The following is a 112,731-nucleotide window of genomic DNA, read 5'->3' on the forward strand; positions in this document are numbered from 1 at the left end:
TCCAGATAGGAGAGCGAAATTTGTTGTCGTTGGCTGATGGCCGCCAAGGTGACCGGGCCATTGTTCTGGCGCAGGGCCAGATCGATCATGGCGGTGACCGCAAAACGGCCTTTGGTAGTGAGACGCATCGCAAGCTCCTTGTCGTCAGGCTTGTCCGTTATAGAAACGCCCCGAGGCAACCTGATTGCCGCCTGAGGCACCGTCTCCGCCCCTAACTCCGTGTACCTCTCGCTTGAAGCGAAGAGACTTCGGGAGCCCTTCATCGTTGGGCTGTTTTGTTGAGTATTTCACCCAAGTATAGCACAAATCCCTATTGTTTTTGTCGGGTAACAAAACCCATCAGTCACGTTTTCTCCGCACCCGTCGCCAATGCGGCGTTTACAGGGCCACTTGATCTCCGCCCGCGGCCCCGAAAGCACGCGCCTTCAACTGCCCCAATTGATCCCTGACCCGGGCGGCCTGTTCGAACTCCAGGTTTCGGGCATGTTCCAGCATGAGTTTTTCCAGCCGCTTGATTTCGCGGGCCACGTCTTTTTCGGACATGTCTTCGACCTGGGCGCGGCGCATCGATTCCTGCTCCAGCCGTTCGGCGTCCTTGCCGGCCTTCTCGCTGTACACGCCGTCAATCAGGTCTCTCACCTGCTTGACGATGCTGCGCGGCGTGATTCCCTTTTCCTCGTTGTGTGCTATCTGCTTGATGCGCCGACGTTCCGTTTCGCCGATGGCTTTTTTCATGGATTCGGTCACCCGGTCGGCATAAAGGATGGCCTTTCCGTTCAGGTTGCGCGCGGCGCGGCCGATCGTCTGGATCAAGCTGCGCTCCGCCCGTAGAAAGCCTTCCTTGTCGGCGTCCAGAATCGCAACCAGCGACACCTCCGGGATGTCCAGCCCCTCCCTCAGCAGGTTAATGCCCACCAGCACGTCGAAGGCGCCCAGCCGCAGGTCGCGGATGATCTCCACGCGCTCGACGGTGTCGATGTCCGAGTGCAGATACCGCACTTTCACGCCGTTGTCGCTCAAGTAATCGGTCAGTTGCTCGGCCATCCGCTTGGTCAGGGTGGTGATCAGCACGCGCTCGCTTTTCTCGGCCCGGATGCGGATCTCCTGCAGCACGTCGTCCACCTGGTGGGTGGCCGGGCGCACCTCTACTTCGGGGTCTATCAAGCCGGTGGGGCGCACCACCTGGTCCACCACCTGGCCCGAATGGGTCTTTTCGTAGTCGGCCGGCGTGGCCGAGACGAAGATCACCTGGCGCATGCGCGCCTCGAACTCCTCGAACTTGAGCGGGCGGTTGTCAAGGGCGGACGGCAGCCGGAAGCCGTACTCGACCAGCGTGGTCTTGCGCGAGCGGTCCCCGCTGTACATGGCGTTGAGCTGGCCGATCATCTGGTGGCTCTCGTCCAGGAACATGAGCGCATCGTTGGGCAGGTAGTCCGTCAGGGTGCTGGGCGGATCACCCGGCGCTGCGCCCGACAGGTGGCGGGTGTAGTTCTCGATGCCCTTGCAGTGCCCGACTTCGCTGAGCATCTCCAGATCGAACCGGGTGCGCTGCTCCAGGCGCTGCGCTTCCACCAGCTTGCCTTCGGACACGAACTGCCCCAGGCGCTCGGCCAGTTCGAGCTTGATGGTCTCCACCGCCGTCAGCACCTTGTCGCGAGGGGTCACGTAGTGGCTGCTCGGGTACACCGTGAAGCGCGGGATCTTCTGCTTGACGCGCCCGGTGAGCGGGTCGAACAGCTGCAGGCTCTCGATCTCGTCGTCGAACAGCTCGATGCGGATCGCCAACTCGGAGTGTTCCGCCGGAAACACGTCGATGGTGTCGCCGCGCACGCGGAACTTGCCACGGCTGAAGTCCTGCTCGTTGCGCTGGTACTGCATGCGGATGAGCTGCCCGATCACGTCGCGCTGACTGAGCTTGTCGCCCACGCGCAGCGTCATCACCATGCGGTGGTAGCTTTCGGGTTCGCCGATGCCGTAGATGGCCGAGACGGTGGCGACGATCACCACATCGCGCCGCTCCATCAGGCTCTTGGTGCACGACAGGCGCATCTGCTCGATGTGCTCGTTGATCGCAGAATCCTTTTCAATGAAGAGATCGCGCTGCGGCACATAGGCTTCGGGCTGGTAATAGTCGTAATAGCTGACGAAATATTCCACCGCGTTCTTCGGGAAGAACTCGCGGAATTCGCTGTACAGCTGCGCGGCCAGGGTCTTGTTGGGCGCGAAGATGATCGCCGGACGGCCCATCCGTGCGATCACGTTGGCCATGGTGAAGGTCTTGCCCGACCCGGTCACCCCCAGCAGGGTCTGGAAGACCTCGCCGTCCTTGACCCCTTCCACGAGCTTTTCGATGGCCTCGGGCTGGTCGCCCGCTGGGGGATAGGGTTGGTACAGCTCGAACGGCGAGTCCGCGAAGCTGACGAACTGGCCGGTCACGGGTTCGGTGATGACTGGGTGCATGGTGTGGGGGCGACTCGCTTGCATGGGCCGCTAAAATCGGCGGTTGACCCGAAAGCCTATCGCAGCTTGGGGCACAACGTCAGTTTTCCAACCTCCAAGGACGATTCAATGTCTCTGTTCACCGCCGTCGAGATGGCCCCCCGCGACCCGATCCTGGGTCTGAATGAGCAATACAACGCGGACACCAACCCCAACAAGGTCAATCTGGGCGTGGGTGTGTATTTCGACGACAACGGCAAGCTGCCCTTGCTGCAATGTGTCCAGGCGGCCGAAAAGGCCATGATGGAAAAGCCCGCCGCCCGCGGCTACCTGCCCATCGACGGCATCGTGGCTTATGACAACGCAGTGAAGGCCCTGGTGTTCGGCGCGGACAGCGAGCCCGTCACCTCCGGCCGAGTGGCCACGGTGCAGGCCATCGGCGGCACGGGCGGCCTCAAGATCGGCGCCGACTTCCTGAAGAAGATCAGCCCCGACGCGAAGGTGCTGATTTCCGACCCCAGCTGGGAAAACCACCGCGCTCTGTTCACCAATGCCGGTTTCGTGGTCGATTCCTATGCCTACTACGACGCGGCCAAGCGCGGCGTCAACTTCGACGGCATGCTCGCCAGCCTGAACGCGGCCGCGGCCGGCACCATCGTCGTGCTGCACGCCTGCTGCCACAACCCCACCGGCTACGACATCACGGCCGAGCAGTGGGACCAGGTGATCGCAGCGGTCAAGGCCAAGGGCCTGACGCCTTTCCTGGACATGGCCTACCAGGGCTTCGGCCACGGCATCGCCGAAGACGGCGCGGTGATCGGAAAATTCGTCGCCGCCGGCCTGAATTTCTTCGTGTCCACCTCGTTCAGCAAGAGCTTCAGCCTGTACGGCGAGCGCGTGGGCGGCCTGTCGGTGCTGTGCGCCGACAAGGAAGAAGCCGGCCGCGTGCTGAGCCAGCTCAAGATCGCCATCCGCACCAACTACTCCAACCCGCCCATCCACGGCGGCGCGGTGGTGGCGGCCGTGCTGGGCAACCCCGAGCTGCGCGCGCTGTGGGAAAAGGAACTGGGCGAGATGCGCGTGCGCATCAAGGCCATGCGCCAGAAGCTGGTCGATGGCCTGAAGGCCGCCGGCGTGAAGCAGGACATGTCGTTCATCACGCAGCAGATCGGCATGTTCAGCTACTCCGGCCTGTCCAAGGACCAGATGGTGCGCCTGCGCAGCGAGTTCGGCGTGTACGGCACCGACACCGGCCGCATGTGCGTGGCCGCGCTCAACAGCAAGAACATCGACTACGTCTGCCAGTCGATCGCCAAGGTGGTGTGACCGCCTGCCCCGGCCGCCCATAAAAAACCGCCTTCGGGCGGTTTTTTATTAAGGGTGTTTCAGGCCACCAGCGCAATATATTCTAGGGCGTTCTGCTATTAAAAATATAGCAATCAACCCCACAGCACCGATCGCATCGAGATCGAGGCCGACTGGTAGCCCGTGTTGAAAAAGCGCGGCATCTCCCGCGCATCGGCCGCACCAGCGGCATACAGCAGCGGCAGATAGTGCTCGTGGCTGGGGTGGGCCTGCTGCGCGACCGGGCCCAGCCGCTGAAAGTGCTGCAGCGCATCCAGGTCGCCCTGCTTGATCTGATTCTGCACGGCGGTGTCGAACTCCGTCGCCCAGTCGTACGCCTCGGTGGGGGCGGTGTCCCGGCGCGTGGCGCGCAGGTTGTGCACGATGTTGCCGCTGCCCACGATGAGCACGCCGCGCTCGCGCAGCGCCTTCAATTGCCTTCCCAGTGCATAGTGTTCGGCCGGTGGGCGGCCATAGTCCATGCTGAGCTGCATCACGGGAATGTCCGCCGCCGGATACATCGGCTTGAGCACCGACCAAGTGCCATGGTCCAGGCCCCACTCGCTCGCATCCACCGCCAGCGGCTGGCCCGTGGCCGGCGACCGCAGCTCGGCCGCCAGTCCGTTGGCGACGGCCGGCGCGCCCGGCGCGGGGTATTGCTGATCGAACAGTGCCTGCGGAAAGCCGCCGAAATCGTGGATGGTGCGCGGGGCGGCCATGCCGGTCAGCTGCCATCCGCCCCGGGTAAGCCAATGCGCCGAGATGCAAAGAATCAGCTGCGGCGGCGTGCCCCGCGCCCGCAGCTCGGTGCCCATGGCCTGCCAGGCGCGGCGCCAGGCGTTGTCCTCGATGGCGTTCATCGGGCTGCCATGGCCCACGAACAGCACCGGCATGCGCGGCGAGGGTTTCAAGGATTGCAAAGCGTTGGCCGTGGCAGCGCTGGACCAAGACGACATGAAAGCTCCAGGAAAAGTGGCCAGGCCGGCCAGGGCGGCCACGGACGTTCTGCGTTGCATACGGGAGGGGCGAAAGGTTGAATTTTGTATAACCGCGGGGACGGAGCGGCACGGCGTTCCGAAGTTCCTACCCGTTTGCCAGGTTCCACGGCCCCGCCGGGCCCCGCATTGTTCCACCCTCCATCCGCATCGCTGCGCCACCGCCCTCGCCATCCATGACGTCATCCCCCTTGCTGCCCCTGCGTGGCGTCCGGCTTCTGAGCCTGGCGCTGAACTTGCCCGGCCCCGCCGCCCTGCTGCGCTGCCAGCGCCTGGGCGCGGAGTGCACGAAGCTGGAGCCGCCACCGCCCGAAGGCCATGCCAGCGCCGACCCGATGGCGCTGTACAGCCCGCCCGCCTACGCGGCGATGCATGCCCAGGTCCGCGTGGTGCACGCGCATCTCAAGACGGCCGAAGGCCAGGCCGCGCTGCATGCCGAACTGGCGCGCACCGACGTGCTCATCACCTCGTTTCGGCCGTCGGCGCTGGCCAAGCTCGGGCTGGGCTGGGAAGCGGTGCAGGCGCGGCATCCCCGGCTGTCGATGGTGCGCATCGTGGGCGCTCCGGGTGACCGCGCGGAGGAACCGGGGCACGATCTCACCTACCTTGCCGATGCGGGCCTCGTCAGCGGCACCGCCCTGCCCCCGACGCTCTACGCCGACATGGGCGGCGCCCTCATGGCCAGCGAGGCCGTGCTGCAGGTGCAGCTGGCGCGCGCCGCGTCCGGCCGCGGCGCGTGCATCGATGTCGCCCTGTCGGACGCCGCGGCCTGGCTGGCCCAGCCGCGCGGCTGGGGCCTGACCCTGCCGCACGGCGATGTGGGCGGCGCCCACGCGGGTTATCGGGTCTATGCCTGCGCCGACGGGCGGGTGGCGGTGGCGGCACTGGAGCCGCATTTCTTCGCGCGCCTGGCCCGGGCGGCCGGGTTGCTGCCAGAGGCCGATCCACGCGCCCCGGGCACCCATGCAGCGATCGCCGCGTTCTTGCAGGGGCAACCGCGCGCCACGCTCGACAGGCTGGCCACCGGCGACGACATTCCCCTGCACACGCTGGACTGACCCATGGAAAAGCGCCGACCGCCCAATGCCGGACGTCCGGGCCCACGATCCCATGCGCAGCATCGCGCGCCGCAGCCATCTTCGACGCGCTCACAGCCCCGGCCACATGGCAACCTTTCGCCAGCCAAGGGCGCCCCGCCAAGTAGCACCTCGGCCCACCCGGCGCAACCGCCATCGGGCCGGAAACGCAGGCAAACCCGCGACGCGCCCTCTGCGAGCCGAAGCGTGGCGTGTCTGTGGATGGCGGCTTGGCTGGCCCTGGTGGCCTGGGGTGCCTGGACGCATCGCCTGTCCCTGGGGTGGCTGGTGGCGCTGGTGGGCGTCAACCTGGTGACGTTCGCCGTGTACGCCAGCGACAAGGCCGCCGCGCGCAGCGGCGGATGGCGCACCAGCGAGCAGCGGCTGCATCTGCTGGCCCTGCTGGGCGGATGGCCGGCGGCGTGGTGGGCGCAGCAGTGGCTGCGACACAAGTCGAGCAAGGCATCGTTCCGTGCGGTTTACTGGGTCACGGTGGTGGCGAACTGCGCCGGGCTGGCGGCGGCGCTTTTATGGGCGCGGGACGGGATGCTCCGTTTTTCATAGCACAACCCCCTAGTCCTTATTGCGCTGGAGGCTGTTTTGGCTCATTCGCCCTGCCATCATCGACGGGGATCGACTGGGACGTGTCCGACACCTGTGCCGAGTCCTGCCCTACAGCACCACCGCGCCGGCCGAGGCCCAATGGCCGGTGAATCCACAGCGAGAGGAATCCCATGAAGCCCTTCGTCCTCGACCCGGACATGACGTCCTCGGCCGGCACCTTCTACCCCACGGGCTATGTCTTCGCCCTCTTCCCCGACGAGGTGCATGCGCGCGATGCGGCCGAGGCACTATCGGCCGATGGCGAACGCAGCGACATCTCCCACGCCACCCCGGACGCCATCCTGCAGCACGTGGTGCGAACCCTGGGCAATGCCGATGCCCCCCTGCCCTCCGTGGGCGCCGAAGGCACCATCGTGCGCCGCATCTCGGAGCTGGCGGCCGCCGGGCATCACGGCCTGCTGGTCAAGGCGGGCGATGACGACGACGCGGAAAGCCTGCAGACGGCGCTCGAGCCCCTTGGCGCTGAAGCCGCCTTCTACTACCGGCGGCTCATCATTGAAGAGCTGATTTCGCAGCCGCAGCCCTGATCCTGCGGCGCGGCGCGGTTGCTGCTGCCCGGGACAGCCCCCCGCCCCCCGTCTCCACGGGTACATCGCCTTGGTTTTCGGCCCGCCTGTCGATATAGTGCGCCATGGCCTGCCTCCCCGCGTTGTCTGCCGGATGCCCCGCTTTCTTGACGGAAGCGCCGGGCTCGGCCATGCCGCAGGGTCTGCGCCGCCCGCCGACGAACATCCCAACCCCGTTGCGGTAATTGCATGGACGCGCCACTTCCTCCGCGAGGAATCCATCGGCGCCCATGGGTGTCCGGGCTCACGGGCCCTTTCATCGCCATCCTGATACTGCAGGCCATCGTGGCTTCGGCAAGCCTCTATGTGCTGTCCACCGTGCGTGCGTTCGTGGCGGGTGAGAGCCAGTGGACCAAGGGGCAGAAGGACGCCATCCATTACCTCGGCCAATACGTCGCCACCGGCGAGGGGCGCATGTACGAGCAGTTCCAGCAGGCACTGCAGATCCCGCTGGCCGATCGCGAGGCGCGCCTGCTGATCGAGGCGCCCGAGCCCAATCTGGCCGGCGCCCGCGACGCGTTCCTTCGGGGCGGCAACCACCCCAGCGACGTGGCCGGGCTGATCTGGATGCTCCGCCTGTTTCGGGACTACGACATCCTGCGCGAGCCCATCCGGCACTGGATTCAGGGCGACGAGTACCTGCAGCGGCTGGACGCCCTGTCCCGCGAGATCCGGGCCGGATACCTGGCGGGCGGCGTGACGCCCGGAATGGTGCAGCGATGGCAGCGCCTGATCGATGAGATCGACGTCGGCGTGACCCCGGCGGCGACCGATTTCAGCGCGGCGATGGGCGACAGTTCGCGGCGCATCATGGGCTGGCTGCTGTGGCTGAACGTGGCAACGGTCCTCGCGCTGATCGCCCTCACGCTCGCCCATACCCGCCAGTTGATGGGGCAGCGCCGCCAGGTCGAGGCCACGCTGGAGGCCGAGCGCGAGCAGGCCCGCACCACGCTGGCCGCCATCGGCGACGGCATCGTCACCACCGACCTGCACGGCAACGTGCGCTACATGAATCCCGCCGCCGAGAGCCTGCTGGCCCGCACGCGCGAGGCCAGCGTGGGCATGCCGCTGGCGGAGCTGCTGCACATGGGCCACCAAGGCGGTGCGAACGCGCTGCCCGGCGGCGCTGAAACCGCCACGCACAGCAGCATCGCGCAATTGCTGGAACGCGCCCTGCACGGCACCGCAGGGCTGCACGACGAGCGCCCGCACCGCATCGTGCGGCCGGATGCCAGCACGGTGCCGGTCACGCTGGTGGGCTCGCCGCTCATGAGCCAGGGGCAACTGGACGGCGCCGTTCTGGTGCTGCACGACGTGACGCGCGAGCAGCAATACCTGGAACAGCTCGCCTGGCAGGCCAGCCACGACACGCTCACCGGGCTGGTGAACCGCCGCGAGTTCGAGCGCCGCCTGGGCCTGTTGCTGGCGCGCCCGCGCGCCTCAGAGGTCGCGGGCGCGCTGCTGTACATCGACCTGGACCAGTTCAAGGTGATCAACGACACCTGCGGCCACCCCGCGGGCGACGAGATGCTGCGCGAGGTCTGCCGCATGCTGCAGCGGGGGCTGCGCGAGGGCGACACGCTGGCGCGGCTGGGAGGCGACGAGTTCGGCGTGCTGCTGCAGGACTGCCCCCACGAAGTGGCCGAGCGCATCGCCGAGCAGATACGCCACCACGCGCAGGAGCTGCGCCTGCCCTGGGGCGCACGCATCCTGCGCACGGGCCTGAGCATCGGGCTGGTGCACCTGACGGCCGATCTCACCAGCCTGCAGGAGGTGCTGCGCGTGGCCGACATGGCCTGCTACGGCGCCAAGGAGCGCGGGCGCAACACGGTCTATGTCTATCAGCTGCAGGACGCTGCCATGTCGCGCCACCTGGACGACATGCACTGGGTGCAGCGCATCCGCCAGGCGCTGGAGCAAAACCACTTTCAGCTCTACATGCAAGAAATCGCCCCCTTGCGGGCCTGCGGCGATGGCGGCTTGCATGTGGAAGTGCTGCTGCGGCTTCAGGGCGATGGCGGCCAGGCGATCTTTCCCGGCGAATTCGTGCCGGCAGCGGAACGCTTCGGCCTGGCGCAGGCGCTGGACCGCTGGGTGTTGGAACACACCTTCGCCGCCCTCGCCGCCCGCCGCCGGCAGCCGCAGGGCCGGCCGATCACGCTGTGCGCCATCAACCTGTCGGGCACCAGCGTGGGCGACGAGACCCTGCTGGAATATCTGCGCGACCAGATGGCGCGCCATGGGGTGCTGGCCGACCAGCTGTGCTTCGAGGTGACCGAGACGGCGGCGATCGCCCATCTGCCCAACGCCATCCGGCTGATCCGCGAACTCAAGCAGCAGGGCTGCCATTTCGCGCTGGACGACTTCGGCGCGGGCATGTCTTCGTTCACGTACCTGCGGCATCTGCCGGTGGACTATCTCAAGATCGACGGCGCCCTGGTGCGCGACATGCTGGAAGACCCCGCCAACCGCGCCATGGTGGAGATGATCAACCACATCGGCCATGTGATGGGCAAGCAGACCATCGCCGAATTCGCCGAAACCCCGGCCATCCTGGAGGCGCTGCGCGCGATGGGCGTGGACCACGCACAGGGGCATGCCATCGGCCGGCCCCAACCGATGCCGCAGGCGTTCGCGCTCGCACCCACCGAGGCGCCCGGGCCGCACGCCCCGTCGCCGGAAGGCTCAGCGCCCCTTGCGGAACGTTTTGCCGGAGGGGGCGCCGCCAGCGGGCTTTCCGGCTAGGCCGGCGCGGGGCGGCAGGCCCGTGTGCTGGGTCAGCATGCGGCCGGCCACGGGTTGCTGCGCGGCTTTGTTGAACGCCACGCCCTTGGCCGGCGCCGCCTTGCGCTGCGCCGTCACCGGCGCCACCGTGCTGTTCTTGCGGCGGGCGCTTTGGTAGCTGCCGTCCGTCATCGGCTGGAAGGTCGGGATCAGGTGGTGCTTGCCGTTGCCGATGAGATCGGCGCGGCCCATGGCCTTCAATGCATCGCGCAGCAGCGGCCAGTTGTTGGGATCGTGGTAGCGCAGGAAGGCCTTGTGCAGGCGCCGGCGCTTGTCGCCGCGCACGATGTCCACCGTCTCGCTGTCGCGCGTGATCTTGCGCAGCGGATTCTTGTTGCTGTGGTACATGGCCGTGGCCGTGGCCATGGGGCTCGGGTAGAAGGTCTGCACCTGGTCGGCGCGAAAACCGTTCTTCTTGAGCCAGATGGCCAGGTGCATCATGTCCTCGTCGCTCGTGCCCGGGTGCGCGGCGATGAAGTACGGGATCAGGAACTGCTTCTTGCCCGCCTCTTCGCTGAACTGCTCGAACATCTGCTTGAACTTGTCATAGCTGCCGATGCCCGGCTTCATCATCTTGGTGAGCGGGCCCTGCTCGGTGTGCTCGGGCGCGATCTTGAGGTAGCCGCCCACGTGGTGCTGCACCAGCTCCTTCACGTATTCGGGCGACTTCACGGCCAGGTCGTAGCGCAGGCCGGAGCCGATCAGGATCTTCTTGATGCCCTTGAGCGCGCGGCCGCGGCGGTAGATCTTGATGAGCGGGCCGTGGTCGGTCGTGAGGTTCTGGCAGATGCCGGGGTACACGCAACTGGGCTTCCTGCAGGCGGCCTCGATCTCGGGGGTCTTGCAGCCCAGGCGGTACATGTTGGCCGTGGGGCCGCCTAAGTCGGAGATGGTGCCGGTGAAGCCGCTCACCTTGTCGCGGATGTCCTCGATCTCCTGAATGATCGAATCCTCGGAGCGGCTCTGGATGATGCGGCCCTCGTGCTCGGTGATCGAGCAGAAGGTGCAGCCGCCGAAGCAGCCGCGCATGATGTTCACGCTGAAGCGGATCATCTCCCACGCCGGGATCTTGGTCGCGCCGTCGTGGCTGCCGTTCTCGTCGGCGTAGCTCGGGTGAGGGCCACGGGCGTAGTGCAGGTCGAACACGTAGTCCATCTCGGCCGTGGTGAGCGGGATGGGCGGCGGGTTGATCCACACGTCGCGCGCCGTTGGCCCTTCGCCGTGGGCCTGCACCAGGGCACGGGCGTTGCCGGGGTTGGTTTCCAGGTGCAGCACGCGGTTGGCGTGGGCGTAGAGCACCGGGTCGCTCCTGACCTGCTCGTAGCTGGGAAGGCGGATCACGCTGCGCTCGCGCGGCGGCACCTTGAGCTTGGCCTTGAGGTTCGGGTTGGCCACGAACAGCATCGGCTGGATGGCCGGGTTGGGCTCGGCGGATTTCAAGCCGTTTTGCCCTTGTGCCCTAGTATCCATTGCCTTGGATGCTATCGAATCAGGAGCATCTTCCTTGCTGCAGGTCGTGCCTTGCGCGGCCGCCTGCTCGCTGGTCGTCATGTAGGGGTTGACGTGTGCCTCGACGCGGCCGGGCTCGTCCACGCTGGTGGAGTCGATCTCGAACCAGCCCTGGCCGGTTTCGTCGTCGGGCCGGCGCACGAAGGCGGTACCGCGCACGTCGGTGATCTGCTCGACGGGCTCGCGCGCGGCCAGGCGGTGGGCCACCTCGACCAGGGCGCGTTCGGCGTTGCCGTACAGCAGCAGATCGCACTTGGCATCCACCACCACGGAGCGGCGCACCTTGTCGCTCCAGTAGTCGTAATGGGCGATGCGGCGCAGGCTGCCTTCGATGCCGCCCAGGATGATGGGCACGTCCTTGTAGGCCTCGCGGCAGCGCTGGCTGTACACGATGGCCGCGCGGTCGGGGCGCTTGCCGCCCACGTCGCCGGGGGTGTAGGCGTCGTCGCTGCGGATCTTCCGGTCGGCGGTGTACCGGTTGATCATGGAATCCATGTTGCCCGCCGTCACGCCCCAGAACAGGTTCGGGCGGCCCAGGGCCTTGAAGGCATCGGCGCTCTGCCAGTCGGGCTGGGCGATGATGCCCACGCGAAAGCCCTGCGCCTCCAGCGTGCGGCCAATGACCGCCATGCCGAAGCTGGGGTGGTCCACGTAGGCATCGCCCGTCACCAGGATCACGTCGCAGCTATCCCAGCCGAGGCGCTCCATCTCGGTGCGGCTCATGGGCAGGAACGGGGCCGTGCCGAAGCGTTTCGCCCAGTAAGGGCGGTAGCTGGTCAGCGGCTTCGCGGCGCGCGCGAAAAAGGAAACGTCAACGGGGGCGTTCATGGAGGGCAAGGCGTGGGGAAGGCGCGATTTTAGGCTTTTGGGCCTTCCCTGTCGAAACAGAAGGCCAAGGCGCATCTTCCCGTGCCCCCAGCACGATGGTGCTATGCGTCGTTTTTTGGACAATCTGCGTGGGCCGTGGCGGGCCCTGGCCGGCCCCTCACCACTCGCCGGAGGCCCGCACCCGCTGGTCCAGATCCGGGGCTGGCGGCTCGCCATAGGGCGACTGCAATTCAGCGGACCAGGCAGGACCGGCCGAGGCCAAGGCCCCCTCCTCCCCGCGGCCCGGGAGGCTGGCGCCGGCCAGGGCGGCGGGAAACACCATGGCATTCATCACGTGGGTCAGGGCGCGGGCGAGCATGGCGGTTCCTTTCATGCAGGGGTTGCCGCCAGCGTATGGCGGCGGAGTGACCGTTTCGTGTCAATGAAAAGGGCCCACCGAAAAGAGGGCCCTTGTGTCCACCGCCGGCAACAGGGCCGGGTGGCCGCTGCAGGTTATTTCACCAGCGTCAGCGTGCCCTTCATCAGCGCGGAGTGGCCGGGGAAGGAGCAGAAATAGGCATAGGACTCGCCGGCCTTGAGCGCCTGGGTGGAGAACGTCACCGAGTCGCTCTCGCCTCCGCCCACGATCTTGGTGTGCGCGATCACCCGGGTGTCCGCGTCCTTCACGTAGTTCTTGGCGGCCCCGGCGGCGATGCCGTCGGTGGCCACGGGCTGCAGGTCAGCGGCCTTGCTCAGCACCCAGTTGTGGCCCATGGCGGTCTTCGGCAGCTTGCCGACGTGCTTGAGCTTGATGGTGAACTGCTTGCAGCTTTGCGGGACCGCGAGGGTCGCTTTGTTGAACTGCATTGCATCGTTGCCTTCGATCTCGGCCGTGCAGTCGGCAGCCCAGGTGGGGCCGGCAGCCAGTACCAGCGCGAGTGCAGCGAATTTCCAATGGTTTGCCATGATGTCTTCCTTCTTCATAAAACAGGTCCGTGCGCTTGGCGTTGCCGGCCTGTTCCATGCAGCCGGGCGACGCAACAGCGCGATGGAAGGAGCGTACGCACGGGGCCAATGCAGCGCCTTGAGGTGCATCAAGCCTTGTGCCGAACGCCGCCCATGGATCCGGCGTGCAGTTAAGCTCCGCCGCCCATGCCCCACACCCTGCGAATACCCACCCACAGCGAACTGGTCATCAAGAAAAGCCGCTTCATCGGCTGCGTGCAGCCCATGGCGGACCGCGCATCGGCACAGGCCACCGTCGATGCACTGTGGCAGCTGCACCCCGGCGCCGCGCACATCTGCTGGGCGCTGCTGGCAGGCGGCCAGTCGGCCGCGGTGGACGACGGCGAGCCCGGCGGGACGGCCGGCCGGCCGATGCTGGAAGTGCTTCGCCACCAGGACCTCGAAGGCGTGCTGGCTACCGTGGTGCGCTATTTCGGCGGCGTCAAGCTGGGTGCGGGCGGGCTGGTGCGGGCCTATACCGACACCATCGCGCAGGCGCTGCTGCCGGCCGAGAAGGTGCCGCTTCAGCGCATGGTGGCGCTGCAGTGCGAGGTGCCTTATGCCCTGGAGGGCCTGGTGCGCCGCGAGGTCGAGGCGGCCGGCGCCACGCTGGGCGAGGTGGCCCACGGCTCGCTCGTGGCCATGCACATCCAGCTGCCGCAGCCGCAGGAGGCGGCGTTCGTGCAGCGGCTGAACGATGCCTGCCAGGGCCGCATCGGCTGGATCGCTCCATAGCCCTTCATCGCCCGGGATCGAAAGTGCCCTGCACCTACAGGCCCTGCCCTGCGGCCCGGGGACACTCAGCCATTCGCCACCCCTGAGGAGATCGACCTATGAGCCAACCCCTGGACGCCATCATCATCGGCGCGGGATCGGCAGGCCTTGCCGCGTTGCGCGAGGTGCGCAAACGCAGCGACCGCGTGCGGATCGTCAACGATGGCCCCTGGGGCACCACCTGCGCGCGGGTGGGCTGCATGCCGTCCAAGATGCTGATCGAAGCGGCCAACGCCTACCACCGACGCCACGCCTTCGAGACCTTCGGCATCCGCGGCGCAGATGGCCTGTCGGTCGATCTGCCGGCGGTGCTGGGGCGCGTGCGCGCCCTGCGCGACGAATTCGTGGCGGGCACCGAGAAGGCATCGGCGGTCGGCGACCAAGGCATTTCGGGCCATGCGCGGCTGCGCGGCCCCGGCACGGTGGAAGTGGGCGGCCAGACCTACCACGCCCGCAGCATCATCATCGCCACCGGCTCGCGGCCCCTCATTCCCGAGGAATGGCTGGCTTTCGGCGACCGCATCCTGACCACCGACACCCTCTTCGAGCAGCCCACCCTGGGGCCACGCATGGCCGTCATCGGGCTGGGGCCGCTGGGCGCGGAACTGGCGCAGGCCCTGTCCCGGCTGGGCGTGGAAGTGGCGGCGTTCTCCACCGGCCAGTCGGTGGCCGGCCTGTCCGATCCCGACATCAACGGAACGCTCAAGGCCTTGCTGAAAGGCGAATTCGTGGTCAGCCTGGGAGAGGAAGCCCGCCTGCGCGAAGTGCCGGGCGGGATCGAAGTGACCAACGGCGGCACCACCGTGGTGGTGGACCAGGTGCTGGCGGCCATGGGACGGCGGCCGAACATCGAACACCTCGGCCTCGACACCCTGGGCGTGCCGCTGGACCCGCACGGCAAGCCGCCCGTGGATGCGAACACCATGCAGATCGCAGACCTGGCCGTGTTCATGGCCGGCGACGCCGACGACCGCCGGCCGCTGCTGCACGAAGCCTCCGATGAAGGGCACATCGCCGCCCTGAACGCCATGGCGCCCGAACCGCTGGGCTTTCGGCGGCGCACCCCCCTGTCCATCGTATTCACCCAGCCCAACGCGGCGGTGGTGGGCCGTGCCTGGAAGGACCTGAAAGAAGACGAATTCGTGACGGGCTCGGTGGATTTCTCCCGCCAGGGCCGCGCACGCGCGGCACAGCACAACCAGGGTCGCCTGAGCGTGTACGCAGAGCGCGAGAGCGGCCGAATCCTCGGGGCCGAACTGTGCGCGCCCAGCGGCGAACACCTGGCGCATTTGCTGGCGCTTGCCATCGACCGGTCGCTCACGGTGCAGGACCTGCTTCGCATGCCCTTCTACCATCCGGTGCTGGAGGAGGGCCTGCGCACGGCGCTGCGCGATGCCGCCTCCCACCTGCCCACCGGCAGCGCGTCGGACCTGTCGGCCTGTTCAGCCTATGGGGCCAGCGCGCTCGATTGAGTTTTCTGCCCCGGCCAACGCTTCAGTTCCGGGCGGTTCTGCCGAAAAGGAGGGGTCTTTGCCGTGGCCTCGCCCCGAGGCCTTTACAGGAGCACCCCATGGATGTCGCGCTTTCCCAATCCGTCGTCAACACCGCCACGGCGATGGCCAGCCAGAAAAACTCCGATGCCTTGAACATCCGGGTGCTGAAAAAAGCGCTGGATACGCAAGAAGCCTCTGCGGCCCTGCTGATCGATTCGATGAAGCAATCGATGCCCCAACCCGGTTTGGCGACCTCCGGCTCGCTCGGCACACAGGTCAACACATTCGCCTGAAAGTGTTGTCTGCAAAACAAGGGCCGCATGGCCCTCGTTTTTGCGAACCCCCTGTCCACGCCATTGACGCCATTCAAGGGCAGATTTGAAACTCAAAATACTCTTTTAGGCGAAAAAGAGTATAAACAGGATCATGACCAACGATCTGATCCACAGCCTGACCGTGGCCCGCAAGGCCAGCCAAATCACCCAGGCCCAATTGGCCGAACGGGCTGGCCTCTCGCGCATGACTGTGCAGCGGACCGAAGGGGGCGACCTGGACCCCCGCTACTCCACCCTCACCGAAATGGCCCGCGTGCTGGGGATGGACATCATCGCCGTTCCCAGCACCCTTCGGCCCAGTTTGCAGGCGTTCATCCAGTCGGGCGGCAAATTTTTGGGCCAGCCCGAAGGCGTGGACGCCCCACCCTCGGTGATCGACAGCCTGCGAAAGGAAGGCTGAGGCGTTGCCGGCTGACCTGCCATGAGCACCTCCATCCGATACCTGCGGCTGTACCTGCACCGCCCCGCCAGCCAGGGCGCCGGCCGCATGGCCATCGGCTACCTATCGCAATACGGCGACATCCTGCGCGTGTCGTTCGATGAAGGCTACATCAACGACCCCGGCCGCCCCACCCTGTCCCTGGGTTTCCAGGGCGAGACCGAGGCCGCCACGCAGCAGATTTTGGCCTCGGCGCGCGACGCCCGGCTGGTGCGCACCGACGGCCGCTGGCCGGTGTATTTCCAGAACCTGCTGCCCGAAGGCCACAACCGCGAGCGCCTCGCGCGCGAGCGCGGCTGCACGCCCGACGACGAGTTCGAGTTGCTGGCCGCCGCAGGCCACGACCTGATGGGCGCGCTGGAGGTCGAACCCGTGCCCGCACAGGACGGCGTGCCCGACGTGGTTCGCCACTGGCACACCACCCAGGGCCTGGACGTGCTGGAACCGGGCTTCGTCGAATACCCGGTGGAGGACGCGGCCTCGCTGCCCGGCGTGGTCACCAAGTTCAGCGCCGTGCAGGAAGGGCGGCGCTACACCGTGCACCGCAAGGGAGCGGCCGGCAGCGTGATCCTGAAGCTGCCCACCACCGCCCACCCCGACTTGGTGGCCAACGAATACGCCGGCTATCAGCTGTGCCGTGCGCTCGGTCTGCACTGTGCCCAGGCAGAAGTCATCACCCGCGCCGAGGCCGATCTGCCCGACGCCGTGCCCTTCGACGAGATCCTGGCCGTGCAGCGGTTCGACCACCTGCCCGGCGGCCAGCGGGTGCACATGGAAGAGTTCAACCAGGTGCTGGGCTACACGCCGCGGCAAAAGTACGGCAAGGGCATCCTGCAGGACTACGCCACCATGTTGCGCGTGCTGGACCGCCTGAGCCAACAGCCGGTGCAGGACACCCGCGAGTTCCTCGCCCGCATGGTGGCCTTCATCCTCATGGGCAACACCGATGCGCACCTCAAGAACTGGGCGCTGGTCTATCCGGACGGGCGCGCCCCGCAACTGTCGCCGCTGTACGACCCCGTGTGCGTGGCCGCCTTTTTCGAAGGCGTGCCCGAAAGCCAGTACGCGGTGAACCGTGCCATCGACAAAACCCTGCGGGCCTTTTCATGGGACGACATGGAAGGGCTGATCAAGGCCGCCGGCCTGCTGCGGGCGCCGCGCCATCTTGCGCTGCTGCGCGACTCGGTGCGCCTGGCCCAAGAGGCATGGCCCGAGCGCATCGCCGACGCACCGCCCGCGATGCGGCGGTCGGTCGCGGACCGCCTAGCAGGCGGTGTCGCGCTCACACGGAACTGAAAGCACAACTCCCAGCATGACCCCCCCATCATTGAACCCTGTCGATCCCCTTTGTTCGCCCGGCGAGCGCGGTGCCTTGCAGGTGCCCTACCTCAAGCGCTGCTGGTCCCGTTGGATGGCGGCGCGCCAAGGCCTGCCCACGGGCGAGAACGCGGAATCCCATCGCACGCAGATCGTGCTCGCGGCATTGGGCCTGGGCCTGGAGCAAACCATGCAGCATGTGCTGTGGCATGCGCCGGAGTTCGCGGACTTCGAGGATTGGATCGTTCGCACCGCCGGGGTGCCCGATGCCGCCACCATCGCCCGCATCCAGGCGCTGGTGGACGGCGGGCCCGTGCCCGACGCCGCGGCCTGGCTGCATGCCCAGATCGATGCGATGCCGCCCGTGCTGGATGCCGACGACCTGGCGCACTGGGATGAACACGGCTGCGTGATCGTGCGGCAGGCCGTGCCGCCGGCCGACAGCGCCGCGGCGGCGCAGGTGGTATGGGACGCGGTGGGCGCCACGCCGGACGACGTGGAATCGTGGTATCGCAATGCCCCGCGCAACATCATGGTGCAGTTGTTCCAGCACCCTGCGTTCGACGCGAACCGCCGGGCGCTGCGCATCCACAAGGCGTTTGCGCAGCTATGGGGCACGGCCGATCTGTGGCGCAGCACGGACCGCTGCGGCTTCAATGTGCCGGAACGCCCGGGCCACTTCTACCAGGCCCAGGGGCTGCACTGGGACGTGAGCCTGCAGCCACCGATTCCGTTTTGCACCCAGGGCATCCTGTACCTCACGGACACCCCGGCCGAGCAAGGCGCGCTCACCGTGGTGCCGGGCTTTCACCGCAAGATGAAGGAGTGGCTGGCCACCCTGCCGCCGGGCGCCAATCCGCGCAGCCAGGATTTTCAGGCGCTGGGTGCGCGGCCCGTCGGCGGCAAGGCCGGCGATCTGGTGATCTGGCACCAGGCCCTGCCCCATGGCGCCAGTCCCAACCGGGGCGCACGGCCCCGACTGGTGCAGTACATCAACATGATGCCGGCAGAGGTGCCGATTCATGCCATCTGGCGCTGACGGGACACGCACGCAGCGCGAGGGGTCCGCGCCGTCTCACCCAGCGCTACTGGGGCGTGCCGGACACCCGCCAGATGGCATTGCCCACGTCATCGGCCACCAGCAGCCCGCCACGCGAATCCAGCGCCACACCGACGGGGCGGCCATAGGCATCGCCTTCGGGGCTGAGGAACCCGGTCAGCACGTCGATCGGCTGGCCCTTCGGCTGGCCGTTCTCGAACGGCACGAAGACCACCTTGTAGCCGCTGCGCGGCTTGCGGTTCCAGGAGCCGTGCAGGCCGACGAATGCGCCACTGGCCAATGCCTGCGGCAACCCGTTGCCGGCCGATGGCGGGCCCGAGAAGGCCAACCCCAGCGGTGCCACATGGCTGCCCAGCGCATAGTCGGGCGCAATGGCCTTGGCGACCAGTTCCGGCTTCGGAGGCTGCACGCGCACATCCACATGCTGCCCGTAGTAGCTGTAAGGCCAGCCGTAGAACGCGCCGTCCTTCACCGAGGTGAGGTAATCGGGCACGAGGTCGCTGCCGATCTCGTCGCGTTCGTTCACCACCGTCCACAGCGCGCCGGAGCCGGGCGCCCAGCCCAGGCCGTTGGGGTTGCGCAGGCCGCTGGCGAAGATGCGGTGGGCGCCGCTGGCGCGGTCCACCTCCCAGATGGCGGCGCGGCCTTCTTCGGCCTCGATGCCGTTCTCGGCCACGTTGCTGTTGGAGCCCACCGTCACATAGAGCTTGCTGCCGTCCGGGCTGGCGATGAGGTTCTTGGTCCAGTGGTGGTTGAACGGCAGGCCGGGAAGGTCCACCACCTTGGTGGCCGGCGCCGTGATGGCGGTCTGGCCCGCGGTGTACGGAAAGCGCACCACCGCATCGGTGTTGGCCACGTAGAAATCGCCGCCCACCAGCGCCATGCCGAACGGAGAATGCAGCCCTTGCAGGAAGACGCTGCGCGTTTCCGCGACGCCGTCGCCATCGGTGTCGCGCAGCAAGGTGATGCGGTCGGCCGACGGCGCGCCCGATCCCGCGCGACCCATGACCTTGCCCATGACCCAGTTGCGCACGTTCTTCACCAGCCCCTGGTCTTCCTTGGGCTTGGCCGGCGTGTTGCTCTCCGCGACCAGCACGTCGCCGTTGGGCAGCACGTACACCCAGCGCGGATGGTCCAGGCCCTTGGCCAGCGCGGTGACCTTCATGCCCGCCATGGGCGTAGGCTGCATGCCGTCGGGCCACCCCTTGGCGGGTGCGATGTGAACGGTGGGGATCAGGGTCTTGTGGGGCTCGGGCAGCGTGGGCGATGGGCCCACGCCGGCCTCGGGCGGCAGCCGTGCCGTGTCGCCGCAGCCGGCCAGGGCCCCGGCCAACGCGCAGCCCAGGACGGCGACAGGCCAGCGGGCGGTTGAAAACGGAGGGAGATGGGAGCGTCGCGCGTGCATGGGAGAACCTGCCTTCTGTGCTGTTGGGGTGCCGATCGCGGCGAATGCGCCGCGATGCGGGCCAGTGTGCCGCGCTGGCCCCACCGCCCCTGTCAGCCATGGGCGCGAACGCGCCGGACAGGTCTCCCATCCCCTGCCCGGCATGCAGTGGGCCCGGCCGCCAGGGCACCGGGCCGCGTCACGCCACAGCGCGGTGTCAGTCCACCTTGATGTTGGCGGCCTTGATCACCTGCGCCCACTTGGCGACTTCGGCTTTCTGGAAGGTGGCGATCTGCGCGGTCGTCATGTCGGCCGGCTCCATGCCGAAGCTCTTGAGGCGGGTCTGCATGTCGGGCTGCGCGAGGATCTTGCGGATCTCGGTGTGCAGGCGGGTCACGATCGGCTCGGGCGTGCCGGCGGGCACGAAGATGGCCTGCCACGATTGCACGTCGAAATCAGCCAGGCCCTTCAAGCCCGACTCGGCCACGGTGGGCACGTCGGGCATCGAGCCCAGGCGCTTGGCCGAGGTGACGGCGATGGCGCGCAGCTTGCCGCTCTGGATGTGCGGCGCAGCCACCACGGTGGTGTCGAACATCATGTCCACCTGCCCGCCGATCACGTCCTGGATGGCCGGGCCGCTGCCCTTGTACGGCACATGGGTGAACTTCACGCCCGACTTGTAGGCCAGCAGTTCCAGCGCCAGATGCTGCGACGTGCCGGTGCCGGCCGAGGCCGACGACAGGCCGCCCGACTTGCTGCGGGCCGCGTCCAGCACGTCCTTCAGGGTTTTGTAGGGGCTGCTGGCCGCCACCACCAGCACCACGGGATTGGTGCCGATGAGCGTGACGGGCGCAAACGACTTCACCGGGTCGTAGCCCAGCTTCGGGTACAGGCTCACGTTGATGGCGTGCGAGCTGATGGTGCCGCCCAGCAGCGTGTAGCCATCCGGTGCCGCCCGGGCCGCGATTTCCGAGCCGACGCTGCCGCCCGCCCCGCCCTTGTTGTCCACCACCACCGTGGTGCCCAGGGCGGTGCCCAGTTGCTGGCTGATCAGCCGGCCCAGCGTGTCGGTGGTGCCGCCGGCCGCGAACGGCACGAGGTAGGTGATGGTCTTGCCGGTGGGCCAGGTGCCCTGCGCGAAGGCGGGCAGGCCGATGAAGCTGCCGGCGGCGGCCGCAGCGGCTGCGGCGGCGATGAAGGTTCTGCGTTGCATGTGCGTTGTCTCCTGGTTTTGAAAATCAGACCGCTCCGCGCGTTTCCACGTAGAGCGAGTAAATCGAGTGGCTGCTGGCCATGAACAGCCGGTTTTTCTTGGGGCCGCCGAACACGAGGTTCGGGCAGCGCTCGGGCAGGCGGATGTGGCCGATGGCCTTGCCGGCCGGGTTGAACACCATGACGCCGTCCAGGTCCGCTGCGACCGAATCGGCCGCACCGGTGCTGCCCCAGCCGCACCACAGGTTGCCGTCTTCATCGACCTTGAAGCCATCCAGCGCGCCCGCCCCGCCCTCGATCAGCACGGTCGGATTGGCCAGCCCCTGGCGGGCGGTGACGTCGTAGCGCACGATCTGCCGGCGGTTATCGGCGGTGCGCGCCACGAGGTAGAGCTGCTTTTCGTCCGGGGTGAACGCCAGCCCGTTGGGAAAGCGCGCCTCCAGCACGCGGTCCAGCCGGCCGGACGGGTCGATGCGGTACAGCGCATGCGGAAGTTCGGAGACGGCCTTGTCGCCCTCCCAGTGGCCGCCGATGCCGAACGGCGGGTCGGTGAACCAGACCGAGCCATCGCTCGGGCAGACGATGTCGTTGGGCGAGTTCAGGCGCTTGCCCTCGAAGCGGTCGGCCAGCACGGTGATGCTGCCGTCGTACTCGGTGCGGGTCACGCGGCGGGTCAGGTGCTCGCACGCCAGCAGCCGGCCCTGGCGGTCGCGGCCCAGGCCGTTGGAGAAGTTGGAAGGCTGGCGGAACACGCCGGTCTGCCCGGTGGCCTCGTCCCAGCGCACGATGCGGTTGTTGGGAATGTCGGAAAACAGCAGATAGCGCCCGTCGCCGAACCACACCGGGCCCTCCACCCAGCGAAAGCCGGTGACGATCTGCTCCACGCTGCTGCTGAACAGCCGGTACTTGGCGAACGACGGGTCCAGGATCTGCACCGAGGGATCGGGATAGCGCTGCTGCGGCTTGAAGTCGAACGCCTGGGCCTGCGCGAGGCCGGTGGCCGTGGCGGCCAGCGCGCCGGCCATGAAGCGGCGGCGCGATGGCGGTGTCTGGGGGGCGGCGTCGTTTGTCGCTCTTTGCATGGGTCTTGTCTCCGGTCGTTTTTTTGTGAAGTGCTGCAGGCCCAAGGCCCAAGATCGCGCGGGCGGACAGTCACACGCCCGCCCGCGCATCCAACGTCAAGGCAGATCGACGATCTCGACCCAGTTGGGGTTCTTGCCCGCCGCCACGCGCGTGGGCGTGCCCGGCACGCCGGTGGCCGGGTCGATGGGGTGCAGCGACACGCTGTGCGAGTCCTGCCCCGCGGCGATCAGAAAGCGCCCCGAGGAATCGACGGCAAAGCCGCGCGGCGACTTCTCGGTCGGCACCTGACCGAGCGGCTCCAGTTGCCCCGTGGCCGCATCGACGCGGAAGGTGGACAGCGTGCTCGAGGTGCGCTCGGACGCATACAGCGTCCGCCCGTCGGGCGACAGGTGCAGGTCGGCCGCCCAGGGCTTGCCGGTGAAGCCCGGCGGCAAGGTGGTGGTGCGCTGCACCTCGCGCAGCGTGCCGCGCTCGGCGTCGTAGGCCATCACGTGCAGGGCCGCATCCAGCTCGTCCACCACGTACATGTGGCGTTGCGCCTTGTCCCAGACGAAGTGGCGCGGGCCGGCCTTTTCCGGGGCCACCGCGGTCAGCGCCGGCTCATTGGCGGTCAGCTTGCCGGTGGTGGCGTCGAAGCGCCAGCTCGACAGATGGTCACCGCCCAGGCTGGTGGCGAACACGTAGCGGTTGGCCGCGTCGGCATGGATGGCGTGCGCGTTGGGCGCCGTGGGAATGAGCTGCTGCACCGCGCCCACCAGCCCGTCCTTGTCGATGCTGTTGACGGTGATCTTGTGGCCCGGGTAGGACGCGGCGAACAGCCAGCGGCCGGTGGCATCGGTGTCGATGTTGGCCATGCTGTCCGCCAGGGCGGCCTCGCCCTGCTTCTTCAGGCGGCCGCTGGCCGGATCGATGGCCAGCGTCACCACGCGGAATGGCTGCGAGCGCAGGGCCACGTACAGCTGGCGCTTGTTGGGCGAGACCGCCATGGGCATGGCCTGGCCGCCCACGGGCACAGTCTCCACCGGCTGGAGTTTGCCTGCGGCGCGGTCCAGCTCGTACACCGACACGTCCTGGCTGTCGGCATTCGATACATAGACCCAGGTGGCGGCCGACGCCGCACCGCTGGCCGCCATCAGCGCGGCGGCGGCCACGGGGGCCAGCGCCGCAGCGCGCAGGAAGGAAGAAGGAAGTGTCATGGATTGCTCTCTTTCCGGAATCACTTGACCACCATGAACATGCTGGGCAGCCAGGTCGAGAAGGCCGGCACGAAGGTCACCAGGGCCAGCGCGAAGATCAGCGCGCCATAGAACGGCCAGATGGTGCGCATCACCGTGCCCACCGACACCCCGCCGATCGCGCAGCCCACGAACTGGGTCGTGCCCACGGGCGGCGTGTTCAGGCCCAGCGCGCAGTTGATCAGCATGACGATGCCGAACTGCACCGAGCTCATGCCGTAGTGCTGGGCGATGGGCAGGAAGATCGGCGTGCACAGCAGGATGGTGGCCGCCATGTCCAGGAACGTGCCCAGCACGAACAGGATGATGTTGATCAGCAGGAAGATCACCCACGGCGTGCTGGTCACCTGCGACAGCATCTGGCCCGTGAGTTCGGCCACGCCGTACAGGCTGATGAGGTAGCCGAAGGTGCTGGAGATGCCGATCAGCAGCAGGATCACGCCCGTGGTGCGCACCGCCTTCGAGGCCGCCTTGATGAAATGCTCCCACTTCAGCGTGCGGTACAGGAACACCGTCAGGGCCAGGGCATACAGCACGGCCACGGCCGCCGATTCGGTGGCGGTGAAGATGCCCGAAAGGATGCCCCCCAGGATCAGCACGACGATGAACAACCCCGGCAACGCCGCGGCGAACGAGCGCCCGACGATCTGCCAGCCCGGGAACGTGCCCGCGGGATAGCCGCGCTTGACGGCCACGAAATAAGCCGCCGCCAGGTTGCTGAGGGTAAGCACCAGTGCAGGCACCAGCGCCGCCAGGATCAGCGCCGCGATCGACACCTTGCCGCCGGCCGCCAGCGAATAGATGATGAGGTTGTGGCTGGTGGGCATGAGCGCCCCCACCAGCGCCGCGTGCGTCGTCACGTTGACGGCGTAGTCGGCGTGGTAGCCCTCTTTCTTCATCATCGGGATCATCACGGCGCCCATGGCCGACACGTCCGCCACCGGCGAGCCCGAGACGCCGCCGAACAGCGTGCAGGCCACCACGTTGGACATGCCCAGCCCGCCGCGCACATGGCCCACCAGGTTGCGCGCGAAGTTGACGATGCGGTCCGCGATGCCGCCGTACAGCATCAGCTCGCCCGCGAAGATGAAGAACGGAATCGCCAGGAACGAGAAGATGCCCATGCCCGAGGTCATCTGCTGGAAGCCGACCTCCAGGGGCAGGCCTTCGTACAGCAGGGTGGCCAGGGCCGACAGGCCGATGGAAAACGCCACGGGCACGCCCAGCAGCAGGAACAGCGTGAACGACACGCTCAGGATCAAAAGTGGCACGGTCATGGTGTTTTCTCAGTCCCAGGCGGGTTCGACTTCGCGGCCCTGGGCCAGCGCGATGATGTGTTCGATCGAGAACATCACGATCAGGACGCCGGCGATCGCGGCCGGCACGTATTTCCAACCTTCGGAGATCCACAGCGTGGGCAGGCGGTAGTCCCACACCGACTGCGCGAGCGATGCGCAGCTGTAGGCCATCACGGCGCCGAACACGAGCACCAGCGCGTGGATGAGGTATTCCATCTTCAGGCGCAGCCAGTCGGGCGCCAGCACCAGGAACGATTCGAGCCCGATGTGGCCGGCATCGCGCACGCCCACGGCGACGCCGAACATCGTGACGTAGATCACCAGCAGCAGGGCCAGGCTTTCCGCCCAGGTGGGCGTGTTGTTGAGCACATAGCGGCCGAACACCTGCCAGCTCACGGCGCAGATCACTGCGACCAGGCCGATGATGCCCAGCCACATGCAGACGCGGGCGAGCGTGCGGCAAATTTGGGTATACATGTTGTTATGAAGAAAAAGGGCCCTGGCGCAATATCCACTAGGGCACTATGCTATAAATTTAAGAGCAAAAAAAGCCCACTTCAGGAAGTGGGCAGGAGGGGGCTTACTGGGTGTCTTGAACGCGCTTGACCAGGTCCTTGAGCTTGGCGTCCGGAATGAACTTGTCATACACGGGCTTCATCGCGGCCTGGAACAGGGCCTTGTCGATCTCGATGATCTCGGCACCGCCGGCCTTCACCGTCGCCAGAGACTTGATCTCGCGCTCGGCCCACTGCTTGCGCATGTAGGGCACCGATTCCTTGGCGGCCTGGCGAATCCAGCCTTGCTCTTCGGGCGACAGGCGATCCCACGCGCGCTTGGAGAACAGCAGCATCTCGGGAGCCATGGAGTGCTCGGTCTTGGTGTAGTACTTGGCCACCTCGAACGAACGCGAGCTTTCGTAGGTGGGGTAGTTGTTCTCGGCCGCATCGATCAGGCCGGTCTTGAGGCCGGTGTACACCTCGCCCATGGGCATGGGGGTGGCGTTGGCTCCCATGGCCTCCAGCATCGACACCCACAGGTCGGATTGCTGCACGCGCACTTTCAGGCCCTTCATGTCGGCGAAGCTGCGCACCGGCTTCTTGGCGGTGAACATCGAGCGGGCGCCGCTGTCGTAGTAGGCCAGGCCCACGAAGCCCTGCTTTTCGCAGGCCTTGAGGATTTCCTCGCCGATCGGGCCGTCCAGCACCTTGTGCAGATGCTCGACCGAGCGAAAGAGGAACGGCATCGTGGGCACCACGGTCTCGGGGCAGATGTTGTTCATCGCGCCGATGTTGATGCGCACCAGCTGCAGGGCGCCGATCTTGGCCTGCTCGATGGTGTCCTTCTCGCTGCCCAGGGCGCCGTTGTTGAACACCTTGATGGTGTGCTTGCCGCCCGACAGGGCTTTCAGACGTTCGCCCATGAATTTGACCGCCGTCACGGTCGGGTAATCGTCGGGGTGGATGTCGGCGGAGCGCAGCTCGGTCGCTTGCGCGGCGCCGAAGCCCAGTGTGAGCGCGGCCAGGGCGGCCAGGGTGGTCTTCAGGAATTTCATTTGTCTGCCTCGTCTCTTTTGCTGTTGGAAATACGTTTTGGGGGGAGAAATCGGTGAAAGGGCCAAGCCCCGTTCAGACAGGGGCGGTGAATTCTGGCTCGGGCATGCCCTGGGTTCCCGGGCGCAATGCGAAGACACCGCCGGCCAACGGCTGGTCCGACAGGTCCACGCCTGCGGGGCGGATGGAGGTGACATACAGCGTGTCGAGCTGCGGGCCGCCGAAAGCGCACATGGCGGGCTTTTTCACCGGCACGGCCAGGGAGCGGTCGAGCCGGCCGTCGGGCGTGAAGCGGTGCACCAGGCCCGCGTCGTTGCCGCAGATCCAGTAGCCGCCGTCCACGTCGATCGCTGCGCCATCAGGGCGGCCCGGCAGCGGATTCATGTCGGCGAACAGGCGCCGGCGGCTGGGTGTGCCGGTGTCGGTGTCGTAGTCGAAGGCCCAGATCGCCTGCACCTGCGGGTGCGAATCCGAAAGGTACATCGTGCGTCCATCGGGGCTGAAGGCGATGCCGTTGGGCACGATCAACTCGCCCAGCGCGAGGTCGGTGCCCGTGCCGGCGGCCAGTTCCTGCGCACCGAACCGGTACACCTTGCCCACGCGGGCGGCGGCGCCCATGTCCTGCAGCATGGTGCCGGCGATGAACCGGCCCTGGCGATCACAGCGGCCATCGTTGAAGCGCATGCCCGCCTGGGCATGATCGGCCGTGGCCAGGCGCTGCGCCCGCAGCGGGCCGGCGGTGGCACCGCCGTCCGGCAGGTCCAGCTGGAACCAGCCGCTTTCCAGGCCCGCGAGCCAGCGGCCGGGCTGCCCGGCCCAGGGGGCGATGCAGGCGATCATCTCGGGCGCCTTCCACTGCGCCTGCTCGCCGGTCTGCGCCGACCAGCGGTGCAGCACGCCCTGGGGAATGTCGGCCCAGTACAGCGCTTGCTCGGCCGCGCGCCACACCGGGCTCTCGCCCGTCGCGCAGCGCGCATCCAGCACCAGTTGCGCGCTGGCGTTCACGGCGGTCATCCTTCGAACGGGCCCTGGGCCGTGAAAGCCCCGCCCTGGTAGATGGCGGCCGGATCGGTCGGCGCGGGCGCGGGCTGGGCCTCGACCTTGGCGCGGAAGGGTTCAGAGCTGTCCTTGGGGGTGAAGCCCAGATGCGCCGCGGCATGGTTGTCCCACCACATGTCGCGGTTGGCGGAAGCGCCGTACACCACGGTGTGGCCCACGTCCGGGGTGAACAGGGCCTTTTCGACCAGCTGGGTGAGGTCGTCGTAGCTCAGCCACGAACTCATCATGCGGCGGTCGCGCGGCTCGGGGAACGACGAGCCGATGCGCAGGCTCACCGTCTCGATGCCGTAGCGGTCGAAATAGAAGCTTGCCATGTCTTCGCCGAACGACTTGGACAGGCCGTAATAGCCGTCGGGACGGCGGCGGGCGTTGGCGTCGATGCGCTCGTCCTGGCGGTAAAAGCCCGTCACATGGTTGGAGCTGGCGAACACCACGCGGCGCACGCCGTGGCGGCGGGCGCCTTCATAGATGTGGAACACGCCCTTGATGTTGGCTTCCAGAATCTGCTCGAAGGGCCGCTCGACAGAGACACCGCCCAGATGCACGATCGCATCGCAGCCGGCCACCAACGCATCCACCGCGGCCTTGTCGGCCAGGTCGCAAGGCACCACCTCTTCATCAAGGCCGCGCGAGGGGGCCAGCGTGGAAATGTCGGACAACCGCAAAACGTCGGCATACGGGCGCAATCTTTCGCGCAGCACCTGGCCCAGGCCGCCTGCGGCGCCGGTCAAAAGAAGACGGGGTAAACGGGACGGCTGGCTCATGAAGCTCCTCTGGCTAGTATTTGTCATATGTTGTCATACAACGCTCAGCGATTATCATCACCCCCATGGCCACACCGATAAAGGGATTACCCGCATTCCCCGCACCCAGCGAATCGCAGGCCCTGATTCTGTCCGCGCCGCCCGTCCGGCGTGCCCGTGGATTGACCAATGCGGTGGTGGAAGACTTCTCGGGAAAGATCCGCGACCGGCTGCTCACGCCGGGCGACAAACTGCCCACCGAATCCGAAATCATGCGGGCCCACGACGTGAGCCGCACCGTGGTGCGCGAGGCCCTGTCCAAGCTGCAGGCGGCCGGCCTGGTCGAGACGCGGCACGGCATCGGCACCTTCGTGCTGCCGCCGCGTGCCGGTGGCGTGTTCCGGCTGGACCCGTCCGAGCTGACCGCGTCCGTGGACGTTCTGGCGGTGCTGGAGTTGCGCATCAGCCTGGAAACCGAATCGGCGGGCCTGGCGGCCATGCGCCGCAGCGAAACCCACCTGCAGGCCATGCGCCAGGCGCTGGACGACTTCGAACGCAATGTGGCCATGGGCGGCGACACGGTGGGGCATGACTTCCGCTTTCACCTGCAGATCGCCGAGGCCACGGGAAACCCGTACTTCGCCGACATCATGAACCACCTGGGCACCACGCTGATCCCGCGCACCCGCATCTCGGGCATCCGCAACGCGGTGCGGGGCCACGAATACCTGAGCCGGGTGAACCGCGAGCACGAAGAGATCTATTCGGCCATCGCCCGCAAGGACCCCGAGTCGGCGCGCGCGGCCATGCGCATCCACCTGACCAACAGCCGCGAGCGCCTGCGCCTGGCGCAGGAAGCAGCCAAAACCCCTGCAGCCCCGGCGGACGGCGCACTCGCCACTCCCGAAGCGTAATCACCGTTTTTAGAACTTGGCGCGCGTGTCATCGTTAACCCGAAGACATGCGGAAATGGCGCCTGGAGCGCTTGTGCCTTGCCATTTTTCAGTTGTATGATGACGTACAACAAAAAATGAACCAACCCAAGCAAGGAGACATGCAATGACTTTGAACCGCCGCCACGCCATGGTCTACGGCGCCGCCGCCCTGGCCAGCACCACCGCCATGGGCCAGACCGCCAATTGGCCCACCAAAACGTTGCGCCTCATCGTGCCTTACCCGCCCGGCGGGAGTTCGGACATCATCGCGCGGGCCATCAGCCAGCCGCTGTCGGACCTGCTCAAGCAGAACGTCATCGTGGAAAACAAGCCCGGCGCCAACGGCAACCTGGGCGCCGACTTCGTGGCCAAGGCGCAGCCCGACGGCTACACCATGCTGCTGTGCGACGTGGGGGCGCTGGCCATCAGCCCCTCGGTCTATACCAAGCTGCCATTCAACCCCTCCAAGGACCTGCGTGGCGCGACCATGCTGGCCTATTCGCCGCACATGCTGGTGGTACACCCTTCTGTGCCGGCCAACAACCTGAAGGAATTGATCGCCCTGTCCAAGACGGCGGACCTGAATTTCGCCGTGACCGCCACGGGCAGCGCACCGCACCTGGCCGGCGTGGCGCTGGAACGTGCCAGCGGCGCCCGCTGGCAATACGTGCCTTACAAGGGCGGCGTGACCGCGATCCAGGACACGATGGCCGGCCAGACGCAGGTGCTGATGAACGGCATGCTCGCCACCCTGCCCCACGTGCAGAGCGGCAAGCTCAAGGTGCTGGCGCTGTCCAAGGCCACCCGCATGCCGCTGCTGGCCGATGTACCCACCATTGCCGAGCAGGGCATCCCCGGCTTCGAGTCCGGCACCTGGCAAGGCATCCTCGTGCCGCGCGGCACGCCCGATCCGATCGTGCAGCGCTTGAACACGGCCCTCATCTCCGTCATCCGCACGCCGGAAATCCGCTCCCGCCTGGCGGGCCAGGGCGCCGAGGTCGTGACCATGGCCTCCGCCGAGCAAGACAAGTTCTTCGAGAAGGAGCGCGCACGCTGGGCCAGTGTGGTGTCGGCGGCGCAGATCCGGCTCGACTGATTTTTTACTTTTCCCTTTTTCCACCCACTACCCCGTACCGCCATGCAACCTCAAGAACTCAAGACCATCATGGGCTCCGGCCTCCTGTCGTTCCCGCTCACGGACTTCGACGCCCAGGGCCAATTCAACGCCAAGGGCTACGCGGAGCGCCTGGAATGGCTGGCCCCCTACGGTGCCAGCGCTTTGTTCGCGGCAGGCGGCACGGGTGAGTTCTTCTCGCTCACGGCGGACGAGTACCCCGGCATCATCAAAACCGCGGTGGACACCTGCCGCGGCAAGGTGCCGATCATCGCTGGCGCGGGTGGCCCCACGCGCTTTGCCATCCAGTGCGCCCAGGCGGCCGAGAAGGCCGGCGCCCACGGCATCCTGCTGCTGCCCCACTACCTGACGGAAGCCGGCCAGGAAGGCCTGGCCGCGCACGTCGAAGAGGTGTGCAAGAGCGTGAAATTCGGCGTGATCGTCTACAACCGTGGCCAGAGCCGCTTCGCCCCCGAGACGCTGGCTCGCCTGGCCGAGCGCAACGCCAACCTGGTGGGATTCAAGGACGGCGTGGGCGACATCGAGCTGATGAACTCCATCTACATGAAGATGGGCGACCGCTTCGCCTACCTGGGCGGCCTGCCGACCGCCGAGGTGTATGCCGCTGCCTACAAGGCGCTGGGCACGCCGGTGTATTCGTCGGCCGTGTTCAACTTCATCCCCAAGACGGCGATGGACTTCTACAAGGCCGTGGCCAACGACGATCTGGCGACCCAGCACCACCTGCTGCGCGAATTCTTCATGCCTTACCTCGAACTGCGCAACCGCATGGCAGGCTATGCGGTCAGCATCGTCAAGGCCGGCGCGAAGATCGTCGGCCACGATGCGGGCCCCGTGCGCGCTCCGCTCACCGACCTCAAGCCCGGCGAAGTGGAGGAACTCAAGGCACTCATCGACAAGCTCGGCCCTCAGTAAGGCGGTAGCCGAAGATCCGGCGCCCGGCCGTGCACGGGCGCCGGTCAAACCCTGGGCACGCGGCATCCATAAAACCACACCACAACGGAGACAAGAGATGTACAAGAAGCTATTGCTCGCCGCGGCCACCGCCGTCACCATCCTGGCCCTGGGCGGCTGCGCCACGGCGCCGGCCAGCGCGGGCGCCGATGCACAGCAGTCGGTCGCCACCGCTGCCGAGCGGCTGCGCATCGCCATGATCGACCCCTCCCCAGCCGCCTTGAACCAACTCGTCGCCGACGACCTGAGCTACGGCCATTCGGGGGGCCGGGTGGACACCAAGGCCAGCTTCATCAGCGACCTGCTGGACGGCAAATCGGACTTCGTCACCATCGTCATCAGCGACCAGACCATCAAGGTGGTCGGGGATGCGGCCATCGTGCGCCACACCCTGACGGCCGACACCAACGACTCGGGTAAGCCCGGCAAGGTCCAGATCAAGATCCTGGGCGTCTGGCAAAAGCAAGGCGCCGACTGGAAACTGCTGGCCCGCCAGGCCGTCCGCGCGGCATCCTGACCGTTCGACCATCGAAGGCCGTTTGTGCAGCCTTCGCATTGGGTCGCCGATCCCTTTCGCTCCCGACCGCTCCCCTCACACCGGCCTGCACTGATGAAGGCACTGGCAGCGCCGCCGTACCATTCCGAGCCCATGAGCACCACACCCCGGCCCCGCCTTTTGCAAATCGCCCGCCTGCCGCTGCCAGCGCTCGAAGCCGATCTGGCCGCGCAGTTCGACGTGACTTGCCTGGCAGACCAACCCGACCCCGCCGCTTTTCTTGCCGAACGGGGCGCCGAGTTCACTGGCGTTGTCACCTCCGCCTCCATCGGCCTGAAGCGGGACGTGATCGAGGCCTTGCCGCATCTCAAGGTCATCAGCAGCTTCGGCGTGGGGTTCGATGCGCTGGACATCGCGGCGGCCAGGTCGCGCGGCATCCAGGTGGGCTACACCCCAGGGGTTTTGAACGACTGCGTGGCCGACCTGGCCTTTGCACTTTTGCTGGATGTGTCGCGTGGCGTCAGCGCCAGCGACCGCTTCGTGCGGCGCGGCGATTGGCCCACCGCCCGGTTCGCGCCGCAAACCCGGGTGTCCGGCAAGCGCTTGGGGCTCGTCGGCATGGGCCGCATCGGGCTGGCCGTGGCCGAGCGCGCATCGGGCTTTCGCATGGAGGTGGGCTACCACAACCGCCGCCCCAGCAGCGACTCCACCCTTCCCTATTTCGACTCCCTGATGGAGCTGGCCCGATGGTCTGACTACTTGGTTCTGACCGTGGCCGGCGGCGCGGAAACCCGCCATCTGGTCGATCGCGCCGTACTGGACGCCCTCGGGCCCCGTGGCTTTCTGATCAACGTGGCGCGCGGCACCGTGGTCGATGAGGCCGCATTGATCGACGCCCTGGCAGAACGCCGCATCGCCGGTGCGGGCCTCGATGTGTTCGAGAACGAACCATCGGTGCCTGCAGCGCTGCAAGCGCTGGACAACGTGGTCTTGACACCGCACACCGCCAGCGCCACCCACGAAACCCGCCGCGCCATGGCCGACATGGTGCTGGACAACCTGCATGCCTTCTATGCCACGGGGGCGGTCCGCGCCCCGGTGCCGGGCAAGTAACCCCCTTCGCACAGCCCTCTCCGAAGCCCACATCCATGCCCACAGCCAACCCTACCCCGACCGTCACCGAAGTACGCGTCATTCCGGTCGCCGGTCGCGACGGCATGCTGCTCAATCTGAGCGGCGCCCATGCCCCGTTCTTCACGCGCAATCTGTTCATCCTGACCGACAGTGCCGGGCGCACGGGTGTGGGCGAAGTACCCGGCGGCGAAAAGATCCGCCAGGCCCTGGAAGACGCGCGCCCGCTGCTCGTCGGTCAGCCGGTGGGCAACCATCTGGCACTGCTCCAGCGGGTGCAGGCCGCATTGGCAGGGCGCGATACCGGCGGGCGTGGCCTGCAGACGTTCGATCTGCGCATCGCCATCCATGCCGTCACCGCCGTGGAGTCCGCCTTGCTCGACCTCCTGGGCCAGCACCTGGGAGTGCCGGTGGCCGCATTGCTTGGCGAAGGCCAGCAGCGGGACCAGGTGGAAATGCTGGGCTATCTTTTTTTCGTGGGCGATTCTGGAAAAACGGATCTGCCTTACGTTCACGCCCAGGATGTCGACGCACCGGAGAGCGACTGGAGCCGCGTGCGCCATCTGGAGGCGCTCACGCCCGAGACCATCGTGCGCCAGGCCGAGGCGGCGCATGCACGCTATGGTTTCAACGATTTCAAACTCAAAGGAGGTGTGCTGCGCGGCGAGGATGAAGTCCTGGCCATCCGGGCATTGCACGAGCGCTTTCCTAAAGCGCGGGTCACGCTCGACCCCAACGGAGGCTGGCTGCTCAAGGATGCCGTTCGCCTGTGCCGTGACCTGCATGACGTGATCGCCTATGCGGAAGACCCTTGCGGGGCCGAAGACGGCTTCTCCGGCCGCGAGATCATGGCCGAGTTCCGCCGCGCCACCGGGCTGCCCACCGCCACCAACATGGTGGCCACCGACTGGCGCCAGATGGTGCATGCCCTTTCGCTGCAGTCGGTGGACATTCCCCTGGCCGATCCGCACTTCTGGACCATGGCCGGTTCGGTGCGCGTGGCCCAGACCTGCCGCGACTGGGGCTTGACCTGGGGTTCGCATTCCAACAACCACTTCGACGTGTCGCTGGCGATGTTCACCCATGTGGCAGCTGCGGCGCCCGGCAAGGTGACGGCCATCGACACGCACTGGATCTGGCAGGACGGCCAGGGGCTCACCCAGGCGCCGCTGCAGATCGTGGACGGTCATGTGGCCGTGCCCACCGCCCCGGGCCTGGGCGTGCAGCTCGACATGGCCGCGGTGGAGCGCGCACATCAGCTCTACCTGGAGCACGGCCTCGGTGCCCGCGACGACAGCATTGCAATGCAATACCTTCACGCCGGCTGGTCGTTCGATCCCAAACGCCCCTGTCTGGTCCGCTGACCCGCCAAGCTCGCCTAAACTGCGGTCATGCCCTTTTCCCACGCATGGACTGACAGCCCCGCCCGAAGCCTGCTGCCTTTGATCCTTTTGGGAGCAACTGCAGGATGCGGTGCGCAGACCCGTGATGTCACCGGTGAGATCGCCGCCAGCAGCGACCTCACCGAACGCGGTTTCCAAACGCCGATCAGGCGCCCGATCATCCAGGGGCTGCTGACGCTCTACGATGCGACCGGCTGGTCGGCCGGTGCCGTGCTGGGCATGCAAACGAACGGCCGCCGCTATGGCCGAGCGATTGCCCGCGTGGCCTATGACGGCGTGTTGTCAAACGACTGGCAGTACCAGGCCTTCACCCAGTACTACGCCTACCCGGACAATCAGACCGCGCAGTTGCTGGATCGTTTGGAAACGGGGCTGGGCTTCAGCTACCGCGATCTGATCATGGTAGGGGCATCCGTGTTTCGTTATCCCCACACCCTGGATGCCGCCCGGCCCATGCGGTGGGCCGTGGACTTGGGGGGGCGGCTACCGCTTGACGAGCAATTTTCGTTGACGGGCACCATCGGTCTTGCCCAAGTCCGGCCCCAGGGTCGCTATGCCTACGGCAGTGTCGGCGCCGCCTGGCGCAACGGCCCCTGGCGCGCCACGCTCAGTTACCTGACGACCGATGATCGGGCGAACTCGGTGTATCCAGGCAACACAGCCGGTCATTGGTCATTCATGTGGGCCCGTTCTTTTTGAAGCAAACGCAACCTTTTGGTGCATGGCAGGCACACACGCCGCAAGATTCAATCATCCACGACGTCGATCCGCCCACCTTCGCCCCACCATGGCTGCCCTTTCCTTTCCCGACGATTCGGCCGATCTCGAACTGCTGCATGGCATAGCCTCGGGTGATCGCGCCGCTTTGGCTTCGTTGTACCGGGCCTACCACCGCCGGCTGTGCCAGTTCCTGACCCGCCTGACTCGCCGGGCCGAATTGATCGAAGAAATCATCAACGATTGCTTCTGGATCGTCTGGCAAAAAGCGGGCAGCTTCCGGGAAGAGTCGAAAGTTTCCACCTGGATCATGGGCATCGCCTATCGCTGCGGATTGAAAGCGCTGCGCCAGGATGGTGGCCTGGATACGCTGTCCATGACAGAAGAAGACATGGAAGTCCAGCCCGATCTGTCCACCGACCCTGGCGAGGCCAGGGAGCTGCGCAATTGGCTCGACAAGGGCATGGAGAAGCTTTCGGTGGACCAGCGATTGGTGCTGGAGCTTGCCTACGCGGGCGGGCATTCGCTGGAAGAGATTGCCGTGATCACCCAATCACCCGTTGGCACGGTGAAGGCGCGCATGTTCCATGCCCGTTTGAAGCTGCGCAACCTGCTGCCGCTCTTGGCCAACCGCAGTACCGCTCAATAGGACTGGACCATGCCTTATCGTTTCCCAGGATCCCAAGACCAAGACCGTTCCCATTTGCTCACCCAGGAGGCCCTGCCCTGGATCGTCAATGGCCGCGCCAGCGAAGAACAACGTGCTGAAGTAGCAAAGCACTTGGTTCAATGCGCCGATTGCCGTGACGAGCTTCAGATGCAGCAACAGGTACAGGCCGCCATGGCATTGCCCCCCACGCGCATGCCGGATGATCAGGCGGGCTTGGGCAAACTGCTGGAGCGCATCGAGTTGGACGCTCTATGCGATCAACCACTTCCCCAGCCTGCCCCAATGGCACGCCGGAGCGGCGGCCGGTTCACCTATGCACTGGCCACTTTCGCCATCTTGCAAGCCGTTGCGCTGGCCTTCATGGGACATCGTTTGTCCGAACAGGACCCCTCGGCTTTCCAGACTTTGAGCAGCCCACCCGCCCCCAGCGTTTCGACCGCCGGCCTTCCCAGTGCCATCCGCGTCGTTCCCGATGGGCGCATCACCTTGGCGGACTGGAAAGCCTTGCTGGAGTCCCTGAACCTGCAGGTGGTCAGCGGTCCCAATGCCATGGGCGCTTATGCCGTGTCCACCAAGGATGCGCGTTATTCGAATACACATGCACTGGAGCGACTGCGCAGCACGCCCGGCATGCAGATGGTCGAACCCATCGGAGGTCCGCCATGACGCCCCGCTTTCTGATCGCGGCTTTGCTGCTTTCATTGACGCTGTCCGGTTGCATGACCGCGCCAGTCGGGACCAGTGCCAATGCACCAGCGTCCAAGCCCTCCGGCGAGGCGGCCATGAGAGCAGACAGTGCCCGTTACATCATCGTGGCGGTTCCCAATCCTCTGGAACATGTCCCGGGCCGCGCAGGCACCAGCCTTTCCAGTTACGGAGCCCCTCCGCGCTACACCATGGGCAATCGCGCTGCCAGAACGGTGCAGGCCATTGCCGTGGATTACGGCCTGCAGGAAGTGGCAGCCTGGCCCATACCACCGATGAACGCGCACTGCGTGGTGTTCGAGATCAGCGCCAGCGTCTCCCGAGAGGCCCTGCTTCAAGCCCTCTCTCGCGATGCCCGGGTTCAACTGGCGCAGCCCCTGCAGGATTTTTCCGTCAATGCGACATCGGACGAAGCGGCTGCCGCCGTGGCCTACAACGACCCCTATATGCCTTTGCAACAGGGGTTCGTGGACATGCAGGTCGCACGCGCGCACAAGCTCAGCACGGGCAAGGGTGCCCACATCGCGGTGATCGACACGGGTGCGCAGACGGAACATCCGGAATTGCGCGGGCAAATCGATGCGGCCTATAACCTCGTCGATGAAAATGCCGCCGGTTTTCAGCTGGACCAGCACGGAACCCAGGTCGCTGGAATCATTGCCGCGGTTGGCAACAACCAGCAGGGCATCGTGGGCGTCGCGCCCGATGTCAAGGTCAGCCTCTATAAAGCGTGCTGGTACCCGGCCAATCAACCCATGGCAGGCGCACGCTGCAACTCCTTCACTTTGGCCAAAGCTCTCGTGGCCGTGATGTCGTCCGATGCGCGCACCATCAACATGAGCCTGGGCGGTCCCGAAGACCCGCTGCTCAGCACGCTCCTGGGCCAGCTAGTCAAACAAGGCCGGGCGGTGGTCGCTGCACTTCCATCGAACGGCGAACGCACGGGGTTTCCCGCTGGCGTGCCTGGCGTCATCGTCGTGGGCATGGCGGACAACGACAATCTGGCATCCAGGGGCATTCTGGCTGCGCCTGGCAAAGATGTGCTTACCTTGCAGCCACAGGGTCGCTATGACTTCGCCACCGGATCATCGATGGCGGCCGCCCATGTGAGCGGAATGATTGCCCTGTTGCAATCCAGTGCGCCGCAGCTCGACATCACAACGATCAAGAATCTACTGATGGACAGCGAGAAAAATGCAGGAAAGCCATTGATGGTCAACGCCGAACGGGCATTGGAATCCCTGCCAAACCAAGCCCCGCGTCTCGCTCGGCGCTGACGGCCGCACGCGAGCGTCAGCGACTGAGCACAAATGCCGGCGTGCAGACCAGCAATCGGTTATGGAGCGGAGAAATATTGTTCCATCAAAGCGCGTTGTCCTTGTCCCGCTGTCACCCGTCAATCATTCCCAAATCCGTAGAACGATCACCAAAAAAAGAAACCCTCGAAATCCCGGCAGGACTTCGAGGGTAGCGGTGCCAAGCAGTGCCTTTCGACACCGACGGCTGATGATTACATGTTGTCGATCATCACTTGGCCAAAGCCGGAACAGCTCACTTGCGTCGCGCCTTCCATGAGACGGGCGAAGTCGTAGGTGACCTTTTTGCTGGCGATCGATTTTTCGATCGAGCGAATGATCAGGTCAGCGGCTTCCGTCCAGCCCATGTGGCGCAGCATCATCTCAGCCGACAGGATTTCCGAACCGGGGTTCACATAGTCCTTGCCTGCGTACTTCGGCGCAGTGCCGTGCGTGGCTTCGAACATCGCCACTGTATCCGACAGATTGGCGCCAGGGGCGATGCCAATGCCGCCCACCTGGGCCGCCAGCGCGTCGGAGATGTAGTCGCCATTCAGGTTGAGCGTGGCCACCACGCTGTACTCGGCCGGGCGCAAAAGGATCTGCTGCAGGAAGGCGTCCGCAATGCTGTCCTTGACGGTGATGTCCTTGCCCGTCTTCGGGTTCTTGAACTTCATCCATGGGCCACCGTCGATCAGCTCGGCACCGAACTCCTTCGCTGCCAGCGCGTAGGCCCAATCGCGGAAGGCACCTTCGGTGAACTTCATGATGTTGCCCTTGTGAACGATCGTCACGCTGGGCTTGTCATTGTCGATGGCGTACTGGATCGCCTTGCGCACCAGGCGCTCGGTACCTTCCCTGGATACGGGCTTGACGCCAATGCCGGAGGTATCGGGGAAGCGGATCTTCTTGACACCGAAATCTTCTTGAAGAATCTTGATGAGCTTTTTGGCCTTTTCGGACTCGGCTTCGAACTCGATACCGGCATAGATGTCTTCCGAGTTCTCACGGAAGATCACCATGTTGGTCTTCTCGGGTTCCTTGACCGGCGAGGGCACGCCCTTGAAGTACTGGATGGGGCGCAGGCAGACGTAAAGATCCAGCTCCTGGCGCAACGCCACGTTCAGCGAGCGGATGCCACCACCCACGGGCGTCGTCAACGGGCCCTTGATGGAAACCACGTAGTCGCGCACGGCATGCAGCGTTTCTTCCGGCAGCCACACGTCGGGACCATAGACCTTGGTCGACTTTTCGCCAGCGAACACCTCCATCCAGTGGATCTTCTTCTTGCCGCCATAGGCCTTCGCCACCGCAGCGTCCACGACCTTCAGCATCACGGGGGTGATATCGAAACCAGTGCCGTCGCCCTCGATGTACGGAATGATGGGCTGGTCCGGCACGTTCAAGGACATGTCGGCGTTGACGGTGATTTTCTGGCCTTCGGCGGGCACCTTGATGTGCTGGTAGCTGGTCATTGAGCGGGTCTCTCCGGTGAAACGATGAAGGGGCTTCAGCTGGTTAGGCAAACGCGGTACAGCCGGCGATTCTAAGCCTTAAAAAAATCACATATTTCCTGTCAACGGCCCCCGTGACGGCGCCGTTGTGGAGGTGCTTCGCGGCACTTCGCGCGGCTCCCATCCGAACCTCTTCAAGGAATTGGCATATATGAAAAAACTCCTCGCTGTCCTGGTTGCTGGTCTGTTCGCCGCTGGTGCTTTTGCACAAGGCGCAACGCCAGCCGCACCGGCAACCCCCGCCGTGACTTCCGCCCCCAGCGCCGAGCCAGCCGCCCCTGCCCCCAAGGCACATGCCAAGGCCAAAGCCAAAAAGCCTGCAGCACACAAGGTCGCCCACAAAAAGGCAACCAAAAAGCACGCTAAGACGGCTGCCTAAGCGCACATTGTCGGCACGGGCCACTCCGGCGCCGACGCACTTCAAAAAAGCCCGCCTCCGCGGGCTTTTTTGCCTTTGGCTGCTACCCTTTCGATTCCCATTGCATTTATGGAAAGCCGGATGATGAAATCCTTTCTCGTGCGCGTCGCGGACGGCTCTCAAAAAAGCCTCGCCCCTCTTTTTGCTGCGTTGGCCATTTCCTGGTGCGCGGTGGCGGGCGCGCAAGAATCGCCTCAGTTGAATTTGCAGCGCGTGGAACTGGGAGCGGGTATGCACCGCATAGATGCCCAGGTCGCGGTGTCCCCGCAGGAGCGGCAGATCGGCCTCATGCATCGCAAGGAGATGCCCCAACAGGAAGGCATGCTGTTCGTTTTCGAAGAGCCGGCAGTCCAGTGCTTCTGGATGAAAAACACCATTTTGCCGTTGACCGCCGCTTTCGTGGCGGACGACGGCACGGTCGTCAACCTTGCCGATATGAAGCCACAAACCGAGGATTCGCATTGCTCTGAAAAGCCCGTTCGCTATGTGCTGGAAATGAACCAGGGTTGGTTTTCCAAAAAGGGCATCAAGGCAGGGTTCAAACTTTCAGGCGCCCCGTTCCTACGTCGTTGAATTGGCTGGCTGCGCCGCAGGGTGCGACCTGTCAAAAGGTCGGCATAAAAACAAAAAAACGGCCACGTGGGCCGTTTTTTTATGGGGCGCAAAGCACTCAGGCGAAATTGCTTTCGGCAAACTTCCAGTTCACCAGCTTGTCGAAGAAGGTTTCGACGAACTTGGGGCGCAGGTTGCGGTAGTCGATGTAGTAAGCGTGTTCCCACACGTCGACCGTCAGCAGTGCCTTGTCAGCCGTCGTCAAAGGAGTACCTGCCGCGCCGGTGTTCACGATATCGACGCTGCCATCGGCCTTCTTCACGAGCCAGGTCCAGCCAGAGCCGAAGTTGCCCACGGCACTTTTTACAAAGGCTTCCTTGAAAGCGGCATAGCTGCCCCACTTGGCATTGATGGCGTTGGCCAACGCACCGGACGGCTCGCCGCCGCCGCTTGGAACCATGCAGTTCCAGAAGAAAGTGTGGTTCCAGATCTGTGCTGCATTGTTGTAGATACCGCCGCTCGATTTCTTCACGATTTCCTCGAGCGTCATGCTCTCGAATTCCGTGCCCTTTTGCAGATTGTTCAGGTTCACCACATAGGCGTTGTGGTGCTTGCCGTAGTGATATTCCAGGGTTTCCTGGCTGTAATGAGGCGCCAGGGCGTCGATCGCATAAGGCAACGGTGGCAGGGTATGTTCCATGGTGCAGTCCTTCGTGGGTTGAAATTCTTGGAATGGAACCGCCGCCCCCAAAGGGCCAGCACGGTCCGAACTGGCATTGTAGAAAGTAATAGCAGCACCTGCTGTAGGTGAGCGCCAATGGCAGAAAAAGCGTGCGGATCTCACAGCAGCCGGCGCTGCGATACCTGCAGATCGATTTCGCCGTCGGTCACCGCAGCCCGGACGGCGTCGCCAGGGCGTACCTGGGCGACCTTCGTGACCGGCTGGCCTTGCGCATCGGTGAGCAACGCATAGCCACGCTGCAGGACCAAGTGGGGGTCCAGCAATTGAAGGCGCAGGGCGGCACGCTCCAGTTGTTCGGACTGGCGGGCTGCCCGCCTTTGCAGCGTCTGCCGCATTTCTGCCTCCAGCGCTTTCTGTTGTTGCGTCAAGCGCTGCATTTTTAATAGCACACTGTGGCGCATACGCTCCGCAAGCCGTGCCAGGCGCGTCTGCTGCCGCACCACCAGACCGGAAGGCCGGCCGAGGCGCTGGGCCACCAAGTCGAGCCGCTGATGCCGCACGTCGAATTGCGTCTGAACGCTGTCCGACAAGCGATCGGCCAAAAGGTCGATGGCACCCAGCCACACGGCACGCGGCTGGGAGACGAGTTCAGCGGCAGCCGTTGGCGTCGGTGCCCGCAGGTCTGCGCAAAAATCGGCAATGGTGAAGTCGGTTTCATGGCCGACACCGCAAATGACAGGTACCGGGCTTTGGACGATGGTGCGCGCCAATTGCTCATCATTGAAAGCCCACAGATCCTCCATGGACCCACCTCCCCGCACCAGAAGGATGACGTCGATGGGACACGGGGACTGCTTTGAAACAGGGTCTTTCGATCCATTCGCCCCGTCCACGCCCTCCGCCAGGGCGTAGAGCTTGGACAACGCAGCCCGCATCGAGGCTGGTGCGTGGGCACCCTGCACCAATGCCGGCACCAGCGTCACCGGAATGTGCGGAACGCGACGGCGCAGCGCGGTCACGACGTCATGCAGCGCCGCGGCGCCCGGGGACGTGACCAGCCCGATGCCGCGCGGCATCAACGGCAGGGGCCGTTTTCGCGCGCTGTCGAAAAGCCCCTCGGCCTCCAGTTGCGACTTCAGCCGCAGGAACTGCTCGAACAAGGCGCCCTGGCCTGCCCGCTGCATGCTTTCGACGATGAGTTGCAGATCGCCCCGTGCCTCGTACACCCCCAGGCGGCCGCGCAACTCGACCAGTTCCCCATCCCGTGGAGAAAAGTCCAGCAACAAAGCCGCGCGCCGGAACATCGCACACCGGATCTGGCCCTGGCCGTCCTTGACCGTGAAATAGCAATGCCCACTGGATGCGCGCGAAAAGCCCGTGATCTCGCCTTGCACGGCCACGGGATTGAATCGGGACTCCAGGGTGTCAGCAATGGCGCGGCACAGCGCCCCAACCTGCCAGATACGTGGCGCCGTTGCGAGGTTCATGGTGTCAGACGCCGATACGGCAAGGGCTTGCAGGCCATGGCAACGTCGCACTAGTCCACAGAGCCCGGGTATGCCTCATTTGCCCAGCACCACCAGCCAAATCACCGCGCATCGCTAGCAAATACGTGCAAACCATTGATTTAAAAGGATTTTTTCGTGCTTTATTTTTCATCAATCTGTCAAATTCACGGACTGGTGCCGCTTGGCGGGCCCTCGCAACCCAGTTGCCCACAAAGTTATCCACAGAAAATGTGGGTGGCGGCGCACGGTCGGAAGGTCGAGGATGGTCGAAACGTTCGGTCGTTTTACAGCGCGGACCATAACGCCAACTGGGCCATAATCGCGGATTGCTTCCATCTGCGCGGAGAGAGAATTGCTATTGATCATACAAGCCGCAGGCTGGCCGATCTGGCCTTTGATAGCCTGCTCCGTCCTGGCGCTGGCACTGGTTGTGGAGCGTTTCATCGCCCTCAAAACCGCGCGCGTTGCCCCTCCCAAGCTGCTGGACGAAGCCATCACCGTGTCCTCCCGCTCCGTTCCCACGCCCGATGTGGTGAATCAACTGGCACAGAATTCCGCTCTAGGGGAGGTTCTGGCCAGCGGGCTGCGCACGCTCAACAGCAATCCGCAAAGCACCGAGGCCGACGTGCGGGCTGCCATGGAAAGCTCCGGCAGGGCCGTTGCCCATCGCCTCGAAAAATACCTCAGTGCGCTTGCCACCATCGCGTCAGCTGCCCCGCTGCTGGGCTTGCTGGGCACGGTGATCGGCATGATCGAGATCTTCGGCTCCCAGGCGGGCGCCGGCCAGTCCGGCGGGGGCAACCCGGCCCAATTGGCGCAGGGTATTTCGATTGCGCTCTACAACACGGCGTTCGGCCTGATCGTGGCCATTCCTGCACTGATCTTCTGGCGCTATTTCCGCAGCCGCGTGGATGCTTACCTGCTGACCCTCGAATTGGCTTCCGAGCAATTCGTACGGCATATCAGCCGGCTGCGAAAATAAATGGTGCACACCCTGTCCGCAAAAGTCCCTTCGCATCGCCGTCAGCGCGCGATCAGGCGGACGGGCGGATTCGGCGCACGCCAAAAACATTGATCGGCTGAACGGACATGAACTTTCGATCCCGCCCCACCGAAGCGCCGGAAATCAACCTGATTCCTTTCATCGACGTGCTGCTTGTGGTGCTCATCTTCCTGATGCTGTCCACCACCTACAGCAAGTTCACCGAACTGCAATTGACGCTGCCAGTGGCCGATGCCGAGCAGCAGCGCGACCATCCCAAGGAAGTGATCGTGGCGGTCGCCGCGGATGGCCGCTATGCGGTCAATAAATCGGCAGTGGAGGGCAAGAGCGTGGAAGTGGTGGCGCAAGCATTGGCGGCTGCAGCCAGTGCCGGCAAGGACAGCGTCGTCATCATCAGTGCCGACGCCAATTCTCCGCACCAGGCAGTGGTGACGGTGATGGAAGCCGCACGCCGCGTGGGCCTGTCGCAGATCACCTTCGCCACCCAATCGACGGCCAGCGCCGGCAAATAGCCGCGATGGCTGCCGCCGGGCCGCAGCCGCCCTCTTCACACACTCAAACTGCCATAAGTTCAACCGCTTCCACACTCCATGCGGCCTGGAAGCGCCGTGGGCCGCTGGCGTGGATGCTCTGGCCGCTGTCGTGCCTCTACCGTGCAGCGGTCGCCGCGCGGAAATTGCTTTACCGGGCAGGCGTCCTTCGATCCGAGCGCATGGCGGTGCCGGTGATCGTGGTGGGCAACGTGATCGCCGGAGGGGCCGGCAAAACCCCGGTCACACAGGCCATCGTGCGGCACCTGGTGGCGCAGGGGTGGCGGCCTGGGGTGGTGTCGCGTGGCTATGGGCGTTCCACCGACGACTGCCGCGAGGTGCATGCGGACAGCAGCGCGGCCGAAGTGGGCGACGAACCGGCGTTGATCGCGCGCAGCACCGGCGTCCCCGTGTTCGTGGCGCGGCAAAGAACGCAGGCGGCGCGCGCATTGCTTGCGCGGCATTCCCGCACCGATGTGATCGTCTGCGACGACGGGCTGCAACATCTGGCCCTGGCCCGCGACATCGAGGTCTGCGTATTCAACGACGATGGCGTGGGCAACGGATTTCTATTGCCTGCCGGTCCGCTGCGGGAACCTTGGCCGCGTCCGGTCGATTGCGCGCTTTACGCCGGCCAGGTGCCTGGAGGCACGGCACACGCATTTGCGCTGACTCGCTCCCTCGCTGCTGATGCCATTCGCGCGGACGGCAGCACCATGCCCCTTGCGCAATTGCGCCACCACCCCTTGCACGCCGTGGCCGCCATCGCCAGGCCGCAGGAATTTTTCGCGATGCTGCGCGCGAAAGGGCTCACGCTGCAGCACACCAGCGCCTTTCCGGATCACTATGATTTTGATAGCTGGCAGCGCAATGAAATCCACGGCATGCCACTCATTTGCACCGAAAAAGACGCCACCAAACTGTGGCAGTCCCACCCGCAAGCGCTGGCAGTGCCTTTGCAGCTGGAAATCGACAGTGCTTTTTTCTCCCTGCTGGACGACCGGCTGCGGTCTGCCACGCATCGCTCGCTATCATCGCCCTCCGACTGACATTGAAGCCATAACCGCCATGGACCCCAAACTGCTCGAACTGCTGGTCTGCCCCGTCACCAAGGGCTCGCTTACCTTCAACAGGGAACGGCAGGAGCTTGTGTCGCGCAGCGCCCGGCTGGCCTACCCGGTGCGCGACGGCATTCCTGTCCTGCTCGAAAATGAAGCGCGTACCCTGACGGACGAGGAGCTGGAGGCGTGACCTCCCCCGCCACGCCATTCACTGTCCTGATCCCTGCGCGGCTGGCCTCCACGCGGCTGCCCGACAAGCCGCTGGCCGACATCGCCGGGCTGCCCATGGTGGTGCGCGTGGCGCAGCGCGCGGCGCAAAGCCGGGCCCACCGCGTGGTGGTGGCCGCGGACGACGCCCGCATCCTCGCGGCATGCCAGGCCCATGGCATCGACGCCTTGCTCACGCGATCCGACCATCCCAGCGGTAGCGACCGCCTGGCGGAAGCCTGCGAGCAGCTCGGTTTGGCAGGCGATGACATCGTGGTGAACGTGCAAGGCGACGAACCGCTGATCGACCCTGCGCTGATTAAAGCCGTCGCCGAGCTGCTGCCGGCCCGCACGGAGGCCAGCATGGGAACCGCGGCCCACGCCATCGAGGCTTTGGCCGACTATGCCAACCCCAATGTCGTGAAGGTCGTGCTCGATGCCCGCGGACTGGCGCATTACTTCAGCCGGGCACCCATCCCGCATGCACGCGACCATGCCGGCACTGCCTGGTGGGCGAACGGCACCGATGGCGCCTCGCCGGGCGTGCCAACAGGCTACTCGCCGCTGCGCCATATCGGCATCTACAGCTACCGCGCCTCGTTCCTTCGCCAATTTCCGGCCCTAGCCCCCGCACCGACGGAAGCCGTCGAGGCGCTGGAGCAACTGCGAGCCCTGTGGCATGGCCACCGCATTGCGGTCCACGTCACGGCCTCCGCACCCGGCCCCGGCGTAGATACACCGATGGATCTGGAACGCGTTCGCACACTGTTTTCGTAGGGATTTCAGAGTCCCCACCGTGTCAGGAAAGCGCGCGGACACGCGTGCTATCCTTGCCCGCGATCAGAGTGCCGCATCCCGGGCCGGAGGCAAGCCCGTGGCCAGTGGCGCCAGCCGAATTCAACACTTAGAGGATATCCATGAGACTGATTCTTTTGGGCGCACCCGGCGCCGGAAAGGGCACGCAGGCCGCATTCATCTGCCAGAAATACGGTATTCCGCAAATCTCCACCGGTGACATGCTGCGTGCGGCCGTCAAGGCGGGCACGCCGCTGGGTCAGCAGGCCAAGGCCGTCATGGATGCGGGCGCGCTGGTCAGCGATGACCTCATCATCCATCTCGTGAAAGAGCGCATCGCCCAGCCCGATTGCGCATCCGGCTTCCTGTTCGATGGCTTCCCCCGCACGATTCCGCAGGCCGATGCGATGAAAGCGGCAGGCGTCAAGCTCGACTATGTGCTGGAGATCGACGTACCCTTCGATGCCATCATCGAACGCATGAGCGGCCGCCGTTCCCACCCCGCCAGCGGCCGCACCTACCACGTCAAGTTCAATCCTCCCAAGGTGGAAGGCAAGGACGACATGACCGGCGAAGACCTCATTCAGCGCGAAGACGACAAAGAGGCCACCGTCAAGAAGCGCCTCGATGTGTACAGCGCACAGACCCGTCCTCTGGTGGATTACTACTCCAGCTGGGCGAAGGCCGATCCTGCGGGAGCTCCCAAGTACCGCGCCATCAGCGGCACCGGCAGCGTGGAGGAAATCACCCAGCGCGCGCTGGCCGCTTTGGCCAGCTGATCGGGCCAGCGGATTTCCGCCTGACGACCCGCACGGCACCGCCGCCGCCGTGCCCGAAACGCCCCGCCCGTCAGCGGGGCGTTGTCTTTTCATCGCTGGCGAGCGCGCGCCAGCAGTTCGAGCAGCAGAGTGATTCGGGCCTTCACCGGGCTCAGGCCCTCCGAGTGAGGCAACGTGTCTCCCGGTTTTGGCAGCACCCGTCCCAGCGCGCAACGGGTGGCCACGCGCACTTCCACTCCGCTCGCATGGGCGCGCTCCAGCGCACTTCCGAGGGCATGGTGCAGCGTGCCATTGCCCGTCGCCGCCACCACGATGCCATCCACGCCTTCCCGCACCATCAAATCGACGATGCGGCCATCCGCGCCGACATGGCTCGTGAGCACCTCGACCCGGGGCCAGACGAAGGTGTCGGCGACGTGCCGAAGGGCGCCTGGCTTTGGCACCGACGGGGCCGGCCAGCCACTGGCCAGGCGGACAGTCCCCTCCTCCACCCAGCCCAGCGGGCCTGCTTCTCCTGAACTGAAGGCATCCACCTTGTAAGGATGCACTTTCTGAACATGCCGCGCCGTGTGGATCGTGCCTGCCACGACGGTCATCACGCCCCGTGCCCCGGGCGTCGCGGCCAGGACAACCGCGTCGAGCAGATTCTGCGGCCCGTCAGGCACCATGGCGGAGGCCGGCCGCATGGCGCAGGCCAGCACCACCGGACGGTCGGCAGCCAGGACCGAATCCAGGAACCAAGCCGTCTCCTCCAGCGTATCCGTGCCGTGCGTAACGACCACGCCCCGCACGTCAGGGTCGGCCAAAAGTTGCGCGCACCGATGGGACAGTTGCCGCCATACGGCAAATTCCATGTCCTTGCTGTCGATCTGCGCGATCTGCTCGGCTTCGATCCGGCCGCCGGCTGCCTGCTCCAACCCGGGAATCGCCTCCAACAGTTGGCCGATTCCCACCTGGCCTGCGGTGTAGCCGATGTTGTCCCCCGCCTCCGTTGCGGTGCCTGCGATCGTTCCGCCGGTGCCAAGCACCACGATTTTTCCTGTGCCCACTTGCACGCTCCCAAAAACTGGTTAAAAATACAGTGACTGGATTAATAAACAGGCCTCTCTCTGCCTTTCCGTTCAGCACCGGAGTCACACATGTTCGACAGTCCCAAGCTCACCGCCCGCCAGCAGCAGATCCTCGATCTGATCCAGACCGCCATCTCCCGCACTGGAGCGCCTCCCACCCGGGCGGAAATCGCCGCCGAATTCGGCTTCAAGTCCGCCAATGCGGCTGAGGAACACCTGCAAGCGCTGGCCCGCAAGGGCGTGATCGAACTGGTCAGCGGCACTTCGCGGGGCATCCGGCTTCGCGGCGATGCCGTGCGTTCCATCAATGCCGCCCGCGGCACCCAGTTCAACCTCCCCATCCCCGGCCTGTCGCAACTGTCGCTTCCGCTGGTGGGGCGGGTGGCCGCAGGGTCGCCCATTCTCGCGCAGGAACATGTTGATCAAACCTACAGCGTGGAGGACAGCCTGTTCCAACACAAGCCGGATTACCTGCTCAAGGTGCGTGGCATGTCCATGCGCGATGCGGGCATCATGGACGGCGATCTGCTGGCCGTGCAATCGACCCGCGAAGCGCGCAACGGCCAGATCATCGTGGCCCGGCTGGGCGACGACGTCACCGTCAAACGCCTTCGCCGCACGGCCACCGCCATTGAGTTGCTGCCGGAAAACCCCGACTACCCGGTCATCACGGTGCACCCAGGCGAGCCTTTCGAGATCGAAGGTCTGGCCGTGGGCCTCATCCGCAACACCATGCTGATGTAGCCCGTCGCACACCGCCGCAGGTGGCGGGCGTCTGGCGGTCAGGGGCATGCAGTCCTGGCCAGCCAACCCTGCGGCAGTGTGTTTTCTTTGGCAATCCTGCCTGTGTTCAACCCCCTTGCACCTCGCTGGAGTTTTCACATGGGATTTGCCCTGCTCGCCTTTTCTTCCTTTTCTCAACCGCTGAATGCACTGGCGCGGTGGTTGCGAGCGCCCGCCTGTCGCCCTCTCAGCCCAGGCCAACAACAGAGGGCCGCATCAAGCCGGCCAAGCCGTGTCGTGGAGGTGAAGGCCGCTGTGGCCGCCGCCAGCACTGTGGCCATCGGCCCGGATTCCAGTGGCACGCTCCAACCGCCTTCGGCTTTGCGGAACGGGTCGGACACGCTGCCGTGCGCCGCTTCGGAGGGTTGGGCGGATCACATGCCGGGTGCGACTGCGCTCGCCCAGGCGCCCCGGCGCCTCGCGGTGGTTCGTCACCGGAAGGAGCGATTGGAGCGGCGCGACCTGCCAAGTCAGGCACCCATTCGCGAATGGTCCAGCACCAGTGCCAATGACGGCGCGGCATTCGCAGGCCTCAGCCGTCCACGGCCCGATGGACGCCCATTGCGGGTGCTGGATCGCCGCGGCCCCGGCGCGGCGGCGCGCGTGATGATCTCCGGTCGGATGGCGGATGTTTGTGCCGAGCTGGACCGCCTGGTGCGTGCCGAGGCGGCCATGCAGACGCCGCATTGAAGAACAGGACCGCCCTGCTGCCAACCGTGGCCCCGCCCTCCCTCAGCCCAAGCTTGCCTCGCCATGCTTTAGCTGTTCAGTTGCCCCCAGAGCTTGTCTAGCCGCTTGACGCTCACCGGCTGCGGAGTCCGCAACTCCTGGGCAAAAAAGCTGACCCGCAGCTCTTCCAGCAGCCAGCGCAGTTCCTGCATGCGCGCATCGACCGCGCCCTTGCGTTCGGCCACCAGGCGCCAGTAGCGCTGCTCCTGCGGGCGCAGTTCGGCCAGCTTGGTAGCGTCGCGCGCAGGGTCGGCGCGGTATTTGTCCAGGCGCAGCGTGATCGCCTTGAGGTAGCGGGCAAAGTGCGCCAGCTGCGTCCACGGTGCCGCGGCCAGGAACTGTTTGGGCATGAGGCGCTGCAGTTGCTGCTGTGCGTCCTGCACGGCTTCGGGTGCGTTCTTCGTGTCCTTGATCTTGCGGGCTGCGGCGGCGTACTCCAGCAAGATGGTGCCCGCCAGCCTTGCGACCTCGTTGGCGATCAGGGTAAGCCGGCCGCGCCCCTCGTCCACCCGGCGCTTGAACGCAGCCTCGTCAGTGGGCAGCGGCTCCAGCAGGAAAGCCCGGTCCAGCGCCACGTCGATGATCTGGCTGCGCAGCTCTTCCTGCGTGCCCAGCGGCATGTAGGCCACGGCCATCTTCTGCAGATCGGGAATGTTCTTTTCCAGGTATTTGAGCGCGTCCTTGATCTGCAGCGCGAACAGGCGGCGCAGGCCCGCACGGTGCTTGGCGGCAGCCAGCTCGGGCTCATCGAAGACCTCGATGGTGACGGCATCGCCACCGTCGATGAGCGCGGGAAAGCCGATCAGCGTCTGACCACTTTTGCGGATCTCCATGAGCTCGGGCAGCTCGCCAAAGGTCCAGGCGGTGTGGCGCTGGCCCGCTGGTGCCTGCCCGGCCGAAGCGGCCGAGGGCGCGGATGCGGCCGATGCCGGCCCCGTTGCAGAACCATGGCGTCCCGATGGCGATGGAAATGCTTCATTTTTGATAGCACCCTGCCCTAGTACTATATGCGCTGGAGCCTGTTTTTCTTCTAATCCTTTGCCATCGCCACCCAGCTTGAGTCCTGCCAGGGCCTGGAAGGCGCCACGTGCCTTGGCTCCCCATTCGGCCTTGAGGGCGCCCAGGTTGCGCCCATGGCCGAGCTGGCGCCCGTGTTCGTCCACCACGCGGAAGTTCATGAACAGGTGCGGGCTCAGCATGTCGAGCTTGAAATCGGCCCGCTTGACGTCGAGCGAGGTCTCATCGCGCACCTGCTTGAGCAGCACCTCGACCAGGCTGCCGTGGCCGAAGCGTTCGGGCGTGCCGAGCAGCCCGGCCAGCCGCGCCGCGCTGTCAGGCAGCGGCACGAACCGGCTGCGGGGGCGCTGCGGCAGGCTCTTGAGCAGGGCCTGGATCTTGGGCTGCAGCATGCCGGGCACCAGCCACTCGCAGCGCTCGTCGCTCACCTGGTTGAGCACGAACAGCGGCACGGTGACGGTGATGCCATCGCGTGCGTCACCGGGTTCGTGCAGGTAGCTCGCCGCGCAATCCACGCCGCCCAGCCGCACCGTGCGCGGAAAGGCACTGCCCGTGATGCCCGCCGCCTCGTGGCGCATGAGTTCTTCGCGCGTCAGCTTGAGCAGGTCGGGATTCGACGCGCTTGCCTCGCGATACCATGCCTCGAAGCTGTGTCCGCTGCACACGTCGGCCGGCAACTGCTGGTCGTAGAAGGCGTAGATCAGCTCGTCGTCCACCAGCACGTCCTGGCGGCGCGACTTGTGTTCGAGCTCTTCGACCTTGGCGATGAGCTTGTGGTTGGCGGCCAGGAAGGGCAGCCGGGTTTCCCACTGCCCGCCGATCAGCGCCTCGCGGATGAAGATGTCCCGCGCCGCGTACGGGTCCACCTTGCCGAAGTTCACCCGCCGGTTGTTGTAGATGACGATGCCGTAGAGCGTGGCGCGCTCGAGCGCGTTGACCTCGGCCGCCTTCTTTTCCCAATGCGGGTCGAGCAGCTGCTTCTTGAGCAGGTGCCCGCCCAGTTGCTCGATCCACTGCGGCTCGATGGCCGCGATGCCCCGGCCGAACAGCCGCGTGGTCTCCACCAACTCGGCCGCGACGATCCAGCGGCCGGGCTTCTTGGCCAAGTGCGCGCCCGGGTGCTTGTAGAACTTGATGCCGCGTGCGCCCAGATACCAGTCTTCCTCGTCGCTCTTGACGCCGATGTTGCCCAGCAGCCCGGCCAGCATGGACAGGTGGATCTGCTCGTAGCTGGCAGGGCGGTCGTTGATGCGCCAGCGGTGTTCGGTCACCACGGTCAGCAGTTGCGTGTGGATGTCGCGCCACTCGCGCAGACGGCGCACGCTGATGAAGTTCTGGCGCAGCAGCGATTCGTACTGGCGGTTGCTGAGCTTGTGGCTGGGCGCGGCCGCTGCGGCCTCGGTGGCCGCAGGCGGCGCCACGGCCGCCGCGGCCATGCGCTGCGCCACGGGCAGCACGGCCTGCGAGGGCGCGCCCTTGCGTGCCACCTGCTTTTGCATGCGCGCCGACGGCAGGGTGGGCGCGCCACCGCGCGCTTCGTTGATCCATTTCCACAGCTTGAGGTAGCCGCTGAACTCGCTCTTTTCGTCGTCGAACTTGGCGTGCGCCTGGTCGGCCTGCTGCTGCGCGTCCATGGGGCGATCGCGCACGTCCTGCACGCTCAGGGCGCTGGCGATGATGAGCACCTCGTCCAGCGCCTGGCGCTCGCGCGCCTCCAGGATCATGCGGCCCACCCGCGGGTCGAGCGGCAGGCGCGACAGCTCCTGGCCCATCGGCGTGAGTTCGTTGGATTCGTCCACCGCGCCCAGCTCGCCCAGCAACTGGTAGCCGTCGGCGATCGCGCGGCCCGAAGGCGCCTCGATGAACGGGAACTGCGCCACGTCGCCCAGGTGCAGCGACTTCATGCGCAGGATGACGCCGGCCAGAGAGGACCGCAGGATCTCCGGATCGGTGAACCGGGGCCGGCCGTTGAAGTCGGCCTCGTCGTAGAGCCGGATGCAGATGCCGTTGGCCACGCGCCCGCAGCGGCCCGCGCGCTGGTTGGCGGCGGCCTGGCTGACGGGCTCGACCATCAGCTGCTCCACCTTGCTGCGGAAACTGTAGCGCTTGACGCGCGCGGTGCCTGCGTCGATCACATACCGGACACCGGGCACGGTGAGCGAGGTCTCGGCCACGTTGGTGGCCAGCACGATGCGCCGGCCCGTGTGGCCGTCGAAGATGCGGTCCTGCTCGGCCTGAGACAGCCGCGCGAACAGGGGCAGCACCTCGGCATTGCGCATCACCGGCTGGTGCGCCAGGTGCTTGCGCAGGTGGTCGGCCGCCTCGCGGATCTCGCGCTCGCCGGGCAGGAAGACGAGGATGTCGCCGCCTGCGTTGCCGGCCCACAGCTCGTCCACGCCGTCGGCGATGGCTTCGTTCAAGCCGTAGTCGCGCGACTCTTCGAACGGGCGCCAGCGCTGCTCGACCGGAAAGGTCCGGCCCGACACGTAGATGATGGGCGCGGGAATCAGCTCCGCGCCCTGCGGCCCGGCTGCGTGCGCCGCATCGCCCTGCGGCCCCTCGCCGGGCCTGGAGCGGCCGGTCAGGCGCCGCGGCAACGCGAAGTGCTTGGCAAAGCGGTCGGCATCGATGGTGGCCGAGGTGACGACCACCTTCAGGTCGGGCCGGCGCGGCAGGATCTGCCGCAGGTAGCCCAGCAGGAAGTCGATGTTCAGGCTGCGCTCGTGCGCCTCGTCGATGATGATCGTGTCGTAGGCCTTGAGCAGCGGGTCGGTCTGGGTCTCGGCCAGCAAGATGCCGTCCGTCATGAGCTTGACCGAGGCGTCGCGCGACAGCCGGTCCTGGAACCGCACCTTGTAGCCCACCACATCGCCCAGCGGCGTCTGCAGCTCTTCGGCGATGCGCTTGGCCACGCTGCTGGCGGCGATGCGGCGCGGCTGCGTGTGGCCGATGAGTTGGCCTTTCTGTCCCGGCGCGGCGTTGCATTTGCCGCGCCCCAGGGCCAGCGCGATCTTGGGCAGTTGCGTGGTCTTGCCCGAGCCGGTCTCGCCGCACACGATGATGACCTGATGCTCCCGCATCGCCGCCATGATTTCCTCGCGCCGCGCGGAGACAGGCAGCAGTGGCGGGAAGGTGATGCGCAGCGGCGCGCCGGGTGCGGCGGCAGTGGACGAAGAAGGAGAAGAAGAGGAAGGCGCGGATTCGGTCATGAAGGGCTGCATTATCCGAGCCCGCCGTTGGCCGTGCACAACAAGGGCCGCGCCGCACCTTGCCACGCGCGCCAAGCCGATTTGATAATCGCGCCCTCGCTTCACCAGCGCCGCAACGAGCACCCTTGCGGCGCCCCTTTCAGGAGCTGTTTTCCATGACCCATTCGTTCAACACCTCCCACTGAACACGGTTCCTCGCCCCGGCTGAACCGTGTCGCTCACACACCGTTCAGCCAAGGTGGCTGCGCACCCCCGACCATGCGAATGGGGGGCGCCGCAGGAAAGCCCTGGCTTGCTCAGCCGGGGCTTTTTGCTTTTCAGGAATCGCACATGAGTGCTCAGAAACGTTCCCGCGCCTTCCAGCAAGGCCGGGTCAAGGCCTTGCGCCGCATGAAACAGCCGATGGTGCTGCACCTCGAAGCCAGCGCACCGCCGCGCAACCCCGTGGCCCGCGCGCTGGCGGCGCGCGGCACCAGCGCCGCCGCAGGCAAGCACATCCGCAGCCAGGGTGCCCAGCGCCGCGCCGACCGCATGGCGTTGCAGCGCGCCCTGCGCCGCGGCGCGGATGGCTGATTCGCCGGTGCGTACCGGGCACCAGGGCCGCAGGGCGCAGTGGGAAGGATCTCTTTCATGGAAAAATGGCGCGGCCGGGGCCGGCCATCCGCCCACCCTCTTCTCCCCTCGCTGCCATGCAGCCGCACCGATGCCCGCCACTGCCACTCCCGCCTACGTCCCTGACGAACACGCCACGACCGCGCCGGCCGGTCCCGCCGACCGGCGCCGGCACGTCGTGGTGATCGGGGCCGGCATCGTGGGCACGGTGTGCGCCATCGAGATGCTGCGCTCCGGCCGCCAGGTCACGCTGCTCAACCCCCATGCCCCAGCCGGCGAAGAAGCCACCAGCTACGGCAATGCGGGCTGGCTGTCTTCCCATTCCATTCTTCCGCCCGCAGGGCCCGGCATGTGGAAGCAGGTGCCCGGCTACCTGCTGGACCCGCAAGGCCCGCTCACCGTGCGCTGGGGCTACCTGCCCCGCGCCCTGCCGTGGCTGTGGCGCTTCTTGCGCTCGGGCCGCACGCCCGCGCACGTGGCCCGCACTGCGCATGCCCTGCGCCAGTTGCTGCGCGATGCGCCGGCGCTGCATGCCCGACTGGCCAGCGAAGCCGGCGTCCCGCATCTGGTGGCCCAGCGCGGACTGCTGCACGCCTACCGCTCGCGGGCGGACTTCGAGGCGGATGCGCTGGGCTGGCGACTTCGCGGCGAGGAAGGCATCGCGTTCGAGACCGTGGTAGGCGCCAGCCTGCGCGCGCAGGAGCCGGACCTGGCCCCGGCCTACGGCTTCGGCGTGCGCGTGGCGGAAGCCGGCCACTGCGCCAATCCCGGTGCCTACCTCGCGGCGCTGGTGGAGCATGCGCAATCCCTCGGTGCGCGCTGGGTCACGGGCCAGGCCACCGGGCTGCGCATCGAGGCGGGCCGCCTGCACGCCGTGAGGACCGACCAGGGCGACCTGCCCTGCCAGGGCGCGGTCATCGCCGCGGGTGCCTATTCGCGGCCGCTGGCCCGCGCCGCCGGAGACCGCGTGTGGCTGGACACCGAGCGCGGATACCACGCGATGCTGGACGTGCAGGCCCGGGCCGGGGAGCCCGTGCCCGCCGGCCCCCGCACCTCCACGATGGTGATGGACCGCAAGCTCATCGTGCATCAGATGGCGCACGGCCTGCGGGTGGCGGGCCAGGTGGAGATCGCCGGGCTGCACGCCGCACCCGACTGGCGCCGCGCCCGCATCCTGCTCGGGCACCTGTTCGATCTGTACCCGTCGCTGCCCCGCGCCGCGCTGGAGGACGGCGCCCGCTTCTGGATGGGCCGGCGTCCGAGCACCAGCGACGGACTGCCCTGCATCGGCCCTGCCAGCGCCTGCGCGGACGTCGTCCACGCCTACGGCCACGGCCATGTGGGCCTGGGTGCTTCGGCCCGCACGGGACGGGTGGTGGCGCAGTGCATCGATGGGCAGCCTCCGGAGATCGACCTGGCGCCGTTCCGTCCTCAGCGATGGCGACGATAATTCGCCCGCAACGGAAAACGCCCCGCCCTCCCCACGCAAACTGCGCCGCCCCGCAGGTTGCAGCCCCCGCTCTCTTCACCCTTTCGCCATGTCCGCCGTCTTCAACTTCACCTTCGTCCCCTGGTTCCGCTCGGTTGCGCCATACATCCACAAGTTCCGCCACCAGACCTTCGTGATCGGGCTCACGGGCGAAGCCATCGCGGCTGGCAAGCTCCAGGCCATCGCGCAGGACCTCGCCATGATCCAGGCGATGGGCGTGAAGATCGTGCTGGTACATGGCTTTCGCCCGCAGGTGAACGAGCAGTTGGCGGCCAAGGGGCATGCCGAGAAGTATTCGCACGGCATCCGCGTCACCGATTCGGTGGCGCTCGATTGCGCGCAGGAAGCCGCAGGACAGTTGCGCTACGAGATCGAGGCGGCGTTCAGCCAGGGCCTGCCCAACACGCCCATGGCAGGTTCCACGGTTCGGGTGATCTCCGGCAACTTTCTGACGGCGCGGCCCGTGGGCATCGTGGACGGGGTGGATTTTCAGCACTCCGGCCTGGTGCGCAAGGTGGATGTGGCGGGCATCCGGCGCTCGCTCGACATGGATGCGCTGGTGCTGCTGTCGCCGTTCGGCTTCTCGCCCACCGGCGAGGCGTTCAACCTGACGATGGAAGAAGTCGCGACCTCGGTGGCGATCGCCCTCAAGGCCGACAAGCTGGTCTTCGTGTGCGAGGTGTCCGGCATTCTCATGAACCCCGACGAGCCCGAGAGCGACGACAACCCCATCGACACCGAACTGCCGCTAGCGCAGGCCCGGAAGATGCTGGCCAGCGTACCGCCCAGCCAGCGGCCGACCGACACCGCGTTCTATCTGCAGCACTGCGTGAAGGCCTGCCAGAACGGTGTGGAACGCAGCCACATCATTCCCTTCGCAGTCGATGGCGCTTTGCTGCTGGAGATCTACGTGCACGACGGCATCGGCACCATGGTGGTCGATGAAAAGCTGGAAGAACTGCGCGAGGCCACGCCGGACGATGTGGGCGGCATCCTGCAACTGATCGAGCCGTTCGAGAAGGACGGCACGCTCGTCAAGCGCGACCGCACCGAGATCGAACGCGACATCGCCAACTACACCATCATCGAGCACGACGGCGTGATCTTCGGCTGCGCCGCGCTCTACCCCTACCCCGAAGGCAGCACGGCCGAGATGGCGGCCGTGACCGTGTCGCCGCACAGCCAGGGCACGGGCGATGGCGAAAAGCTGCTCAAGCGCATCGAGCAGCGGGCGCGGGGCATGGGGCTGACCAGCCTGTTCGTGCTGACGACGCGCACCATGCACTGGTTCATCAAGCGCGGCTTCCAGCCCGTGGACCCCGAATGGCTGCCCGAGGCCCGCAAGCGCAAGTACAACTGGGACCGCCGCAGCCAGGTGCTGGTCAAGAAACTATAGGCGCCGGCCCGGCCTGCGGCCGCGCCGCTCAGGCAGCGACCGACCGGGCCACCTGGCGCGCCACCTCGGCAATGGTGGCCTCGCGCTTTTCCGGCGTGGCCGTGGTCTGGGTCATGTAGCAGGTGACCACGATGGGCGCGCCGCCGCCAGGCGGCCACAGCACGCCGATGTCGTTGGACGAACCCTGGGCGCCCGTGCCCGTCTTGTCGCCCACCCGCCAGCCCGGCACGCCGGCCCGCAGCCGCTTGTCGCCGGTCTTGTTGGCCACGATCCATTCGACCAGCTGGGCGCGCGAGGCCGGGCTCAGCGCATCGCCCAGGGCCACCTTGCGCAGCGACTGCAGCATGGCCTGCGGCGTGGTGGTGTCGCGAGGATCGCCCGCGATGGCCTCGTTCAACGTGGGCTCGGTGCGGTCCAGCCGCGTCACCGTATCGCCCAGGCCGCGCACGAAGGCGGTGAAGCCCTGCGGGCCGCCGTGGCGCGCCAGCAGCAGGTTGGCCGCGGTGTTGTCGCTCAGGGTGACGGTGCCTTCGCACAGCTCGCCGACCGTGATGCCGGCATCGCCCACCCGCTTTTCAGTCACCGGCGAATAGGCCACGAGCGCCGACGCGTCGAAATGCACCCGGCGGTCCAGCGCCTCCTGGCCCCGGTCGACCCGCTCCAGCATCCAGGCGGCCAGCAGCAGCTTGAAGGTGCTGGCCATGGGAAAGCGCTCGTCCTGGCGCCAGCCCAGCGACAGCCCGGAGCCCGTGTCGAGCATCGCCACGCCCAACCGCGCTTTAGGGTGCCCGTCCAAACTGGATTCGAGTCGCTGCATGGCGGCTTGCCAAGCCGTTTCCCGCGCGTTTTTCTGGCCCGCAGGCGCGGCGGCATGGGCCGGGCCGGCCCACAAGGCGGCCGTCGAAGCGGCGGCCACGGCGGCGAAGAGATCAAAGGAAAACTGGCGTCTTTGCATGGAATGAACCTGTCGTTTGAAGCAAGAAGACCCGAACGATAGAGACATGTCGGCCAGAGCACCATCGACAATAATCGGGACGAGCCCCAAGAAAAACTGCTTGCTTACCTGCCCACTTGATTCCAACGCCATGCACCTGCCCCTCAATGCACTGCGCGCCTTCGAGGTGTCGGCGCGGCACCTCAACCTCACGCGCGCGGCCCAGGAACTGTGCGTGACCCAGACAGCGGTCAGCCAGCACATCCGCAACCTCGAAGAGCGCCTGGGCAAGCCGCTGTTCCGCCGCCTGCCACGCGGCCTGGCGCTGACCGATGAAGGCCTGGCTCTGCTGCCGGTGCTGGCCGATGCGTTCGGCCGCATCGCCGGCGCGCTGGAGCAGTTCAGCGACACCCGTCCCCGCGAAGTGCTCACCGTCGGCGCCGTGGGCACCTTCGCCGTGGGGTGGCTGCTGCCGCGGCTGCGCGATTTTCAGCACGCCTGCCCCTTCGTGGACCTGCGCCTGCTCACGCACAACAACCGCGTGGACATCGCGGGCGAGGGGCTGGACTGCGCCATCCGGTTCGGGGACGGCGCGTGGCATGGCACCGAGGCTGATCGCCTGCTGGAAGCGCCGCTGTCCGCCATGTGCGCGCCCTCCATCGCGCCCCGGCTGCGGGCGCCGGCCGATCTGGCGCATGAATCGCTGCTGCGCTCGTACCGCTCGGACGAGTGGGCGGCGTGGTTCGGCGCAGCCGGCGTGCCCTGCCCGCTGGTGCGCGGAACCGTGTTCGATTCGTCCCTGGCCTTGGCCGAGGCCGCCGCGCAAGGCGCGGGCGTGGCGCTGCTGCCGGTGCGGCTGTTTCAACGGGAGCTGCAACAGGGGCGGCTCGTGCAGCCCTTTGGCACGCACATCGCGCTGGGCGCGTACTGGCTCACGCGACTGAAGTCCCGCCCGCCCAGTGCCGCGCTGCAGGCCTTTCGCGGCTGGCTGCTCGCCGGTTGCGGCAGCCCACCGGGCGAGCCGGCCTGATCTTCCGTCAGCGCCCGGACCTTCTTCAAAAAGCCCCCGCTTATCATCGCCACCCCATGCCCGAGATCCTCACCGCAGCCCTGTACCACTTCGTCGATCTGCCCGACTGCGCCGCACTGCAGTCGCCGTTGCAATCCCTGTGCGAAGCCCATGGCGTGCGGGGCCTGCTGCTGCTGGCGCCCGAGGGCATCAACGGCACGATCGCGGGCGATCGCGCCGGGGTGCAGACCGTGCTTGCGTGGCTGCGTGCCGATGCGCGTTTGGCAGGCTTGCGGCACAAGGAAGCCTTGGGTGACCGCATGCCGTTCTACCGCATGCGGGTGCGGCTCAAGCGCGAGATCGTGACCCTGGGCGTGACCGGGCTGGACCCCGCGCGCAACGCCGGCACGCATGTGCCGCCGGCGCAATGGAATGCCTTGATCGACGACCCCAAGGTGGTGGTGATCGACGTGCGCAACGACTATGAAGTGGGCATCGGCAGCTTCGCGCGGGCGATCAACCCGCGCACGCGCAGCTTCACGGAGTTTCCGGCCTGGGTGGAGCAGCAGCGCGCGCCGGGCGGCGTGCTGGCGCACCGGCCCAAGGTGGCCATGTTCTGCACGGGCGGCATCCGGTGCGAAAAGTCCACCGCCCTGCTCAAGTCGCAAGGCTTCGACGAGGTGTTCCACCTGGACGGCGGCATCCTGCAGTACCTGGAGGACGTGCCTGCCGAAGACAGCCGCTGGCAAGGTGACTGTTTCGTTTTCGACGAACGCGTGTCGGTCGGCCATGGCCTGTCCACGGGCCGGCACCAGCTGTGCCGGTCCTGCCGCATGCCGCTGGGCGAGGCCGAACTCGCATCGCCCCAGTACCGCCCCGGCGTGAGCTGCCCCTATTGCCATGGCACGCGCACACCCGAGCAGGAGCGCGCATTGGCCGAGCGCGAGCAGCAGATGGTGCTGGCGCGGCAGCGCGGGCAGGACCACATCGGCGCGCGCCTGGGCGGAGCCCCTGCGGCCGCGGCCCCCGATGGCCAAGCCACGGACGCCCCGAGCGGCCTGCCAGTGCTGTACTCCTTTCGCCGCTGCCCCTATGCCATGCGCGCCCGAATGGCCATCGCGGCCAGCGGGCAGGCCTGTGAATTGCGCGAGGTGGTGCTGCGCGACAAGCCGCAAGCGTTGCGGGACGCATCGCCCAAAGCCACGGTGCCCGTGCTGGTGCTGCCCGATGGCCAGGTGCTGGAGCAAAGCCTGGAGATCATGCGCTGGGCGCTTTCTCGCCACGATCCGCAGGGCTGGATGGCCGAAGATGCAGCAACGGCCCAGGACGCCGATGCGCTCATCGCAGACTGCGACGGTGCCTTCAAGCAGGCCCTGGACCGCTGCAAATACCCGAACCGCTATCCGCAGCAGACCGGCGCGCAGGACGGCATGGAGCCGAGCGCATCAACGCCCCGTGCCACCGCCACCGCGTTCCTGGCCCGGTGGGACGCGCGGCTGGCGCAGCACGCCTTCCTGTGCGGCCCCCAGCCCACGCTGGCCGATGTGGCCATCATGCCGTTCGTGCGCCAATTCGCGGGCATCGACGCCACGGACTGGGAGGCTGGCCCCTGGCCCCATGTGCGAAAGTGGCTGACAGCGTGGGAGGCCAGCACGGTGTTCACGCAGGTGATGGACAAGGTGGCGCCCTGGGTGCCCGGAACCCGGGGCCCGGTGTTTCCTGCCCAGGAGCCCATGGCAGCGCCGGCACCGATCTGACGGATTTGCAACGACCAAGAAAAAAGGCGCCTGTTCAAGGCGCCTTTTTCATTCGGGGTTCAGGCGGGTTTCAAGCCGCAGCCAGCGGGCGGCGGTTGGCGCCACCTCGTCCACCACGGGCCAGCAGCACCAGCAGTACGACGCCCATCAGCACGAAGCAGATGAACGACCAGTTGGCGATGGAGCCGCCGAGGAAGGTCCAGTCCACCGCAGCGCAGTCGCCCGAACCGCGAAAGATCATGGGGATCGCGCGGCCGATGGGGAAGTGTTCGATCATCCCGTAGAAGTCGCGCCCGCAGGTGGCGATTTCGGGCGGATACCACTGCAGCCAGCTTTGCCGCGCCGCCACGAAGGCGCCGAAACCCGACGACAGCAGGGCCAGGAAGGCCCACGACATCCACCAGCCACGGGCGCCCCGGGCGCTGGCCAGGGCGGCGAAGACGGCGACTCCGATGAGCGCGTAGCGCTGCACGATGCACATCGGGCAGGGCTCGAGCCCCACGACATGCTGCAGGTACATGCCAAAAGCCAGCATGGCCACACAGGCCGCCGCGATGAGGCCCAGCACGCGGCGAGGCGCGGCATCCAACCAGTTCAACACCATTGTTCTTGTCCTTGAAGGCCGCTGCGGTCGGCAGCCCTCGAAGGCTGCATCAGATACCGGCGGCGTGGTCCAGAAAAACGCGGGCGCGGCGCGGTGTGACCACCAGCGTTTCACCCTCCCTGAAACCCATCTCCCGGTACTGCTGCGCAGGGATCTGCGCTTCGATCACCGAGTCGGGGCTCGCATTGTCCGCTGGTTTGTGGTCGGCATCGGGAATAAGTTCCAGGCGCGCGATCGGCCCCACGACGATGGCACGGCTGAGCTGCGCGACGATGCCGCGCGGGCGCCCATCGGCGTCCACGCCCTCGCCGGGCGAATAGCGTTGCACGTCCAGGTCGTGCGGGCGCACATAGGCGAAGGCGCTGGCGTTCTGGGCGCCCGCATGCTCGGGCGAATCGATGGCCATGCCCTCCACGTGCACCAGCCCTTCGTGGGCACGGCCGCGAAACAGGTTCACGTCGCCGAGGAAGCCATAGACGAACGGGCTGGCCGGCTGGTCCCATACCTCCTGGGGCGAGCCGCTTTGCTCGATCCGGCCCTGGTTGATGACCACCACGCGGTCGGCCACTTCCAGGGCTTCCTCCTGGTCGTGGGTTACGAAGATGCTGGTCACGTGCAGTTCATCGTGCAGGCGGCGCAGCCAGCGGCGCAGTTCCTTGCGCACCTTGGCATCGAGCGCGCCGAAGGGCTCGTCCAGCAGCAGCACCTTGGGCTCCACCGCCAGGGCGCGCGCGAGGGCGATGCGCTGGCGCTGGCCGCCGGACAACTGCGAAGGGTAGCGGTCGGCCAGCCAGTCGAGCTGCACGAGCTTGAGCAAGTCGGTCACCTTCTGCTTGATCTGCGCATCGCTCGGGCGCTCGCCGCGCGGCTTCACGCGCAGGCCGAAGGCGACGTTCTCGAACACCGTCATGTGCCGGAACAGCGCGTAGTGCTGGAAGACGAAGCCCACGCCGCGTTCGCGCACATGCACGTCGGTGGTGTCTTCGCCCGAGAAATGGATGGTGCCCACGTCGGGCGTCTCCAGCCCCGCGATGATGCGCAGCAGTGTGGTCTTGCCGCAGCCCGAGGGGCCGAGCAACGCGATGAGTTCGCCGGATTGGATGTCCAGGCTCACGTCGCGCAGTGCCTGGAAGCTGCCGAACTGCTTGCTGATGTTGCGGATTTCAATGCTCATGGTGTGCTTTCGTTCAGCGCGCGCCCACGGCGGCGGGTGCGGGGCGCTCGGGCGGCAACGTGGCCGCGGCCTTGCGCTCTTGCTCGTTGCGCCATTCGGCAATGGACTTGATGACCAGGGTGACCAGCGCCAGCAGCGCCAGCAGCGAAGCGGCAGCGAACGCCGCCACGGACTGGTATTCGTTGTAGAGAATTTCCACGTGCAGCGGAATGGTGTTGGTCTGCCCGCGGATGTGCCCCGACACGACCGACACCGCGCCGAACTCGCCCATGGCGCGCGCATTGCACAGGATCACGCCGTACAGCAGGCCCCACTTGATGTTGGGCAGCGTCACGTACCAGAAGGTCTGCCAGCCGCTCGCGCCCAGCACGATGGCCGCCTGCTCTTCGTCGCTGCCCTGGGCCTGCATGAGTGGAATCAGCTCGCGGGCGATGAACGGGAAGGTCACGAAGACCGTCGCCAGCACGATGCCCGGCACGGCGAAGATGATCTTGACATCGTGCGCCGCCAGCCAGGGGCCGAACCAGCCGTTGGCGCCGAACATCAGCACGTACACCAGGCCAGCCACCACGGGCGAGACGGAGAACGGCAGGTCCACCAGCGTGGTCAGGAAGGCCTTGCCCCGGAACTCGTACTTGGCGATGGCCCAGGCCGCCGCCACGCCGAACACCAGGTTCAGCGGCACGGCGATGGCCGCGGTGATGAGGGTCAGCCGGATGGCGGCCCAGGCATCGGGCTCCTTGAGCGCGGCCACATAGGCCCCGAAGCCCTTGCGCAGCGCTTCGGTGAACACGGCGGCCAGCGGCAGCACGAGGAACAGCAGCAGGAACGCCAGCGCGATGCCGATCAGCGTCCAGCGCACCCAGGGCGCCTCGGTGGTGCCGGCCTGGGCGCGGCGCACGGGGTTGCGCCCGCCGGAGTGGGAAGCGTTGGAACTCATGCCGGGGCTCCTGCGTGGCGGCGCTGCCAGGCCTGCAATGCATTGATGACGAGCAGCAGCACGAAGGAGATCACCAGCATCACCACCGCGACCGCCGTGGCGCCCGCGTAGTCGTACTGCTCCAGCTTGCCGATGATGATGAGGGGCGTGATCTCGGAAATCATGGGCATGTTGCCCGCGATGAAGATGACCGAACCGTATTCACCCACCGCCCGCGCGAATGCCATGGCAAAGCCCGTGAGCAGCGCCGGGGTGATCGCGGGCAGGATGACGCGCGTGAAGATCTGCCAGCGCGTGGCACCCAGACTGGTGGCGGCCTCTTCCAGTTCCTTCTCTGCGTCTTCCAGCACCGGCTGCACCGTGCGCACCACGAAGGGCAGCCCGATGAAGATCAGCGCGATCACCACGCCGGCGGGCTTGAAGGCCAGCTGGATGCCCAGCGGCTCCAGGTACTGCCCGACCCAGCCGTTGCCGGCCAGCAAGGCGGTGAGCGAAATGCCCGCCACCGCCGTGGGCAGCGCGAACGGCAGGTCCACCAGGGCATCGACGATCTTCTTGCCCGGAAAGCGGTAGCGCACCAGCACCCAGGCGATCAGCAGCCCGAACACGAGATTGACCACCGCAGCGATGAACGACGCGCCGAACGTGAGCCGGTAGGACGCCAGCACGCGCGGGGCGCTGATGGCCGTCCAGAACTGGTCCCAGGTCAGCGTGAAGGTCTTGAACACCAGTGCCGACAAGGGGATGAGCACGATGATGCTCAGGTAGAAGATGGTGTAGCCCAGCGTCAAGCCGAAGCCGGGCAGAACCCGCTTCGGACTGCGCCGGGACCCGCCCGTGGACGCCACGGCGGCGCCGGGCAAGGCAGAGGTCGCAGCGTTCATGTCTTACTTGGCGCCAGGGGTGTAGAGCTTGTCGAACTGGCCGCCGTCGTTGAAGTGCACCTTCTGTGCTTCACCCAGCGAGCCGAAGTACTTGGCCACGGTGAACAGCTTGACGGGCTTGAACAGGTCGGCGTGCTTTTTCAGCACCGCTTCGGAACGCGGGCGCAGCGCGTGGCGGGCCGCGATCTCCTGCGCCTCGTCGGAGTACAGGTAGTCCAGATAGGCCTTGGCCAGCTCGCCCGTGCCCTTCTTGGCGACAGTGCGTTCGACCACCGCGACGGGGTTTTCGGCCAGCACGCTGCTGGAGGGGTACACGGCATCGACCTTGCCCTTGCCGAACTCGCGCTCGATGGACAGCACCTCGGATTCGAACGTGATCAGCACATCGCCCGTGTTGCGCTGCAGAAAGATGCTGGTGGCGTCGCGGCCGCCCTTGCCCAGCACGGGCACGTTCTTGAACAGCTGGCCCACGAACTCAGCGGCCTGGGCATCGGTGCCGCCCTTCTCGCGCACGCTGCCCCAGGCCGCCAGGTAGGCGTAGCGGCCGTTGCCGCCAGTCTTGGGGTTCACCACGACGACCTGCACGCCGGGCTTGGCGAGGTCGTCCCAGTCCTTGATGTTCTTGGGGTTGCCCTTGCGCACCAGGAACAGCATGGTCGAGGTGGTGGGCGATGCGTCGTTCGGGAAGCGCTTGGCCCAGTCCTTGGCAACCACGCCGTTGGTGGCGAGGAAGTCGATGTCGGTCGTGGTGTTCATGGTGACCACGTCGGCGTCGAGGCCGTCGTTCACCGCGCGGGCCTGGGCGCTGGAGCCGCCATGGGCCTGGTCGATCTTGACGTCCTTGCCGGTGGTTTTCTTGTAGTGCGCGGCAAAGGCGGGGTTGTAGTCCTTGTAGAACTCGCGTGCCACGTCGTAGGAGGCGTTCAGCAGCGTGGTCGTCTGCGCCGAAGCGGCGGCGCCAGCCACCAGGGCCAGAACGGCCAGGAAAGTCTTGAGTTTGGTCCGGGAAGTCATGTGTGCGCACCCACGTTGCTGAAAAGTGAAACCGATTGTGGGCGGCGGTCCTTAAAACTCAAAAGAATATATTCTTGTTAATTAATCGATTTCCAGAATATAGAACCAACACGGTGCGGCCGGCCTGTTGGATGGGTTCAAGGGAAAAAGGCCTGCAGCGCAATTGGTACTATGGCATATTGCTACAAAATAAATAGCAATTATTCAGTCGGCCGTCAGGCAGCAGAACGGGTCTCTGCTGCGCCATGGCCCAGGCCCCATTCCGCACCATCCACCAGGGAATGCAGCAGCGCCCATCCCAGAGGCCATTCGCCATGGCCGGAATCCACGTTCACATGCCCCGCCTGCGGCAGGCGGACGAACTCGCTGCCCCAGGCCCGCGCATAGGCGCCTGCCAGGCGGATCGGGCAATAGGGGTCGTTGCTGCTCGCCACCAAGATGCTGCGGTAGGGCAGCGGCGCATAGGGCACCGGCGCGAAGTCGCTCAGGACCGCCCGGCGCTCCGGATCGGCCGGGGCCACGAGCAAAGCGCCCTGCACGCGCTCTGCGGCCTGCGCGCCCATGTGGGTCGCGGTGATGCAGCCCAGGCTGTGCGCCACCAACACCACCGGGTGCGGCGACTCCAGCACGGTGCGCTCGAGCGCGGCCACCCAAGGGGCCCGCGCGGGGGTGACCCAGTCGTCCTGCACCACGCGGCACGCGCCGGGCAGCCGCTGCGCCCACAGGCTTTGCCAGTGGCCAGGACCCGAATCGCGCCAACCCGGCACGATGACCACCGACACCGGGCCACCCGCCCCGGCGGTGGGCGCGCTGCGGCTCATGGATGAAGCGGCACGGCGGCCGGCAGGCGGGACAAGGAAAGCAAGGGGAGCAAGCGAGAAATTCGGACCCTGCAGGAGGCGCGGAAGGACAGTGCAATGGCCATGGAACAGGCTCCTCAACGGTGAATGCGGCCCATTCTGCGATCCCGCCCTTAAAACCCAAACGAATATATTCTTTTGAATTAATCGCGAATTGATCTTAAGAAGTGGCGGGCACGTCCATTGCTGACCCCTCGGCCAGCGGCGCCTCCGCCTGTTTCGTGGCGCCCTGCATGGTCTCGCCCAGAAAGTCGAGAAACCGCCGCACGGCCGGCGTCAGGCCCCGGCGGGACGGAAACACCGCATGCATCACACCGCGCTCCGGCGCCCATTCGGGCATCAACTGCACCAGGCAGCCGCTGCGCAGCTCGTCCTGGCACATATAGTCGGGCAACCAGCAAATGCCTACCCCGCGCTCGGCGGCCAGCTTCAGGGTGAGCAGGTCATCGGCCACATACCGCGGGCTGTGCTGCCACAAAGCCTCCTGCCCTCCAGGGCCGATCAGCCGCAGCGCGGCACGGCCATCGGCGGCCGACATGGCCATGCTGTCCATGCGCGCCAGGTCTTCCAGCGTGTGCGGCGTGCCCTGGCGGGCCAATTGCTCGGGGCTGGCGACCAGAATCACGCCGCCATCGCTCAGCCGCTTCACGATCATGCTGCCGCTGTCGTCCAGCTTGGAGCGCACGCGCAGTGCCACGTCGATCCCCTCCTCCACCAGATTGACCACGCGGTTGCTCACCTGCATCTCCACCCGCACCAGCGGATGCCGGGCGAGGAACTCGGGCATCAGCTCGCCCAGCAGCGTCTGTGCGATCGTCACCGGGCAGACCACGCGGATGGTGCCGCGCGGCTCGGCCTGGACCTGGGCCACCGTGTCGGCCGCCGCCTGCGCCGATTCGCGCAGGGCCTGGCAGTGGCGCAGATAGGCTTCGCCCACTTCGGTGAGCGAGAGCTTGCGCGTGGTGCGCTGCAGCAGCCGCACCCCCAGGTGGGCTTCCAGGTCCGACACGCGGCGCGACAGGCGCGACTTGGGGATGCCGAGCGCCCGGCCCGCGGCGGCGAACCCGCCGCGCTCGACCACCTCGGCGAAATACAGCATGTCGTTGAGATCTTGCACCGCAGCCCCTCTTAGATTGTTCCACCAGTAGAACAATCTATCGCAAAGTGGCCTGCTTATCAATCAATGCACTCATCTGCACAATCTATCCAACGCCACACACCGGGTGCGGCCCCACCCCCCAGGAGAACATTCCATGCAACTGCTGCACATCGATTCCGCCATCACCGGCGAACAGTCCGTTTCGCGCCAACTCACCGCCCGCACCGTGGCGGCGTGGGTGGCGGCCCATCCTGGCACGCAAGTGCAGCACCTGGATTTGGTCGCCCAGGCACCGGCACACTTCACGATGGATGCCATGGCCCCCCGCACCGGCCAGACCGAGGGCCTGAGCGAGACGCAGCGCCTTGAAAACGCCGTGTCCGAACAGTTGGTGAGCCAGTTCCTCGCGGCCGATGTGGTCGTGGTGGGCGCACCGCTCTACAACTTCGGCATTCCCACGCAATTGAAAGCCTGGATCGACCGCATCGCCCAGCCCGGCCGCACTTTCACCTATACCGCTGCCGGCCCCCAAGGCCTGGCCAAGGGCAAGACGGTGATCGTCGCCTCCAGCCGCGGCGGCGTGTATTCGACCAGCGATGCCGGCCGCGCCATGGAACACCAGGAGAGCTACCTGCAGACCGTGTTCGCCTTCTTCGGCATCACCGACGTGCGCTTCGTGCGCGCCGAAGGCGTGGCCATGGGCCCGGATGCCAAGTCCAAGGCCCTGGACAGCGCAGACTCGGACATCCAGGCGCATGTGGCGCAATCCCGCCAAGCCGTGGCCGAAGCTGCCTGATCCGCGAAAAGACGGCGTCCCCCCCCGAGAAGCCGGCCTTGCGCCGGCTTTTTCGCATGCGCCTCAAGGCGCCTACAGCGCACGCGTCCAGGTCTCGCCCACCAGGGACTGGCCGTAGGCGGTGTACGGCTCCGAGGCCACGAGGGTGAAGCCGCGCTGCGCGTAGAGATGGCGGGCCGCGGCCAGGCAGCTGTTGGTCCACAGCGTCATCTCCGTGTAGCCCTGGCCCCGCGCGAAGGCGATGCACTCGTTCACCAGCCGGCCGCCCAGCCCCATGCCGCGCGCCTCTTGCGCGAGGATCAGCATCCGCAGCCGCGCGGTGCTGTCGGACTCGCGGACCACGAAAGCCGCACCCATGCGAGCCCCATCGATCTCGGCAATCCAGCACTTGTCGAACTCAGGCCGGAAGTCGCGCACGAACCGCGCGGCGATCTCGGCCACCAGCGCCTCGAACTCCTGGTTCCAGCCGTACTCGCGCCAATAGGTCTCGCCATGCAGTTGCACCACCCAGCCCATGTCGCCCGGCACCGGATCGCGCAGCACCGCGAGCCGTGGACGGCTGGTGGGCTCGGGCGACAGCAGCGCCTCCAGCCGCTGCATGGCCGCCAGGGCGTCGGCCTGTTGATCCGGCGACAGGCGCGCCAGAAGGGCCTGCGCCTCGTCGCGCGAGCGCTGCTGCAGCGGGGCGAAGGCCGCGTGCCCGGCATCGGTCAAAAACAGCAGGCTCTGGCGCGCGTCGTGTGCGCCCGGCCGCCGCTCCAGCCAGCCCGCCTTTTCGAACCGGCGCAGGATGCGGCTCAGGTAGCCGGCATCCAGGCCCAGGTCCTTGGCGATGTCGGTGGCGACCGGCGCGCTGCGGTGGGCCAGTTCATACAACACCCGCACATCGGTCAGGGACAGATCGCTGCCCAGGTAGGCATCGAGAACGCCGATGCGGCGCGTGAAGAACCGGCTGAACTGCCGAAGCGCCTTGACCGCCGCAGCGGGAACGGGAAAGACTGCAGAATCCGACGCCATATTCACTTGCCCCCATCAAACAATTAATTGACTTTATCAACCAATTGGCGCAATGGCAAACAAAAAAAACCGGCCACCCATGCAAGAGCGGCCGGTCCTGAGGACTGCAAAAAAGGCGCCAGCCGATCAGAGCTTGGCGTGCAGCTTGACCCAGGCCACGTATTTCTCGACCCAACCTTGCAGGAACTGGCGGCTGGCCTCGCCGATGTTGCCTTCGTCATCGAACAGGCCATCCTTGGCCTGGATGAAGGCTTCGGGCTGGCCCATGGTGGGCACGTCGAGGTAGGCCAGCACATTGCGCAGATGCTGCTGCGCCATGGCCGTGCCGATGGCACCAATCGATGCGCCGATCACCCCGGCCGGCTTGCCGCCCCAGGCGCTTTGGCCATAAGGGCGCGAGGCGTGGTCCAGCGCGTTCTTGAGCACGCCGGGAATCGAGCGGTTGTATTCGGGCGTGACGAACAGCAGGCCCTGGGACTGGGCGATTTCGGTTTTGAGCCGCAGCACGGCCGGAGCGGGATGCGCGTCGTCGTCCTGGTTGTACAGCGGCAGATCGTCGATGCGCAGTTGCGTGAAGTGGAAATTCGGCGGTGCGAGCCGGGCCAGGGCGGTGGCCAGCTTGCGGTTGAACGAGTCCTTGCGGAGACTGCCGACGACGACGGCGATCTGGTATTGGTCCATGAACACTCCTTGTGAAACAGCCGACAAAAGACGGGATGGCGCATCGGCCGCAGCGGGCCATGATAGACACGGCCTGCCGTATCCAGGCGCTGCAGGCGGCGCGTTCAGGGCCAAACGGCGCAGAGGGCCGAACCGCAGATTGCTATTAATTTAATAGTACAACGCCCTAGTACTGATTGCGCTGGGGCCCTATTCAAGCAAAACACCCCCGGCGCTGCAGCGCAGCGGCCGGGGGTGCGCGGGCTGGCGCAAACGCGCGCTTGTCCTACCCGGCGCGGCGCTGGCCGGCGAGGCGGCGCACCACATGCACCAGCCGGTCGATCTCGTCGAACGTGTTGTAGAACGCGAGCGACGGCCGCACGGTGGTCTCCACCCCGAAGCGCCGCAGGATGGGCTGCGCGCAATGGTGCCCGGTGCGCACGGCGATGCCTTCGTCGTTGAGCGCCTTGCCGACTTCCTCGGTCGAGTAGCCGGCCAGCACGAACGACATCACGCTGGCCTTGTCGTCGGCGGTGCCGATCAGCCGCAGGCCCGGGATGGGGCGCAGTTGCTGCATGCCGTACACCAGCAGTTCATGCTCGTAGCGCGCGATGTTCTCGATCCCCACGCGGTTCACGTAGTCGATCGCCGCGCCCAGGCCCACCGCGTCGGCGATGTTGCCCGTGCCGGCCTCGAACTTGTTCGGGATCGGCTGGAACACGGTTTTCTCGAACGTGACGTCGGCAATCATGTTGCCGCCGCCTTGCCACGGGGGCATGTCTTCGAGCACCTCGCGCCGGCCCCAGACCACGCCGATGCCGGTCGGCCCGAACACCTTGTGGCCCGAGAACACGAAGAAGTCCGCACCGATGTCCTGCACGTCCACCCGCATGTGCGAGACCGACTGCGCGCCATCGACCAGCGCCTTCGCGCCCGCGCGCTTGGCCAGCGCCACGATCTCCTTGACCGGCACCACGGTGCCCAGCGCGTTGGAGACCTGCGTGACGGCGACGATCTTCGTGCGGTCGTTCAGGAGCTTCTGGTACTCATCGAGCAGCACCTGGCCCGAGTCGTCCACCGGAATCACGCGCAGCCTCGCTCCCTTGGCGGCAGCGAGCTGCTGCCACGGCACGATGTTGGCGTGGTGCTCCAGGTGGCTGACGATGATCTCGTCGCCCTCGCCCACGTGCTGGCCGCCCCAGCTCTTGGCCACCAGGTTGATGGCCTCGGTGGTGCCGCGCACGAAGATCACCTCGTTCACGTCGGGCGCGTTGATGAACGTCTTCACGCGCTGGCGGGCGCCTTCGTAGGCGTCCGTGGCGCGCGCGGCGAGTTCATGCGCGGCGCGGTGGATGTTCGAGTTCTCGTGCTCGTAGAAATGGCTGATGCGGTCGATCACCGCCTTCGGCTTGTGCGTGGTGGCCGCGTTGTCGAACCACACCAGTTGGCGGCCATTCACGCGCTCGGACAGCACGGGAAAGTCGCGCCGGATGGCGTGCACGTCGAACGGCGGGTGCTGCCCCTGGCCCGCCAGCGGCACCGTACCGTGCGGCGCGGGCTTGGCCGGGGTGACGTAGCCGCTGGGCAGCACCACCGCGTCCACGAAGTAGAACTTCGGATCGGACGACGGCGTGGCCGCCAGGCCAGCCGGTGCAGCCGGCGCCTGGGCCGCGTGCGGCACCTGGGGCTGCGCGAACGGCAGGCGCGCCAGCGCATCCAGCCGGTCGCCGGACTGCGCCGTGGGAACCGGCGCGCCCCCGGGCGAAGGCTGCGCCTGACGCTCGCCGACGAAGTAGTACGGCGAGGCGGCAGAGGCAGGCGCTGCCGGATGGGCCGCCGCCTGCGATGCGCTGGCGCCCGAGGCCTCGGGCACGCCCAGCACCCCGCTGCCCAGGCGCGGCTCGTAGGCCGGCAGCGTGCTCACCACCGTGTCGGGCAGGCCATTGGCCGCCGTGGCGTGCGGCAGCAGCGCGGGCGCGCGGTGGCCGAGCGACAGCACCTGCGTGGGCGAGGCCGGCAGCAGGTTGGTGCCAGGCACCTGGCCCTGCGGGATCGGCGTGCCGGGCACGCTGGGCCCGAAGCCGGCGGGGCTGGCCAGGGGCGAGCCGGGCGGCGCGATGTTGGCCGGCGCCTGCACGCCCGGCGGCACGGCACCGAGGCCGGGCACGGACGCAGGCGGCACCGAAGGAAAGCCGCCCGCGGAGTGCACGCCCGCAGGCGCCGCCGCCTCGCCCGGCAGCGCCGAGAACAGGGCATTGGCCATGCGCGCGATCAGTGCCGGATCGATGGGGGCGCCGGACGCATCGGCGCCCGGCGAGAAGGAAGAGAGGGTCATGGCCGCTCCTTCCGGTTCACTTGTAGGTGTCCGGATAGTCGTGGTACTTGTTCACCTCGACATCGTCCAGCACGGCCAGCGCATCGCTGGTGAGCACGGCCAGCGAGCAGTACTGCGAGATCAGGTACGACGCGATGGCGTGGTTGTTGATGCCCATGAAGCGCACCGACAGGCCCGGCCCCTGCTCGCCCGCCAGGCCCGGCTGGAACAGGCCCACCACGCCCTGGCGCTTGTCGCCCACCCGCAGCAGCAGGATCTTGCTCTTGCCGTCGGCCACCGGCACCTTGTCGGACGGAATGAGCGGAATCCCGCGCCACGTGATGAACTGCGAGCCGAACAGGCTCACCGTGGGCGGGGGCGTGCCGCGGCGCGTGGCTTCGCGGCCGAAGGCGGCAATGGCGAGCGGGTGGGTGAGGAAGAAGGCGGGCTCCTTCCACACCTTGGTCAGCAGCTCGTCCAGATCGTCCGGCGTGGGCGCGCCGGTGAGCGGGAAGATGCGCTGCGCATCGGTCACCTGGGCCAGCAGGCCGTAGTCGGGGTTGTTGATCAGCTCGCTTTCCTGGTTTTCCTTGATCGTCTCGATCGTCAGGCGCAGCTGCTCCTTGATCTGGTCGTGCGGGCTGCTGTACAGGTCGGAGACGCGGGTGTGCACGTCCAGCACCGTGCTCACGGCGTTCAGGAAGAATTCGCGCGGGTTTTCTTCGTAATCGACGAAGGTGCGCGGCAGCTGGTTTTCTTCTTCCTTGGCCGTGCAGGTGACGCGGATGGATTCCGGGTTCTTGACCTTGTTCAGGCGGTAGATGCCTGCTTCCACGGGCACCCACTGCAGCAGGTGCGTGAGCCAGCGGGGGCTGATCGTTTCGAGTTGGGGGACCGTCTTGGTGGCGTTGGCCAATTGCCTTGCGGCGTTGTCACCCAAGGCGGTCGTGCCGCCTACAGTTGCAGACATGAAGAACTCCGTGCGTTGTTGAACAAAAACCTGGGCAGTGTCAAAGCATCGGGCGTGGCGCTCAACAGGCTATAGCCGTCAATTGCAGGCCCCGCACGAGATTGGCGTGTCCAATGGTTTCACCGCGCGTGACCAGCGCCGAGGGCCGCACCCCCAGCGCGCCGGCCAGCTTTTCCACCGTGAGCAGCGAGGCGATGGCGGCGCCCCGCTCGATCTCGCCCACATAGGAGCGATTGAGGTCCGAATGCTCGGCCAGCCGCTCCTGAGACCACCCTTGTGCCTCGCGCGACTGGCGCACCGCCACCCCGAAGTTCTTGATCAGTACCGACATGCGTTTTCCCTGCTTCTTTTTTCTCGAACCTTGACTGTCCCGACCCTGCTTTCCGGGGCATTGCCGTCGCCTACCCTTCGCGCGACACCGCCTGCGTGACGTTGCCGCCGGGCGGCACGTCGTGGGTCACCCACACGTTGCCGCCGATGACCGCCCCGCGGCCCAGCGTGACCCGGCCCAGCACGGTCGCACCCGCATAGATGACCACGTCGTCCTCGACCACCGGATGGCGCGGCAAACCCTTTTGCAAGTGGCCATCGGCATCGGTGGGAAAGCGCTTGGCACCCAGCGTGACGGCCTGGTACAGGCGCACGCGCTCGCCGATCACCGCCGTCTCGCCGATCACGACGCCCGTGCCGTGGTCGATGAAAAAACCCGCGCCGATCTGAGCGCCCGGATGGATGTCGATGCCGGTCTGCCCGTGCGCCAGCTCGGCCACGATGCGCGCCAGCAGCGGCAGACCCAGCGTGTACAGGCGGTGCGCGATGCGGTGGTGGATCATGGCCAGCACGCCCGGGTAGCACAGCAGCACCTCGTCCACGCTGCGCGCGGCGGGATCGCCCTGGTAGGCGGCGAGCACGTCGCTGTCCAGCAGCCGGCGGATGTCCGGCAGCGATGCGGCGAAAGCCTGTGCGGCCGCCAGCGCCTGCGGCTCGATCGCCTCGCTGTCCGCCCCGCCGTGCTGGCGCGCGCCGTAGCGCAGCTCCAGCCGGACCTGCCCCAGCAAGGTGTGCAGCGCCAGATCGAGCGTGTGGCCCACGTACCAGTCTTCGCTTTCCTGGCGCAGGTCGTGCGGGCCCAGCCGCATGGGAAAGAGCGCGCCCTTGAGTTGCTCCAGCACCTGCGCCAGCGCATCGCGCGACGGAAACTCGCGCCCGCCGGGTTCCTGGGAGCGCTTTTGGGAGTCGCGCCATTCGCGGCGGACGGCGTGCAGCGACTGCACGATGTGATCGATTTCGAAGACAGCCATCAAGGCCTCCTGCCTGGGATAAAGAAACGGCGGCCTGCTGCGGGCCGCCCGTGGGGCCGCGAGGCCGCCATCAGTCCTGCACCCAGGGCAGGCGGTGATAGCGCCAGCCGTCCGACGCGCCCCGCTGCTGCAGCGCATCGATCTCGCCTTCGAAGCCCTCGGTCACGTTGAAAACGTTCTGCAGGCCTGCCTTGGCCGCGGCCTCGGCCGCCAGCACCGAGCGCTTGCCGCTGCGGCACAGCAGCAGCACGGGCGCATCGCGCGTGGCGGCCCTGGCGATGGCGGCCTCCAGTTCGCGCACGAAGCGGGGGTTGCGCGTGAGCGCCGTGCCCGTGGCCCAGGCCACGTGCAGGCTGCCCGGCACATGGCCGACGAACTTGCGTTCCTCGCCTGATCGCACATCCACCAGCAGGGCCTGGCCCGCGGTGAACAGGTCCCACGCGACCGTGGGCGGCACGCCGCCGGCGTGGGCCAGGCCCGAGGCCTGGGCGTCGTTGTGGGCGGCTTGCAGTGCGGGGGGCAGTTCGGTGTCTTGCACAGCGGTGGACATGGATCGTTCCTTTGAACCTGTGTGAATGGGTGGCTGCAGCCGTCCGTTTGGCGGGGCCTGGCCGTCCAAGCCAATGTAGAACCGCTCCGGCGCGAATCCAACGAATAAAAAATCGGTTTCTCCATCGAAAAACATCTAAGCAGCCCGTTGACTCGTTGACGGCCCAACTCGACGCCCCGCAGCCATGAAAAAAGCCGCCAGCACCCGGGAAGGCGCTGGCGGCTTGATCGAACGCGGGCCGGTCAGAAGCCCGGCAGCACGGCGCCCTTGAATTCCGTCTGGATGTACTGGCGGATTTCTTCCGACTGGTAGGCCTTCACGAGCTTGGCGACCCAGGGCTTGTCCTTGTCGGCCTCGCGCACGGCGATCAGGTTGACGTAGGGGCTTTTGGCGCTTTCCTGGGCGATGGCGTCCTTGGCGGGGTTCAGGCCGGCAGACAGCGCGAAGTTGGTGTTGACCGCGGCGGCGTCCAGATCGTCCAGCGAGCGGGCGAGCTGCGCGGCATCGAGCTCGACGAACTTCAGCTTCTTGGGGTTGGCAACCACGTCCAGCGGCGTGGCCTTCAGGCCGGCGCCTTCCTTGAGCTTGATGAGTCCCTTGTCCTGCAGCACCAGCAGCACGCGGCCGCCGTTGGTGGGGTCGTTGGGAATGCCGAACTTGGCGCCTTCTTTCAAGTCTTCGAGCTTCTTGACCTTCTTGGAATACAGGCCGATCGGAAAATTGACCGTGTAGCCCGCCGAAACCAGCTTGTAGCCACGGTCCTTGACCTGCGCGTCCAGGTAGGGCTTGTGCTGGTAGCTGTTGGCATCCAGGTCGCCGGAAGCCAGCGCCGCATTGGGCTGCACGTAGTCGCTGAACTCCACGATCTGGAGCTTGAGGCCGTCCTTTTCAGCCACTTTCTTGACCTGCTCGAAGATCTGCGCGTGCGGGCCGGCGGTGACGCCGATCTTCAGCGGCTTGTCCTGGGCCAGCGCACCGGTTTGGAAGCCGGCGGCCAGGGCCAGGGCGAGGGTCGATTGCAGCAGGAAACGCTTGTTCACGGAACACACCTTTTGAGAAGAGATGGCCGCATCTTAGGGTTTGCCTTATCAAACCCATAAGAATACGTTTTCATTTCCTTACTACAGGTGCACATAAAAGAATGGCGGCGCGGCGCTGCTATAAATCCTGCATGCCCTCTGCTGCCCTTCCTCTTTCTGCTGTCGATCTTCTTCAAGTGCGAGCCCTGGAAGAGCGCGCCTTCAACGCCTGGCCTGCGCGCCAGACCGTCTTCCACCGGGGCTGGATTTTTCGCTTGGCCGGCGGATTCACCAAACGCGCCAATTCGGTCAACGCGCTGGAGCCCGGGGCGCCGTTCGAGGGCGTGCGCGAGACGGCCGAAGCGCTCTACGCCCTGCAAGGGCTGCGGCCGGTGTTCCGCATTTCCCCTTTGGTGAGCGACAGCGCCCAGCAGGCCTTGGAGGACGTGGGCTACACCGTCTTCGAGCCCACGTGCGTCATGCAGGCGCGGCTAACGGCTGGCGGGCTGCAATCCACTTCCGTCGAGATCGCGCAGACGCCGACGCCCGAATGGCTGGACGGTTTTGCCGCCGCCAATGGCGTGGCCGAGGCACACCACGCCACGCACCACGCCATGGTGCAGTCGATCGCCCTGCCCTGCGCCTTCGCCACGGTGCGCCATCAGGGCCGCGCCGTGGGCTTTGGCCTGGCCGTGCGCGAGCGCGGCGCGGTCGGCCTGTTCGACATCGTGGTGGCGCCCGGTCACCGGGGCCAGGGCCACGGCCGGGCGCTGGTGCAGGCGCTGATGCAGTGGGGCCGCGCGGGTGGCGCGGAATCGGCCTACCTGCAGGTGCGCGGCGACAACGCCACGGCGCGGCGGCTGTATGCCGCGCTGGGGTTCGCCGACATCTACCGCTACCACTACCGGGTGCCGGCGGACCGCTGAGGCCGCCGCCGCGCCGTGCGGCCCCGCTGTCCGGGTCCCGGGGTCAGCGGTGGCTCAGCCGGCGCACCGCCCAGTCGCCCAGGCTCTGCACGGCCTGCACGAAGAAGATCAACACGACCACCACCGCCAGCATCACGTCGGGCAGGAAGCGCTGGTAGCCGTAGCGGATGCCCAGGTCGCCCAGGCCGCCGCCGCCGATCGCGCCGGCCATGGCCGAATAGCCCGTCAGGCTGACGAAGGTGATGGTCAGGCCCGCGACGATGCCGGGCAGCGCCTCGGGCAGCAGCACCTTCCAGACGATCTGCCCGGTGGTGGCCCCCATGGCCTGGGCCGCCTCGATCAGGCCGTTGTCCACCTCGCGCAGCGAGGCTTCCACCAGCCGCGCCACGAACGGCGCCGCGGCCAGGGTCAGCGGCACCACGGCGGCTGCCGTGCCGATGGACGAGCCCGTGATGAGCCGCGTGAACGGGATGATCGCCACCAGCAGGATGATGAACGGCGTGGAGCGCACGGCGTTCACGATCCAGCCCACCGTCTTGTTCAGCGGGCCGTTCTCCAGCACGCCGCCGCGGTCGGTCAGCCGCAGGAACACGCCCAGCGGAATGCCCAGCAACGCGCCGACCACGCCCGAGATGCCCACCATGATCACCGTCTCCCACAACGAGGTGGCAAACAGCTCCAGCATCATTTCCGAAAAATTCTCGAACATCTCAGGCCCCGCTCTCTTCGCTCGCTTGCACTTCCTGCACCACCACCCCTTCGGCGCGCAACTGCGCAATCGCCGTGGCCAGCCGCGCGGCATCGCCGCTGGCATACACCGCGAGCGATCCGAAGGTCTGCCCCTGGATCTCGTCGATCTGCCCGTGCAGGATCGACAGGTCCAGCCCGTGTTCGCGGATCAGGCGCGACAGGATGGGCTGGTAGGCGCGTTCGCCGGCATACGACAGACGCAGCAATTGACCCACGCCGCCCTGCCCCGCGGCCAGCAACTGCGACGACAGGTGGCGCACATGGTCCAGCACGCTGGCGGGCAGCTCCTGCGGCACGATCTCATCGATCAGGCTCTTGGTGATGGCCTGCTGGGGCCGGGTGAACACGTCCAGCACCGGGCCCTGTTCCACGATGCGGCCGGCGTCGATCACGGCCACGCGGTCGGCCACCTGCTTGATGACCTGCATCTGGTGGGTGATGAGCACCACCGTCAGGCCCAGCTCCTGGTTCACCTGGCGCAGCAGCGCGAGGATGGAACGGGTGGTTTCCGGGTCGAGCGCCGAAGTGGCCTCGTCCGACAGCAGCACCTTGGGCCGGCTGGCCAGCGCCCGGGCGATGCCCACGCGCTGCTTTTGCCCGCCGCTGATCTGCGCCGGATAGCGGTCGCGCAGGGCCGACAGGCCCACCAGCTCCAGCAGCGGATCGACCCGGCCTCGGATGGCGGCCTTGTCCATGCCGGCCAGCTCCAGCGGCAGGGCCGCGTTGCCCCACACCGTGCGCGAGGACAGCAGGTTGAAATGCTGGAACACCATGCCGATCTCGCGCCGCGCCTCGCGCAGCTGCGCATCATTGAGCCGGGTCAGGTCGCGCCCCGCCACGATCACCTCGCCCCGGGTGGGCCGGTTCAGCAGGTTGATGACGCGCACCAGCGAGCTCTTGCCCGCGCCGCTGCGCCCGATGATGCCGAACACTTCGCCCGGCGTGATGTGCAGGTCGATGCCGCGCAGCGCCTCCACCGGCCCCTGCGAGCCCTGGTAAATCTGGGTGATACCCCGTAAATCGATCATGAAAATGCCATGGCGCCACCGGGGCCCGCAGGCCGCGGCGGCGCTGAAAAGGAAAAATGCGGATGCGGGAATGTACGGGGTTGCACCCCAAACGCCAACGACCCTGAAATTGGCTGCTAAGACATTCCGGTTATGTAGCGGCTTCGGGCACTCTGATGAAACGCTCCTTGATTGATAGCACAATGCCCTAGATCGATATGCGCTGGAGGCCATTTCGATCAAACAATCGCAGAGGCCACGCCGGGCATGGCATTCCTGCCCGCCCTGGTCCATCTTGCACAGGCAGGCATCCATCTTCTGGCGTTTTAGCTATTATTTTCATAGCACATTGCCCTAGTCACCATTGCGCTGGAGGCCAATTTGGCCATTTGACCCTCCGCCTCTGACAGGCCCCTTTCACGCCTTCCCCAGGTTGAACCCCGTGTCGAAGGTCTGCCGCACATCCAGCCGTTGCCGCAGCAGCCCGGCCCCCAGGTAGAAGTCGGCGGTGCGCTGCTGGTCGGCCACCACGGCGGCGTCGATGTCCACCCATTTCGTCGCCCGGCGCTCGAACTGCAGTTGCGCCGCCTCTACCGGAATGCCGATGATGCGCGACAGCGATTCGGCGAACGGCCGCGCGTTGCGGTACGACCAGAGCTGCGCACGCTCCACGCGCTCCTTGAAATCGCGCAGCGCCTCGCGCTTGGTGTCGAGCGCCCCTTGCGTGGCCGCCAGAAAGCTGAGCCCGCTGGACAGCCCCCGCCCGTTGACCAGCACGCGCGCATGCCCGCTCGTCTCGGCCAGCGCGGTATAGGGCTCCCACGTGGCCCACGCATCGACCGAGCCCTGGGTGAGCGCCAGTTTGGAGTCGGCCGGGGGAATGAATCGCACATCGGCGTCCGAGCCCTTGAGGCCCACGGACTCCAGCGCCTTGAGCGTGACGAAGTGGCCGATGGAGCCGCGGTTGGTGGCGATGCGCTTGCCTTTGAGGTCGGCCGCCGTCTTCAAGGGCGAGTCGGGCCGCACCAGCACCGCCGTGCCGTAGGGGTCGGAGCGGTTGGCGGCGAACGCGCGCACCTGGCTGCCGGCCGCGAGGGTGAAGAGCAGGGGCGCATCGCCGATGGGGCCAAAGTCCACCGCGTTCGCGTTCAGCGCCTCAGCCAATGGGGCGGCGGCGGGGAACTCGCTCCACTGGATGTCGTAGGGCAGGCCCTTCAGCTCGCCCGCCGCATCGAGCAGTGCGCGCAGCCCGCCCTTCTGGTCGCCCGCGCGCAGTGCGATGCGCTGCTGCGTGTGCCCCAGCACCGGCGAGAGAAAGGACGCCGCGGCCACCGAGGCCGTCATGAAGCGGTGGAAATGTCGCCGTTGCAAGGTCATGGAAGCTCCGTGTTCTGAAAGGGAAGAAGAAGGCAAAGGAAAAAGAAACAGGCGGCGCCAGCACGGCCGGGCCAAGCGAACGATCACAGCCCCAGCGCTCGGCGCCCGGCGGCGAGATACACGCTGTCGTCCTGCGGCGTGTGCACGCGGCCGCACAGCACGTCGCGCAGGTGGCGCTCCAGCGGGTTCTTGCGCGCCAGGCCGTGGTTGCTGGTCAGCGCCAGGGCCGACTGCACCGCTTCGATGGCGTTGTGGGTGGTGGTGGCCTTGACCAGCCCGCTTTCCTCGGACGGCAACGCGGCGCCGGTATCGAGCGCGGCGGCCAGCCCGGCGATGAGGCGGTCGTTGGTGAACAGCAGGCCCTCGATGCGGCCCACGGCCTCCTGCGCGCGGGGCAGCGTGGCCAAAGACGCGCCCAGACTGGCCGGCTTGCGCTCCTGCAAAAAACCCACCAGCCAGTGACGCGCCGCGCGGGCCACGCCGGTGTAGAGCGAGCCCAGCATCACCGCCATCTCGGCCTGCATGGCGGGCTCGCCGCGCGCCCAGTCTTTTGGCAAGCGCAACTCCAGCGCATGCTCGGCGGGCACGGCCACGTCATGGAACAGCACGTCGTGGCTGCCGCTGGCCCGCAGGCCCAGGTGGTCCCACGTCGGTTCGATGCGCACGCCGGGCTCGCCGGCCCGCACAAGGAACGAGCCCGTGCGCGGCTCGGCATCGTCCGTGCGCGCCCACACCACGTACCAGCGCAGCGCCGGCGCGCCGGTGCTGTACACCTTGTGTCCCGTGAGCCGCCAGCCCTGCGGCGTGCGCCGCGCCACGGTGGCCGGCAGGCCGCCACGCGCGGGCGATCCCAGCTCGGGCTCCACCCGCAGCGCGTTGACGAGCGACACGCCCTGCACCGCCTCCTGTACCAGTTGGCGTGACAAATCCACCGGCCACGCGTTGCCCGGCCGGCCCATGCCGCGGTGCTGGATGTACTGCATCGTCAGCACCAGGGCCGTGGCGGGGCAGCCTTGCGCCACCGCGCCGATCACCTCGCCCAGTTGCGCGGCGCTCGCCCCCTGCCCGCCCAAAGACCGGGGCGCGGCGAGCGCCAGCAGCCCGGCCTGCTGCAGGTCGGCGAAGTTCTGGTGCGGAAAGCTGGCGTCGAGATCGTGCGCCACTGCGCGCGCGCCGAACTCGGCGGCGAGCGTGCGCGCCCGCTGGCCGGCGGTGAGTGGTGCGTTCACTGCAACACCCCGGGGTCTTCGCGCACCACGGTCTCGAACAGGCTCTTGAATGTGAAATGCGCCCCGCCCGGCCCGCCGATCTGCCCGTGGGTGTGGCGCGCCACCTCGTGGCGGATGGGCTGCGGCGTGCCGGCGGCCTCGGCCAGCAACTGCGTGTGGCAGGCGTTTTCCAGCGCGATGTACCACCACGCGGCCGACTCCACGCTGGGCCCGGCCGTGAGGATGCCGTGGTTCTTCAGGATGACGGCCTTGCATGCGCCCAGCGCCTGGCTGATGCGAAAGCCTTCGTCCGTCTCCCACACCACGCCCGTGAAGTCGTCGAACAGCGCATGGTCTTCGTAGAAGATGCAGGCGTCCTGCGACAGCGGATCGAGCGTGCGCCCCAGCGTGGACCACGCCTTGCCGTAGGTGGAGTGCGTGTGCGCGGCGGCCACGATGTCGGGCCGCGCCTCGTGCAGCGCGGCGTGAATGGCGAACGCCGCGCGGTTGAGCGGCCCCTCGCCGATGGCGATCTCGCCGCGCGCGTTCACCAGCAGCAGGTCCGACACGCGGATGCGCGAGAAATGCAGGCCCAGCGGGTTCACCCAGAAGTGGTCGTGCCATTCAGGGTCGCGCGCCGTGATGTGGCCGGCCAGCCCATGGTCGAAGCCATGCCGCGCGAACAGGCGAAACGCCACCGCCAGCTGCTCCTGGCGGTGGCGCCGCTCGGCCTCGACCGTGGGGCGCGGCGGCGGGGCATCGAACCAGTCCTTGCGCTGGGGATCGGGGCGGCGCTGCAGCGCGGCGGTCGGGAGCGAGAGAACGGCAGACATCGTGGGTCGGGCTTTCGATCGAGGAAGGGATGGGACTGCGCCCACCTTAGGAGCGCGCGGCGCCCCCACCAACGAAGAAAAGCGCGTGAACACATGCGGTTTCGGCATGAGGCGCACCCGGGGCCCGTCGCGGCTTTTCCGCATGAGCTTGCTACGGATCCATCGTTGGCGGTGGCGCCCGCCGGCCGCACGCTCGGGCATTCGATACAACCGCCCGAAGCGAGGACCTGCCATGCGCCCCAACACCGCCGCCCTTCCCCCCTCCCCGCAGCGCCGCGCGCTGCTGCAACGCTCGCTGGTGGCCGGCGCAACTGCCGCACTGGGCCTGCCCGCCCTGGCACGCCCATCGGCGGCGGGACCCGACCTGTCGGGCGTCACGCTGCGCATCGGCACCTACAAGGGCCTGTGGCGCCCGCTGATCAGCGCGGCCGGCCTGGCCGACACGCCCTACCGCATCGAATGGCGCGAGCTGAACAACGGCGTACTGCACATCGAGGCCATCAACGGCGACGCGCTCGACCTGGGGTCGGGCAGCGAGATCCCGGCGCTGTTCGCGGCGCGCCAGAAGGCCCAGGTGCGCTTCGTGGCCGTGACGCGCGAGGACCTCAACAACCAGGTCACGCTGGCACGCAAGGACGCGCCCATCCAGCGCATCGCTGATTTGAAAGGCAAGCGCGTGGGCTACGTGCGGGCTACCACATCGCACTATTTTTTGAGCCGCCAGTTGGCCGAAGCGGGCCTGTCGTTCGCGGACATCACGCCGGTCAGCCTCACGCCGTCCGATGGCCTGTCGGCCTTCGACCGGGGCGACCTGGATGCCTGGGCCATCTACGGCTACAACGGCCAGATCGCCCGACTGCGCTACGGGGCGCGGGTGCTCAAGACCGGCGTGGGCTACCTGTCGGGCAACTTTCCGCTCTACGCCAACCCGCGCGCGGTGGCCGATCCGCTGCGCCATGCGGCCCTGGCCGACTACCTGCAGCGGCTGCGCCGCGCTTACCTGTGGGCCAATGGCAACTACCTGGACTATGCGCGGGCCCAGGCCGCCGAAACCCGGGTGCCGGTGGGCGATTTGATCGAGCTGTGGAACAACCGCAGCACCGACTACGACCTGCGCCCCGTGACCGATGCCGTGGTGCAGGGCCACCAGTCCGTGGCCGATGCCTTTCAGCAACTGGGTGTGCTGGATGGCAAGGCCCAGGTGGCGCCGCTGTGGGACCGCAGCTTCGGCCCGGTGCTGGCGGGCGCGGACCCCGCCGCCTGAGCACCGCGCTCCACACGCCTCAGATCGCCGCAGCGGTGGCGGCCCCGCGGCCCGGCAGGCACCGCACGGCCAGGGCCGCGGCCGAGGCGGCGGTGGCCAGCGCCACCACCCCCAGCCAGCCCCATTGCGCCAGCGCCAGGCTGCCCAGCGCCGCACCGGCCGACATGCCCACGAACATGCCGGTGAACAGCAGCGCATTCAGGCGGCTGCGGGCGGCGGGCTCGATGCCGTACACGATGGTCTGGTGCGCCACCAACGTCGCCTGCACCCCGAAGTCGAACCCGATGGCGCTCGCCACGATCAGCCCCAGCTGGGCTTGCGGCGGCAGCCAGTGGGCCAGGCCCATGGCGGCAAAGGAGACCACGGCCAGGCCGGCGCCGAGACGCGTCACCCGCTCCGGGCCGCTGCGGTCGGCGATGCGGCCGGCCAGCGGTGCGGCCAGGGCGCCCGCAGCACCCGCCAGTCCGAAGGCGCCGGCGGCCGCGCTGCCCAGATGGAAAGAGCCGTGCAGCATCACCGCCAGCGTGGACCAGAACGCGCTGAACCCCAGCGACAGCAGCCCCTGCGCCCAGGCCGCGCGGCGCAGCGCCCCATGGCGGCGCCACAGGGCCACCATCGAGCCGATCAGCGCGCGGTAGGGCAGCGTGGTCGTGGGCTCGAACTTCGGCAGGCCGCGCCATGCGGCCACGCCCACCAGCGCAATGGCGCCCGCTGCCGCCACGTACACCGCGCGCCAGCCGAAATGCTCGGCCACGAAACCGCTCACCACGCGCGACAGCAAGATGCCCAGCAGCAATCCAGTCATCACCGTGCCGACCACCTTGCCGCGGTGGGCCACCGGCGCCAGCGTGGCCGCGGCCGGCACCACGTCCTGCGCCAGCGTGGCGGACAGGCCCACCGCCAAACTCGCCACCAGCAGCCAGCCGATGCCCGGCGCAAAGCCGCTCATCAGCAAGGCCAGGGCCAGCACGGCCGCCTTGGCCAGGATGATGCGGCGGCGGTCGTAGCGGTCGCCCAGCGGGGCCAGCAGCAGGATGCCCAGCGCATAGCCCAGTTGCGTGAGCGTGGGCACCAGGCCCACCGCCCGGTCGCCGGCATGGATGTCCGCGCCCAGCACGCCCAGCATGGGCTGGCTGTAGTAGAGCGAGGCCACGCTCAAGCCCGCAGCCGTGGCCAGCAGCAGCAACAGCGGGGCCGGCACGCCCGTGGCGGGGCCACCGGGTTCTGCATGCGCGTTTTGAATGGAAGACATGGGAAAGACCCTTGAATGAAGAAGCGATGGGCGGAGTTTCTGCGATGCGTTCACCGCTGGGTAGTGGGCTGCGGCGCAGATCTGCTATACGCTCGGCGCATGAAGCAAGCCGCAGCCACACCCGCCGCCGCCGCCTCCCTTGCCGGGGTGGACCGCATCGAACTGATGCAGACCTTCGTGCGCATCGTCGAGGCCGGCAACCTGTCGGCCGCCGCGCAGCAGCTGGGCACCAGCCAGCCCACGGTGAGCCGGCGGCTGCAGGCGCTGGAGCGGTCGCTGGGGCTCAAGCTGCTGCAGCGCTCCACCCATGTCATGAAGCTCACCGAAGACGGCGAGCGCTGCTTCGCCCACGCCAAGGCACTGCTGGACGACTGGCGCGCGATGGAGGCCGACCTGCGCGGCGCGCACGACGCCCCGCGCGGCACCCTGCGCGTGCTGGTGCCGCACGCCTTCGGGCAGGAGCAGCTCATCGCGCCGCTGGTGAAATACCTGCGGGAGTATCCCGAGGTGTCGGTCGAATGGCTGCTGCACGACCGCCGGCCCGACTTCATCGCCGAGGGCATCGACTGCGCGATCCAGGTGGGTGCGGTGGACGACCCCTCCGTGGTCGCCATCCACCTGGCCGAAGTACCGCGCATCGTCGTCGCGGCGCCGGATTTGCTGCCCGGCGGCACGGTGCCCGAACACGCGAGCGCGCTGCGCGATCTGCCCTGGGTGGCCCTGCGCACCTACTACCAGCGCGAGGTGTCCCTCACCCGCGTGCCGGACGGCGTGGTGGAGCGATTCGCCATCCACCCGCGCATGGGCACCGACAGCCTCTATGCCCTGCGCAGCGCGGCGCTGGCGGGCCTGGGCGCGGCGGTCGCCTCCGCCTGGGCGGTGGAGGCCGACTTGCGCCAGGGCCGCCTGCGGCACCTGGCGCCCGCGTGGCAGGCGGCGCCGCTGCCGGTGTACCTGGTCTATCCGCATGCGCGGTTCTATCCGGCGCGGCTGCGGCGGTTTCTGGATGCGATGCGGGCTGCGCTGCCGACCTTGGCCGGCATGAGGGCGCCAGGTGGGGATGGTTGGGCCCTGAGCGGCCGTTTAGCCTAGCTTTTAATGACGCGAGCGAGGCATCATCAGTCGAAGAAGTCCTCATCGAGCTTTTTGATATAGATCACCTCTTCAACCCGACAACCAATATCGAAGCGGATCATCAGTCGCGTGAGAAGGAGGCCGTCGATCAGTACGATGCGCTTGCTCAGCATGTCGGCCGTTTCTTTCGCTGCCGGCGAAAAGGTCGACGTCGTGACGAACAGGCCCTTGTTTGCTTTGAACCTATCTAGCGATCCGAAGAAGTCCCGAATCTCACCTGACGAGACTTTGTTGTCTGTGTAACGCTTTGCCTGCACGTATATCCGATCCAGGCCCAATGCATCCTGATCTATAACGCCGTCAACACCACCGTCTCCGCTCTTGCCAAGGGCCTTCCCGGCTTCAATCGCTGACCCACCGTAGCCCATGGCGATTAGGAGTTGCACAACTAGGCGCTCAAAAAAATCTGGAGGTGAGGTGAGAATCTTCGCGAGAAGCTCGGCACTAAGTGATTGCTGAAGCTCGTCACTTGCAGACCGGATCACCTCATCGGGCGCCAATTCCTTAAAGTTTGTTGGTTCCGATTGCGGCGTGATCGGGCTCACAGACGCCGCTTCTCGGAATGCCTTGAACTCGGGAAAGGACTCGAGAAATTTGATATTGATCGTCTGTGGAGGGTTGGCCAGCACAGCCCGGCCCCGATCACTAATCTCGAAGTACGCGCGCTTCGTGAGTTTGATCAGCCCCGCCTTTCCCAGATAGCTCTTGGCCCAGTTCACGCGGTTAGCGAACGTAGTCTGCTTGCCCGAAGGTAGAAGCTCTGATAGCTCAGCCTCAGTCAAAGCGAGCTTGGCTCCCAGCAGGCCGACGACATCAGAGATACGCACCTCACCGGCAGCAGACTCCCTGAGCACTGGAAGCATCAATGACTGAAAGTCTGGAATCGCCATAGTGAGATCTCCTCCTCGTTACTTTGTTGCAGGAGAATTCTACGGGTACCGTTTCAGACGTTTGTGGCTACTCTTCAATGGCTCGCGAGGATCGGAAAGCAGTCGCCTTTGAATGCTCGCTTCCAGCCAAAGCAGCCACCTCCGCATGCTCTCTAAGCAGGCTGGTGACGCCTACGGCTTTCAATTGACCGCCGACACCTGCTGCGCATTTTTCAACGATGCGTTCACCAAGATCAGTGCGTTTCACAGCTGCAATCACCATACCGATTGCAACGGGCACTTGCATCCGCCCTATCGTGCATTGCCAAGCCCCATCAATCACGAAGATTAGGCAGGGTTCAATTCGACTTCTTCAGTTGACCGCGCACTGATACGAGGCGCACCCCGCCCCAGGCGCAAGAGGCGGAAGGACGCTATCGACATAGATTCACGCCACCTTCAACGCCGCCCGGTTGGCATTCACCCGATCCCGCTCGGCCACCTTGGCACGCACCAGCGGCAGCAGTTCCCTGCCGTACTCGATGGCGTCCACCAGCGGGTCGAAGCCGCGGATCAGGAACGTGGTGATCCCTAAGTCGTAGTACTTGAGCAGCGCGTCGGCCACCTGCTCGGGCGTGCCCACGAGCGAGGTCGAGTTGGACCGCCCGCCGGTCTCGCGTGCGATGGCCGTCCACAGCCGCTCGTCCACGCGGTCGCCCTTGGCTGCATCGGCCAGCAGGCGCTGCGCGCCCTCGCTCTGCTGCGGGCCGGTGCCGCGTGCATAGCCCTGGGGCACGCCCAGGCGGCGGGTGGCTTCCAGGATCTGGTCGGCGCGGGCCCAGGCTTCTTCCTCGGTGCGGCCCAGGATGGGGCGGAACGAGATGCTGAACTCGATGTGCCGGCCATGCTGCGCGGCCTCGGCACGCACCTGGCGCACCAGGTCGCCGGCCTGGGCCAGCGACTCGCCCCACAGCGCATACACGTCGGCATGCCTGCCGGCCACCTTCAGTGCGGGGGCGGATGCGCCGCCGAAATAGATGGGCACGTAAGGCGCCTGCAGGGGCTTGACCTCGGACGTGGCGCCTTTCACCTGGTAGTAGGTGCCATGGTGGTCGAAGGGGCGGTCTTCGGTCCACACGCGCCGCAGCAGCGTGAGGTATTCGTCGGTGCGGGCATAGCGCTCGTCGTGGCTCAAGAAATCGCCATCGCGCTGCTGGTCGGCATCGGAGCCGCCCGAGATGTAGTGCACCGCCACGCGGCCGCCGGTGTAGTGGTCCAGCGTGGCCAGTTGGCGCGCGGCCAGGGTCGGCGCCACGAAGCCGGGGCGGTGCGCCAGCAGGAAAGCGATTTTCTGCGTGACTGAGGCAGCGTAGGCCACCGTCAGCAGCGTGTCGGGGCCGGTGCCGCTGGCAGGCACCAGGATGCGGTCGAAGCCCGCGTGCTCATGCGCCTGGGCAAAGGCCCGCACATAGGCCGGGTCCACGGCCGGGCCCTTGCGGGCGATGGTTTCCGACACTTCGTGCGGCTGGATCATGCCGATGAACTGAACACCCATGGGAGACTCCTTGAAGGTACGTGAGACAGACAGACAGCAAGCCGCCGATGATGGGCACCGCCCCCGCCCGCGCCAAAGAAGAAAACCGCCTGTGGTCATTCGGTTTTTGCCAGAGGACGCCGTTTGCTCCGGCTCGGAAGAAAGAAGAAAAACATGCATGCATATGAAAAACCCGCTTCCCTTGCGGACGGCTGCGCTGGTGCAATGGCGGCATGCCACCTTCTTCCTCTTCGCCCACCCCTTCCCTGAACGCCCTGCCGAACACCGCCCGCCTGCGCCACTTCGTGCAGCAGATCGCCGCCCTGCTGGAGCACCGGCCGGCAGAGGCCGACATCCTGACGCGCGGGGGCGCGCTGCTGGCCGACCTGGTCGCACACGACGACTGGCTGCCGCCGGACTTCGCCCGGCCCGATGCCGAGCGCTACCAGCAATACCTGCTGCACGCCGATGCGCTGGGGCGCTTTTCGGTGGTGAGCTTCGTCTGGGGGCCGGGCCAGTCCACGCCGATCCATGACCACACGGTGTGGGGCCTGGTCGGCATGCTGCGCGGCGCAGAGCTGTCTCAAGCCTACGGGCAGGACGCCGATGGGCAGTGGCAGCCCCGCGGTGCGCCCCATCGGCTGCAGCCGGGCGACACCGAAGCCGTGTCGCCCACCATCGGCGATGTGCACCGCGTGAGCAACGCCCTGGCCGATGAGACATCGATCAGCATCCATGTGTACGGCGCCAACATCGGGGCCGTGCGGCGATCGGTGTACCGGGAAGACGGTTCGGTGCGCCCCTTCGTCTCGGGCTACAGCAACGACACGTTGCCCAACCTCTGGAACCAGCCGCTCGCCAGCCCGGCCTCCCACACCGCGTCCACTTCCGTGGCCCCCACTGCCTTTGCCGCCCCATGAGTGCCATCCCCGACACCCACGCCTTCGCGTTCACCGCCACCCGGCCCCACCAGGTCCGCCAGGCCCTTGTCGATCAGCAAGAGATCGCCCTGCTCGACGTGCGCGAAGAAGCCCCGTTCGCCGAAGGCCACCCGCTCTTCGCCGCCAATCTGCCAGCCGGCCGGATCGAACTCGACGCCTGGACCCGCATTCCCCGCAAGACCACGCCCATCGTGGTGTACGACAACGGCGAAGGCCTGGCCGAGCCCGCGGCACGCACCCTGCGCGCGCTGGGCTACACCGAGGTGTCGCTGCTGGAAGGCGGCCTGCAGGGCTGGAAGGACTCCGGCGGCGAACTCTTCATCGACGTGAACGTGCCCAGCAAGGCCTTCGGCGAACTGGTCGAAAGCGAGCGCCACACGCCGTCGCTTGCGGCCGAGGAGGTGCAGGCGCTGCTGCAGGCCAAGGCCGACGTGGTGGTGCTGGATGCGCGCCGCTTCGACGAATACCAGACCATGAACATCCCGGGTGGCATCAGCGTGCCCGGGGCGGAGCTGGTGCTGCGCGCCCAGGCGCTTGCGCCCGATCCGGCCACCCGCATCATCGTGAACTGTGCCGGGCGCACGCGCAGCATCATCGGCACGCAGTCGCTGGTGAATGCGGGCCTGCCCAACCCCGTGGCCGCGCTGCGCAACGGCACCATCGGGTGGCTGCTGGCCGGCCAGGCGCTGGAGCATGGCGCCGACCGCCGCTTCCTGCCCGTGCCGCCGGAGCAGCGCGCCACGGCCGCCGCCCGCGCGCGCGCCGTGGCGGACCGCGCTGGCGTGCGCCGCGCAAGCCCCGCCGATCTGGCGCGGTTTGCCGCGGAGGCCGGCCGCACCACCTACCGCTTCGACGTGCGCACGCCCGAAGAGTACGAGGCCGGCCACCTGCCAGGCTTCAAAAGCGCGCCGGGCGGCCAGCTCGTGCAGGAAACCGACCACGCGGTGCCCGTGCGCGGCGCCCGCATCGTGCTGGCCGACGACGATGGCACGCGAGCGAACATGACCGCCTCCTGGCTGGCCCAGATGGGCTGGGACGTATGGGTGCTGGACGGCGCCGACCCCGCCGCCGCGCTGGAGACGGGCCAGCCCCCGCCGCTCACGCCCGAGCCGCACGGCCCGCTGACCTGGGTAGCGCCCCGCCAGCTCGCGCGCTGGCTGCGGGAAGAGCCCGAAGGGCACACGGCCGTTCTGGATTTCACCGCCAGCGCCCAATACGTTCGGCGCCACATCCCCGGTGCCTGGTTCGTCCTGCGATCCCAGTTGGCGCAGGCACTGGAACACGTGCCGCCCGCCAGCCGCTATGTGCTGACCTGCGGCACCAGCGCCCTCGCCCGCCATGCCGCCGAAGCCGTCGCCCGGCTGACCGGCGCGCCCACGGCCGTGCTTCAAGGCGGCACCCTGGCATGGATCGAAGAAAACCTGCCCCTGGAGCATGGCGAGACGCGCCTGGCCTCCCCGCGCATCGACCGCTACCGCCGCCCGTACGAAGGCACCGACGCCCCGCGCGAGGCCATGCAGGGCTATCTGGATTGGGAGTTCGGGCTCGTGGAGCAGCTGGCGCGCGATGGCACGCACGGTTTTGCCGTCGCGTGAAGGATTTGCTATTTAATTGATAGCACTCCAGACATGGAATCCGCCGGCATCGGGCCAAAAAGGCTTCAAGCTTTCGGCTTGACGCCCCACTGCCGCCATCGCCTGCGGCCGCCCGATCCACCGATCGATCACCGCGCGGTGGCGGCAAGACAGGGCTTCAACACCGCCTCGAAATCGTTCATCGCCTGCGCCGCCCCCAGGTCGGCGAGGTAGGCGCCACCGGCCTTGAGGTCCAGCGTGGCCTCGCCGGCCCCGGGCGGGCGTTCGATGCGCACACGAAAGCCGCTGCGGTTCCACTCCTGAAAGTGGCCCGACTCCAGCAGGCCCTGTGCATCGTCCCTGCGCGTGATCCCGGGCCAGGCACTGCCGGTCTCGGACAAGCGCGCCAGGCCGGCCACGGCGCAGTCGAACAACTGCGGATTGGGCAGGTCGGCGGGCACAGCCACAACGCGCGATGCGCTCGGCGGATACCCCGCAGCGCCGGTCAACGCGCAGGCCGACAGCGCGCAGGCCAGGCTGGCCGCCACGCCCATGGAGAGCCATCGAATCCTGGAACGAGGCGGCGTCGCGCGCTTGGGCATGTCAGTTCCCTTTGGTGAAAGATTCGGGCCCCTAATGGACCATGCCGGGCCATTCCAGCCAATCCCCCTTCGGTGGGGAGCCGCGAAATCGGCAGGGTGCGGCGGCACCGGGCCCAGACAGGGCGGCTCACTACAATCGGCGCGCCATGCACAACCGCCACGATCCCCGCGTCCTGCCCATGCGCGACGGGGTGAGCCCCAGTTGCGTGGCGCTGCCCTCCGTGGGGCAAGGCAGCCTGCTGGACTTTTTGGCGGAACGCTTGCCCACCGTGGGCCGAGAAGGCTGGCGGCAGCGCATGGCGGCGGGAGAGGTGGTCGATGAGTTCGGCATGGCCGCCACGCCCGAGCGGCCTTTCGCCCCCGGCATCCGGCTGTATTACTACCGCGCGCTAGAGCAGGAAATCGCCATTCCGTTCGAGGAAGCCGTGCTCTACCGGGACGATCACATCCTGGTGGCCGACAAGCCGCATTTCCTGCCCGTGGTGCCCACGGGCCCTTACCTGCAGCACACGCTGCTCGTGCGGCTCAAACGCCGCCTGAACCTGCCCGACCTCACCCCCGTGCACCGCATCGACCGGGACACGGCCGGGCTGGTGCTGTTCTCGGTGCAGCGCGAAACGCGCGGGGCGTACCAGGCCCTGTTCCGCGACCGCCGCATCGCCAAGACCTACGAAGCCGTCGCACCCTGGCGCGACGACCTGGCGTTTCCCCGCGAGCACGCCAGCCGCATGGATGAAAGCCCGCAGTTCTTTCGCATGCAGGAAGTGCCGGGGGCGCCCAACACGCTCACGCGCATCGAGGTGCTGCAGGTGGCCGGTGCCTGGGCCCGCTACCGCCTGTCGCCCGTGACGGGCAAGCGCCACCAGTTGCGCGTGCACATGGCCGCGCTGGGGTTGCCGCTGCGCGGCGACGCGTTCTATCCCGTGGTCAACGATCCGCCCGAGGGCGACTTTTCGCAGCCGCTGCAGTTGCTGGCGCGTTCGCTGGTGTTCCACGACCCCGTCACCGGAGTGCCCCGGCGTTTCGACAGTGCGCGGGAATTGGGCGCCTTGGAATGACCCTCATGCCGCCCTGTGGCCCGGGCGGGTGACCCGCGACGGGCTGCATCTGCACGGCTAAACCGCGCCCCGGGGGCTGCTTCGCACGGCTTGGGCGAGCCAGCCCATGGCGCATGGCGCATGGCGCATGGCGCATGGCGCATGGCGCATGGCGCATGGCTTCGGAAAGGATGCGGCCATTGCTATCGCCGCCACTGAAGATATATTCCACAACTATCAATTTGTTACCGGTGAAGAGGGGCTGCGGAATGACCTGGACACGGAAACCATGGCGGATGTTGGCCTCGATCGGCCTCATCTTGGCCGCTTTTTCGGCTTCGGCTGCGGACAACGCGCTGCACTTCGATGGCGCGAACGACCAGGTCGCGATGCCCGTTCCCGCGGCACTGAGTGCAGCCAACAGTTTCTCGACCACGGTGTGGATCAAGCCCGATTCGCTGCCAGCGGCCGCCCGGGTGTTTTTCGCCGAGACGGACACGTCCAACTTCGTCACACTGCTGATGACCACCCCCGGCACGATCATTGGCTATGTCGTCAATGGTGGCGTCACGGTGTCGACGAGATCCACCGATACGGTCACGGCAGGCGCCTGGAATCACGTTGCCATGACTTGGGATGCAACGACAAGCACCGTCGGCCTCTACATCAATGGCGTTTTGCAGCCCAGCGTGGCCGGCGGGGCCAGTTCCACCGGCACGAATGGATTGATGACGATCGGTTCGCGGACCGACGGAGCGCAATTTTTCCCCGGGTCGATGGATCGCTTCGATCTTTTCAACCGGGTCCTGACCGCCTCCGAAGTCACCACGGCGAAGGCCGGTTGCCAAGCCCCGGCGGGTGCGTCGAATTCGTATGCTTTCGACCAAGGCAATGCGGGAGGCAACAATGCCGGGCAGACCGGCCTGCCCGATGGGGCCGGGGGCAATAACGGCACGCTGCAGAACTTCGCACTCGCCGGGACCGTCTCCAATTGGGTGGCATCGGACGTCACCAGCCAATGCAGCTATGCCGTCGGCGGAACGGTTTCGGGGCTGACGGGAACGGGCCTCGTTCTACAAATCAACGGTGGCGGCAACGCGTCGATTTCGGCGAACGGCGCGTTCTCGCTATCGGCCGTGCCTTACGGTGCGACCTATGTGGTGTCCGTGCTGAACCAGCCCACATCGCCAGCGCAGAGTTGCACCGTGACGAACGGCACTGGCACGGTGTCGGGCCCCGTGAGCAACGTCGCTGTCGTCTGCACCGCCGTGGCGGTGCCGCCCGTGGCTGCGGCGGCGGCCATCCCGACGCTCAGCGAATGGGGGCGATACCTTCTGACGGCGTTGATGGCAGCGCTCGCACTGTTCATGCATCGGCGAAGCCGTGCCAATCGCTGAGGGCTGGGCAATCGAGCGAGCCACCGCGTGCATGGCGTCTTAGCCACTTCTCCGGGAAACCAGGCCGACGGGCCTTATATAATCCGGCGCGCTACTGCGCAAAGCATTGCAAATCAATGCTCCAGCCTCTAGCGCCATGCGGGTGTAGTTCAATGGTAGAACGGCAGCTTCCCAAGCTTCATACGAGGGTTCGATTCCCTTCACCCGCTCCAATCGATACCTGATCCACAGATGCCGATGCGTCTCTGGGTCGCCGCAAAAGGGGCTTTTCAGCCCCTTTTTTTATCGCTCGGCCGCAGCGGACCTTGCTGGCGAAGCGTTCTGCGAAGGCTCTTCCGAAGAAGCACTGGCCCCGCTGGGATGCTCGTCAAGGGTCGGTAGCCGGGTCGACAGGTCCGATGCAGACGCAGAGGCAAGTTTCAACGAAGCCGCACGCTGCATCCTCTCCTGAAATCTCTGCTCCATCGTTTGCGCCAACTGCTGCGAGAGACCTTGGCGCCGTTTGTGGATGTCGTACCGCTCACGCCGTTCTGCCTTGATTTCGGCGTAGGTGCGGGTGTCCTCCGGCGGATTCGGCAGCAATGCAATGTCGATCTCTTTCAGCATGACCTCGAACGGCACTTTGTCGTTCTGCATGGCTTGCAGCTTGGCCAGCTCCTGGCGGGATTCGCGGCTTTCCAGGTCCATGGATTGGCTACGCCGAGTGCTGCGGGGCGCCAGCAGCGAACTCAGGGCATCCGGAATGCGCATGGAACTGGATCGGCCCACAGCGCCGCCTTGCGGCTTTGCCTTTTCAGAAGAAGAGGCTTCTCTGGCAGAGACGTTTTGGGTAGAAGAGCGACCCAGCTTTTTCAAATAATCCATAAATGACCTCCTGGTACATCCATCATTGCTTAGGCACTCGCAGGAAGTCGCGATCTGCCCCGAAGCGGCGTAGCCCCGTCCGAAAAGACTTCAGCCACCACGCTTTGGGGACGGGCCGGGTTGCATCGATCAATAGATCAGGAAAAAACCGTTGGCACGTGCCGCCGAACCCATTCGGCAGGCTTTGCCGAATGGATTCCATGCCGTGCAACAGCGTTGCCCGGGCTGTAGGACAACGGCGGCAAAGCGGCATGGCAGCCGGGTGAACCCGCATGCGCGGGCTAGCATCGCCCAAAGAAAATACCCATGACCATGCCCTCTGAGACCCCGCCTTCCTCCCCACCAACCTCTGTTGCCGCACCGGCCCCGCCCCGGCGGCGTTCACGGGTTCCTTTGGCCGCGGTGGCCGGCCTGCTCGTCGTGCTGCTGCTGTTGGTGGCCTTCGTCGCGTGGTTCGACTGGAACCGGGCTAAGCCCTGGATCAACCAGCAGGTCAGCGAGGCCACCGGCCGCCGCTTTGCCATCGAGGGCGATCTGAGGGCCCACTGGCAGTGGCCGCAGCCCGTGGAGACCGGCTGGCGCCGCTGGGTGCCGGGCGTCACGGTGCAGGCGGACCGGCTGGTGATGGACAACCGGGCGGACTTCGGCCACTTCGGTGCCCTGGATGTGCAGACGGACGATGCATCCACCGCCACCGTGCAGGCGCGTGCCGAGAAGGCCGCCGCATCGGCCACGCCTGCGGCGGCGTCGGCTGCATCGGCGGCTTCCGTGCCTGCCTCGCCTGCCGCGCCGGACAGCACGGCCTCGGTGCCCGCGTCCGGCCAGCCCATGGCCACCGTGGGCAGCGTGAGTGCTTCGCTTCGGCTCTTGCCACTGCTGTCGCGCCATGTGGCCATCGATACGCTGAGGCTCACCGTGCCCGACGTGGCGCTGGCCCGCAAGGCCGACGGCAGCAACAACTGGACCTTCGACCGCCCCGCCAGGGACGGCGGGCCGGCGAAGCCCAACCCCTGGAGCGTGAGCGTGGGCCAGGTGGTGGTGCGCGATGGCCAGCTGGCCTATGCCGATGCCGTGAAAGACCTGGCCTTCACCGCCAAGCTGGGCACCATCGACACGCCCGCCGGGCAGGCCCCCGGACCGTACGGCGTGCGCTTCGAGGTGCGGGGCCGCTATGCCCAGGCCCGCATCCAGGGCCGGGGCGAAGGCGGGCACGTCATGGATCTGCGCGAGAAGGTCGTGGACTACCCGCTGCGGTTCAAGGCCAAAGCCGGCACCGTGGAGGCCGAGGTGGAAGGCATCCTCTCCAACCCGGCCGCGTTGTCGGGCATGGACATGAAGGTGATGCTCAAGGCCGACAGCATGGCCGACCTGTACGACCTGACCGGCCTGGTGCTGCCCAACACCCCGCCGTTTCGCACGCGCGGCCGGCTGGTGGGCAGCCTGGAGCCGGACAACGCCGTGTGGGAGTACCGCGATTTCGACGGCACCGTGGGCGACAGCGACCTGCACGGCAGCCTGACCTACACGTCGGCCAAGCCGCGCCCCCGCCTCAAGGGCACGATGACTTCCAAGAAACTGCGCCTGGCCGACTTAGGCCCGGTGCTGGGTGCGCCCACGGGCGAAGGCAAGGCGGAAAAAGGCACCTCCAAGCGGCCCGGAAAGGTGCTGCCCGATGTGGCGTTCGCCACCGACCGCTGGAACGCGATGGACCTGGACCTGACCTTCAGCGGCCAGCAGATCGTGCGCGACGAGAGCCTGCCGATCGAAAACCTGCGCGTGCATGCGGTGCTGGACAACGCCATGCTCACCCTCTCGCCCCTGCAGTTCGGCGTGGCGCAGGGCAAGATCGATTCCACCGTGGTGCTGGACAGCCGCACGAAGCCGCTCAAGGCCCAACTGCGCGGCAACGTGGAAGGGCTGCGGCTGTCGGGCCTGTTCCCCAAGGTCGAGCTGATGGAAAAGAGCTTCGGCCGGCTCGACGGTGCCGTGGCCCTGAACGGCAGCGGCCAGTCGGTGGCCAGCATGCTGGGCAGCGCCAGCGGCGAGACACGGCTTTACATTCGCGATGGCCGTTTCAGCAAGCAGATGCTGGACCTGGCCGCGCTCAACGTGGGCAGCGTGGTGGTGGCCAAGCTCTTCGGCGATGACAAGGAGGTGCAGCTGCGCTGCGCCGTGGCCGACTTCGCGGTGAAGGACGGCATCGCGCAGACACGCTCGGTGAAGCTGAGCACCAACGAGGCCACGGTGGAAGCCACCGGCACGGCCGACCTGGGCCGCGAACACCTGGACCTGCGCATCAAGCCCGAATCGCTGCAGTGGAAGTTCTTCTCCCTGCGCACGCCGCTGTACGTGAAGGGCCCGTTCGCCGATCCCAAGGTGGGGCTGGAGGCCGGCCCGCTGCTGCTGCGCGCGGGCGCCGCCGTGGCGGCTGCGGTGGTCGCCCCCGTGGCGCTGGCGCTGGCACCCATCACGGTGCCCGCCGCGGACGACGACGAGAACTGCGCCGTGCTGCTGGCCCGCGCCGGGGACAAGGTGCAAGGCGGTGCAGCGGGCGCGGCCCCGAAGCCGCCGGTTGCATCGCCAGCGCCCGCACGCTGAGGCGCACATCGTTTGCTATATTTTTAATAGCTACACCCCTTAGATAAATATGCGCTGGAGGCACTTTTTGCCTTGATGGCTATTTGAACGGCGGGCAGGGGCACCGCGGCCTTCCCGGCCGCTCGATCCATGCCCCGCCTTGGGGTGAATGCAGGTCAGTGGAAATCCCGGCTGCCATCGAGCGCCTGGGCCAGGCGCCCGAGCAGCGGCGTCATGTCCTTGCAGCGCTGGGCCACGAGGTGCCGCACCGCCCCGCCCTGCCCGGCCGGCACGCCCGGCGGCAGCGGGCTGGCCTGCCACACGCCCTCCACGGCCAGCAGCCGCGAGCGCAGCAGTGCATTGCGCCAGGTCTCCACCAGCGACGGCCAGACGATGACGTTGACGGGCCCGGTTTCGTCCTCCAGCGTGATGAACATCGTGCCGTTGGCCGATCCGGGCCGCTGGCGCACGGTGACGATGCCGCAGGCACGCACGATGCGGCCGTTGGGCGTGTCGCGCAGCGCCAGGGCGGTGAGCAGCCGCCAGCGCTGCAGCCGGCCGCGCAGCAGCGCCAGCGGATGGCGGCGCAGCGTGAGGCCCGTGGCGGCGTAGTCGAACAGAATCTCTTCGCCCTCGGGTGCTTCGGGCAGGGCCAGGGGCGCCTCGTTCACCGCCGCATCCTGCAGCAAGGCCGGCGCGCGCCATTGCGCCGCGGCGTCCCAGGCCTGCTGGCGCCGGTGGCCCGACAAAGAGCGCAATGCATCGGCCGCGGCCAGCGCCTGCAGCGCGGGCCGGTCCAGCCGGGCGCGCAGGGCCAGGTCTTCGGTGCCGGCGAACGCCTGGACCGCGCGCGCCGTGACCAGCCGCTCGGCCGTGGCACGGGCCAGCCCCGCCACCAGCCGCAAGCCCAGGCGCACGGCCGGCTGCGGGTCGGCCACGCCGCGCACGGGCTGCGGCTCGCCTTCCAGGGTCGTGTCCCAGTCGCTGTGCACCGCATCGATGGGCAGCACGCGCACGCCGTGGCGCACGGCGTCCTGCACCAGTTGCGACGGCGTGTAGAAACCCATGGGCTGCGAATTGAGCAGCGCCGCCAGAAAACAGGCGGGCTCGTGGCACTTGAACCAGCTGCTCGCATAGGCCAGCAAGGCGAAGCTGTAGGCATGGCTTTCGGGAAAGCCGTATTCGCCGAAGCCTTCGATCTGCCGGAAGATGCGCCGGGCGAAATCTTCGCTGTAGTCGTTGTCCGCCATGCCCTTCATGAAGGGTTCTTCGAAGCGGTGCACGCCGCCGGTGCGCTTCCATGCGGCCATGGAGCGGCGCAGGTCATCGGCCATGCCCGCCGTGAAGCCGGCGGCGATGATGGCGATCTGCATGACCTGCTCCTGGAAGATGGGCACACCCAGGGTGCGCTCCAGCGCCGGGCGCAGGCTCTCGTGTTCCATGGGCGGCTTCTGGCCAGGCACCCTGCGCTCCCGGGCCTGCAGGTACGGGTGCACCATGCCGCCCTGGATCGGCCCCGGCCGCACGATGGCGACCTCGACCACCAGGTCGTACAGCTCGCGCGGGCGCAGGCGCGGCAGCATGCTCATCTGCGCCCGGCTTTCGATCTGGAACACGCCCACGGTGTCGGCCGCGCAGATCATGTCGTAGGTGGCGCCGTCCTCGCGCGGGATGCCGGCCAGGTCCCAGCGCTCGCCGCGCAGCACGGCGCGCAGGTCGAGGGCGCGGCGCAGCGCGCTCAGCATGCCCAGGGCGAGCACGTCCACCTTCATGAGGTGCATGTCGTCCAGGTCGTCCTTGTCCCACTGGATGATGGAGCGGCCGTCCATGCTGGCAGGCTCCACGGGCACCAGCCGCGTGAGCTTGCCCTCGGTGAGCACGAAGCCGCCGACGTGCTGGCTCAAATGGCGCGGAAAGCCTTTCAGGTCGCGCGCCAGCTTGAGCCACAGCTCGGCCACGTGCGGCGCCAGGGGGGCGCCCACGGCCTCGGCCAGCTCCTGCAGGCGGTCGGTGGCGATGGCCTCGTCGAACCAGTGGTGGTCCTTGGCGAAGGCATCGATGAGCGCAGGCGCCACGCCCAGGGCCTTGCCCACGTCGCGCAGCGCGCTGCGCGTGCGGTAGCTGATGACCACGGCCGCGATGGCCGCCCGCTCGCGGCCGTACTTGGCGTAGATGTACTGGATGACTTCTTCGCGCCGGTCGTGCTCGAAGTCCACGTCAATGTCGGGCGGCTCGTCGCGCTCCTTGCTGATGAAGCGCTCGAACAGCAGCCGCGTCTTGGTCGGATCGACCGCCGTGATGCCTAGACAAAAGCACACCGCCGAATTGGCGGCGGAACCCCGGCCCTGGCACAGGATGCCCTGGCTGCGGGCATGGCGCACGATGTCGTGCACGGTGAGAAAGTACATCTCGTAGCGGCAGTGCGCGATGAGGTCCAGTTCCTTGGCGATCTGCATGCGCACGTCGTCCGGCACGCCCAGCGGGTAGCGCCCGTGCGCGCCCTGCCCGGTGTACCAGGCCAGCGCCTCGCCCGGCGTCATGCCCGGCGGCAGGGTTTCCCGCGGATAGCGGTAGCGGATTTCGTTCAGGCTGAACGTGCAGCGCGATGCCACGGCCAGCGTGGCCGCCAGCAGCGTGGGTGGGTAGATGGTGGCCAGGCGCATGCGCGCGCGCAGGTGCCGCTCGGCATTGGGCTGCAGCGCAAAACCGCATTCCGCCACGGGCCGGCCCAGGCGCACGGCAGTGACCACGTCCTGCAGGCGCTTGCGGCCACGCACGTGCATGTGCACATCACCCGCCGCCACCAGCGGCAGGCCGAGCGCCTGGCCCACCTGCTCCAGCGTGGTCAGCCACAGGCTGTCGTCGGGGGCCAGGGGTTGCTCCACCGCCAGCCAGGGGGCGATATCCCAAGGGTTCAATTGCCCCATTGCCCTAGAAAAACATGCCTTGATAGCTATTAAATCAGTAGCATCCAGGTGATCGCGGCGTGGGGACAGCAGCACCTCGCAGCCACGCAGCAGCGCGAAGTCGGTGCCAGCGTGCAGGCGGTATTCGCCCTTGGGCGCGGCCTGCCGGGCCGCGGTGATGAACTCGCACAGGTTGCCCCAGCCCTCGGCGTTGCGCGCGAGCGCCACCAGTCGCAGGTCGCCCCAGGCGAACTCGCTGCCCACGATGAGCTTCAGGCCGAGCTTTTGCGCCACGGTGTGCGCCCGCACCACGCCGGCCACCGAGCATTCGTCGGTGATCGCCAGCGCCGTATAGCCCAGTTCCGCCGCGCGCTGCACCAGTTCGGCGGGGTGCGAGGCGCCGCGCTGGAAACTGAAGTTGGTGAGGCAATGCAGTTCGGCATAGTCCGGCAGGGCATGCGCGGGCCGGGTCGGTGGCCCACCCGGGGAAGGGGTAACTGGGACGCCGCTCATCCGAACACCCCGTGCAGGAACCATTCGTGCCGGCCCGCCTCGCGCGGGCCCGCCCATTGCCGAAAGATCCACACCGTGCCCACGGTGTCGTTGTGGGCCACGAAGTAGTCGCGCCGCTCCAGGTGCTGCGATGCGTCCCACCAGCCGCCATCGAAGCGGTGGGGACCGGCCAGCAGGCGCAGCGGGCCGTGCCACAGCGGGCGACTGCCCTGCAGGGCCAGGCGCTGGGGCGGGCGCAGCAGCCAGCCGGGCCACAGCGCGGCATCGGCCGCCACGGCGCCGGGACGGGGATCGCCGTGGCGGCCGTGGTTGCCGTGGTTGCCGTGGTTGCCCAAGCCTGCGGCATCGCCCAAATCACCCGAATCACCCAAATCGCCCGCCCCTGCCCCGGCGGCTCTGGCCGGCCTGGCGGTTGCGGCACCCGCAGGGCGCGCCCGGGAGGTGCGCGCGCCGGAAGGTCCGGGCCCGGCGGCCATCGGATGGCCCGCGGCCGGCTCCCAGCGCAGCATGCATTCCGGCCGGTGGTCCGCCTGCAGCACGGCCACCTGCACCTGCTGCGCCCCGAGCCGGGCCGAGACCCGCTCCACCCACTGGTGCCAGGGCTCGCCCTGCGCGCGTCGTGCGTCTTCGGGGCTGGGCGGCAGCAGGCTGGCGCTGGCCTCGGCCCAGGGCCGGGTTTCGGTGCCGCTCAGGGTGATGTGGTTCACCGGCGCGGCCAGGCGCTGGCGGCCCAGGTGCTCGGCGAGCAGGCGGCGCAGATGGGCCAGGTCCTGCGTGGGTTCGGCCGTGCGCACGGTCAGGCTTTGCTGGGCCGGCAGGTCCACGCCGTCGATGCGGCGCAGGTCGTGGCGCCAGGCCAGCTCCAGCGCCAGCACGCCCTGCTGGCGCGCCTGCAGCCAGCCGTGCAGCACGCCCAGCAGCCGGTTCGCGGACCACAGCAAGGTGCTGGCCGATTCGGCCAGGGCGGGCAGCTCGGCCGACATGGAAAAGCACTCGGGCAGTTCGATCCAGGGCAAGGGATGGGGCACATCGCCCCAGGCCTGGTCCAGCGCCCGCAGCACATCGGCCCCGAACCGGCGCGCCACGCCCGCCCGTGGCAAGGCCCGCAGCGCGCCCAGCGTGCGGCAGCCCATGCGCTCCAGGCTGGCGGCGTGCGGGCGCAGGGCGGTCAAGCTGCGCAGGGGCAGGTCGTGCGGCAGCCGGCGTGGAGCGCGGTGGGGCAGGCGGCCAGGGGGATCGGCGCGGGCCAGCCGCAGCAGCGCCAGGGCTTCGAAGGCGGTGGCGCCTTGGGCCAGTGCGGGGCCGCTGCCGGATCGCGGGGGCAGGTCATCGGCGGCGGCCCGGCCCTCTTGCGGCACGGGTGCTGTCCCGGTGCCTGACCGCTCAGGTTTTTGTGCTTGCGCTGGTGCAGCGAGCCCGTCCGATTCGAACTCCCCGCTGAACGCCGGCCGGTGCTGCCGGATCAGCGAAAGCAGCCGGGCGCGGCCGCCCCAGAGGCGTTCGGTGCTGGAGACCTCCAGGAGCAGGGCTTCGTCGAGCAGCGCCACCCGGGGCGTGAAGCGCAGCGCCCACCAGCCCGCCGATGCGGCCGGGGCGCCGGGCGGCAGTTCATCCAGCGACGAAGGCACGGCGATCCAGTGCATGGACCCGCTCCTGAAGGGCCACCATGGCCTGTGGCGCGCCAGGCACCGGCCGCTGCACAGCCGGCGCTGAGGCATCGCCAGGAAACCGGCGCGCCTTCAACGCCCGCATCGCCGCCAGCACGGCGGACAGCGCGGACGCATGCGCGCAGACAGGCACCGGCTGCATCAACGGCGGCCCGCGCCGCTTGAGAACATGCACCTGAAGCACGCCGGGCGCCCTGCCCCCGTCCGGCCATCCCGGGACTTGCGCCGGAGCCGGCAGCCCCTGCGCGCGCCCAAACGCTGGCGAACCTTCGGCCCCTTGAATCCCCTGGATCGCTTGAACGCCCTGCACCACCCACAGCCGCAGCGGCGCGGGCGAGGCTTGCAGACGAAGGTCCTGCGGGCGGAACACCCAGAGCAGCGCCGCCTGCTGGGCCGCGGCCAGTTGCAGGCGGCGCAGCGCTTCGGGCGGCGCCTGGGGCAGCCAGGCCAGCACGGCCAGCACGTCGCGGCAGCGCAGGGCCTGCTCGCTGGCCCAGGCGGCCGACTGGTCGTGCCGCGAAGGCAAGGGGCGCACGCGGCACAGCCGGTCGGCCGGCAGGCCCGCGGCCTGCAGCGCGGGGGCGAAGGGCTCGGCCGGCGGCGCCACCAGCACCACCTGCCCGCCCCGCTGCGCCGCCGCCCGGGCCAGCGCCGGCAGCACCAGGGGCCACTCGGCGCCGCCCTGCGGCGGCTGCAGCACCTCGGTCATGGCCCCCAGCGGCCATCCGCCACCGGGCAGCGCCGCATCCAAAAGCGCATGGCCGGAAGGCTGCACGCGCCCGTGCTGCGCCGTGAGCGCATCGCCCTGCCACACGCCGGGCAGCTCCAGGCGGGCAGCGCTTTCCCTGCGGGCAGCGGCACCCGGTGGGAGGGAGGCAAGGGCAAGGCGGGACATAGGGCGGGCATCGAAGACTGTTTAAATATACAGTATTCGAATCCGTTTCGGCCCCGGGCCATCGGCAGATACCGCCCCATGAAAAAAGCCTGCGGGCACGCAGGCCGGCAGGCTTTGGCAGGTTCGGCCCCCGGGCGCCAGGGCGGCGGCCGGGACGGTGGAACCTGAAAAAAGAAACGAAAGGAAAGCGCCCTATCTCACTTCTTGTAGTTGGCCAGGCCTTCGACGATTTCCTGGTGGGCGGCATCGATGCCTTCCCAGCCCAGCACCTTGACCCACTTGCCTTCTTCCAGGTCCTTGTAGTGCTCGAAGAAGTGGCTGATGGCCTTCAGGCGCATCGGGTTCACGTCGTCCACGGTCTTCCAGTTTTCGTACATCTTGAGGACCTTGGTGGTGGGCACGGCCAGCACCTTGCCATCGACGCCCGCTTCGTCTTCCATCTTCAGGATGCCGAGCGCGCGGCAGGGCACGACCACGCCGGGCAGCAGCGGATAGGGGGTGATCACCAGCACGTCCACCGGGTCGCCGTCGCCGCTCAGCGTTTGCGGCACGTAGCCGTAGTTGGAGGGGTAGTACATGGCCGTGGTCATGAAACGGTCCACGAAGATGGCGCCCGATTCCTTGTCCACCTCGTACTTGATGGGGTCCGAGTCCATGGGGATCTCGATGACCACATTGAAGGTTTCAGGGGTGTTCTTGCCGGGGGTGACGTTGTTGAGGGACATGGATCTCTGAAGGTTGAGGAGGTGATGGGCTCCGGCGGCCGCGGGACCTGCCCGCGCCGGGCCGGGGGTGGCGCGATTTTAGGCGCATGCCCGGCGGCGCTTGCCCGCACGGGCCCTTGGCAGTAAATTGGGTCCGTTGGCCAATCGTCTCCTGCCTGCTCGCACACACGCAGGCCCCGGGGCACGAGGAAGCAACGCAGCGGAAACACCACCGATGCGTTGTGTTTCCTTTCCGTGCAATCGACACCCAAGGAGACAAAGCATGGCGAACCCGGCAGCGTTGAACCCTCCCCTGATCCTGGCCCTGATCTGCGGATTGATCGCGGTGGCCTACGGCCTCTGGGCCCGCCGCTGGATCTTGTCCAAAGACCCGGGCAACCCCCGCATGCAGGAGATCGCCGGCGCCATTCAGGCCGGCGCGGCTGCCTACCTGGCGCGGCAGTACCGCACCATCGCCATCGTGGGCGTGGTACTGGCCGTGCTCATCAGCCTGTTCCTCGATGCCATGACGGCCGGGGGCTTCGTGGCCGGCGCGGTGCTGTCGGGCGCCTGCGGCTTCATTGGCATGAACGTGTCGGTGCGTGCCAACGTGCGCACCGCCCAGGCCGCCACGCAGGGCATCGGCCCGGCGCTGGACGTGGCCTTTCGCGGCGGGGCCATCACCGGCATGCTGGTGGTGGGCCTGGGGCTTTTGGGGGTGACCGGCTTTTGCTGGCTGCTGGTGGGGCGCGGGCAGTTCACGCCCACGGCCGATCTGGCGGCGCTGCTCAACCCGCTGATCGGCTTTGCCTTCGGCTCCTCGCTGATCTCGATCTTCGCGCGGCTGGGCGGCGGCATCTTCACCAAGGGCGCGGACGTGGGGGCCGACCTGGTGGGCAAGGTGGAGGCCGGCATTCCCGAGGACGACCCGCGCAACCCCGCCGTGATCGCCGACAACGTGGGCGACAATGTGGGCGACTGCGCCGGCATGGCCGCCGACCTGTTCGAGACCTACGCCGTCACGCTGATCGCCACCATGGTGCTGGGCGCGCTCATGGTGACGGCCGCGCCGGTGGCCGCGGTGACCTACCCGCTGGCGCTGGGGGCGGTGTCCATCCTCGCGTCCATCGTGGGCTGCTTTTTCGTCAAGGTCTCGCCCGGCATGAAGAACGTGATGCCGGCGCTGTACAAGGGCCTGGCGATCGCGGGCGTGATTTCGCTGGTCGCGTTCTGGTTCGTCACCGCCTGGCTGGTGCCGGACAACGCCATCGCGGCCAGCGGCACCCAGATGCGGCTCTTCGGCGCCTGCGCGACGGGCCTGGTGCTCACGGCCGCGCTGGTGTGGATCACCGAGTTCTACACCGGCACGCAGTATTCGCCCGTGCAGCACATCGCACAGGCCTCCACCACCGGGCATGGCACCAACATCATCGCGGGGCTGGGCGTGTCGATGCGCTCGACCGCCTGGCCGGTGCTGTGCGTGTGCCTGGCCATCCTGGTGTCTTATGCGCTCGCGGGCCTGTACGGCGTGGCGGTGGCGGCCACGGCCATGCTCAGCATGGCGGGCATCGTCGTGGCACTGGATGCCTACGGCCCCATCACCGACAACGCCGGCGGCATCGCCGAGATGGCCGAAATGCCCGCCAGCGTGCGCGAGATCACCGACCCGCTGGACGCCGTGGGCAACACCACCAAGGCCGTCACCAAGGGCTACGCCATCGGCTCGGCGGGGCTGGCGGCGCTGGTGCTGTTCGCCGACTACACGCACAAGCTCTCAGCCTACGGCCAGGCCATCCGCTTCGACCTGTCGGACCCGATGGTGATCGTGGGCCTGTTCATCGGCGGGCTCATCCCCTACCTGTTCGGCGCCATGGCGATGGAGGCCGTGGACCGCGCGGCGGGCGCGGTGGTGGTCGAGGTGCGCCGCCAATTCCAGACCATCCCCGGCATCATGGACGGCACGGGCAAGCCCGAGTACGGCAAGGCGGTGGACATGCTGACCACCGCCGCCATCAAGGAAATGGTGGTCCCCAGCCTGCTGCCGGTGGTGGTGCCCATCGCCGTGGGCCTGCTGCTGGGACCGAAGGCGCTGGGCGGGCTGCTGATGGGCACCATCGTGACCGGCCTGTTCGTCGCGATCAGCATGTGCACCGGCGGCGGCGCCTGGGACAACGCCAAGAAATACATCGAGGACGGCCACCACGGCGGCAAGGGCAGCGAGGCGCACAAGGCCGCCGTCACCGGCGACACCGTGGGCGACCCCTACAAGGACACCGCCGGCCCGGCGGTGAACCCGCTCATCAAGATCATCAACATCGTGGCGCTGCTGATCGTGCCGCTGGTGGTGCGGTTTCACGGGGGGTGAGCCCCCCGGCACGGGCAATGGCGACAAGGCAAATCAACGAACCGCGAGGAGATCTAGGCAATGACGAACATCCGCAGCGCCTTGTGGATGTTCAGTTTGGGGCTTGAAGCGAACGCACAGCTTGCGAAGCAGGGAGCCTACATGGGCTTCACTTAATACCGCTGTGTAGTAGACCTGTGGCGCATTCGCAGCGCATTGGCGCCATACGCGGCATCCGGATTGAAGACCGCCAAGGGCATGTCTCCCAGCCAGACGATTTCCCGGATCGGATTGCCTGACATCCGATCAGCTTCAGCAAGCCGTGCAATTGGCCATTATTTAATACTTCCAGAATGGCGTGCTATTTTCCGACGTGGAAGCAAGTGCAATCTTCATCAAATCATAAATCTCAGGCACCCCTTTTATACAAAACCAATTGATTTGACCAAAATGATCAACATCCACTCTAAATCTAGCATCCCCATGATCAATTAGATAACTTACCTCTTCGACAAGCGGGGCCTCTTTTAGCTGCTCAGCAGACAGTCGGGGATAGGGAAATGCCATAAATGAAAAATCGGTCGGTTCACCAGCAATTTTTTGCGCAGGCACGATGACACGTCGCAACTGACTAGCAACATTTTCCTCACCCTTTTCCAACAGATTTCCCTCAAGACTTGGCGCCCAAAGAGCAAGAACGTCAACGAGCTTAACTTCTGCCATTTCTTAACTCCCTTTGATGACCCGCTTGTACATCAGTGTGCTACCTAAGGCACAGTCGAAGTTTGTGTTGCAGGTGTTGGATCGGTGTTGCAGCAAGCGCACTAAACAGTTCGTCCGCAGAGGCTAAAAACAGAAGCCCCCCGGACCCCACATCTTTAGCAGCTGGTAGGGATTGCTGGTGGCTTATTTAAGGAAATTACTACCCAAGCAATGACACCAAGGAAGCAATGACAAAAAACAGCGGAACCAAGGCACAGAGAACAACAAAAACTTTCTCTGCCGCTCCTACCCTCGGAAATATTTTGATTGCCACCATAAAAATCACTACAGCCACCCCCTGCATGGCAACCAATTCAACGAGAGTACCTCCATGGAAGTAATTTCCGAAATTAGTGAGAGACAAAACAAGAGGGAAAGCGACAACTGCCACATAGTAGGCCATCTTGATAATTTGATTGCCGGCCATATTCACTCCCTGAAATTTTAGCCCACCACGCAACCCGATGGAATCAGACTGCGCATATCTTTCCAACCCTGGGACGCTCCCGATTCCAATTCTGGAAAGAGTAGCGTCGATGCGACTAAAACAGTCAAGATGTATACACGCAAGAGGGCGTAACGTCAAATATCCAGCGGCTAAAAAATAAGCCGCCCGCCCCTCCAAAGCCTTAGCAGCTGGCAGGGGGTTGCGGGTGGCCTTTTTTAGATTAAAAAAGAAACGGGCCACTGGCGCTTATAGGCATTAGATAGAGTGTTATTTATTTTGAAGCAATCCATTCTGATAATCGGATCCACAAAGGCTGGGTTTGGCTTCAGCTGGATGCACGATGCAACTCCACGTCACCTTACCTTGATCAAGCATAGGCTCTTGCAAAACAATCACCGCAAACTTGGTGCTTTGAATCATGATGGCCCCCCCTGCTGTGACCCAACCAAAGTCGAATTTCATCGGGGCCAAGCTGAACGGTGGCGGCAATTGCAACGGACCGGCCTGTAGCACAGGTTTTCCAGGGGATGCTATTAACGCTTTAGCAATTTCAATCTTCAATGGCGAAGAATGACCAACAACCAAACCAACGTAATGGCGCGGCGTGACTTCAGCCACAGGACTGCAAGCTGCAGCAAATGCAGCCATCAAAACCGTAGCCCTCATTCTCATCGTGTGCATGAGCATCCTGAATCCCCGTTTTGAAGTGCTTTGTTGTACTGGTCAAGCAGTTGACGCGTAATCATGGCCTCAGCCCTTGCATCCAATTGGCGATGCAAAACCCCAAGTGGATTTCCCATCCTGACTCTTGTTATTGCCTTTCCGCCAATGCCTTGATTGACAATGCAGTATTTCATGCGCCAAGGTTTGCAGCAACTCTCTTCGAATCATATCCTGACGCGTCGTATTCGCCCAGCAGATAGCCTTCGGCGTCGTACACGAAAATCGTCGTGCCACGGCCAGCCCTGTGCTTTTTAGCACCTGAAAAAGCAATATCACAACAATCTCGTGGAAAAAACTACGAGATCAATTATTTATTTGAATTAAATCATTTTGACAATCAGAAATTTTTTATTTTAACCGCCCACCAAAACCAACTCTATGCACAGAAAGAAAAGTGTTACTAGCGTCGCTTAATTCAACAGAAAAGGCCATTAACCCATACTGCTCAGAGTATGAATACCGGATTTTTTTACCATCCTGAACACTTTCCACAATCCCAAATTTAAACGAAGTCCCCAACACCCTCATTTGCTCTTGGGCAATTAACTCATAAGAATACCCTCTGTATTCCCATTTCTTTACTTCTGGTTTTTTTGCAATTGGAAATGCAAAGCTGAATTCAGTGCTTGACATACACACATAGTTGTCAGAAGGGCTGCAGAATTCCGCAATTACTGCCCGGTCTCCAGTTGCGAATGATGGTGGCAGAGCCTGTATAGAAATAGTATGGCGTTTATTTAGCGGATTAACATACTCATAAGATTGAGCAAAAACAGGCAATGTGGAAGCAACTCCCAAAACAGCTGCCAAAAAGGTTAAAATTTTCCCATTATCTGCAATCACACTGTTCACTCCAAAATTTACTAGCCCAAGCATCTGCATCCATTTCAGCAGGCGTTTTTTTCGGATCGCGGAAACCATCTCCCGGCCGAGACATATTATTATTCTCATCCATCAAATGTCTGAATTCGTGAGCAAATATAGCAGCGGCTGATGGATCTCCTATCTCCCTATTAAAGAAAGGCCAGTTGAACTGAGAGCTTTGAGTGCTATATCTTGTAGTAGCAAATGTACTACCTGCACGCTTGCCATAGCCCCGATCAATGTTGGGATCGAGAGAAATAGCCCAGTCGTCAAATTTTTTCAACAAATTGGGACAATTTTTCTTGATGCGTTCTCTCATTGCATTGTTTTGGTCAAAAAGCTCTTGATACCTTTTTACCCATTGAACACCATCATTAAATGACTTGAAGTCAGGCTTTAGAATGCGGGCTAAACCCATCGGATCCACATACAAAATAGGGCTCCCTCCTACATAACCATATGTATTAAGGCCACCATTCAATCCAATCGGATCACTTTGCGCATATCTCCCCAACCCCGGAACGTAATCCCGATTCCAATTCTGGTGAATCCCCGATTCCACGTCATAGTACTGACCTGGAAAGCGCAGATTGAACACAAAGTCCGTCTGACCCGCAGGACTGCTCTCGGCTGCCGTGGTGCCGAACGGCTCGCTCATCCAACGCCAGCGCACCGTGTTGGCACGATCAACCACCACCCGCGGAGTATTCAAATGGTCTGCATGGATGTAGTAGACCTGTGGCGCATTCGCAGCCGCATTGGCGCCATACGCGGAATCCGGAGTGAAGACAGCCAAGGGCATGTCTCCCAGCCAGACGATTTCCCGAATCGGATTGCCTGACGCGTCGTATTCGCCCAGTAGATGGCCTTCGGCGTCGTACACGAAAATCGTCGTGCCACCGGCCAACCCCGTGCTTTTTCGCACCCGCAGGCCGTTGTTGTCGTAGGTGTAGCTGGTGGAGCCCTGCGCATTGGTTGCCGAATCCGCCGGCCTTTCAATGTAGCGATGTATTGGTACGACGCTCAAACTTGCAAATTCGGAGGTTTTGAGAGGTTCCGGGAAGAATAGTCACCGAACTATTGCGGAGAGGGCTTTGGCTCTATCGATTTCCTCGGAGAAATTTGCTGGGAAACAGATACTGCCAAAACCATACCTTGCAAATCATGCGCCCATCAACCCGAAGAACTCCGATTTAGATCAAGGGCTTGGAATTTTTTCAGAGCAGACTGCTTATTTTGTAGCAATTCATTCTGATAATCCGATCCACAAAGATTGGGCTTGGCTTCAACTGGATGCACTACGCAACTCCACTTCACTTTACCTTGATCAAGGGTCGGTTCTTGCAACACAACCACTGCGTACTTGGTGCTTTGAATCACGATGGCACCGCCTGTTGTCACCCAACCGAAGGAGAATTCAGGCGTGCTAAAACCAGGTGTCTGCGGCAGTTGCAACGGACCTGCCTGCGGTACAGGCCTCCCAGGGGAGGCTATCAACGACTTAGCAATTTCGGTTCTTAGCGAGGTGGTATGGGCCAAATATGATCCGGCCATATGCTTTGGCGTGTAATCACTTGGCTGATTACAACCCAACATTAGTATGCACAGCAAAAAGGCTATGCAATTTTTTATTATTGTGAGCATGTGCACCCCGCATCGCCGCTGCTCATTGCATCACGGAATTGCTTCAAAAATGCTGGGGTAATCATCGCATCAGCCTTTTCGTCAAGCTGTCGGTGGAAGTACCCCAATGGATTTCCCATTCGAAAGCTATTGCTCAGCAATCGACTGCCCAGTGCCTCGTTTACATGCAGCATCTCATGTGCAATTGTTTGCAACATTAGCTCAGATTGGTATGGACCCAGTTTATCAACTGGGGTGCTGCTATCGCCGTAGTCTCTCGAATTCAACGTGATATTGTTTCTCCAGTCGGTCATGCCTGCACCGTTCTTACCCATGTCGGCCATCGTGATTGACCTCGCTAATTTGTCGAATTCACCAGGGTTAGCGCATCGAAGTGTTGCCACCGCTTTTCTGATTTCCTCATCCGTGGCCAAGCCCAGCCTATCGGTACGGGACAGTGGATTCCCCCCAACATAGATGTAAGTATTCATGCCACCACCCAATCCAATAGGATCACTTTGCGCATATCTCCCCAACCCTGGAACGTAATCCCGATTCCAATTCTGGTGAATCCCCGACTCTACGTCATAGTACTGACCTGGAAAGCGCAGATTGAATACAAAGTCCGTCTGACCCGCAGGACTGCTCTCAGCTGCCGTGGTGCCGAACGGCTCGCTCATCCAACGCCAGCGCACAGTATTGGCACGGTCAACCACCACCCGCGGAGTATTCAAATGGTCTGCATGGATGTAATAGACCTGTGGGGCATTCGCAGCCGCATTGGCGCCATACGTGGAATCCGGAGTGAAGACTGCCAAGGGCATGTCTCCCAGCCAGACGATTTCCCGAATCGGATTACCTGACGCGTCGTATTCGCCCAGTAGATGGCCTTCGGCGTCGTACACGAAAATCGTCGTGCCACCGGCCAGCCCCGTGCTTTTTCGCACCCGCAGGCCGTTGTTGTCGTAGGTGTAGCTGGTGGAGCCCTGCGCATTGGTTGCCCGAACCAGCCGGCCTTTCAAGTCGTATTGCAGCGCGAAGTTGCCATCCGACGTGGTGTTGCCCGCTGCGTCATAGGTCAGCGTGATCGCTGGCTTATCGATGGAGGCCAACTGGTTGCTTTTGGGCTTGAGGTTGTACCAGCTCGATACGCCGTTGTCCGAGGCCACGTTGATGCGGTTGCCTGTACCGTCATACATGTAGGTCCAGGTTCCTTGGGCGGTGCTCACCTGTGTCAGTCTGCCCGATGCGTTGTAGCTGAACTGCTGATCCAGCGAGGGGGCCGATGAGCCGCTCGTTGCACCGGACACTGCACGGTAGTGGGTGTAGCCCGTGATACGGCCTGCCCCGTCGTAAGACACGTCACGCAGATACTCGCCCAGCGGATAGCGTATCAACCGGCCATGGGTGTCCATGACCCTGCTGTGCGCCAACGAGCCGCTGGTCATCGCCCAGTTCCAACTTTGCGGTGCGCCGAAAGGTGCGTATCGCAGCCCGGTGATCAAGGAGGTGGGGGTGCTGGAAGCATCTTTGCCGAGACCCAGGGCAACGGGCAAACCACCGCCATACCCGATATTCAGTTTGCGACCCGAAGGGTAGGTCATGCCGATCACGTTGCCCGCCGCGTGGTATTCGTAAAGCGTGGATAAGACAACGGCCTTCTGGTTGGCAGTCGAGTTCGGATGGAGCGTTTGCTGGGCCTTGGTCACACGCCCTTGGGCGTTGTAGGCATAGGTGGTCGTCCCTTCGGGGAAATTGAAAAAAACGCACCCACGCCATTAATTAGTCCGCCCTGAACAATTCTGCTTTCAGCATCAGACGGGTCGGCGGTCATCAGGTGCTGCGACCAGTGCAGAGATGACTGCCTGCATGGACAGCCCGAATCGGACGCAATAAAGCCGCAGCGCGGCCAGGATCAGGCGCAGGTTGTGCCCGGCGCCGCACATCACCGCATGCAGCGCATCGCCCAGCGCACCCTTGAGCGGATTGCGACCCAGCCTGCCGTCCATCTTCATGTGGCCTATCGCTGGCTCGATGGCGCTTCTTCGCTTGATCATGGCCTTGAGCGTCCTCGTGATGCCCCGCTTCTGGCCCGAGCGCAGGATGCGCACGCCTTCGATCTCCACACCCCGGTAGCCCTTGTCCACGATGGCCGTGGCGGGCGGCCTGTCCGTGCCTGTGAGGATGCCCACCTGCTCCAGCGTCTGGGCCAACGTGTGGCCGTCGTAGGGGTTGCCCGGCATGGAGCGCATGCCCACCACCAGGCCTTCCTTGAGCGTGGTGGCGATGCTGACCTTCACGCCGAACT

Annotated in this window: 105 protein-coding genes and 1 tRNA gene (2 of these 106 running past the window's edge); 47 read left to right on the forward strand and 59 right to left on the reverse strand. The window is 66.2% G+C overall.

Features of this window, described 5'->3' with window-relative positions; all coding sequences use genetic code 11:
- Together iscR and uvrB are read right to left on the reverse strand one after the other, a co-directional pair.
- A protein-coding gene (gene iscR / locus M5C98_RS12295) for a Fe-S cluster assembly transcriptional regulator IscR (protein WP_092739258.1) crosses the window boundary here: on the reverse strand, window positions 1-128 show its 5' portion. Its footprint begins 409 nt before the window's first position; the window shows 128 of its 537 coding nt (coding positions 1-128); it begins with the start codon at window positions 126-128; its stop codon lies off the left edge, out of view.
- 250 nt (window positions 129-378) lie between these two features.
- Window positions 379-2,460: an excinuclease ABC subunit UvrB gene (uvrB, locus tag M5C98_RS12300; RefSeq protein WP_272553077.1), complete on the reverse strand. Its 2,082-nt coding sequence runs from the start codon at window positions 2,458-2,460 to the stop codon at window positions 379-381.
- A gap of 108 nt (window positions 2,461-2,568) precedes the next feature.
- Here uvrB and M5C98_RS12305 point away from each other — a divergent pair, with 108 nt between their 5' ends.
- Window positions 2,569-3,765: an amino acid aminotransferase gene (locus M5C98_RS12305; RefSeq protein ID WP_272553079.1), complete on the forward strand. Its 1,197-nt coding sequence runs from the start codon at window positions 2,569-2,571 to the stop codon at window positions 3,763-3,765.
- 113 nt (window positions 3,766-3,878) lie between these two features.
- Here the strand turns inward: M5C98_RS12305 and ygiD are convergent, their stop codons facing one another.
- Window positions 3,879-4,739: a 4,5-DOPA dioxygenase extradiol gene (gene ygiD, locus M5C98_RS12310; RefSeq protein ID WP_272553080.1), complete on the reverse strand. Its 861-nt coding sequence runs from the start codon at window positions 4,737-4,739 to the stop codon at window positions 3,879-3,881.
- Window positions 4,740-4,954: 215 nt separating this feature from the next.
- Here ygiD and M5C98_RS12315 point away from each other — a divergent pair, with 215 nt between their 5' ends.
- The 4 genes from M5C98_RS12315 to M5C98_RS12330 all read left to right on the forward strand — a co-directional run bounded on the left by M5C98_RS12315 (window position 4,955) and on the right by M5C98_RS12330 (window position 9,789).
- Window positions 4,955-5,836, forward strand: coding sequence for a CoA transferase (locus tag M5C98_RS12315; protein WP_272553081.1), 882 nt, complete (start codon window positions 4,955-4,957; stop codon window positions 5,834-5,836).
- Between the two features lie 240 nt (window positions 5,837-6,076).
- Entirely contained in the window at window positions 6,077-6,418 is a 342-nt protein-coding gene (locus M5C98_RS12320; RefSeq protein WP_272553083.1) for a DUF1294 domain-containing protein, read from the forward strand.
- A gap of 170 nt (window positions 6,419-6,588) precedes the next feature.
- Window positions 6,589-7,005 carry a hypothetical protein gene (locus M5C98_RS12325; protein ID WP_272553084.1) on the forward strand — a complete coding sequence of 139 codons (417 nt, stop codon included), beginning with the start codon at window positions 6,589-6,591 and terminating at the stop codon, window positions 7,003-7,005.
- Between the two features lie 273 nt (window positions 7,006-7,278).
- Complete coding sequence (locus M5C98_RS12330) at window positions 7,279-9,789, forward strand: EAL domain-containing protein (protein WP_272553085.1); 2,511 nt, start codon at window positions 7,279-7,281, stop codon at window positions 9,787-9,789.
- On the opposite strand, the gene M5C98_RS12335 is transcribed toward M5C98_RS12330, so the two are convergent.
- The 3 genes from M5C98_RS12335 to azu all read right to left on the reverse strand — a co-directional run bounded on the left by M5C98_RS12335 (window position 9,730) and on the right by azu (window position 13,110).
- Window positions 9,730-12,165, reverse strand: a complete 2,436-nt coding sequence (locus M5C98_RS12335) for a YgiQ family radical SAM protein (protein WP_272553086.1) — start codon at window positions 12,163-12,165, stop codon at window positions 9,730-9,732. The genes M5C98_RS12330 and M5C98_RS12335 overlap by 60 nt on opposite strands.
- A 157-nt stretch (window positions 12,166-12,322) precedes the next feature.
- On the reverse strand, window positions 12,323-12,538 hold the full coding sequence (locus tag M5C98_RS12340) for a hypothetical protein (RefSeq protein ID WP_272553088.1): 216 nt from the start codon (window positions 12,536-12,538) through the stop codon (window positions 12,323-12,325).
- Between the two features lie 119 nt (window positions 12,539-12,657).
- A complete protein-coding gene (gene azu / locus M5C98_RS12345) occupies window positions 12,658-13,110 on the reverse strand; it encodes an azurin (RefSeq protein WP_272553089.1) in 453 nt (150 codons plus the stop codon).
- Between the two features lie 186 nt (window positions 13,111-13,296).
- Here azu and M5C98_RS12350 point away from each other — a divergent pair, with 186 nt between their 5' ends.
- From M5C98_RS12350 to M5C98_RS12375, 6 genes are all read left to right on the forward strand, one after another.
- On the forward strand, window positions 13,297-13,884 hold the full coding sequence (locus tag M5C98_RS12350; RefSeq protein WP_272553090.1) for an IMPACT family protein: 588 nt from the start codon (window positions 13,297-13,299) through the stop codon (window positions 13,882-13,884).
- A 98-nt stretch (window positions 13,885-13,982) separates the two neighbouring features.
- Window positions 13,983-15,395 carry a dihydrolipoyl dehydrogenase gene (locus M5C98_RS12355; RefSeq protein WP_272553091.1) on the forward strand — a complete coding sequence of 471 codons (1,413 nt, stop codon included), beginning with the start codon at window positions 13,983-13,985 and terminating at the stop codon, window positions 15,393-15,395.
- A 98-nt stretch (window positions 15,396-15,493) separates the two neighbouring features.
- Window positions 15,494-15,709, forward strand: coding sequence for a YjfB family protein (locus M5C98_RS12360; protein WP_272553092.1), 216 nt, complete (start codon window positions 15,494-15,496; stop codon window positions 15,707-15,709).
- Between the two features lie 133 nt (window positions 15,710-15,842).
- Window positions 15,843-16,151, forward strand: a complete 309-nt coding sequence (locus tag M5C98_RS12365; protein WP_272553093.1) for a helix-turn-helix domain-containing protein — start codon at window positions 15,843-15,845, stop codon at window positions 16,149-16,151.
- 21 nt (window positions 16,152-16,172) lie between these two features.
- Window positions 16,173-17,486 carry a type II toxin-antitoxin system HipA family toxin gene (locus M5C98_RS12370; protein WP_272553094.1) on the forward strand — a complete coding sequence of 438 codons (1,314 nt, stop codon included), beginning with the start codon at window positions 16,173-16,175 and terminating at the stop codon, window positions 17,484-17,486.
- A 16-nt stretch (window positions 17,487-17,502) separates the two neighbouring features.
- On the forward strand, window positions 17,503-18,546 hold the full coding sequence (locus M5C98_RS12375; protein WP_272553096.1) for a phytanoyl-CoA dioxygenase family protein: 1,044 nt from the start codon (window positions 17,503-17,505) through the stop codon (window positions 18,544-18,546).
- A gap of 46 nt (window positions 18,547-18,592) precedes the next feature.
- On the opposite strand, the gene M5C98_RS12380 is transcribed toward M5C98_RS12375, so the two are convergent.
- The 9 genes from M5C98_RS12380 to M5C98_RS12420 all read right to left on the reverse strand — a co-directional run bounded on the left by M5C98_RS12380 (window position 18,593) and on the right by M5C98_RS12420 (window position 28,152).
- A complete protein-coding gene (locus M5C98_RS12380; protein ID WP_272553097.1) occupies window positions 18,593-19,972 on the reverse strand; it encodes a PQQ-dependent sugar dehydrogenase in 1,380 nt (459 codons plus the stop codon).
- A 196-nt stretch (window positions 19,973-20,168) separates the two neighbouring features.
- Window positions 20,169-21,164, reverse strand: coding sequence for a Bug family tripartite tricarboxylate transporter substrate binding protein (locus M5C98_RS12385; protein WP_272553098.1), 996 nt, complete (start codon window positions 21,162-21,164; stop codon window positions 20,169-20,171).
- 25 nt (window positions 21,165-21,189) lie between these two features.
- Complete coding sequence (locus tag M5C98_RS12390) at window positions 21,190-22,245, reverse strand: SMP-30/gluconolactonase/LRE family protein (RefSeq protein ID WP_442867267.1); 1,056 nt, start codon at window positions 22,243-22,245, stop codon at window positions 21,190-21,192.
- 96 nt (window positions 22,246-22,341) lie between these two features.
- Entirely contained in the window at window positions 22,342-23,442 is a 1,101-nt protein-coding gene (locus M5C98_RS12395) for a lactonase family protein (RefSeq protein WP_272553100.1), read from the reverse strand.
- A 20-nt stretch (window positions 23,443-23,462) separates the two neighbouring features.
- Window positions 23,463-24,758 carry a TRAP transporter large permease gene (locus M5C98_RS12400; protein ID WP_272553101.1) on the reverse strand — a complete coding sequence of 432 codons (1,296 nt, stop codon included), beginning with the start codon at window positions 24,756-24,758 and terminating at the stop codon, window positions 23,463-23,465.
- Between the two features lie 9 nt (window positions 24,759-24,767).
- Window positions 24,768-25,256: a TRAP transporter small permease gene (locus tag M5C98_RS12405; RefSeq protein ID WP_272553102.1), complete on the reverse strand. Its 489-nt coding sequence runs from the start codon at window positions 25,254-25,256 to the stop codon at window positions 24,768-24,770.
- 103 nt (window positions 25,257-25,359) lie between these two features.
- Window positions 25,360-26,331 carry a TRAP transporter substrate-binding protein gene (locus tag M5C98_RS12410; RefSeq protein ID WP_272553104.1) on the reverse strand — a complete coding sequence of 324 codons (972 nt, stop codon included), beginning with the start codon at window positions 26,329-26,331 and terminating at the stop codon, window positions 25,360-25,362.
- Between the two features lie 73 nt (window positions 26,332-26,404).
- Complete coding sequence (locus tag M5C98_RS12415; protein ID WP_442867268.1) at window positions 26,405-27,334, reverse strand: SMP-30/gluconolactonase/LRE family protein; 930 nt, start codon at window positions 27,332-27,334, stop codon at window positions 26,405-26,407.
- Window positions 27,335-27,339: 5 nt separating this feature from the next.
- Window positions 27,340-28,152 (reverse strand): NAD-dependent epimerase/dehydratase family protein, encoded by an 813-nt coding sequence (locus M5C98_RS12420; protein ID WP_272547748.1) that lies wholly within the window; start codon window positions 28,150-28,152, stop codon window positions 27,340-27,342.
- Between the two features lie 65 nt (window positions 28,153-28,217).
- Between M5C98_RS12420 and M5C98_RS12425 the strand changes: the two genes are divergently transcribed.
- The 10 genes from M5C98_RS12425 (at window position 28,218) to M5C98_RS12470 (ending at window position 37,554) form a co-directional block, all read left to right on the forward strand.
- The gene (locus tag M5C98_RS12425) at window positions 28,218-29,045 is read left to right on the forward strand and encodes a FadR/GntR family transcriptional regulator (protein ID WP_272547749.1); all 828 of its coding nucleotides are present in this window, start codon (window positions 28,218-28,220) and stop codon (window positions 29,043-29,045) included.
- Window positions 29,046-29,190: 145 nt separating this feature from the next.
- Complete coding sequence (locus M5C98_RS12430) at window positions 29,191-30,162, forward strand: Bug family tripartite tricarboxylate transporter substrate binding protein (protein WP_272547750.1); 972 nt, start codon at window positions 29,191-29,193, stop codon at window positions 30,160-30,162.
- A 42-nt stretch (window positions 30,163-30,204) separates the two neighbouring features.
- On the forward strand, window positions 30,205-31,116 hold the full coding sequence (gene kdgD, locus M5C98_RS12435; protein WP_272547751.1) for a 5-dehydro-4-deoxyglucarate dehydratase: 912 nt from the start codon (window positions 30,205-30,207) through the stop codon (window positions 31,114-31,116).
- Window positions 31,117-31,213: 97 nt separating this feature from the next.
- Entirely contained in the window at window positions 31,214-31,672 is a 459-nt protein-coding gene (locus tag M5C98_RS12440) for a nuclear transport factor 2 family protein (protein WP_272547752.1), read from the forward strand.
- Window positions 31,673-31,804: 132 nt separating this feature from the next.
- Window positions 31,805-32,764, forward strand: a complete 960-nt coding sequence (locus tag M5C98_RS12445) for a 2-hydroxyacid dehydrogenase (protein WP_272547753.1) — start codon at window positions 31,805-31,807, stop codon at window positions 32,762-32,764.
- 35 nt (window positions 32,765-32,799) lie between these two features.
- Window positions 32,800-34,146: an enolase C-terminal domain-like protein gene (locus tag M5C98_RS12450; RefSeq protein ID WP_272547754.1), complete on the forward strand. Its 1,347-nt coding sequence runs from the start codon at window positions 32,800-32,802 to the stop codon at window positions 34,144-34,146.
- 27 nt (window positions 34,147-34,173) lie between these two features.
- The gene (locus M5C98_RS12455; RefSeq protein WP_272547755.1) at window positions 34,174-34,884 is read left to right on the forward strand and encodes a hypothetical protein; all 711 of its coding nucleotides are present in this window, start codon (window positions 34,174-34,176) and stop codon (window positions 34,882-34,884) included.
- A gap of 88 nt (window positions 34,885-34,972) precedes the next feature.
- On the forward strand, window positions 34,973-35,551 hold the full coding sequence (locus M5C98_RS12460) for an RNA polymerase sigma factor (RefSeq protein WP_272547756.1): 579 nt from the start codon (window positions 34,973-34,975) through the stop codon (window positions 35,549-35,551).
- Window positions 35,552-35,560: 9 nt separating this feature from the next.
- Window positions 35,561-36,238 carry a zf-HC2 domain-containing protein gene (locus tag M5C98_RS12465; protein WP_272547757.1) on the forward strand — a complete coding sequence of 226 codons (678 nt, stop codon included), beginning with the start codon at window positions 35,561-35,563 and terminating at the stop codon, window positions 36,236-36,238.
- The gene (locus M5C98_RS12470; protein WP_272547758.1) at window positions 36,235-37,554 is read left to right on the forward strand and encodes a S8 family serine peptidase; all 1,320 of its coding nucleotides are present in this window, start codon (window positions 36,235-36,237) and stop codon (window positions 37,552-37,554) included. The genes M5C98_RS12465 and M5C98_RS12470 overlap by 4 nt, the downstream gene beginning before the upstream one ends.
- Before the next feature lie 233 nt (window positions 37,555-37,787).
- Here M5C98_RS12470 and icd read toward each other — a convergent pair whose 3' ends face one another.
- Window positions 37,788-39,047, reverse strand: coding sequence for an NADP-dependent isocitrate dehydrogenase (gene icd / locus M5C98_RS12475; protein WP_272547759.1), 1,260 nt, complete (start codon window positions 39,045-39,047; stop codon window positions 37,788-37,790).
- A gap of 190 nt (window positions 39,048-39,237) precedes the next feature.
- On the opposite strand from icd, the gene M5C98_RS12480 reads away from it, so the two are divergent.
- Both M5C98_RS12480 and M5C98_RS12485 read left to right on the forward strand, forming a co-directional pair.
- Complete coding sequence (locus M5C98_RS12480; RefSeq protein ID WP_272547760.1) at window positions 39,238-39,465, forward strand: hypothetical protein; 228 nt, start codon at window positions 39,238-39,240, stop codon at window positions 39,463-39,465.
- Window positions 39,466-39,588: 123 nt separating this feature from the next.
- Window positions 39,589-40,077, forward strand: coding sequence for a DUF192 domain-containing protein (locus M5C98_RS12485; protein WP_272547761.1), 489 nt, complete (start codon window positions 39,589-39,591; stop codon window positions 40,075-40,077).
- Between the two features lie 97 nt (window positions 40,078-40,174).
- On the opposite strand, the gene M5C98_RS12490 is transcribed toward M5C98_RS12485, so the two are convergent.
- The gene (locus M5C98_RS12490) at window positions 40,175-40,756 is read right to left on the reverse strand and encodes a Fe-Mn family superoxide dismutase (protein WP_272547762.1); all 582 of its coding nucleotides are present in this window, start codon (window positions 40,754-40,756) and stop codon (window positions 40,175-40,177) included.
- A gap of 140 nt (window positions 40,757-40,896) precedes the next feature.
- Complete coding sequence (gene xseA / locus M5C98_RS12495; RefSeq protein ID WP_272547763.1) at window positions 40,897-42,225, reverse strand: exodeoxyribonuclease VII large subunit; 1,329 nt, start codon at window positions 42,223-42,225, stop codon at window positions 40,897-40,899.
- 373 nt (window positions 42,226-42,598) lie between these two features.
- On the opposite strand from xseA, the gene M5C98_RS12500 reads away from it, so the two are divergent.
- The 6 genes from M5C98_RS12500 (at window position 42,599) to adk (ending at window position 46,621) form a co-directional block, all read left to right on the forward strand.
- The gene (locus tag M5C98_RS12500; protein ID WP_272547764.1) at window positions 42,599-43,228 is read left to right on the forward strand and encodes a MotA/TolQ/ExbB proton channel family protein; all 630 of its coding nucleotides are present in this window, start codon (window positions 42,599-42,601) and stop codon (window positions 43,226-43,228) included.
- Window positions 43,229-43,335: 107 nt separating this feature from the next.
- Window positions 43,336-43,761, forward strand: coding sequence for an ExbD/TolR family protein (locus M5C98_RS12505; protein ID WP_272547765.1), 426 nt, complete (start codon window positions 43,336-43,338; stop codon window positions 43,759-43,761).
- A 5-nt stretch (window positions 43,762-43,766) separates the two neighbouring features.
- Window positions 43,767-44,828, forward strand: a complete 1,062-nt coding sequence (gene lpxK, locus M5C98_RS12510) for a tetraacyldisaccharide 4'-kinase (RefSeq protein WP_442867177.1) — start codon at window positions 43,767-43,769, stop codon at window positions 44,826-44,828.
- A 19-nt stretch (window positions 44,829-44,847) separates the two neighbouring features.
- A complete protein-coding gene (locus M5C98_RS12515) occupies window positions 44,848-45,030 on the forward strand; it encodes a Trm112 family protein (protein ID WP_272547767.1) in 183 nt (60 codons plus the stop codon).
- Complete coding sequence (gene kdsB, locus M5C98_RS12520) at window positions 45,027-45,824, forward strand: 3-deoxy-manno-octulosonate cytidylyltransferase (protein ID WP_272547768.1); 798 nt, start codon at window positions 45,027-45,029, stop codon at window positions 45,822-45,824. The genes M5C98_RS12515 and kdsB overlap by 4 nt, the downstream gene beginning before the upstream one ends.
- 140 nt (window positions 45,825-45,964) lie before the next feature.
- The gene (adk, locus tag M5C98_RS12525) at window positions 45,965-46,621 is read left to right on the forward strand and encodes an adenylate kinase (protein WP_272547769.1); all 657 of its coding nucleotides are present in this window, start codon (window positions 45,965-45,967) and stop codon (window positions 46,619-46,621) included.
- A gap of 89 nt (window positions 46,622-46,710) precedes the next feature.
- On the opposite strand, the gene M5C98_RS12530 is transcribed toward adk, so the two are convergent.
- The gene (locus M5C98_RS12530) at window positions 46,711-47,676 is read right to left on the reverse strand and encodes an asparaginase (protein WP_272547770.1); all 966 of its coding nucleotides are present in this window, start codon (window positions 47,674-47,676) and stop codon (window positions 46,711-46,713) included.
- Window positions 47,677-47,760: 84 nt separating this feature from the next.
- On the opposite strand from M5C98_RS12530, the gene lexA reads away from it, so the two are divergent.
- Window positions 47,761-48,435, forward strand: a complete 675-nt coding sequence (gene lexA, locus M5C98_RS12535) for a transcriptional repressor LexA (RefSeq protein ID WP_272547771.1) — start codon at window positions 47,761-47,763, stop codon at window positions 48,433-48,435.
- 138 nt (window positions 48,436-48,573) lie between these two features.
- Window positions 48,574-49,164, forward strand: coding sequence for a hypothetical protein (locus tag M5C98_RS24710; protein ID WP_336298469.1), 591 nt, complete (start codon window positions 48,574-48,576; stop codon window positions 49,162-49,164).
- A gap of 68 nt (window positions 49,165-49,232) precedes the next feature.
- On the opposite strand, the gene hrpA is transcribed toward M5C98_RS24710, so the two are convergent.
- A complete protein-coding gene (hrpA, locus tag M5C98_RS12545) occupies window positions 49,233-53,429 on the reverse strand; it encodes an ATP-dependent RNA helicase HrpA (protein WP_442867178.1) in 4,197 nt (1,398 codons plus the stop codon).
- Between the two features lie 330 nt (window positions 53,430-53,759).
- Between hrpA and M5C98_RS12550 the strand changes: the two genes are divergently transcribed.
- The 3 genes from M5C98_RS12550 to argA all read left to right on the forward strand — a co-directional run bounded on the left by M5C98_RS12550 (window position 53,760) and on the right by argA (window position 56,926).
- Window positions 53,760-54,002, forward strand: a complete 243-nt coding sequence (locus M5C98_RS12550) for a hypothetical protein (RefSeq protein WP_272547772.1) — start codon at window positions 53,760-53,762, stop codon at window positions 54,000-54,002.
- 130 nt (window positions 54,003-54,132) lie between these two features.
- Window positions 54,133-55,491, forward strand: a complete 1,359-nt coding sequence (locus M5C98_RS12555; RefSeq protein ID WP_272547773.1) for an NAD(P)/FAD-dependent oxidoreductase — start codon at window positions 54,133-54,135, stop codon at window positions 55,489-55,491.
- Between the two features lie 88 nt (window positions 55,492-55,579).
- Window positions 55,580-56,926, forward strand: a complete 1,347-nt coding sequence (gene argA / locus M5C98_RS12560; protein WP_272547774.1) for an amino-acid N-acetyltransferase — start codon at window positions 55,580-55,582, stop codon at window positions 56,924-56,926.
- A gap of 28 nt (window positions 56,927-56,954) precedes the next feature.
- Here argA and bla read toward each other — a convergent pair whose 3' ends face one another.
- Window positions 56,955-57,881, reverse strand: a complete 927-nt coding sequence (gene bla, locus M5C98_RS12565) for a class A beta-lactamase (protein ID WP_272547775.1) — start codon at window positions 57,879-57,881, stop codon at window positions 56,955-56,957.
- A gap of 130 nt (window positions 57,882-58,011) precedes the next feature.
- On the opposite strand from bla, the gene M5C98_RS12570 reads away from it, so the two are divergent.
- Both M5C98_RS12570 and trhO read left to right on the forward strand, forming a co-directional pair.
- Complete coding sequence (locus M5C98_RS12570; protein WP_272547776.1) at window positions 58,012-58,890, forward strand: LysR family transcriptional regulator; 879 nt, start codon at window positions 58,012-58,014, stop codon at window positions 58,888-58,890.
- Between the two features lie 56 nt (window positions 58,891-58,946).
- Complete coding sequence (gene trhO, locus M5C98_RS24715) at window positions 58,947-60,626, forward strand: oxygen-dependent tRNA uridine(34) hydroxylase TrhO (RefSeq protein WP_336298470.1); 1,680 nt, start codon at window positions 58,947-58,949, stop codon at window positions 60,624-60,626.
- 70 nt (window positions 60,627-60,696) lie between these two features.
- Here the strand turns inward: trhO and M5C98_RS12585 are convergent, their stop codons facing one another.
- The 7 genes from M5C98_RS12585 to M5C98_RS12615 all read right to left on the reverse strand — a co-directional run bounded on the left by M5C98_RS12585 (window position 60,697) and on the right by M5C98_RS12615 (window position 67,219).
- Entirely contained in the window at window positions 60,697-61,230 is a 534-nt protein-coding gene (locus M5C98_RS12585) for a disulfide bond formation protein B (RefSeq protein WP_272547777.1), read from the reverse strand.
- 49 nt (window positions 61,231-61,279) lie between these two features.
- Window positions 61,280-62,404 carry a sulfate/molybdate ABC transporter ATP-binding protein gene (locus M5C98_RS12590; RefSeq protein ID WP_272547778.1) on the reverse strand — a complete coding sequence of 375 codons (1,125 nt, stop codon included), beginning with the start codon at window positions 62,402-62,404 and terminating at the stop codon, window positions 61,280-61,282.
- A gap of 13 nt (window positions 62,405-62,417) precedes the next feature.
- Window positions 62,418-63,344: a sulfate ABC transporter permease subunit CysW gene (cysW, locus tag M5C98_RS12595; protein ID WP_272547779.1), complete on the reverse strand. Its 927-nt coding sequence runs from the start codon at window positions 63,342-63,344 to the stop codon at window positions 62,418-62,420.
- Window positions 63,341-64,228, reverse strand: coding sequence for a sulfate ABC transporter permease subunit CysT (gene cysT, locus M5C98_RS12600; protein ID WP_272547780.1), 888 nt, complete (start codon window positions 64,226-64,228; stop codon window positions 63,341-63,343). Before cysT ends, cysW begins: the two co-directional genes overlap by 4 nt.
- A 3-nt stretch (window positions 64,229-64,231) precedes the next feature.
- Complete coding sequence (locus tag M5C98_RS12605) at window positions 64,232-65,242, reverse strand: sulfate ABC transporter substrate-binding protein (protein ID WP_272547781.1); 1,011 nt, start codon at window positions 65,240-65,242, stop codon at window positions 64,232-64,234.
- A 215-nt stretch (window positions 65,243-65,457) separates the two neighbouring features.
- A complete protein-coding gene (locus M5C98_RS12610; protein ID WP_272547782.1) occupies window positions 65,458-66,063 on the reverse strand; it encodes an RBBP9/YdeN family alpha/beta hydrolase in 606 nt (201 codons plus the stop codon).
- Window positions 66,064-66,262: 199 nt separating this feature from the next.
- The gene (locus tag M5C98_RS12615) at window positions 66,263-67,219 is read right to left on the reverse strand and encodes a LysR substrate-binding domain-containing protein (protein WP_272547783.1); all 957 of its coding nucleotides are present in this window, start codon (window positions 67,217-67,219) and stop codon (window positions 66,263-66,265) included.
- 136 nt (window positions 67,220-67,355) lie between these two features.
- Between M5C98_RS12615 and M5C98_RS12620 the strand changes: the two genes are divergently transcribed.
- Entirely contained in the window at window positions 67,356-67,997 is a 642-nt protein-coding gene (locus tag M5C98_RS12620; protein ID WP_272547784.1) for an FMN-dependent NADH-azoreductase, read from the forward strand.
- 72 nt (window positions 67,998-68,069) lie between these two features.
- Here the strand turns inward: M5C98_RS12620 and M5C98_RS12625 are convergent, their stop codons facing one another.
- The 8 genes from M5C98_RS12625 to M5C98_RS12660 form a co-directional block, all read right to left on the reverse strand.
- Window positions 68,070-69,014: a bifunctional helix-turn-helix transcriptional regulator/GNAT family N-acetyltransferase gene (locus M5C98_RS12625; RefSeq protein WP_272547785.1), complete on the reverse strand. Its 945-nt coding sequence runs from the start codon at window positions 69,012-69,014 to the stop codon at window positions 68,070-68,072.
- Between the two features lie 126 nt (window positions 69,015-69,140).
- Window positions 69,141-69,695: an NADPH-dependent FMN reductase gene (locus tag M5C98_RS12630; protein WP_272547786.1), complete on the reverse strand. Its 555-nt coding sequence runs from the start codon at window positions 69,693-69,695 to the stop codon at window positions 69,141-69,143.
- Window positions 69,696-69,960: 265 nt separating this feature from the next.
- Entirely contained in the window at window positions 69,961-72,009 is a 2,049-nt protein-coding gene (locus M5C98_RS12635; protein ID WP_272547787.1) for a family 2A encapsulin nanocompartment cargo protein cysteine desulfurase, read from the reverse strand.
- A 16-nt stretch (window positions 72,010-72,025) separates the two neighbouring features.
- A complete protein-coding gene (locus M5C98_RS12640; protein ID WP_272547788.1) occupies window positions 72,026-72,958 on the reverse strand; it encodes a family 2A encapsulin nanocompartment shell protein in 933 nt (310 codons plus the stop codon).
- A gap of 61 nt (window positions 72,959-73,019) precedes the next feature.
- On the reverse strand, window positions 73,020-73,289 hold the full coding sequence (locus M5C98_RS12645; protein ID WP_272547789.1) for a helix-turn-helix domain-containing protein: 270 nt from the start codon (window positions 73,287-73,289) through the stop codon (window positions 73,020-73,022).
- Between the two features lie 70 nt (window positions 73,290-73,359).
- The gene (epsC, locus tag M5C98_RS12650; RefSeq protein ID WP_272547790.1) at window positions 73,360-74,259 is read right to left on the reverse strand and encodes a serine O-acetyltransferase EpsC; all 900 of its coding nucleotides are present in this window, start codon (window positions 74,257-74,259) and stop codon (window positions 73,360-73,362) included.
- Window positions 74,260-74,329: 70 nt separating this feature from the next.
- Window positions 74,330-74,809, reverse strand: a complete 480-nt coding sequence (locus M5C98_RS12655; protein ID WP_272547791.1) for a rhodanese-like domain-containing protein — start codon at window positions 74,807-74,809, stop codon at window positions 74,330-74,332.
- Window positions 74,810-75,051: 242 nt separating this feature from the next.
- Window positions 75,052-75,849, reverse strand: coding sequence for a MetQ/NlpA family ABC transporter substrate-binding protein (locus tag M5C98_RS12660; RefSeq protein WP_272547792.1), 798 nt, complete (start codon window positions 75,847-75,849; stop codon window positions 75,052-75,054).
- 131 nt (window positions 75,850-75,980) lie between these two features.
- Here M5C98_RS12660 and M5C98_RS12665 point away from each other — a divergent pair, with 131 nt between their 5' ends.
- Complete coding sequence (locus M5C98_RS12665) at window positions 75,981-76,754, forward strand: GNAT family N-acetyltransferase (RefSeq protein ID WP_272547793.1); 774 nt, start codon at window positions 75,981-75,983, stop codon at window positions 76,752-76,754.
- 43 nt (window positions 76,755-76,797) lie between these two features.
- Here the strand turns inward: M5C98_RS12665 and M5C98_RS12670 are convergent, their stop codons facing one another.
- The 5 genes from M5C98_RS12670 to M5C98_RS12690 all read right to left on the reverse strand — a co-directional run bounded on the left by M5C98_RS12670 (window position 76,798) and on the right by M5C98_RS12690 (window position 81,929).
- Window positions 76,798-77,463, reverse strand: coding sequence for a methionine ABC transporter permease (locus tag M5C98_RS12670; RefSeq protein WP_272547794.1), 666 nt, complete (start codon window positions 77,461-77,463; stop codon window positions 76,798-76,800).
- A gap of 1 nt (window position 77,464) precedes the next feature.
- The gene (locus M5C98_RS12675) at window positions 77,465-78,532 is read right to left on the reverse strand and encodes a methionine ABC transporter ATP-binding protein (protein WP_272547795.1); all 1,068 of its coding nucleotides are present in this window, start codon (window positions 78,530-78,532) and stop codon (window positions 77,465-77,467) included.
- A gap of 396 nt (window positions 78,533-78,928) precedes the next feature.
- Window positions 78,929-79,888 carry an ABC transporter substrate-binding protein gene (locus M5C98_RS12680; RefSeq protein WP_272547796.1) on the reverse strand — a complete coding sequence of 320 codons (960 nt, stop codon included), beginning with the start codon at window positions 79,886-79,888 and terminating at the stop codon, window positions 78,929-78,931.
- An 83-nt stretch (window positions 79,889-79,971) separates the two neighbouring features.
- Window positions 79,972-81,117: an acyl-CoA dehydrogenase family protein gene (locus M5C98_RS12685; protein WP_272547797.1), complete on the reverse strand. Its 1,146-nt coding sequence runs from the start codon at window positions 81,115-81,117 to the stop codon at window positions 79,972-79,974.
- A complete protein-coding gene (locus M5C98_RS12690; RefSeq protein ID WP_272547798.1) occupies window positions 81,114-81,929 on the reverse strand; it encodes a class II aldolase/adducin family protein in 816 nt (271 codons plus the stop codon). The genes M5C98_RS12685 and M5C98_RS12690 overlap by 4 nt, the downstream gene beginning before the upstream one ends.
- Window positions 81,930-82,161: 232 nt before the next feature.
- Between M5C98_RS12690 and M5C98_RS12695 the strand changes: the two genes are divergently transcribed.
- A complete protein-coding gene (locus M5C98_RS12695) occupies window positions 82,162-83,193 on the forward strand; it encodes an ABC transporter substrate-binding protein (RefSeq protein ID WP_272547799.1) in 1,032 nt (343 codons plus the stop codon).
- Window positions 83,194-83,212: 19 nt separating this feature from the next.
- On the opposite strand, the gene M5C98_RS12700 is transcribed toward M5C98_RS12695, so the two are convergent.
- The gene (locus tag M5C98_RS12700) at window positions 83,213-84,445 is read right to left on the reverse strand and encodes an MFS transporter (RefSeq protein ID WP_272547800.1); all 1,233 of its coding nucleotides are present in this window, start codon (window positions 84,443-84,445) and stop codon (window positions 83,213-83,215) included.
- Window positions 84,446-84,544: 99 nt separating this feature from the next.
- Between M5C98_RS12700 and M5C98_RS12705 the strand changes: the two genes are divergently transcribed.
- Complete coding sequence (locus tag M5C98_RS12705; protein ID WP_272547801.1) at window positions 84,545-85,537, forward strand: LysR family transcriptional regulator; 993 nt, start codon at window positions 84,545-84,547, stop codon at window positions 85,535-85,537.
- 26 nt (window positions 85,538-85,563) lie between these two features.
- Here M5C98_RS12705 and M5C98_RS12710 read toward each other — a convergent pair whose 3' ends face one another.
- From M5C98_RS12710 to M5C98_RS12720, 3 genes are all read right to left on the reverse strand, one after another.
- Complete coding sequence (locus M5C98_RS12710) at window positions 85,564-86,469, reverse strand: restriction endonuclease (RefSeq protein WP_272547802.1); 906 nt, start codon at window positions 86,467-86,469, stop codon at window positions 85,564-85,566.
- Between the two features lie 67 nt (window positions 86,470-86,536).
- A complete protein-coding gene (locus tag M5C98_RS12715) occupies window positions 86,537-86,755 on the reverse strand; it encodes a hypothetical protein (protein WP_272547803.1) in 219 nt (72 codons plus the stop codon).
- Window positions 86,756-86,896: 141 nt separating this feature from the next.
- Window positions 86,897-88,003 (reverse strand): LLM class flavin-dependent oxidoreductase, encoded by a 1,107-nt coding sequence (locus tag M5C98_RS12720; protein WP_272547804.1) that lies wholly within the window; start codon window positions 88,001-88,003, stop codon window positions 86,897-86,899.
- Between the two features lie 212 nt (window positions 88,004-88,215).
- On the opposite strand from M5C98_RS12720, the gene M5C98_RS12725 reads away from it, so the two are divergent.
- Window positions 88,216-88,902, forward strand: a complete 687-nt coding sequence (locus M5C98_RS12725) for a cysteine dioxygenase (protein WP_272547805.1) — start codon at window positions 88,216-88,218, stop codon at window positions 88,900-88,902.
- On the forward strand, window positions 88,899-90,518 hold the full coding sequence (locus tag M5C98_RS12730) for a rhodanese homology domain-containing protein (protein WP_272547806.1): 1,620 nt from the start codon (window positions 88,899-88,901) through the stop codon (window positions 90,516-90,518). Before M5C98_RS12725 ends, M5C98_RS12730 begins: the two co-directional genes overlap by 4 nt.
- 128 nt (window positions 90,519-90,646) lie before the next feature.
- Here the strand turns inward: M5C98_RS12730 and M5C98_RS12735 are convergent, their stop codons facing one another.
- The gene (locus M5C98_RS12735; RefSeq protein ID WP_272547807.1) at window positions 90,647-91,099 is read right to left on the reverse strand and encodes a hypothetical protein; all 453 of its coding nucleotides are present in this window, start codon (window positions 91,097-91,099) and stop codon (window positions 90,647-90,649) included.
- Between the two features lie 146 nt (window positions 91,100-91,245).
- On the opposite strand from M5C98_RS12735, the gene M5C98_RS12740 reads away from it, so the two are divergent.
- The 3 genes from M5C98_RS12740 (at window position 91,246) to M5C98_RS12750 (ending at window position 93,745) form a co-directional block, all read left to right on the forward strand.
- Window positions 91,246-92,157, forward strand: a complete 912-nt coding sequence (locus M5C98_RS12740; RefSeq protein WP_272547808.1) for a pseudouridine synthase — start codon at window positions 91,246-91,248, stop codon at window positions 92,155-92,157.
- Between the two features lie 275 nt (window positions 92,158-92,432).
- The gene (locus tag M5C98_RS12745; RefSeq protein ID WP_272547809.1) at window positions 92,433-93,533 is read left to right on the forward strand and encodes a LamG domain-containing protein; all 1,101 of its coding nucleotides are present in this window, start codon (window positions 92,433-92,435) and stop codon (window positions 93,531-93,533) included.
- Between the two features lie 138 nt (window positions 93,534-93,671).
- Window positions 93,672-93,745 (forward strand) — tRNA-Gly (locus M5C98_RS12750).
- 70 nt (window positions 93,746-93,815) lie between these two features.
- Here M5C98_RS12750 and M5C98_RS12755 read toward each other — a convergent pair.
- A complete protein-coding gene (locus M5C98_RS12755; RefSeq protein WP_272547810.1) occupies window positions 93,816-94,397 on the reverse strand; it encodes a hypothetical protein in 582 nt (193 codons plus the stop codon).
- A gap of 312 nt (window positions 94,398-94,709) precedes the next feature.
- Between M5C98_RS12755 and M5C98_RS12760 the strand changes: the two genes are divergently transcribed.
- Window positions 94,710-96,995 (forward strand): AsmA family protein, encoded by a 2,286-nt coding sequence (locus tag M5C98_RS12760; RefSeq protein WP_272553269.1) that lies wholly within the window; start codon window positions 94,710-94,712, stop codon window positions 96,993-96,995.
- A 155-nt stretch (window positions 96,996-97,150) separates the two neighbouring features.
- Here M5C98_RS12760 and M5C98_RS12765 read toward each other — a convergent pair whose 3' ends face one another.
- The 4 genes from M5C98_RS12765 to ppa all read right to left on the reverse strand — a co-directional run bounded on the left by M5C98_RS12765 (window position 97,151) and on the right by ppa (window position 103,680).
- Window positions 97,151-100,393 (reverse strand): error-prone DNA polymerase, encoded by a 3,243-nt coding sequence (locus M5C98_RS12765; protein ID WP_272547811.1) that lies wholly within the window; start codon window positions 100,391-100,393, stop codon window positions 97,151-97,153.
- Window positions 100,390-102,036 carry a DNA polymerase Y family protein gene (locus M5C98_RS12770; protein WP_272547812.1) on the reverse strand — a complete coding sequence of 549 codons (1,647 nt, stop codon included), beginning with the start codon at window positions 102,034-102,036 and terminating at the stop codon, window positions 100,390-100,392. The genes M5C98_RS12765 and M5C98_RS12770 overlap by 4 nt, the downstream gene beginning before the upstream one ends.
- Window positions 102,002-102,955: a translesion DNA synthesis-associated protein ImuA gene (gene imuA, locus M5C98_RS12775; RefSeq protein ID WP_272547813.1), complete on the reverse strand. Its 954-nt coding sequence runs from the start codon at window positions 102,953-102,955 to the stop codon at window positions 102,002-102,004. Before imuA ends, M5C98_RS12770 begins: the two co-directional genes overlap by 35 nt.
- Before the next feature lie 197 nt (window positions 102,956-103,152).
- The gene (ppa, locus tag M5C98_RS12780) at window positions 103,153-103,680 is read right to left on the reverse strand and encodes an inorganic diphosphatase (protein WP_272547814.1); all 528 of its coding nucleotides are present in this window, start codon (window positions 103,678-103,680) and stop codon (window positions 103,153-103,155) included.
- 262 nt (window positions 103,681-103,942) lie between these two features.
- Between ppa and M5C98_RS12785 the strand changes: the two genes are divergently transcribed.
- Entirely contained in the window at window positions 103,943-106,024 is a 2,082-nt protein-coding gene (locus M5C98_RS12785; protein WP_272547815.1) for a sodium-translocating pyrophosphatase, read from the forward strand.
- A gap of 318 nt (window positions 106,025-106,342) precedes the next feature.
- Here the strand turns inward: M5C98_RS12785 and M5C98_RS12790 are convergent, their stop codons facing one another.
- The 8 genes from M5C98_RS12790 to M5C98_RS12825 form a co-directional block, all read right to left on the reverse strand.
- Entirely contained in the window at window positions 106,343-106,726 is a 384-nt protein-coding gene (locus M5C98_RS12790) for a hypothetical protein (protein ID WP_272547816.1), read from the reverse strand.
- A 199-nt stretch (window positions 106,727-106,925) separates the two neighbouring features.
- Window positions 106,926-107,453, reverse strand: coding sequence for a hypothetical protein (locus M5C98_RS12795; protein WP_272547817.1), 528 nt, complete (start codon window positions 107,451-107,453; stop codon window positions 106,926-106,928).
- Between the two features lie 27 nt (window positions 107,454-107,480).
- On the reverse strand, window positions 107,481-107,900 hold the full coding sequence (locus M5C98_RS12800; protein ID WP_272547818.1) for a hypothetical protein: 420 nt from the start codon (window positions 107,898-107,900) through the stop codon (window positions 107,481-107,483).
- Window positions 107,901-108,284: 384 nt separating this feature from the next.
- Window positions 108,285-108,779, reverse strand: coding sequence for a hypothetical protein (locus tag M5C98_RS12805; RefSeq protein WP_272547819.1), 495 nt, complete (start codon window positions 108,777-108,779; stop codon window positions 108,285-108,287).
- On the reverse strand, window positions 108,766-109,827 hold the full coding sequence (locus M5C98_RS12810) for an RHS repeat domain-containing protein (protein ID WP_272547820.1): 1,062 nt from the start codon (window positions 109,825-109,827) through the stop codon (window positions 108,766-108,768). Before M5C98_RS12810 ends, M5C98_RS12805 begins: the two co-directional genes overlap by 14 nt.
- 146 nt (window positions 109,828-109,973) lie before the next feature.
- A complete protein-coding gene (locus M5C98_RS12815) occupies window positions 109,974-110,339 on the reverse strand; it encodes a hypothetical protein (protein ID WP_272547821.1) in 366 nt (121 codons plus the stop codon).
- A 92-nt stretch (window positions 110,340-110,431) separates the two neighbouring features.
- Window positions 110,432-112,132: an RHS repeat domain-containing protein gene (locus M5C98_RS12820; protein ID WP_272547822.1), complete on the reverse strand. Its 1,701-nt coding sequence runs from the start codon at window positions 112,130-112,132 to the stop codon at window positions 110,432-110,434.
- A gap of 105 nt (window positions 112,133-112,237) precedes the next feature.
- Window positions 112,238-112,731: the end of an IS5 family transposase gene (locus tag M5C98_RS12825; protein WP_272547823.1), read on the reverse strand. 856 nt of this gene lie beyond the right edge of the window; only the last 494 of its 1,350 coding nucleotides appear in the window; its start codon lies beyond the right edge, outside the window; the stop codon is at window positions 112,238-112,240.

The sequence above is a fragment of the Acidovorax sp. NCPPB 3576 genome, assembly GCF_028473605.1.
Lineage (GTDB): Bacteria > Pseudomonadota > Gammaproteobacteria > Burkholderiales > Burkholderiaceae_C > Paracidovorax.

Bases quoted from the DNA above. Each gene is read 5' to 3' on its own strand.
- uvrB (WP_272553077.1), bottom strand. From the start codon at position 2,460: ATGCACCCAGTCATCACCGAACCCGTGACCGGCCAGTTCGTCAGCTTC.
- M5C98_RS12305 (WP_272553079.1), top strand. From the start codon at position 2,569: ATGTCTCTGTTCACCGCCGTCGAGATGGCCCCCCGCGACCCGATCCTG.
- ygiD (WP_272553080.1), bottom strand. From the start codon at position 4,739: ATGTCGTCTTGGTCCAGCGCTGCCACGGCCAACGCTTTGCAATCCTTG.
- M5C98_RS12315 (WP_272553081.1), top strand. From the start codon at position 4,955: ATGACGTCATCCCCCTTGCTGCCCCTGCGTGGCGTCCGGCTTCTGAGC.
- M5C98_RS12320 (WP_272553083.1), top strand. From the start codon at position 6,077: ATGGCGGCTTGGCTGGCCCTGGTGGCCTGGGGTGCCTGGACGCATCGC.
- M5C98_RS12325 (WP_272553084.1), top strand. From the start codon at position 6,589: ATGAAGCCCTTCGTCCTCGACCCGGACATGACGTCCTCGGCCGGCACC.
- M5C98_RS12335 (WP_272553086.1), bottom strand. From the start codon at position 12,165: ATGAACGCCCCCGTTGACGTTTCCTTTTTCGCGCGCGCCGCGAAGCCG.
- M5C98_RS12340 (WP_272553088.1), bottom strand. From the start codon at position 12,538: ATGAAAGGAACCGCCATGCTCGCCCGCGCCCTGACCCACGTGATGAAT.
- azu (WP_272553089.1), bottom strand. From the start codon at position 13,110: ATGGCAAACCATTGGAAATTCGCTGCACTCGCGCTGGTACTGGCTGCC.
- M5C98_RS12350 (WP_272553090.1), top strand. From the start codon at position 13,297: ATGCCCCACACCCTGCGAATACCCACCCACAGCGAACTGGTCATCAAG.
- M5C98_RS12355 (WP_272553091.1), top strand. From the start codon at position 13,983: ATGAGCCAACCCCTGGACGCCATCATCATCGGCGCGGGATCGGCAGGC.
- M5C98_RS12360 (WP_272553092.1), top strand. From the start codon at position 15,494: ATGGATGTCGCGCTTTCCCAATCCGTCGTCAACACCGCCACGGCGATG.
- M5C98_RS12365 (WP_272553093.1), top strand. From the start codon at position 15,843: ATGACCAACGATCTGATCCACAGCCTGACCGTGGCCCGCAAGGCCAGC.
- M5C98_RS12370 (WP_272553094.1), top strand. From the start codon at position 16,173: ATGAGCACCTCCATCCGATACCTGCGGCTGTACCTGCACCGCCCCGCC.
- M5C98_RS12375 (WP_272553096.1), top strand. From the start codon at position 17,503: ATGACCCCCCCATCATTGAACCCTGTCGATCCCCTTTGTTCGCCCGGC.
- M5C98_RS12380 (WP_272553097.1), bottom strand. From the start codon at position 19,972: ATGCACGCGCGACGCTCCCATCTCCCTCCGTTTTCAACCGCCCGCTGG.
- M5C98_RS12385 (WP_272553098.1), bottom strand. From the start codon at position 21,164: ATGCAACGCAGAACCTTCATCGCCGCCGCAGCCGCTGCGGCCGCCGCC.
- M5C98_RS12390 (WP_442867267.1), bottom strand. From the start codon at position 22,245: ATGCAAAGAGCGACAAACGACGCCGCCCCCCAGACACCGCCATCGCGC.
- M5C98_RS12395 (WP_272553100.1), bottom strand. From the start codon at position 23,442: ATGACACTTCCTTCTTCCTTCCTGCGCGCTGCGGCGCTGGCCCCCGTG.
- M5C98_RS12400 (WP_272553101.1), bottom strand. From the start codon at position 24,758: ATGACCGTGCCACTTTTGATCCTGAGCGTGTCGTTCACGCTGTTCCTG.
- M5C98_RS12405 (WP_272553102.1), bottom strand. From the start codon at position 25,256: ATGTATACCCAAATTTGCCGCACGCTCGCCCGCGTCTGCATGTGGCTG.
- M5C98_RS12410 (WP_272553104.1), bottom strand. From the start codon at position 26,331: ATGAAATTCCTGAAGACCACCCTGGCCGCCCTGGCCGCGCTCACACTG.
- M5C98_RS12420 (WP_272547748.1), bottom strand. From the start codon at position 28,152: ATGAGCCAGCCGTCCCGTTTACCCCGTCTTCTTTTGACCGGCGCCGCA.
- M5C98_RS12425 (WP_272547749.1), top strand. From the start codon at position 28,218: ATGGCCACACCGATAAAGGGATTACCCGCATTCCCCGCACCCAGCGAA.
- M5C98_RS12430 (WP_272547750.1), top strand. From the start codon at position 29,191: ATGACTTTGAACCGCCGCCACGCCATGGTCTACGGCGCCGCCGCCCTG.
- kdgD (WP_272547751.1), top strand. From the start codon at position 30,205: ATGCAACCTCAAGAACTCAAGACCATCATGGGCTCCGGCCTCCTGTCG.
- M5C98_RS12440 (WP_272547752.1), top strand. From the start codon at position 31,214: ATGTACAAGAAGCTATTGCTCGCCGCGGCCACCGCCGTCACCATCCTG.
- M5C98_RS12445 (WP_272547753.1), top strand. From the start codon at position 31,805: ATGAGCACCACACCCCGGCCCCGCCTTTTGCAAATCGCCCGCCTGCCG.
- M5C98_RS12450 (WP_272547754.1), top strand. From the start codon at position 32,800: ATGCCCACAGCCAACCCTACCCCGACCGTCACCGAAGTACGCGTCATT.
- M5C98_RS12455 (WP_272547755.1), top strand. From the start codon at position 34,174: ATGCCCTTTTCCCACGCATGGACTGACAGCCCCGCCCGAAGCCTGCTG.
- M5C98_RS12460 (WP_272547756.1), top strand. From the start codon at position 34,973: ATGGCTGCCCTTTCCTTTCCCGACGATTCGGCCGATCTCGAACTGCTG.
- M5C98_RS12465 (WP_272547757.1), top strand. From the start codon at position 35,561: ATGCCTTATCGTTTCCCAGGATCCCAAGACCAAGACCGTTCCCATTTG.
- M5C98_RS12470 (WP_272547758.1), top strand. From the start codon at position 36,235: ATGACGCCCCGCTTTCTGATCGCGGCTTTGCTGCTTTCATTGACGCTG.
- icd (WP_272547759.1), bottom strand. From the start codon at position 39,047: ATGACCAGCTACCAGCACATCAAGGTGCCCGCCGAAGGCCAGAAAATC.
- M5C98_RS12480 (WP_272547760.1), top strand. From the start codon at position 39,238: ATGAAAAAACTCCTCGCTGTCCTGGTTGCTGGTCTGTTCGCCGCTGGT.
- M5C98_RS12485 (WP_272547761.1), top strand. From the start codon at position 39,589: ATGAAATCCTTTCTCGTGCGCGTCGCGGACGGCTCTCAAAAAAGCCTC.
- M5C98_RS12490 (WP_272547762.1), bottom strand. From the start codon at position 40,756: ATGGAACATACCCTGCCACCGTTGCCTTATGCGATCGACGCCCTGGCG.
- xseA (WP_272547763.1), bottom strand. From the start codon at position 42,225: ATGAACCTCGCAACGGCGCCACGTATCTGGCAGGTTGGGGCGCTGTGC.
- M5C98_RS12505 (WP_272547765.1), top strand. From the start codon at position 43,336: ATGAACTTTCGATCCCGCCCCACCGAAGCGCCGGAAATCAACCTGATT.
- lpxK (WP_442867177.1), top strand. From the start codon at position 43,767: ATGGCTGCCGCCGGGCCGCAGCCGCCCTCTTCACACACTCAAACTGCC.
- M5C98_RS12515 (WP_272547767.1), top strand. From the start codon at position 44,848: ATGGACCCCAAACTGCTCGAACTGCTGGTCTGCCCCGTCACCAAGGGC.
- adk (WP_272547769.1), top strand. From the start codon at position 45,965: ATGAGACTGATTCTTTTGGGCGCACCCGGCGCCGGAAAGGGCACGCAG.
- lexA (WP_272547771.1), top strand. From the start codon at position 47,761: ATGTTCGACAGTCCCAAGCTCACCGCCCGCCAGCAGCAGATCCTCGAT.
- M5C98_RS24710 (WP_336298469.1), top strand. From the start codon at position 48,574: ATGGGATTTGCCCTGCTCGCCTTTTCTTCCTTTTCTCAACCGCTGAAT.
- hrpA (WP_442867178.1), bottom strand. From the start codon at position 53,429: ATGACCGAATCCGCGCCTTCCTCTTCTTCTCCTTCTTCGTCCACTGCC.
- M5C98_RS12550 (WP_272547772.1), top strand. From the start codon at position 53,760: ATGAGTGCTCAGAAACGTTCCCGCGCCTTCCAGCAAGGCCGGGTCAAG.
- M5C98_RS12555 (WP_272547773.1), top strand. From the start codon at position 54,133: ATGCCCGCCACTGCCACTCCCGCCTACGTCCCTGACGAACACGCCACG.
- argA (WP_272547774.1), top strand. From the start codon at position 55,580: ATGTCCGCCGTCTTCAACTTCACCTTCGTCCCCTGGTTCCGCTCGGTT.
- bla (WP_272547775.1), bottom strand. From the start codon at position 57,881: ATGCAAAGACGCCAGTTTTCCTTTGATCTCTTCGCCGCCGTGGCCGCC.
- M5C98_RS12570 (WP_272547776.1), top strand. From the start codon at position 58,012: ATGCACCTGCCCCTCAATGCACTGCGCGCCTTCGAGGTGTCGGCGCGG.
- trhO (WP_336298470.1), top strand. From the start codon at position 58,947: ATGCCCGAGATCCTCACCGCAGCCCTGTACCACTTCGTCGATCTGCCC.
- M5C98_RS12585 (WP_272547777.1), bottom strand. From the start codon at position 61,230: ATGGTGTTGAACTGGTTGGATGCCGCGCCTCGCCGCGTGCTGGGCCTC.
- M5C98_RS12590 (WP_272547778.1), bottom strand. From the start codon at position 62,404: ATGAGCATTGAAATCCGCAACATCAGCAAGCAGTTCGGCAGCTTCCAG.
- cysW (WP_272547779.1), bottom strand. From the start codon at position 63,344: ATGAGTTCCAACGCTTCCCACTCCGGCGGGCGCAACCCCGTGCGCCGC.
- cysT (WP_272547780.1), bottom strand. From the start codon at position 64,228: ATGAACGCTGCGACCTCTGCCTTGCCCGGCGCCGCCGTGGCGTCCACG.
- M5C98_RS12605 (WP_272547781.1), bottom strand. From the start codon at position 65,242: ATGACTTCCCGGACCAAACTCAAGACTTTCCTGGCCGTTCTGGCCCTG.
- M5C98_RS12610 (WP_272547782.1), bottom strand. From the start codon at position 66,063: ATGAGCCGCAGCGCGCCCACCGCCGGGGCGGGTGGCCCGGTGTCGGTG.
- M5C98_RS12620 (WP_272547784.1), top strand. From the start codon at position 67,356: ATGCAACTGCTGCACATCGATTCCGCCATCACCGGCGAACAGTCCGTT.
- M5C98_RS12625 (WP_272547785.1), bottom strand. From the start codon at position 69,014: ATGGCGTCGGATTCTGCAGTCTTTCCCGTTCCCGCTGCGGCGGTCAAG.
- M5C98_RS12630 (WP_272547786.1), bottom strand. From the start codon at position 69,695: ATGGACCAATACCAGATCGCCGTCGTCGTCGGCAGTCTCCGCAAGGAC.
- M5C98_RS12635 (WP_272547787.1), bottom strand. From the start codon at position 72,009: ATGACCCTCTCTTCCTTCTCGCCGGGCGCCGATGCGTCCGGCGCCCCC.
- M5C98_RS12640 (WP_272547788.1), bottom strand. From the start codon at position 72,958: ATGTCTGCAACTGTAGGCGGCACGACCGCCTTGGGTGACAACGCCGCA.
- M5C98_RS12645 (WP_272547789.1), bottom strand. From the start codon at position 73,289: ATGTCGGTACTGATCAAGAACTTCGGGGTGGCGGTGCGCCAGTCGCGC.
- epsC (WP_272547790.1), bottom strand. From the start codon at position 74,259: ATGGCTGTCTTCGAAATCGATCACATCGTGCAGTCGCTGCACGCCGTC.
- M5C98_RS12655 (WP_272547791.1), bottom strand. From the start codon at position 74,809: ATGTCCACCGCTGTGCAAGACACCGAACTGCCCCCCGCACTGCAAGCC.
- M5C98_RS12665 (WP_272547793.1), top strand. From the start codon at position 75,981: ATGCCCTCTGCTGCCCTTCCTCTTTCTGCTGTCGATCTTCTTCAAGTG.
- M5C98_RS12670 (WP_272547794.1), bottom strand. From the start codon at position 77,463: ATGTTCGAGAATTTTTCGGAAATGATGCTGGAGCTGTTTGCCACCTCG.
- M5C98_RS12675 (WP_272547795.1), bottom strand. From the start codon at position 78,532: ATGATCGATTTACGGGGTATCACCCAGATTTACCAGGGCTCGCAGGGG.
- M5C98_RS12680 (WP_272547796.1), bottom strand. From the start codon at position 79,888: ATGACCTTGCAACGGCGACATTTCCACCGCTTCATGACGGCCTCGGTG.
- M5C98_RS12690 (WP_272547798.1), bottom strand. From the start codon at position 81,929: ATGTCTGCCGTTCTCTCGCTCCCGACCGCCGCGCTGCAGCGCCGCCCC.
- M5C98_RS12695 (WP_272547799.1), top strand. From the start codon at position 82,162: ATGCGCCCCAACACCGCCGCCCTTCCCCCCTCCCCGCAGCGCCGCGCG.
- M5C98_RS12700 (WP_272547800.1), bottom strand. From the start codon at position 84,445: ATGTCTTCCATTCAAAACGCGCATGCAGAACCCGGTGGCCCCGCCACG.
- M5C98_RS12705 (WP_272547801.1), top strand. From the start codon at position 84,545: ATGAAGCAAGCCGCAGCCACACCCGCCGCCGCCGCCTCCCTTGCCGGG.
- M5C98_RS12710 (WP_272547802.1), bottom strand. From the start codon at position 86,469: ATGGCGATTCCAGACTTTCAGTCATTGATGCTTCCAGTGCTCAGGGAG.
- M5C98_RS12715 (WP_272547803.1), bottom strand. From the start codon at position 86,755: ATGCAAGTGCCCGTTGCAATCGGTATGGTGATTGCAGCTGTGAAACGC.
- M5C98_RS12720 (WP_272547804.1), bottom strand. From the start codon at position 88,003: ATGGGTGTTCAGTTCATCGGCATGATCCAGCCGCACGAAGTGTCGGAA.
- M5C98_RS12725 (WP_272547805.1), top strand. From the start codon at position 88,216: ATGCCACCTTCTTCCTCTTCGCCCACCCCTTCCCTGAACGCCCTGCCG.
- M5C98_RS12730 (WP_272547806.1), top strand. From the start codon at position 88,899: ATGAGTGCCATCCCCGACACCCACGCCTTCGCGTTCACCGCCACCCGG.
- M5C98_RS12735 (WP_272547807.1), bottom strand. From the start codon at position 91,099: ATGCCCAAGCGCGCGACGCCGCCTCGTTCCAGGATTCGATGGCTCTCC.
- M5C98_RS12740 (WP_272547808.1), top strand. From the start codon at position 91,246: ATGCACAACCGCCACGATCCCCGCGTCCTGCCCATGCGCGACGGGGTG.
- M5C98_RS12745 (WP_272547809.1), top strand. From the start codon at position 92,433: ATGTTGGCCTCGATCGGCCTCATCTTGGCCGCTTTTTCGGCTTCGGCT.
- M5C98_RS12755 (WP_272547810.1), bottom strand. From the start codon at position 94,397: ATGGATTATTTGAAAAAGCTGGGTCGCTCTTCTACCCAAAACGTCTCT.
- M5C98_RS12760 (WP_272553269.1), top strand. From the start codon at position 94,710: ATGCCCTCTGAGACCCCGCCTTCCTCCCCACCAACCTCTGTTGCCGCA.
- M5C98_RS12765 (WP_272547811.1), bottom strand. From the start codon at position 100,393: ATGAGCGGCGTCCCAGTTACCCCTTCCCCGGGTGGGCCACCGACCCGG.
- M5C98_RS12770 (WP_272547812.1), bottom strand. From the start codon at position 102,036: ATGCACTGGATCGCCGTGCCTTCGTCGCTGGATGAACTGCCGCCCGGC.
- imuA (WP_272547813.1), bottom strand. From the start codon at position 102,955: ATGTCCCGCCTTGCCCTTGCCTCCCTCCCACCGGGTGCCGCTGCCCGC.
- ppa (WP_272547814.1), bottom strand. From the start codon at position 103,680: ATGTCCCTCAACAACGTCACCCCCGGCAAGAACACCCCTGAAACCTTC.
- M5C98_RS12785 (WP_272547815.1), top strand. From the start codon at position 103,943: ATGGCGAACCCGGCAGCGTTGAACCCTCCCCTGATCCTGGCCCTGATC.
- M5C98_RS12790 (WP_272547816.1), bottom strand. From the start codon at position 106,726: ATGGCAGAAGTTAAGCTCGTTGACGTTCTTGCTCTTTGGGCGCCAAGT.
- M5C98_RS12800 (WP_272547818.1), bottom strand. From the start codon at position 107,900: ATGCTCATGCACACGATGAGAATGAGGGCTACGGTTTTGATGGCTGCA.